The 115343-nt window shown below is 70.3% G+C and carries 98 protein-coding genes and 2 pseudogenes (1 of these 100 cut by a window edge); 58 read left to right on the top strand and 42 right to left on the bottom strand.

What is annotated here, in order from left to right:
• Positions 1-126, bottom strand: the 5' portion of a protein-coding gene (locus ACTWQN_RS09890; protein ID WP_443203066.1) for a ribonuclease Z. Its footprint begins 789 nt before the window's first position; the window shows 126 of its 915 coding nt (coding positions 1-126); it begins with the start codon at positions 124-126; its stop codon lies off the left edge, out of view.
• 303 nt (positions 127-429) lie between these two features.
• Between ACTWQN_RS09890 and abc-f the strand changes: the two genes are divergently transcribed.
• The gene (gene abc-f, locus ACTWQN_RS09885) at positions 430-2067 is read left to right on the top strand and encodes a ribosomal protection-like ABC-F family protein (RefSeq protein ID WP_443203065.1); all 1638 of its coding nucleotides are present in this window, start codon (positions 430-432) and stop codon (positions 2065-2067) included.
• Between the two features lie 16 nt (positions 2068-2083).
• Here abc-f and qcrB read toward each other — a convergent pair whose 3' ends face one another.
• Positions 2084-3736 carry a cytochrome bc1 complex cytochrome b subunit gene (qcrB, locus tag ACTWQN_RS09880; protein ID WP_443203064.1) on the bottom strand — a complete coding sequence of 551 codons (1653 nt, stop codon included), beginning with the start codon at positions 3734-3736 and terminating at the stop codon, positions 2084-2086.
• 395 nt (positions 3737-4131) lie between these two features.
• Between qcrB and ACTWQN_RS09875 the strand changes: the two genes are divergently transcribed.
• From ACTWQN_RS09875 to ACTWQN_RS09865, 3 genes are read left to right on the top strand one after another with little or no spacing between them, the layout of a single operon-like run.
• Positions 4132-5052: a dihydrodipicolinate synthase family protein gene (locus tag ACTWQN_RS09875; protein ID WP_443203063.1), complete on the top strand. Its 921-nt coding sequence runs from the start codon at positions 4132-4134 to the stop codon at positions 5050-5052.
• Positions 5049-5195: a hypothetical protein gene (locus ACTWQN_RS09870; RefSeq protein ID WP_443203062.1), complete on the top strand. Its 147-nt coding sequence runs from the start codon at positions 5049-5051 to the stop codon at positions 5193-5195. Before ACTWQN_RS09875 ends, ACTWQN_RS09870 begins: the two co-directional genes overlap by 4 nt.
• Positions 5192-7147, top strand: coding sequence for a beta-galactosidase (locus ACTWQN_RS09865; protein WP_443203061.1), 1956 nt, complete (start codon positions 5192-5194; stop codon positions 7145-7147). Before ACTWQN_RS09870 ends, ACTWQN_RS09865 begins: the two co-directional genes overlap by 4 nt.
• Positions 7148-7242: 95 nt before the next feature.
• Here ACTWQN_RS09865 and ACTWQN_RS09860 read toward each other — a convergent pair whose 3' ends face one another.
• The gene (locus ACTWQN_RS09860) at positions 7243-8049 is read right to left on the bottom strand and encodes an SDR family NAD(P)-dependent oxidoreductase (protein ID WP_443203060.1); all 807 of its coding nucleotides are present in this window, start codon (positions 8047-8049) and stop codon (positions 7243-7245) included.
• A 280-nt stretch (positions 8050-8329) separates the two neighbouring features.
• On the opposite strand from ACTWQN_RS09860, the gene ACTWQN_RS09855 reads away from it, so the two are divergent.
• On the top strand, positions 8330-9514 hold the full coding sequence (locus ACTWQN_RS09855; RefSeq protein WP_443203059.1) for an FAD-dependent monooxygenase: 1185 nt from the start codon (positions 8330-8332) through the stop codon (positions 9512-9514).
• A gap of 122 nt (positions 9515-9636) precedes the next feature.
• Here ACTWQN_RS09855 and ACTWQN_RS09850 read toward each other — a convergent pair whose 3' ends face one another.
• Positions 9637-11484: an ABC transporter ATP-binding protein gene (locus tag ACTWQN_RS09850; RefSeq protein WP_443203058.1), complete on the bottom strand. Its 1848-nt coding sequence runs from the start codon at positions 11482-11484 to the stop codon at positions 9637-9639.
• 130 nt (positions 11485-11614) lie between these two features.
• The gene (locus ACTWQN_RS09845) at positions 11615-11797 is read right to left on the bottom strand and encodes a hypothetical protein (RefSeq protein WP_443203057.1); all 183 of its coding nucleotides are present in this window, start codon (positions 11795-11797) and stop codon (positions 11615-11617) included.
• A 715-nt stretch (positions 11798-12512) separates the two neighbouring features.
• Here ACTWQN_RS09845 and ACTWQN_RS09840 point away from each other — a divergent pair.
• Positions 12513-13463, top strand: a complete 951-nt coding sequence (locus ACTWQN_RS09840) for a zinc-binding dehydrogenase (protein WP_443203056.1) — start codon at positions 12513-12515, stop codon at positions 13461-13463.
• Positions 13464-13470: 7 nt separating this feature from the next.
• Here ACTWQN_RS09840 and ACTWQN_RS09835 read toward each other — a convergent pair whose 3' ends face one another.
• Positions 13471-13656 (bottom strand): hypothetical protein, encoded by a 186-nt coding sequence (locus ACTWQN_RS09835; RefSeq protein WP_443203055.1) that lies wholly within the window; start codon positions 13654-13656, stop codon positions 13471-13473.
• 126 nt (positions 13657-13782) lie between these two features.
• Positions 13783-14610 (bottom strand): IclR family transcriptional regulator, encoded by an 828-nt coding sequence (locus ACTWQN_RS09830; protein WP_443203054.1) that lies wholly within the window; start codon positions 14608-14610, stop codon positions 13783-13785.
• Between the two features lie 187 nt (positions 14611-14797).
• Here ACTWQN_RS09830 and ACTWQN_RS09825 point away from each other — a divergent pair, with 187 nt between their 5' ends.
• The 3 genes from ACTWQN_RS09825 to ACTWQN_RS09815 all read left to right on the top strand — a co-directional run bounded on the left by ACTWQN_RS09825 (position 14798) and on the right by ACTWQN_RS09815 (position 18311).
• Positions 14798-15754 carry a DUF1177 domain-containing protein gene (locus tag ACTWQN_RS09825; RefSeq protein ID WP_443203053.1) on the top strand — a complete coding sequence of 319 codons (957 nt, stop codon included), beginning with the start codon at positions 14798-14800 and terminating at the stop codon, positions 15752-15754.
• Positions 15755-15966: 212 nt separating this feature from the next.
• A complete protein-coding gene (locus ACTWQN_RS09820; protein ID WP_443203052.1) occupies positions 15967-16905 on the top strand; it encodes a nitroreductase family protein in 939 nt (312 codons plus the stop codon).
• 365 nt (positions 16906-17270) lie between these two features.
• Positions 17271-18311: a VIT1/CCC1 transporter family protein gene (locus tag ACTWQN_RS09815; RefSeq protein WP_443203051.1), complete on the top strand. Its 1041-nt coding sequence runs from the start codon at positions 17271-17273 to the stop codon at positions 18309-18311.
• A gap of 4 nt (positions 18312-18315) precedes the next feature.
• Here the strand turns inward: ACTWQN_RS09815 and ACTWQN_RS09810 are convergent, their stop codons facing one another.
• Both ACTWQN_RS09810 and ACTWQN_RS09805 read right to left on the bottom strand, forming a co-directional pair.
• The gene (locus ACTWQN_RS09810; RefSeq protein ID WP_443203050.1) at positions 18316-19308 is read right to left on the bottom strand and encodes an aldo/keto reductase; all 993 of its coding nucleotides are present in this window, start codon (positions 19306-19308) and stop codon (positions 18316-18318) included.
• Between the two features lie 97 nt (positions 19309-19405).
• Positions 19406-19723, bottom strand: a complete 318-nt coding sequence (locus tag ACTWQN_RS09805; RefSeq protein ID WP_443203049.1) for a GNAT family N-acetyltransferase — start codon at positions 19721-19723, stop codon at positions 19406-19408.
• A gap of 178 nt (positions 19724-19901) precedes the next feature.
• Between ACTWQN_RS09805 and ACTWQN_RS09800 the strand changes: the two genes are divergently transcribed.
• The 8 genes from ACTWQN_RS09800 to ACTWQN_RS09765 all read left to right on the top strand — a co-directional run bounded on the left by ACTWQN_RS09800 (position 19902) and on the right by ACTWQN_RS09765 (position 30633).
• Positions 19902-20900: a pirin family protein gene (locus tag ACTWQN_RS09800; protein ID WP_443203048.1), complete on the top strand. Its 999-nt coding sequence runs from the start codon at positions 19902-19904 to the stop codon at positions 20898-20900.
• Positions 20901-21257: 357 nt separating this feature from the next.
• The gene (gene sbnA, locus ACTWQN_RS09795) at positions 21258-22244 is read left to right on the top strand and encodes a 2,3-diaminopropionate biosynthesis protein SbnA (RefSeq protein WP_443203047.1); all 987 of its coding nucleotides are present in this window, start codon (positions 21258-21260) and stop codon (positions 22242-22244) included.
• A gap of 15 nt (positions 22245-22259) precedes the next feature.
• A complete protein-coding gene (locus tag ACTWQN_RS09790; RefSeq protein ID WP_443203046.1) occupies positions 22260-22439 on the top strand; it encodes a hypothetical protein in 180 nt (59 codons plus the stop codon).
• Positions 22439-24163, top strand: a complete 1725-nt coding sequence (locus tag ACTWQN_RS09785) for an IucA/IucC family protein (RefSeq protein ID WP_443203045.1) — start codon at positions 22439-22441, stop codon at positions 24161-24163. The genes ACTWQN_RS09790 and ACTWQN_RS09785 overlap by 1 nt, the downstream gene beginning before the upstream one ends.
• A 40-nt stretch (positions 24164-24203) precedes the next feature.
• Positions 24204-25838: an IucA/IucC family protein gene (locus tag ACTWQN_RS09780; RefSeq protein ID WP_443203044.1), complete on the top strand. Its 1635-nt coding sequence runs from the start codon at positions 24204-24206 to the stop codon at positions 25836-25838.
• Positions 25839-25971: 133 nt separating this feature from the next.
• Positions 25972-27729 (top strand): IucA/IucC family protein, encoded by a 1758-nt coding sequence (locus ACTWQN_RS09775; RefSeq protein ID WP_443203043.1) that lies wholly within the window; start codon positions 25972-25974, stop codon positions 27727-27729.
• A 63-nt stretch (positions 27730-27792) separates the two neighbouring features.
• Positions 27793-28986 carry a type III PLP-dependent enzyme gene (locus ACTWQN_RS09770; protein ID WP_443203042.1) on the top strand — a complete coding sequence of 398 codons (1194 nt, stop codon included), beginning with the start codon at positions 27793-27795 and terminating at the stop codon, positions 28984-28986.
• Between the two features lie 261 nt (positions 28987-29247).
• Positions 29248-30633 (top strand): amidase, encoded by a 1386-nt coding sequence (locus ACTWQN_RS09765; RefSeq protein ID WP_443203041.1) that lies wholly within the window; start codon positions 29248-29250, stop codon positions 30631-30633.
• Positions 30634-30651: 18 nt separating this feature from the next.
• On the opposite strand, the gene ACTWQN_RS09760 is transcribed toward ACTWQN_RS09765, so the two are convergent.
• The 3 genes from ACTWQN_RS09760 to ACTWQN_RS09750 all read right to left on the bottom strand — a co-directional run bounded on the left by ACTWQN_RS09760 (position 30652) and on the right by ACTWQN_RS09750 (position 32766).
• Positions 30652-30984, bottom strand: coding sequence for a hypothetical protein (locus ACTWQN_RS09760; protein ID WP_443203040.1), 333 nt, complete (start codon positions 30982-30984; stop codon positions 30652-30654).
• A gap of 85 nt (positions 30985-31069) precedes the next feature.
• Positions 31070-32020: a threo-3-hydroxy-L-aspartate ammonia-lyase gene (locus ACTWQN_RS09755; RefSeq protein ID WP_443203176.1), complete on the bottom strand. Its 951-nt coding sequence runs from the start codon at positions 32018-32020 to the stop codon at positions 31070-31072.
• A gap of 101 nt (positions 32021-32121) precedes the next feature.
• Entirely contained in the window at positions 32122-32766 is a 645-nt protein-coding gene (locus ACTWQN_RS09750) for a TetR/AcrR family transcriptional regulator (protein ID WP_443203039.1), read from the bottom strand.
• Between the two features lie 113 nt (positions 32767-32879).
• Here ACTWQN_RS09750 and ACTWQN_RS09745 point away from each other — a divergent pair, with 113 nt between their 5' ends.
• Positions 32880-33884 carry an NADP-dependent oxidoreductase gene (locus ACTWQN_RS09745; RefSeq protein ID WP_443203038.1) on the top strand — a complete coding sequence of 335 codons (1005 nt, stop codon included), beginning with the start codon at positions 32880-32882 and terminating at the stop codon, positions 33882-33884.
• 122 nt (positions 33885-34006) lie between these two features.
• On the opposite strand, the gene ACTWQN_RS09740 is transcribed toward ACTWQN_RS09745, so the two are convergent.
• From ACTWQN_RS09740 to ACTWQN_RS09730, 3 genes are all read right to left on the bottom strand, one after another.
• On the bottom strand, positions 34007-34807 hold the full coding sequence (locus ACTWQN_RS09740) for an SDR family oxidoreductase (RefSeq protein WP_443203037.1): 801 nt from the start codon (positions 34805-34807) through the stop codon (positions 34007-34009).
• A 49-nt stretch (positions 34808-34856) separates the two neighbouring features.
• On the bottom strand, positions 34857-35477 hold the full coding sequence (locus ACTWQN_RS09735; RefSeq protein ID WP_443203036.1) for a hypothetical protein: 621 nt from the start codon (positions 35475-35477) through the stop codon (positions 34857-34859).
• A 169-nt stretch (positions 35478-35646) separates the two neighbouring features.
• Positions 35647-36603: a formylglycine-generating enzyme family protein gene (locus ACTWQN_RS09730; protein WP_443203035.1), complete on the bottom strand. Its 957-nt coding sequence runs from the start codon at positions 36601-36603 to the stop codon at positions 35647-35649.
• Positions 36604-36714: 111 nt separating this feature from the next.
• Here ACTWQN_RS09730 and ACTWQN_RS09725 point away from each other — a divergent pair, with 111 nt between their 5' ends.
• Positions 36715-37887 (top strand): fumarylacetoacetate hydrolase family protein, encoded by a 1173-nt coding sequence (locus tag ACTWQN_RS09725; protein ID WP_443203034.1) that lies wholly within the window; start codon positions 36715-36717, stop codon positions 37885-37887.
• A gap of 170 nt (positions 37888-38057) precedes the next feature.
• Here the strand turns inward: ACTWQN_RS09725 and ACTWQN_RS09720 are convergent, their stop codons facing one another.
• On the bottom strand, positions 38058-38213 hold the full coding sequence (locus tag ACTWQN_RS09720; protein WP_443203033.1) for a hypothetical protein: 156 nt from the start codon (positions 38211-38213) through the stop codon (positions 38058-38060).
• A gap of 201 nt (positions 38214-38414) precedes the next feature.
• Between ACTWQN_RS09720 and ACTWQN_RS09715 the strand changes: the two genes are divergently transcribed.
• A complete protein-coding gene (locus ACTWQN_RS09715; protein ID WP_443203032.1) occupies positions 38415-38798 on the top strand; it encodes a DUF5313 family protein in 384 nt (127 codons plus the stop codon).
• A 6-nt stretch (positions 38799-38804) separates the two neighbouring features.
• Positions 38805-40196, top strand: coding sequence for an NAD(P)/FAD-dependent oxidoreductase (locus ACTWQN_RS09710; protein ID WP_443203031.1), 1392 nt, complete (start codon positions 38805-38807; stop codon positions 40194-40196).
• A 29-nt stretch (positions 40197-40225) separates the two neighbouring features.
• Here ACTWQN_RS09710 and ACTWQN_RS09705 read toward each other — a convergent pair whose 3' ends face one another.
• Both ACTWQN_RS09705 and ACTWQN_RS09700 read right to left on the bottom strand, forming a co-directional pair.
• Positions 40226-43648 carry an EAL domain-containing protein gene (locus ACTWQN_RS09705; RefSeq protein WP_443203175.1) on the bottom strand — a complete coding sequence of 1141 codons (3423 nt, stop codon included), beginning with the start codon at positions 43646-43648 and terminating at the stop codon, positions 40226-40228.
• A gap of 187 nt (positions 43649-43835) precedes the next feature.
• Positions 43836-45665 (bottom strand): glycoside hydrolase family 15 protein, encoded by a 1830-nt coding sequence (locus tag ACTWQN_RS09700; RefSeq protein WP_443203030.1) that lies wholly within the window; start codon positions 45663-45665, stop codon positions 43836-43838.
• Positions 45666-46053: 388 nt separating this feature from the next.
• Here ACTWQN_RS09700 and ACTWQN_RS09695 point away from each other — a divergent pair, with 388 nt between their 5' ends.
• From ACTWQN_RS09695 to ACTWQN_RS09670, 6 genes are all read left to right on the top strand, one after another.
• The gene (locus ACTWQN_RS09695; RefSeq protein WP_443203029.1) at positions 46054-46896 is read left to right on the top strand and encodes a nitrilase-related carbon-nitrogen hydrolase; all 843 of its coding nucleotides are present in this window, start codon (positions 46054-46056) and stop codon (positions 46894-46896) included.
• Positions 46897-46907: 11 nt separating this feature from the next.
• Positions 46908-48206: an aspartate aminotransferase family protein gene (locus ACTWQN_RS09690; RefSeq protein WP_443203028.1), complete on the top strand. Its 1299-nt coding sequence runs from the start codon at positions 46908-46910 to the stop codon at positions 48204-48206.
• Positions 48203-49603, top strand: coding sequence for a dihydropyrimidinase (hydA, locus tag ACTWQN_RS09685; RefSeq protein ID WP_443203027.1), 1401 nt, complete (start codon positions 48203-48205; stop codon positions 49601-49603). Before ACTWQN_RS09690 ends, hydA begins: the two co-directional genes overlap by 4 nt.
• Positions 49604-49737: 134 nt before the next feature.
• Positions 49738-50736 (top strand): TIGR03842 family LLM class F420-dependent oxidoreductase, encoded by a 999-nt coding sequence (locus ACTWQN_RS09680; protein WP_443203026.1) that lies wholly within the window; start codon positions 49738-49740, stop codon positions 50734-50736.
• A 198-nt stretch (positions 50737-50934) separates the two neighbouring features.
• Complete coding sequence (locus ACTWQN_RS09675) at positions 50935-52275, top strand: uracil-xanthine permease family protein (protein WP_443203025.1); 1341 nt, start codon at positions 50935-50937, stop codon at positions 52273-52275.
• Between the two features lie 68 nt (positions 52276-52343).
• Positions 52344-52724, top strand: coding sequence for a VOC family protein (locus tag ACTWQN_RS09670; RefSeq protein ID WP_443203024.1), 381 nt, complete (start codon positions 52344-52346; stop codon positions 52722-52724).
• A 286-nt stretch (positions 52725-53010) separates the two neighbouring features.
• On the opposite strand, the gene ACTWQN_RS09665 is transcribed toward ACTWQN_RS09670, so the two are convergent.
• The gene (locus tag ACTWQN_RS09665) at positions 53011-53667 is read right to left on the bottom strand and encodes a TetR/AcrR family transcriptional regulator (protein ID WP_443203023.1); all 657 of its coding nucleotides are present in this window, start codon (positions 53665-53667) and stop codon (positions 53011-53013) included.
• A 139-nt stretch (positions 53668-53806) separates the two neighbouring features.
• Here ACTWQN_RS09665 and ACTWQN_RS09660 point away from each other — a divergent pair, with 139 nt between their 5' ends.
• The 3 genes from ACTWQN_RS09660 (at position 53807) to ACTWQN_RS09650 (ending at position 56116) form a co-directional block, all read left to right on the top strand.
• Positions 53807-55012, top strand: coding sequence for a cytochrome P450 (locus ACTWQN_RS09660; RefSeq protein WP_443203022.1), 1206 nt, complete (start codon positions 53807-53809; stop codon positions 55010-55012).
• Positions 55013-55023: 11 nt separating this feature from the next.
• A complete protein-coding gene (locus ACTWQN_RS09655) occupies positions 55024-55224 on the top strand; it encodes a ferredoxin (protein ID WP_443203174.1) in 201 nt (66 codons plus the stop codon).
• Positions 55225-55312: 88 nt separating this feature from the next.
• On the top strand, positions 55313-56116 hold the full coding sequence (locus ACTWQN_RS09650; protein WP_443203021.1) for an SAM-dependent methyltransferase: 804 nt from the start codon (positions 55313-55315) through the stop codon (positions 56114-56116).
• Between the two features lie 413 nt (positions 56117-56529).
• Here the strand turns inward: ACTWQN_RS09650 and ACTWQN_RS09645 are convergent, their stop codons facing one another.
• Positions 56530-57579: an FAD-dependent oxidoreductase gene (locus tag ACTWQN_RS09645; RefSeq protein WP_443203020.1), complete on the bottom strand. Its 1050-nt coding sequence runs from the start codon at positions 57577-57579 to the stop codon at positions 56530-56532.
• A 256-nt stretch (positions 57580-57835) separates the two neighbouring features.
• Here ACTWQN_RS09645 and ACTWQN_RS09640 point away from each other — a divergent pair, with 256 nt between their 5' ends.
• Positions 57836-57973 (top strand): hypothetical protein, encoded by a 138-nt coding sequence (locus ACTWQN_RS09640; RefSeq protein WP_443203019.1) that lies wholly within the window; start codon positions 57836-57838, stop codon positions 57971-57973.
• A 419-nt stretch (positions 57974-58392) separates the two neighbouring features.
• Positions 58393-58950, top strand: a complete 558-nt coding sequence (locus tag ACTWQN_RS09635; protein ID WP_443203173.1) for a class I SAM-dependent methyltransferase — start codon at positions 58393-58395, stop codon at positions 58948-58950.
• Positions 58951-59077: 127 nt separating this feature from the next.
• Here ACTWQN_RS09635 and ACTWQN_RS09630 read toward each other — a convergent pair whose 3' ends face one another.
• On the bottom strand, positions 59078-59923 hold the full coding sequence (locus tag ACTWQN_RS09630) for a helix-turn-helix transcriptional regulator (protein WP_443203018.1): 846 nt from the start codon (positions 59921-59923) through the stop codon (positions 59078-59080).
• Positions 59924-60009: 86 nt separating this feature from the next.
• Here ACTWQN_RS09630 and ACTWQN_RS09625 point away from each other — a divergent pair, with 86 nt between their 5' ends.
• On the top strand, positions 60010-60810 hold the full coding sequence (locus tag ACTWQN_RS09625; RefSeq protein WP_443203017.1) for an SDR family NAD(P)-dependent oxidoreductase: 801 nt from the start codon (positions 60010-60012) through the stop codon (positions 60808-60810).
• 276 nt (positions 60811-61086) lie between these two features.
• Here the strand turns inward: ACTWQN_RS09625 and acnA are convergent, their stop codons facing one another.
• A complete protein-coding gene (gene acnA / locus ACTWQN_RS09620) occupies positions 61087-63906 on the bottom strand; it encodes an aconitate hydratase AcnA (RefSeq protein WP_443203016.1) in 2820 nt (939 codons plus the stop codon).
• 250 nt (positions 63907-64156) lie between these two features.
• On the opposite strand from acnA, the gene ACTWQN_RS09615 reads away from it, so the two are divergent.
• The gene (locus ACTWQN_RS09615) at positions 64157-65089 is read left to right on the top strand and encodes an EamA family transporter (RefSeq protein WP_443203015.1); all 933 of its coding nucleotides are present in this window, start codon (positions 64157-64159) and stop codon (positions 65087-65089) included.
• Positions 65090-65386: 297 nt separating this feature from the next.
• Here the strand turns inward: ACTWQN_RS09615 and ACTWQN_RS09610 are convergent, their stop codons facing one another.
• From ACTWQN_RS09610 to ACTWQN_RS09570, 9 genes are all read right to left on the bottom strand, one after another.
• Positions 65387-69637 (bottom strand): HAD-IC family P-type ATPase, encoded by a 4251-nt coding sequence (locus tag ACTWQN_RS09610; RefSeq protein ID WP_443203014.1) that lies wholly within the window; start codon positions 69635-69637, stop codon positions 65387-65389.
• A 5-nt stretch (positions 69638-69642) separates the two neighbouring features.
• Positions 69643-70005 (bottom strand): hypothetical protein, encoded by a 363-nt coding sequence (locus tag ACTWQN_RS09605; RefSeq protein ID WP_443203013.1) that lies wholly within the window; start codon positions 70003-70005, stop codon positions 69643-69645.
• 73 nt (positions 70006-70078) lie between these two features.
• A complete protein-coding gene (locus ACTWQN_RS09600; RefSeq protein WP_443203012.1) occupies positions 70079-70765 on the bottom strand; it encodes a sirohydrochlorin chelatase in 687 nt (228 codons plus the stop codon).
• Positions 70744-71886: a uroporphyrinogen-III synthase gene (locus tag ACTWQN_RS09595; RefSeq protein WP_443203011.1), complete on the bottom strand. Its 1143-nt coding sequence runs from the start codon at positions 71884-71886 to the stop codon at positions 70744-70746. The genes ACTWQN_RS09600 and ACTWQN_RS09595 overlap by 22 nt, the downstream gene beginning before the upstream one ends.
• Complete coding sequence (nirD, locus tag ACTWQN_RS09590) at positions 71883-72206, bottom strand: nitrite reductase small subunit NirD (RefSeq protein ID WP_443203010.1); 324 nt, start codon at positions 72204-72206, stop codon at positions 71883-71885. The genes ACTWQN_RS09595 and nirD overlap by 4 nt, the downstream gene beginning before the upstream one ends.
• The gene (nirB, locus tag ACTWQN_RS09585) at positions 72203-74716 is read right to left on the bottom strand and encodes a nitrite reductase large subunit NirB (RefSeq protein WP_443203009.1); all 2514 of its coding nucleotides are present in this window, start codon (positions 74714-74716) and stop codon (positions 72203-72205) included. Before nirB ends, nirD begins: the two co-directional genes overlap by 4 nt.
• Positions 74713-76098, bottom strand: a complete 1386-nt coding sequence (locus ACTWQN_RS09580) for an FAD-dependent oxidoreductase (RefSeq protein ID WP_443203172.1) — start codon at positions 76096-76098, stop codon at positions 74713-74715. The genes nirB and ACTWQN_RS09580 overlap by 4 nt, the downstream gene beginning before the upstream one ends.
• Before the next feature lie 32 nt (positions 76099-76130).
• A complete protein-coding gene (locus ACTWQN_RS09575; RefSeq protein WP_443203171.1) occupies positions 76131-78191 on the bottom strand; it encodes a molybdopterin oxidoreductase family protein in 2061 nt (686 codons plus the stop codon).
• Position 78192: 1 nt separating this feature from the next.
• Positions 78193-79593: an MFS transporter gene (locus ACTWQN_RS09570; RefSeq protein ID WP_443203008.1), complete on the bottom strand. Its 1401-nt coding sequence runs from the start codon at positions 79591-79593 to the stop codon at positions 78193-78195.
• Positions 79594-79781: 188 nt separating this feature from the next.
• On the opposite strand from ACTWQN_RS09570, the gene ACTWQN_RS09565 reads away from it, so the two are divergent.
• The 9 genes from ACTWQN_RS09565 to ACTWQN_RS09525 all read left to right on the top strand — a co-directional run bounded on the left by ACTWQN_RS09565 (position 79782) and on the right by ACTWQN_RS09525 (position 89278).
• Positions 79782-80618: an SIR2 family NAD-dependent protein deacylase gene (locus ACTWQN_RS09565; RefSeq protein ID WP_443203007.1), complete on the top strand. Its 837-nt coding sequence runs from the start codon at positions 79782-79784 to the stop codon at positions 80616-80618.
• Between the two features lie 190 nt (positions 80619-80808).
• Positions 80809-82095: an NlpC/P60 family protein gene (locus ACTWQN_RS09560; RefSeq protein ID WP_443203006.1), complete on the top strand. Its 1287-nt coding sequence runs from the start codon at positions 80809-80811 to the stop codon at positions 82093-82095.
• 249 nt (positions 82096-82344) lie between these two features.
• Positions 82345-82974 carry an acyl-CoA-like ligand-binding transcription factor gene (locus ACTWQN_RS09555; protein ID WP_443203005.1) on the top strand — a complete coding sequence of 210 codons (630 nt, stop codon included), beginning with the start codon at positions 82345-82347 and terminating at the stop codon, positions 82972-82974.
• 88 nt (positions 82975-83062) lie between these two features.
• Positions 83063-84637: an FAD-dependent monooxygenase gene (locus tag ACTWQN_RS09550; RefSeq protein ID WP_443203004.1), complete on the top strand. Its 1575-nt coding sequence runs from the start codon at positions 83063-83065 to the stop codon at positions 84635-84637.
• A 161-nt stretch (positions 84638-84798) separates the two neighbouring features.
• Positions 84799-85917, top strand: coding sequence for an AAA family ATPase (locus tag ACTWQN_RS09545; protein ID WP_443203003.1), 1119 nt, complete (start codon positions 84799-84801; stop codon positions 85915-85917).
• An 86-nt stretch (positions 85918-86003) separates the two neighbouring features.
• On the top strand, positions 86004-86885 hold the full coding sequence (locus ACTWQN_RS09540; RefSeq protein ID WP_443203170.1) for a DUF58 domain-containing protein: 882 nt from the start codon (positions 86004-86006) through the stop codon (positions 86883-86885).
• Positions 86886-86887: 2 nt separating this feature from the next.
• Entirely contained in the window at positions 86888-87868 is a 981-nt protein-coding gene (locus ACTWQN_RS09535; protein WP_443203169.1) for a VWA domain-containing protein, read from the top strand.
• A gap of 62 nt (positions 87869-87930) precedes the next feature.
• On the top strand, positions 87931-88518 hold the full coding sequence (locus ACTWQN_RS09530; RefSeq protein ID WP_443203002.1) for a class I SAM-dependent methyltransferase: 588 nt from the start codon (positions 87931-87933) through the stop codon (positions 88516-88518).
• Positions 88519-88555: 37 nt separating this feature from the next.
• Positions 88556-89278, top strand: coding sequence for an MgtC/SapB family protein (locus ACTWQN_RS09525; protein ID WP_443203001.1), 723 nt, complete (start codon positions 88556-88558; stop codon positions 89276-89278).
• A 14-nt stretch (positions 89279-89292) separates the two neighbouring features.
• On the opposite strand, the gene trxA is transcribed toward ACTWQN_RS09525, so the two are convergent.
• Both trxA and ACTWQN_RS09515 read right to left on the bottom strand, forming a co-directional pair.
• Positions 89293-89643: a thioredoxin gene (trxA, locus tag ACTWQN_RS09520; protein WP_443203000.1), complete on the bottom strand. Its 351-nt coding sequence runs from the start codon at positions 89641-89643 to the stop codon at positions 89293-89295.
• Positions 89644-89754: 111 nt separating this feature from the next.
• A complete protein-coding gene (locus ACTWQN_RS09515; RefSeq protein ID WP_443202999.1) occupies positions 89755-92610 on the bottom strand; it encodes an FAD-binding and (Fe-S)-binding domain-containing protein in 2856 nt (951 codons plus the stop codon).
• Between the two features lie 248 nt (positions 92611-92858).
• On the opposite strand from ACTWQN_RS09515, the gene fabG reads away from it, so the two are divergent.
• From fabG to ACTWQN_RS09500, 3 genes are all read left to right on the top strand, one after another.
• Positions 92859-93563: a 3-oxoacyl-ACP reductase FabG gene (fabG, locus tag ACTWQN_RS09510; RefSeq protein WP_443202998.1), complete on the top strand. Its 705-nt coding sequence runs from the start codon at positions 92859-92861 to the stop codon at positions 93561-93563.
• Between the two features lie 208 nt (positions 93564-93771).
• Positions 93772-94542, top strand: coding sequence for an enoyl-ACP reductase FabI (fabI, locus tag ACTWQN_RS09505; RefSeq protein ID WP_443202997.1), 771 nt, complete (start codon positions 93772-93774; stop codon positions 94540-94542).
• A 66-nt stretch (positions 94543-94608) separates the two neighbouring features.
• Positions 94609-95628 (top strand): ferrochelatase, encoded by a 1020-nt coding sequence (locus ACTWQN_RS09500; RefSeq protein ID WP_443202996.1) that lies wholly within the window; start codon positions 94609-94611, stop codon positions 95626-95628.
• Positions 95629-95838: 210 nt separating this feature from the next.
• On the opposite strand, the gene ACTWQN_RS09495 is transcribed toward ACTWQN_RS09500, so the two are convergent.
• Positions 95839-96612 (bottom strand): Rv1486c family protein, encoded by a 774-nt coding sequence (locus ACTWQN_RS09495; RefSeq protein ID WP_443202995.1) that lies wholly within the window; start codon positions 96610-96612, stop codon positions 95839-95841.
• Positions 96613-96750: 138 nt separating this feature from the next.
• On the opposite strand from ACTWQN_RS09495, the gene ACTWQN_RS09490 reads away from it, so the two are divergent.
• From ACTWQN_RS09490 to ACTWQN_RS09475, 4 genes and pseudogenes are all read left to right on the top strand, one after another.
• Positions 96751-97560 (top strand): DUF3097 domain-containing protein, encoded by an 810-nt coding sequence (locus ACTWQN_RS09490; protein ID WP_443202994.1) that lies wholly within the window; start codon positions 96751-96753, stop codon positions 97558-97560.
• 162 nt (positions 97561-97722) lie between these two features.
• Complete coding sequence (locus tag ACTWQN_RS09485; protein ID WP_443202993.1) at positions 97723-98154, top strand: NfeD family protein; 432 nt, start codon at positions 97723-97725, stop codon at positions 98152-98154.
• 82 nt (positions 98155-98236) lie between these two features.
• Positions 98237-98740: pseudogene (locus ACTWQN_RS09480) on the top strand (SPFH domain-containing protein); the annotation flags it as partial.
• Positions 98741-99091: 351 nt separating this feature from the next.
• Positions 99092-99229: pseudogene (locus ACTWQN_RS09475) on the top strand (SPFH domain-containing protein); the annotation flags it as partial.
• A 290-nt stretch (positions 99230-99519) separates the two neighbouring features.
• Here ACTWQN_RS09475 and ACTWQN_RS09470 read toward each other — a convergent pair.
• The 4 genes from ACTWQN_RS09470 to ACTWQN_RS09455 all read right to left on the bottom strand — a co-directional run bounded on the left by ACTWQN_RS09470 (position 99520) and on the right by ACTWQN_RS09455 (position 101592).
• The gene (locus ACTWQN_RS09470; protein WP_443202992.1) at positions 99520-99906 is read right to left on the bottom strand and encodes a VOC family protein; all 387 of its coding nucleotides are present in this window, start codon (positions 99904-99906) and stop codon (positions 99520-99522) included.
• A gap of 4 nt (positions 99907-99910) precedes the next feature.
• Positions 99911-100606, bottom strand: coding sequence for an AraC family transcriptional regulator (locus ACTWQN_RS09465; protein ID WP_443202991.1), 696 nt, complete (start codon positions 100604-100606; stop codon positions 99911-99913).
• Between the two features lie 2 nt (positions 100607-100608).
• Complete coding sequence (locus ACTWQN_RS09460) at positions 100609-100734, bottom strand: hypothetical protein (RefSeq protein WP_443202990.1); 126 nt, start codon at positions 100732-100734, stop codon at positions 100609-100611.
• A gap of 153 nt (positions 100735-100887) precedes the next feature.
• A complete protein-coding gene (locus ACTWQN_RS09455; protein WP_443202989.1) occupies positions 100888-101592 on the bottom strand; it encodes a GntR family transcriptional regulator in 705 nt (234 codons plus the stop codon).
• A 66-nt stretch (positions 101593-101658) separates the two neighbouring features.
• Between ACTWQN_RS09455 and ACTWQN_RS09450 the strand changes: the two genes are divergently transcribed.
• Positions 101659-102936: an MFS transporter gene (locus ACTWQN_RS09450; protein WP_443202988.1), complete on the top strand. Its 1278-nt coding sequence runs from the start codon at positions 101659-101661 to the stop codon at positions 102934-102936.
• Positions 102937-103044: 108 nt separating this feature from the next.
• A complete protein-coding gene (locus ACTWQN_RS09445) occupies positions 103045-104484 on the top strand; it encodes an aldehyde dehydrogenase family protein (protein ID WP_443202987.1) in 1440 nt (479 codons plus the stop codon).
• 113 nt (positions 104485-104597) lie between these two features.
• Here the strand turns inward: ACTWQN_RS09445 and ACTWQN_RS09440 are convergent, their stop codons facing one another.
• Together ACTWQN_RS09440 and ACTWQN_RS09435 are read right to left on the bottom strand one after the other, a co-directional pair.
• Positions 104598-106010: an amidase gene (locus ACTWQN_RS09440; RefSeq protein ID WP_443202986.1), complete on the bottom strand. Its 1413-nt coding sequence runs from the start codon at positions 106008-106010 to the stop codon at positions 104598-104600.
• A complete protein-coding gene (locus ACTWQN_RS09435) occupies positions 106010-106987 on the bottom strand; it encodes a D-2-hydroxyacid dehydrogenase (RefSeq protein ID WP_443202985.1) in 978 nt (325 codons plus the stop codon). The genes ACTWQN_RS09440 and ACTWQN_RS09435 overlap by 1 nt, the downstream gene beginning before the upstream one ends.
• A 260-nt stretch (positions 106988-107247) precedes the next feature.
• Between ACTWQN_RS09435 and ACTWQN_RS09430 the strand changes: the two genes are divergently transcribed.
• The 4 genes from ACTWQN_RS09430 (at position 107248) to ACTWQN_RS09415 (ending at position 110131) form a co-directional block, all read left to right on the top strand.
• Positions 107248-107742 (top strand): DUF3830 family protein, encoded by a 495-nt coding sequence (locus tag ACTWQN_RS09430; protein WP_443202984.1) that lies wholly within the window; start codon positions 107248-107250, stop codon positions 107740-107742.
• An 11-nt stretch (positions 107743-107753) separates the two neighbouring features.
• Positions 107754-108512, top strand: a complete 759-nt coding sequence (locus ACTWQN_RS09425; protein ID WP_443202983.1) for a maleate cis-trans isomerase family protein — start codon at positions 107754-107756, stop codon at positions 108510-108512.
• A gap of 159 nt (positions 108513-108671) precedes the next feature.
• Positions 108672-109424, top strand: a complete 753-nt coding sequence (locus tag ACTWQN_RS09420) for a maleate cis-trans isomerase family protein (protein ID WP_443202982.1) — start codon at positions 108672-108674, stop codon at positions 109422-109424.
• A gap of 14 nt (positions 109425-109438) precedes the next feature.
• Positions 109439-110131 (top strand): GntR family transcriptional regulator, encoded by a 693-nt coding sequence (locus tag ACTWQN_RS09415; protein ID WP_443202981.1) that lies wholly within the window; start codon positions 109439-109441, stop codon positions 110129-110131.
• Between the two features lie 133 nt (positions 110132-110264).
• Here ACTWQN_RS09415 and ACTWQN_RS09410 read toward each other — a convergent pair whose 3' ends face one another.
• The gene (locus ACTWQN_RS09410; protein ID WP_443202980.1) at positions 110265-111746 is read right to left on the bottom strand and encodes an NAD-dependent succinate-semialdehyde dehydrogenase; all 1482 of its coding nucleotides are present in this window, start codon (positions 111744-111746) and stop codon (positions 110265-110267) included.
• Between the two features lie 116 nt (positions 111747-111862).
• On the opposite strand from ACTWQN_RS09410, the gene ACTWQN_RS09405 reads away from it, so the two are divergent.
• A complete protein-coding gene (locus ACTWQN_RS09405) occupies positions 111863-113119 on the top strand; it encodes an aspartate aminotransferase family protein (RefSeq protein WP_443202979.1) in 1257 nt (418 codons plus the stop codon).
• Positions 113120-113295: 176 nt separating this feature from the next.
• Positions 113296-114438, top strand: coding sequence for an LCP family protein (locus ACTWQN_RS09400; RefSeq protein WP_443202978.1), 1143 nt, complete (start codon positions 113296-113298; stop codon positions 114436-114438).
• Between the two features lie 71 nt (positions 114439-114509).
• On the opposite strand, the gene ACTWQN_RS09395 is transcribed toward ACTWQN_RS09400, so the two are convergent.
• Entirely contained in the window at positions 114510-115295 is a 786-nt protein-coding gene (locus tag ACTWQN_RS09395) for a lysozyme (protein ID WP_443203168.1), read from the bottom strand.
• Positions 115296-115343: the final 48 nt, after the last annotated feature.

Below are 115343 nucleotides of genomic sequence, written 5' to 3'. Positions count from 1 at the left end.
GGTTCCCTCGCCCGGATCGAACAGCACGCCGGTGCCGTCCCAGCGCAGCAGGTAGCCGTTGTGGTTGCGAGACCGCGTCGGCGCCTGGCTGGCCGTGCCGAGCACGACGAGTTCCCGAGTGGACACACGCGGCACCCTAGTGTCCGCGCACCCCGTTCGCGTGGTGGTGCGCCACGACGCCCGCGGGTGCCGTCCGGGGTTCGGGCTCCCCGCACCTCGGGAAGATGAGCGCGTTGTTATGGTGGGTCGGCAGTACTCGGGAACGAGGGAGTCCGGACGTGATAGGCGACGACGACATCTCCGGGTGAAACCGGATGTGCCCGGCAGGCGCGCGGCAGCGCAGCCGCCGTGGCTTTCTCGTCGTTTCCACGAATCCCTGATCTTTGTCGGGCGGCTTCGGCCTGCCCGCACCACACCCGAGGGCTTGCCATGTCCGATGCATTCATCGTCTGCTCGAACCTGTCCTTCTCCTGGCCGGACGACACGCCGGTCTTCCAGGACCTGACCTTCACCGTCGGCGGCGGCCGCACGGGTCTCGTCGCACCCAACGGTGCTGGCAAGAGCACCCTGCTCAAGCTGATCGCCGGTGAGTACCGGCCCAGCAGCGGCAGCGCGTCCGCCACGGGCGTGCTCGGCTACCTCCCGCAGACCCTGCCGCTGGTCGGCGACCTGACCGTGGCCGAGGTGCTGGGCGTCGCCGAGGTGATCAGGGCACTGGACGCCGTCGAGTCCGGGGACGCGAGCGTTGAGCACTTCGCCACCATCGGCAACGACTGGGACATCGAGGAGCGCACCCGCGCCCAGCTGGACCGGCTCGGCCTCGCGGACGTCTCCCTCACCCGGCGGCTGCACACCCTCAGCGGCGGTCAGGTCGTCTCCCTGGGCCTGGCGGCGCAGCTGCTGAAGCAACCCGACGTCCTGCTGCTGGACGAACCGACCAACAACCTCGACCTCGACGCGCGCCGCAAGCTCCACGACGTGCTGGCGGACTGGAACGGCTGCCTGCTGCTGGTCAGCCACGACCGGGCGCTGCTGGACCGGATGGACCACATCGCCGAGCTCGACCGCAGCGAAGTCCGGTCCTACGGTGGGAACTTCACCGAGTACCAGGAGGCGGTGCGCGCGGAGCGGGAGGTCGCCGAGAAGAACGTCCGCAACGCCGAGCAGGACCTCAAGCGGGAGAAGCGGGAGATGCAGCAGGCCCGCGAGCGGGCCGCGCGCCGGGCCAGCAACGCCGCCCGCAACATCGGCAGCGCGGGCTTGCCGAAGATCGTCGCCGGGGCGATGAAGCGGCGCGCCCAGGAGTCGGCGGGCAAGTCGAACGAGACGCACGCCGCGCGGGTCAGCGAGGCGAAGGCCCGGCTCGACGAGGCGGGCCGGGCGCTGCGCGACGAGCAGCAGATCGCGCTGGAACTGCCCGGTACCAAGGTCCCGGCCGGACGCACGGTCTTCCTCGGCGAAGGGATGCAGGTCCGCCACGGCGAGGCGGCCGTCTTCGCCGCCGACGGTATCGACCTGGCGATCCGGGGGCCCGAGCGGATCGCGCTGACCGGACCCAACGGAGCTGGCAAGTCGACCCTGCTGCGGGTGATCAACGGCGAGCTGCCGCTGGCGGGCGGTGGGATCAAACGGGCCGACGGCCGGATCGCCTACCTCACGCAACGGCTGGACCTGCTGGATCTAGACCGCAGCGTGGTGGAGAGCCTGATCGCGTTCGCGCCCGGGATGCCCGAGGCGCAGCGGATGCACCTGCTGGCCCGCTTCCTGTTCCGGGGTTCCCGCATCCACCTGCCGATCGGGGCGCTCTCCGGCGGCGAGCGGCTGCGCGCCACCCTGGCCTGCGTGCTGTGCGCCGAACCGGCACCCCAGCTGCTGTTGCTGGACGAGCCGACCAACAACCTCGACCTGGTCAGCGTCGGCCAGCTGGAGAGCGCGCTCAACGCCTACCGAGGTGCGTTCGTGGTGGTCAGCCACGACGAACGGTTCCTCGCGGAGATCAAGGTGGACCGCTGGCTGCGCCTGGCCGGGGGCCGCCTGCGGGAGACCGGGGCGCCCGACAGCGCGTGATGCCGAGGCGACGTCATCACTGCTCGGGTACCTGCGGTCGGCCGGAGGGGACCTCGGCCTCCTCCGGCTCGGCGCGCTCCTCCTCGTGGCGGGCCCGCTCCAGGGCTTCGGTCTCGTCGCTCGGGTCCGGCCGCAGCAGGCTGCCGGGCACCGGGCGACCGCCAGCGCCGAGCTTGTTCATCTTCTTCGGCACCGGAGCGCCCTGGTAGGGCAGCGGGACCGGGTGGCCGTGCTCGTCCACCGGCCCCAACGGCTGGTGGACCTCGATGAACTCGCCGTGCGGCAACCGCTTGATGATGCCGGTCTCCACACCGTGCTCCAGCACGGCCCGGTCGCTGCGCTGCAAGCCCAGGCAGATCCGGTAGGTGACGTAGTAGGCGATCGGCGGTGCGAGCAGCACGCCCAGCCGGCCCGCCCAGGTCGTCGCGTTCAGCGAGATGCCGAACACGAACGCGATGATGTCGTTGGCGCCGGAGAGCAGCACCACCACGAAGAAGACGATCGCCATCACGCCCAGCGACGTCCGCACCGGCGCGTCGCGCGGTCGCTGCAGCAGGTTGTGGTGCGCGTCGTCGCCGCTGAGCTTGCGCTCCAGCAGCGGGTAGGCCAGCGCCACGGTGAACACCAGGGTCAGGCCGAGGACCAGCGGGAAGAACGGGGCTGGGATGGTGTAGGGGCCTAGGTAGACCTCCCACGGCGGCCACAACCGCCCCATCCCGTCGGTCCACATCATGTACCAGTCGGGCTGGGAGGCCGCGGAGATCTGCGAGGCGACGTACGGCCCGAAGTTCCAGATCGAGTTGATCTGGAAGATGCCGCTCATGATTCCCAGCACGCCGGTGATGATGAAGAACAGGCCGGTGCTCTTCAACGCGAACAACGGCATGATGCGCACGCCGTCCACATTGGACTCGGTGCGCCCGACGCCGGGGTACTGGGTGTGCTTCTGGTACCAGATGATCGCCAGGTGCACCGCGACCAACGCGAGGATGATGCCGGGCAGCACGAACACGTGGAACAGGTAGAACCGCGGGATGATCTCGTTGCCGGGGAACTCCGAGCCGAACAGCAGCCATTGCAGCCAGGTGCCGATCACCGGGACCGACAACAGGATGCCGGAGGCGATCCGCAACCCGGTGCCGGAGAGCAGGTCGTCGGGCAGCGAGTAGCCGATGAAGCCCTCGAACATGCCCATGATGAACAGCAGGATGCCGATGGTCCAGTTCACCTCGCGCGGGCGGCGGAAGGCGCCGGTGAAGAAGATCCGGAACATGTGCACCACGATCGCGGCCATGAAGATCAGCGCCGCCCAGTGGTGCAGTTGGCGGGCGAACAGTCCGCCGCGGACCTCGAAGGAGATGTCGAGGGTGCTTTCGAACGCCCGTGACATCTCCACCCCGCGCAGGTTGGTGTACACGCCGTCGTAGGTGACCTCGGTCATCGACGGGTCGAAGAAGTAGGCCAGGTAGGTGCCGGTGAGCAGCAGGATGATGAAGCTGTAGAGCGCGATTTCGCCGAGCAGGAAGGCCCAGTTCGACGGGAAGACCTTGCTGAGCTGCCGCCGCATTCCCGGCGCCATGCGGAACCGCAGGTCCGCCTCGTTCGTCTGGTGGCGGAGCTTCCGGAACAGCTTGCTCTCGGGTTTGGTGGGTTGCGTCAACCTGCTCATGTCGGCTCCTGGCACCGCGCCCGAATGCCGACGGGCTCGCTTGCTGCCGATTCCGCGAACTCCCGCCGGGCGGGCGAAACGACATTGCGCGGATTTGAGCGTACTGCTTCGGCCAGTCCCCGGCAGCCGAACTGGTGTCCGCCTCCGGAGTGTTTCAGTGACCGTCCGTGACCGCCTGGGATGGTCGCTCAAGTCGCGGCCAGGCACGCACTGGTCGGCGGCGTTCGACGGACTCGGTGTCTGCTATGCACGCCAGTTGGCCCGAGTGCGCGGAAATCCCTTTTGTCCCTGGCTCATTCGGCCGTCGAGCCGGTACTTGTCAGCACCGGCACCCACCGGTTAGCGTTTGGACATACTACGTCCTACGTCTGATGCCCGGCAACGACAGGAGTGGCATGGCCAAGCTGACCGGCGGAGTAATCCCGCCGCTGTGTACCCCGCTGACTCCGGGTCGTGAACTCGATGTTCCGTCGCTGGAGAAGCTCACCAGCCACCTGCTCGACGCCGGGGTCCACGGCCTGTTCGTCACGGGCTCGACCGGCGAGGTCGGATACCTGCCAGATGCCACGCGGCGTCGCGTGCTGGAAGTGGTCGCCGGGGTAGCCGCGGGCGCGGTGCCGGTGCTGGCGGGTGTCATCGACACCGCAACACCCCGTGTCGTCGAACAGGCCAGGGCCGCGGCGCGGCACGGTGCGTCCGCCCTGGTGGCGACGGCGCCGTTCTACGTGCCGACCCATCCGGTCGAGATCCTGACGCACTTCCGGCAGATCCGGGCCGCCGTGGATCTTCCCCTGCTCGCCTACGACATACCGGCTTCGGTGCACACCAAGCTGGCCGTGGAAACGGTCGCCGAACTGGCCGAAGACGGCACGCTCAGCGGCCTGAAGGACTCCAGCGGCGACCTCGACGCGCAGCGCGCGGTGCTGGAAACCGTGCGCAACGCGGAGTTCCTGGTGTTCAGCGGCTCGGAGACGATGGCGGACACCAGTCTGCGCCTCGGCGCGCACGGGCTCGTGCCCGGTCTCGGCAACGCCGACCCGCACGGATACCTGCGCTTGTACCGCGCCGCGATGGCGGGGGAGTGGACGCAGGCCGCGGCCGAGCAGGCGCGGCTGCGGCGGCTGTTCCAGGTGATCCAGGTCGGATCCCGGCCCATGAGCCGGTATTCCTCGGCGATCGGCGCCTTCAAGGAAGCGCTGGTGCAGCAGGGCGTGATCGAGCACGGCACGACCAGCGACCCGATGGTCGCCCTGGACGAGACCGAGCGCGCCGCGGTCCGCCGCCATCTCGTCGAGGCAGGCCTGCTCCAGGGATGACCGATGTGGACCGACCGGCTGGCCGCGCCGGGCGCACCGCCGTGCCCGGATCGTTCGTCCCGGGGATTGCGCTGGTGATCGCCGTGCTGTTCGGCCAGCTTGGTGGCAAGGGCGGACTCACCGAAGGGAGCGTCAAGTCGTGACCGAGAACGCGCACCGGTTGCTGGACCGGATCGCCTACGGCGGGGACTACAACCCCGAGCAGTGGCCCGAAGAGGTGTGGGCCGAGGACGTGCGGCTGATGAAGCAGGCCGGTGTGTCGCTGGTCAGCGTCGGGATCTTCAGCTGGGCATTGGTGGAACCGCGACCGGGCGATTTCGACTTCGGCTGGTTCGACCGGGTGCTGGACAACCTGGCCGACGGCGGGGTCCGGGCGGCGGTGGCCACCATGACCGCGTCGCCGCCGCCGTGGCTGGCCCAACTGCACCCCGAAACCCTGCCGCAGCGCGCCGACGGCACCGTCCTATGGCCCGGCGCGCGGCAGGCGTACTGCCCGTCCAGCCCGATCTACCGCCAGTACGCCGGGCGGCTGGTGTCGCGACTGGCCGAGCGCTACGCCGAGCACCCGGCGCTCGCGCTGTGGCACATCGGCAACGAGTACGGCTGCCACGTGCGGGCCTGCTACTGCGACAGCTCGGCGGTGGCCTTCCGGGACTGGCTGCGGGCGCGCTACGGCGACGTCGACGAGCTCAACCGCGCGTGGTCGACGAAGTTCTGGTCGCAGCGCTACGACGACTTCGACGAGGTGCTGCCGCCGCGCACCGCGCCCACCTTCGCCAACCCCGCGCAGCAGCTCGACTTCGCCCGCTTCTCCTCCGACACCATGCTCGAACTGCTGCGGATGGAGAAGGCGGTGCTGCGCGCGGCGACCCCGGACGTGCCGGTGACCACCAACCACGTGCCGTTGGCGAAGACGCTGGACCTGCACCGCTGGGCGTCCGAAGTGGACATCGTCAGCTACGACTCGTACCCGGACCCGCACGATCCGCAGGCCGCCGTGCTCGCCGGGCTGTCCTACGACGTGATGCGTTCGCTGCGCGGTGGCCAGCCGTGGCTGCTCATGGAGCAGGCGCCGAGCGCGGTGAACTGGCGGGAGCGCAACGCCGCCAAGCAGCCGGGGCAGATGCGGTTGTGGAGCTGGCAGGCCGTCGCGCAGGGCGCGGACGCGGTGATGTTCTTCCAGTGGCGGCAGTCCAAGGGAGGCGCGGAGAAGTTCCACTCCGGGATGCTGCCGCACGCCGGTGCGGACAGCCGGATCTTCCGGGAGGTCACGTCGCTGGGCGCGGAGCTCGCCGAAACCAGTTCGCTGGTAGGCACCCGCGCGGCCAACGACGTGGCGCTGCTGCTGGACTGGGACAGCTGGTGGGCCGTGGAGCTGGATTCGCATCCGGCTTCGTTGCGCCAGATCGACGCGCTGCTGGCGCATTACGCACCGCTTTTCGCCGCGAACGTCGGATGCGACGTGGTGCACCCGGATTCGGATCTCGCGGCGTATCGGCTCGTGGTCGTGCCGAACCTGTACCTGCTGCGGGCCGCCACCGGGCAGCACCTCACCGAGTACGTCCGGCGCGGCGGGCATCTTCTGGTGTCGTTCTTCTCCGGCATCGTCGACGAATGCGACCAGGTGCACCTGGGTGGCTATCCGGCGCCGTTGCGCGAGGTGCTCGGATTGCGGGTCGAGGAGTTCTGGCCGCTGGCCGCCGAGGAGTCCGTCGGGGTGTCGGTGTTCGGCTCGCCGCAGTCCGGCCTGTTGTGGTCGGAGGACATCTCGACCGAAGGCGCCGAGGTCCTCGGTCGATTCACCGACGGCGGGCTCGCCGGGCGACCGGCGCTGACCCGGCACGCCTTCGGCGACGGGGTGGCCTGGTACCTCGGGACCCGGCTGCCGGAGGCCGGGATGCGGCAGGTGATGGACCGGGTCGTCGGCGACAGCGGTGTGGTGCCGGTGGTCGCCGGGCTCCCCGGCGGGGTCCAGGCGCTCCACCGCGGCGACCGGATCTTCCTGCTGAACCACAACGCCGACCGGGTCGTGGTGGAATTCGGCGGCGCCCAGGTGGAGATTCCGGGATTCGGGGTGGCCAACTTCGCCCGATGACACCAGCGACGGGGTGCTCGTGAGCGAAAGTCCCGGTTCTCACCGGAACAACCGCTCACGAGCCGCGCCACGCAGGCCCGTTTCGAGAACGGCTCTCACCCGGCTTTGGCGTGCAGGCCACCGTCCACCGGGAGGGCCACGCCGTTGATGTAGGCGGCTTCGTCGGAGGCCAGGAACAGCGCCGCATTGGCGACATCCCACGCCGAACCCATCCGGCCCGTCGGGCTGGACGCGTCGCGTTCCGCGCGCATCGTCTCGGCATCGCCGTGCTCGCCAGCGAGCTGCTGGTAGACCAGCGGTGTGTGGATCAGGCCGGGCAGGATGGCGTTGACCCGGATTCCCCGGTCGGCATATTGCAACGCCAGCGACTGGGTCAGCTGGTTGACCGCCGCCTTCGACGCGGAGTACGCCGGGTACGGGTAGCCGGTCCAGCGGATCGACGCCAGCGACGAGACGTTGATGATCGCACCACCGCGGTCCAACAGGTGCGGGATCGCGTACTTGCAGGCCCGGAACACGCTGGTCACGTTGATGTCGAAGGCCCGCGTCCAGTCCTGCGCGGACAACTCCACCGGTCCGCCCAGCACCGTCACGCCGACGTTGTTGTGCACGATGTCCAGCCGCCCGTAGGCGTCGACGGCGCGTTCGATCGCCGCGGCGACCTGCGATTCGTCGGTGACGTCCGCGACGACCGCCGTGCAGTCGCCGCCCGCCTCGACGATCGCCTCGCGGGTGCCTGCCAGCGCGGTTTCGTCGCGGTCCACCGCCACCACCCGCGCGCCGTGCGCGGCGAAGGTGACCGCGGTGGCGAATCCGTTGCTGACGCAGCCCGGTGGTGCCTCGACCGCGCTCATACCCGCACCGAAGACGATCGCCGTTCTCGCATCGAGCCTGTTGGTCATCGGGCCACTCCGATCATCTAATGAACGGGGATCATCGCGTGAACGGGGATCATCGCCTTCGCAGATCCTCCCGGGGAGCTCCTCGGATCGGGCCGCCGAACCGCCCGGATCCCACGCTAATCGACCACCCATCCACTGGTCCGACATGTGGAACGCCAGCGTGCGGGTGCGACCAACTGCCACGCGGTGTACAACGAGGACGTCACGCGGACAATGGCGTGCCACCTGGCATGCTTGCGCAGCTGCCCGCCTGTTGTCAGGAGGTGGTGCTGTGAAAATCGTGTGCATCGGAGCCGGCCCGGCCGGACTGTACTTCGCCATCTCGGCGAAGATCCGCGATGCCGGGCACGACATCACGGTCATCGAACGTGATCCGCCGGGCGCCACCTACGGATGGGGCGTCGTGTACTGGGACGACCTGCTGGACATGCTGTACAGCAACGACCGCGAGAGCGCGCAGCGGATCCGTGCCGAATCGAGCCTGTGGCAGGAACAGTCGATCGCGCTGCGCACCGACGAGGCGTCGTACCTCACCGGCTACGGCTACAGCGTCAACCGCGCTCCGCTGCTGGAGGTCCTCGCCTCGCGGGCCACCGAGCTGGGCGTTCGAATCGAGTACGAGAGGGCCGCCGAAGACTTGTCGGAGTTCTCCGACGCGGATCTCATCGTGGTCGCAGACGGCGCCAACAGCCGGGTCCGGCAGCGCTACAGCGAGCAGTTCGGCACCATCGTGGACCAGGGCCGAAACCCCTACATCTGGCTGGGCACCGACAAGGTGTTCGAGATGTTCACCTTCGACTTCGAGGAGACCCCGCACGGTTGGGTCTGGTTCCACGCCTACCCGTCCAGCGCTGGCGTCAGCACGTTCATCGTCGAATGCCAGGAGGCGACCTGGCGAGGTCTGGGCTTCGACCGGCTCAGCGATGGGGAGGGCGTGCGGCTGCTGGAGCGGATCTTCGCCCGCATGCTCAACGGTGGTTCCCTGATCAGCGAGTCCCGCGGCAAAGCCGCGTCTTGGCAGCGCTTCACCCAGGTCTACAACCAGACCTGGCGGCACGACAACGTGGTCCTGATCGGCGATGCCGCGCACACCACGCACTTCACCATCGGTTCCGGCACCCGGCTGGCCATGGCCGACGCCATGATGCTCGCGCAGATGCTGATCGGACACGAGGACACGGCCGGGGCGTTGAAGACGTTCGACGAGCAGGGCCACGCCGCGTTGCGCGTGGCGCAGGCCGCCGCGCGCACCAGCATGGCGTGGTTCGAGAGCATCGACCACTACACCGATCGCAGCGCCTTGGAATTCGGTTACGCGTTGGCCGCTCGGCACGGCAGGCAACCACCCTGGCAGTACCAACGGCACATGATCACCCAGAACCGCGTGGTGCGCAGGGGGCTCCGGCTGGCCAACAGCTGCCGCCGGGTCTACCGCGCCCGCCGCCGCGGCGAGTCCTGGCGCTAGAACCGCTTTCCCCGTCCGGATGACGAGTGAAGGGCACCTTTGACCGGCTTACTCGGTCGAAGGTGCCCTTCACTCCGTTCTGATCGCGCTACCCGCACCGGCACGCAGACCAATCCGCTCTCCTAGTTGGGGGAGTGGCCGTCTCTGGGGGCTGGGGTTCCGGCTGGGTGGTGCAGTCGGTAGAGGTGGGCGTAGCCGCCGTTGTTGGTGAGCAGTTCGGTGTGGGTGCCCGACTCGCTGATCGTTCCGCGGTCCAGGTAGATGATCTGCTGCGCGTCGCTGACCGTGAGCAGGTTGTGCGAGATCACGATCGTGGTGCGGCCGGCCATCAGGCGGCGCAGCGGTGTCAGGATCCGCTGGGCGGCGTTGGCGTCCAGGCTGGTGGTCGGCTCGTCCAGCAGCAGGATCGGCGCATCGCGGATCATCGCGCGGGCGATCGCGATGCGCTGCCGTTGCCCACCCGAGAGCAGCCTGCCGCGTTGCCCGACCCTGGTGTCGTACCCGTCCGGCAACCGCTGGATGAACTCGTGCGCGTCGGCGGCCTCCGCCGCTTCGACGAGCTGTTCGCGGTTGGCGTCCGGGCGTCCGGCCAGGATGTTGTCCGCGATGGTGCCGTCCAGCAGCAGGGTTTCCTGCAGCACGATCGCGATGTTGGCGCGCAGCTCGGTCACGTCCAGGGCCCGCAGGTCGATGCCGTCCAGCAGGATCCGACCGCGGGTCGGGTCGTAGAAGCGCAGCAACAGCTTGGTCAGCGTGGACTTGCCCGCGCCGCTGGCCCCGACCACGGCGGTCGTCTGGCCCGGCAAAGCGCAGAAGCTCACATCGTGCAGCACGTCGGTGGGGGTGCTCGGGTAGCGGAAGTTGACCCGGTCGATCTCCAGGCGCCCGGCTGGCCGCTGCGGCATCGGGATCGGGTGTGCTGGGCTGCGCACCAGCGGGCGCTGGTCGAGCAGCTCGATGATGCGCTCGGCACTGGCCGAGGCGGCGAACAGCGTGTTGGTCAGCTGGCCGAGGCTGCGCACCGGGGTGTAGAGCTGGGACAGGTAGACCAAGAACGCCAGCAGTCCGCCGAGGCTGATCCGGCCCGCCGACATCTCCCAGATGCCGACCCCGAGGATCGCCATCACACCGAAGACCTCCAGCAGGTCCACCAGCGGTGAGAACAGCGCACCGACGCGGGTGGAGGCCAGTTCGGCACCGACGTTGCCGCGGCTCTGCCGGGCGAATCGGTCCACTTCGGCGCTTTCCCGGCCGTAGGCCTGGATCAGCGGCGCGTTGCCCAGGCTCTCCTCGGCGACGGTGCTGATCGATCCGCTGCGGCCGCGCACCTCGCGGGAGGCGGCCTTGATCCGCGTCGCGAAGAACTTGGCGACGAACCAGAACAGCGGCACCGCGATCAGCGACACCAGCGCCAGCACCCAGTCGAGGTAGAACAGCACCCCGGTGAACAGCACGACCTTCACGACCGAGGAGAACGTCTGCGCGACACCGGATAGCACCAGGCTCTCGATGGCGCCCACATCGCCGGTCAGCCGGGAGAGCGTGTCACCGATGCGCCGCCGGTCGAAGAACCCGATCGACAGGGTGTGCAGGTGCGCGAACACCCTGGTGCGCATCTGGTGCAGGAAGTTCTCACCGATCCACACGGTGAGGTAATGCCCCGAGAAGTCGATTACCCCGGACAGCAGCGTGATCACCGCGTACGTCGCCGCCACCGCGGGGAACGCGGCGAAGTTGCGGGGGGTGAGGACGTCGTCGACGAGGATCTTGAACATCCAGATCGCCGCGGTGTCCAGCAGCGGCGAGAACACCACCAGCCCGAGGCTGAGCAGCAGCCAACGGCGAAACGGCCGGGCATCCGGCCAGAAGCGGCGGAAAACCTCGCGCACCCGCACCACCGGCGCGTGCTCGACGAGTCCTTCGGTGTCGCGTTCGGCTGGCCGCAGCAGCCAATTCACCAAGCCCGGCAAACTCTCACCCCCGCGAGCAAGGGCGTAGCTCCCACCCCAACGGAGTGGGAGCTACGCGACAACGGTTCAGTGGGCATCAGGGCTCACTGGTTCGGTGGGCATCAAAGGCTCACTGGATGGAAATCAGGGCTCAGCACCAGCCGCCCCAACCTCCCCAGCCGCCCCAACCGCCCCAACCGCCCCAGCCGCCCCAACCGCCGCCCCAACCGCCCCAACCGCCGCCCCAACCGCCGCGGCCCCAGCCGCCCCAACCGCCGCCCCAATTGCGGTGGGTGTCACGACCGAACTTGCTGAAAACGTCCTTGACCTGCATTCCAATCACTCTTTCCCAGTGTCGTTGCACGTCGGGTGCCGAACAGCCGTGCGATCCGGCACTCGCTTGCAAGCAGCGCATCGTGATTCCGCTTCCCCGCAAGCCATCCGAGCGGATCCGATCTGGGCCCTGGATCGAAGTTCTGCTCGGTGGGAGAGCTAGCGGCTTGCGGACCGGCCGGAATCCTTTTCCTTGCGCCGGGCCACTTCGCCGTGAGCCGGTCATCCCCAGTAACTGATGTCATCCCCAGTAACCGATGTCATTGCTACTGACCTCGGCCGACTCTTTTCGGTCGATGTGACCAGTTCCCACCGTAAGCCGTCGACGCGAGGAGGACAAGCTGACTTTTGTGTTGGTTGGAAGGATTTTTTCGCCTTAGTGATCCGGGTCGCCGCTGTTGCCGCAGTAGTGGGGTATTAAGTCCCTGGCGTTCATTTGAATCTTGCCTTTGGTGCCGGGAAAGCGGGTATTGGATGCGATCTTTTTATGTCGTTGGTGGATTTTTCACGGGTGGGAAATCAATCATGGAATTGTTTGCATCCAACATGGTCGGATGATTGGTGGAAAAATGCCAAACGGGACTTTCGGTGAATGATTTACTGGCCGCTGGCCCGGCCGCGGCGTGCGGTCGCCCGATGATCTAGATCTTGGTAAACCGCGGCGCAGCGGTTAGAGTCTGCTGCCGGTCGGCTGTCTAGGCGCGGGAGGGTGCCGGATGTGGGCTTATGCGTTGACCGCGCCAGGACGGCTTTCCCGTTGCGAGACAGCGGATTTCGCCGTCGCCGAGCTCCCACCCGGCGAGGTGGTCGCGCGACTGCTGGCCGGTGCGATCTGCGGCAGCGATCTGCCGAACTTCCGCGGACACGGGCTGACCGAGCGGCAGCTGCCCGGATACCCGCTGCACGAAGTGGTCGGTGAAGTGGTCGCCAGCACCGCGCCAGACATCGAGGTGGGTGCTCGCGTCGTCGGCTGGGCCGGCGGTTTCCAGGGATTGGCGGAGTACTTCACCGCTCGGGCCGAACAGCTCCACGTGCTGGACTCCCCGCTGGACGACGTGCCCGCCACCGTCGTGCAGCCGCTGGCCACGGTGCTCTGCGCGTTGCAGCGGGTGCCCGAGATCGCCGGGCGCAGCGCCGCGGTGATCGGCCAGGGCCCGCTCGGATTGCTGTTCAGCCACGTGCTGGGCGCCCAGGGTGCGAGCCGGGTGATCGGCGTCGACCGGGTAGATCGTGCCGATGTGGCCGACAAGTTCGGTGTCACCGAGCCGGTTTGGGACACCTCGCAGCGCTGGGCGCAGCAGCTCTCCGATGCGGCCCGGCCGGACATCGTGGTCGAGGCGGTCGGACACCAGGCGGCCACGCTCAACGACGCGATCGCGGCACTGGCGCCGGGCGGCGTCCTGTTCGCCTTCGGGGTGCCCGACGACGACCACTACTCGGTGGCCTTCCGGCAGCTGTTCCGCAAGAACGCCACGCTGGCCGCCGGGGGGACCACCAACTGGCGGTACTGGCTGGCGCTCGCCGAGGCGTACCTGCACGAGCATCCGGACTTGGCCGACAACTACATCACCCACGTTTTCGGTGTCTCCGAAGCGCAGCAGGCGTTCGAGCTGGCCGCGACACCGGCCCGGGGCCGGTTGAAGGTGGCGCTGCGGCGCGAGGACTGACCGAGCATCAGGAGCCCTGGAACAGGTGCTGGAAGAACGTGGTCAGCGAGTTGACCATGGTGGTGATCGCCGCGATGAGCAGGTCCCAACCGGCGCGCACCACGCTCGCCGCACCGACCGGATCGCGCACCAGCAGCGAGCCGCCGACGAGCACCAGCAGCGCCACGATCACGATCACGGCCTTGCGGTTCATGAGATCAGCCTCCGTCGTCGGGCCACCCTCGATGCCGACGAGACCCTACCGGGCGCAGGCGTACCGGCCCCCAACCGACCGGCGGATCGCTGATCATGGCCAGTCGCCGATCACGGCAGTCGCCGATCACCGGTGGTGGCCGCGGCGGCGTCCGGGAAAGGACCTGGGCAGCGGCCTGGTCAACCGCGAGCTGATCCGCGCGCTGGTCTCCTGCAACAGCGGCACCCACTCGGTGGGCGCGGGCTGGTGGTGCTCGAACTGCCAAGCCAGGCTCAGGCTTCCGTAGGGCTCGTCGCGGAGGAAGATCGGCACCGCGAGGGTCGCCGCGCCGCGGTCGTATTCGCCCGCCGTGTAGGCCCAGCCCGCGGCGCGGATGTCGGCGAACTGCCGCTCCAACACCGCCAGGTCGGTCACGGTGTGCTCGGTGAAGCGGGCCAGCGGCCGGTCGGTGAAGATCTGGGACCGCTGCTCGGCGGGCAGGAAGGCGTAGAAGGACTTGCTGGTGGCCCCCGCATGCGCCGGGAAGAGCTCGTTGGTCAGCGGATACTCCCGCAGCGTCCCTTCGGCGCCGGCCACCGCCACCACACACCGCATGTGCGCGCTGTCCGGCAGCGCCAGCAGCACGTTGTGCCCGGTTTCCTCGGCGAGCTCGGTCAGCAGCGGCCGCGCCAGGATCTCCAGCGCGCCCGCCTGGTCCCACATCCGCCCGAGGTGCAGAGCCGCCGGGCCGATCCGATACCGGCGGCTCGCGGTGTCCTGCACCAGGAATCCGCGGTGGGCCAGCGTCGCCAGCAGCCGCTGCGCGATCGAGGTGTGCAGACCGAACTCGGCGGCCACCTCGGTGACCCCCCATTCCGGTCGGTTGCGGTCGAAGGCGAGCAGCACCTGCAACGCGCGGTCCGCGGTCTGCGGCAGGCCCGGCGGCGTGCGGCGCTCGGTTTCGAGACCAGGCATGACTCCATTTTGCAGATAACGGGATTTCCTTGCTCGTTCTGGCGTTGGTAGCGCACGGTAATCACAAGGCGGTCGTCGGGGTCACTCGATCGGAGGCATCGGCGTCCGCCGCCCCAAGTTTTGGCCGTGAGCACGGGTGGCCCCCCGTCTCGCCCGGTGCTCACGGCCCCTTCCTGGAAGGTCTCGGATGCTCAAGCATGTCCTGGACGTGGTGGAACTCCTCGACGACCCGAAGGTGACCGGCGCCGCTGTGGTCGCTTACCTCGACGAGGTCGCCGGGGAGACCGGGTTGGCGTCGAGCACCACCGTCCCCGGTGACAACAAGGGCACGACCGACTTCGTGCAGGTCCGCATCCCCGGCGCACAGGGCCGCGCCGGTGGTGGCGACGCCCCGACGCTGGGTGTGGTGGGCCGCCTCGGTGGCGTGGGCGCTCGCCCGGAGGTGATCGGCTTCGTCTCCGACGGTGACGGCGCCGCGGCGGCCATCGCGACCGCGGCGAAGCTGCTGTCGATGCGGGCTCGCGGTGACGTCCTGCCCGGTGATGTCGTGATCAGCACCCACGTGTGCCCGGATGCTCCCACCCGGCCGCACGACCCGGTGCCGTTCATGGACTCCCCGGTGGGCATCGCCACCATGAACGCCCACGAGGTCACCGACGACATGGACGCGGTGCTGTCCATCGACACCACGAAGGGCAACCGGGTCATCAACCACAAGGGGCTGGCGCTGTCGCCGACGGTCCGGCAGGGCTGGGTGCTTCGGGTCGCGGACCGGCTGGGCACCCTGCTGGAGACCGTCACCGGCGAGCCGCTGGTGACCTACCCGGTGACCACCCAGGACATCACCCCGTACGGCAACGGCGTTTACCACATCAACTCGATCCTGCAGCCCGCCACCGCCACCGACGCGCCGGTCGTCGGGCTGGCGATCGTGGCCGCGACCGCCGTGCCCGGCTGCGCCACCGGGGCAAGCCACGAGATCGACATCGCTGCCGCGGCCCGCTTCGCGGTCGAGGTCGCCAAGGAGTTCGGTGCCCGCGAGCTGGCCTTCCACGACCAGGCCGAGTTCGACCACCTGCTGGCCCGCTACGGCTCGCTCGCGCACCTGCAGACCATGGGAACCGCACCGACCGAAGCGCGATGAACGCGGGCTGGCGAACCCGCTGGCCACGGCCTCGCGCACCGCGCCGCTCGTGCCGCCCCCCGATCCCGCGTGCCGTGACTTTGGCCTCTGGCGCGATCAGTGCGCCCGTGCGAACGATGGTGTGGTTCCGGAGTTCGTTAGGTCGTGGTGCTGGTGTTCGGTTCGATCATCGGGAGGCGTCCGCGAGGAGCGCGACGCTGGCTCAATGACGGGTGGCTGCCGCGCCTGCCTCGCCGCGTCCGGCGGCTGCTGGCGCTCGGATGATGCGCAACGCCGCTCCGTCGTATGACACCGTGTGCTCGGCGCTGTCCTTGGCCAGCCGGGCACCCTCGGTGCACAACTGCCAACCGTGGCGGTGGCTGCTCGCCGAGCGGTCGGTGCAGTTGTTCCTGGACCGGTCCCGGTTGCCCGAGATGCTCGACCCGGCGGCGCGCGCCCAGGTGATCAGCTGCGGTGCCGCGCTGCACCACGTGCGGATCGCTTTCGCATCGTTGGGCTGGCGCGCGCTGATCCACCGGCTGCCGAACCCGGACCAACCCGGCCACCTGGCGTCGATCCAGTTCAGTCCTCGCGACCACGTTGCCCCGGCGATGGTCGCGCTGGCCGGGGTCGCCGCGCAGCGGCGCACCGAGCGGCGGCCCTATCTGCCGGATCCGGTTCCGCCGGAGTTGTTGACGACGCTGCGCGCCGTTGCCGAGACCGAGCACGGCGCACTGGTGCGGGCCGCCGAACACCGCGCGGCCTTGGTGGATGCGGTGAAACGAGCTTCGCGGTACCGGGAGTCCACCGAGTACCAGCGCGCGTTGGTCGATTTCGACGACCCCGAACCGGCGGTCCCGGTGCTGGACGACAAGGCGGTGCTCGCGGTGCTCGCGACCCGCGGCGACCAGGTGGACAGCTGGCTGGCGGCGGGGGAGGCGCTCAGCGCGGTGTCGTTGACCGCGGCCCGCGAAGGCTTGGTGACCTGCCCGCTGAACCACCTCAGCGAGGTCGGCGAGGCGCGCGAACAGGTTCGGGCCACCGTGCTCGACGGCGCTGGACATCCCCAACTGGTGCTGCGCGTGGGTTGGCCGACCGACGTGGAACCGCCGCCGATCATGCCGCGCCGGTTGCTGGCCGACTCGCTGGAACTGCTCCCGCCGCACCACTGATCATCCACAATGGCCATCCACAGTGGACGTAAACTGCGCTGCGGAACGCGCACGGTGACGTCGACGGTCACCGCGGCCGGGGTGCGGGCATCGGCGTGCATCGTCACCTGGAACCGCTGCGGCGTCGCGGACAGCCCGGCGAACAGGGCCGCACGGCGCATGAGAGCTCCATCCTCCGGGCGGTGCGCGAGTGGATTCTCCGGTGCTGCCAACGGTTTTCGAAATTCGATCAACTCCAGGGCGGGGTGCGGCGGCCGTCAACCTGCTGATCGGAGCCGTTTCGAGTGGTGGCCTGCGGGGGCCGCTGGGAGGCTTGGCGGGTGCGGGACGGCGGGGATCGAACGAGCAGGGCCGATGCGCGATCGGTGCGCCGTTGGCGACGGCGGCTCGCCGACGAAGGCGAAGAGGTCAAGGTCTACCGAGAACTGGCCGCCCGGCGCAGCGGCGAGGAGCGGGAGATCCTGCTCGGACTAGCCGAGGCCGAGGAACGGCACGCCGCCTACTGGGAGGAACTGCTCGGCGACGAGGTCGGACCCAAGCGGCGCGGCCAGTTCCGGATGCGGGTGCTGGTGTTGCTGGCCCGCTGGTTCGGCTCGGTGTTCGTGCTCGCCCTGGCGCAACGAGCGGAAAGCCGGACGCCGTACCGCTTCGACCGCGACGCGCCACCGGCCATGGCCGCCGACGAGCGGATCCACGAAGAAGTCGTGCGGGCACTGGCCGCCCGCGGGCGCGCCCGCGTGTCCGGCACCTTCCGCGCGGCGGTGTTCGGCGCGAACGACGGCCTGGTCAGCAACCTGGCGCTGGTGCTCGGCGTCATCGGCGGCAACGTGGCGGTCTCGACGGTGCTGCTGACCGGTCTGGCCGGACTGCTGGCGGGTGCGCTGTCGATGGGCGCTGGCGAGTACATCTCGGTGCGCTCCCAACGGGAACTGCTGGCCGCGGCCGCCCCGAATCCGGAAGCCCGCGCCGTGGTGCCCTATCTCGACGTCGATGCCAACGAACTCGCCCTGGTCTACCGGGCCAGGGGAATGTCCGCCGAGGAAGCGCAGCGCCGCGCGGACGCCCTGCTGCGCGATCCCAAACCGCTGGTGCCGCCCGTGGAGAGTCCCGCCGACGAGCACGAGGTCGTCGGCACCGGTATCCGGGCCGCGGTGTCGAGCTTCATCTTCTTCGCCTCTGGTGCGCTGGTGCCGGTGCTGCCGTTCCTGGTCGGCCTCACCGGCGGTCTGGCGGTGCTGCTCGCGGTGGTGCTGGTGGGCATCGCGCTGATGCTCACCGGCGCCACGGTCGGCGTGCTCTCCGGCGCGGCCCCGCTGCCCCGCGCCCTGCGACAACTCGGCATCGGCGCGGGAGCAGCGGCGGCGACCTACCTGCTCGGGTTGGTCTTCGGCGCGGTCGCCGGGTGAGCGATCACCGGTCCAATCGGGCCATTCCGGCGGGCGTGTAGCGCTCACCGGCGGCGGCGCCGGGCGGGAACTGCGCGGACAGCTCCGCCACGACCACCGGGTCCAGCGCGGTGGTGGCCGCGGCGATGTTGTCCTTGACCCGCTCGATGCGGCGGCTGCCCGGAATCGGCACCACGTCGTCGCCCTGTGCGAGCAGCCAGGCCAGCGCGAGTTGCGCCGGGCTGATCCCCAGCGCCTCGGCCCGCTCCCGCAGCGGCCGGGTCAGCTCGATGTTGTGGCGCAGGCTTTCTTCCTGGAAGCGCGGGTACCGCTGCTTGCGCACCGCCAGGTTCTCCACGTCCGAGATGTCGCTGAAGGCGCCGGTCAGCACGCCGCGACCCAGCGGTGAGTACGCGACGAGCGCGACGCCCAGTTCCCGCAGCGCGGGCACTAGGTCGGCCTCCGGGTCGCGGGTGAACAACGAATACTCCTGCTGCACCGCGGCGATCGGGTGCACCGCGTGGGCGCGGCGCAGCGTGTTGGCGCTGATCTCGGACAGGCCCAGGTGGCGCACCTTGCCCGCCTGCACCAGTTCGGCCAGCGCGCCGACGGTCTCCTCGATCGGCGTGGTCGGGTCGAGCCGGTGCAGGTAGTAGAGGTCGATGTGGTCGGTGCCCAGCCGGGAGAGGCTGGCGTCCACGGCTTGGCGCACGTACTCGGGTCGGCCGCCGCCGCTGTCCTTGTTGGCGCCGAACTTGGTGGCCAGCACGACCTCGTCGCGGCGCTTGGCGAGCAGACCGCTGATCAGCTTCTCGTTGTGCCCTTCGCCGTAGACGTCGGCGGTGTCCAGGAAGTTCACCCCGAGGTCGAGCAGGTCGCCCAGCAGCCGGGCCGACTCGGTGTCGTCGGCGGTGCCGTACACCCCGGACAGACCCATCGCGCCGTAGCCGATGGCGCTGACCTGGGGGCCGCTGGAGCCCAGTTGACGACGGGGCAGAGGCGGAGTGACTTGAGACACTTGCGGGCTCCGATCACTGAGGTTGGCTAACGGTCTGCCGCCAGCCTAGTACTCCCACGCCGTCCGGTTCAGCATCTGGACAGGCCACAGTGGACGGTCAGAGCTTGAAAGCCGCTCGCTTGTCGGCGGGAACGAGGTCCAGGTAGTCCTCGTGCTTGCTGATCCAGCTGCGGACGAACGGGCAGTGCGGCAACACCGCCAGGCCCCGCTGGCGGGCGGCGTCCAACGCGCCGCGCACGAGTGCGCTGCCCATGCCGCGACCTTCGAAGTGCGAGTCGATCTCGGTGTGCAGGAACGCGATCGACTTCTCCGTCAGCCGGTACTCGGTGAATCCGGCCAACTTGCCATCGGCGCGGATTTCGAAGCGGGCGGCGTCGGTGTTGTCGACGATCTCGTTCTGGGTGGAGCTGCTCACGTTTCCTCTCCCGGTGCATCGGCGTCACGTTCGCGAAGCGGCTCAGCCGCCTGGCTTGCTACGCAGGGTCACCGTCGACGGTACTGTCGTCCCGCTCGGTGACCACTGCTGCGAATTGGGTTCAGCAACACGCCCCATCGATTGTGCACGGCGTTGTGCGGTGGGGGAGGCTGGCGCGGTGAGCAACGTGGAACGCGATCCGGCCGAGCTGCACTGCGGTGGCGTGACGACAGCGGCCGAGCCGGAGCACGAACTTCTCGAACCGCGCACGGTGCCGTTGGGCGGCCCCCGGGCGATGCTGGTCAGCCGAACGCTGCCGAACCGCGACCGCCGCATGGTGGGTGCCTGGTGCTTCGCCGATTTCTACGGTCCGACGGACATCGCCGGTCAATCCGGGATGCAGGTGCCACCCCACCCGCACACCGGGCTGCAGACCGTGAGCTGGTTGCTCGACGGCGAGGTGCTGCACCGCGACAGCCTGGGCAACGAGCAGTTGGTGCGACCGGGCGAGCTGAACCTGATGACCGCCGGTTTCGGCATCTCGCACTCGGAGGAGTCGCCGAGCGGGCACGGTCCGGCGCTGCACGGCGTGCAGCTGTGGGTGGCGCTGCCCGGTGCCCAGCGCGATGTCGCGCCGCACTTCGAGCACCACGGTGACCTGCCCGAGCTGGCCACGGCGGACGGCGTGGTGACGGTGCTGATGGGTGAGCTCGCCGAAGCCGAATCACCGGCGCAGGCCTACACGCCGTTGGTCGGCGCGGAGCTGTCGATCACGGCGGGTGGCACGTTGCGGCTCCCGGTGCGAACCGAGTTCGAGCACGCGGTGCTGGCGATTTCGGACGGGATCCTCGTCGACGACCGGCCGCTGGCCGTCGGCAGCATGCTCTACCTCGGACCCGGGCGCCGGGAAGTCCCGGTGCGCGCCGACCGACCGGCGCGGGCGCTGCTGCTTGGCGGCGTCCCGTTCGAAGAGCAGCTGGTCATGTGGTGGAACCTCGTCGGCCGTTCGCACGACGAGATCGCCCAGGCTCGCGCGGAGTGGGAGCACGGTCGCGCCGCGGCCGATCCGGCTGGTCGTTTCGGCGTCGTGCACGGGTACGCCGGTTCCGCGCTGCCCGCCCCTGAACTGCCGAACGTCGAGCTGCGGGCGCGCGGTCGAACCCGCCGGGCGACCTGACCGCGAAGCGGATCACGCCGTCCGGGGCTTTCCGTTGTGGATCAGGCGATGAACTTCGTGCTCGTGCGCCGGTACATAGTGGACCGTTGCGGGTCATGACTGATTGTCCTGGCAAGAACCGGGATTTCCGCTCACGAGCACGTACTGCTCGCCGCGCGGCTGATTCGGGTATTTGCGACAGCGCATCGGGACGCGGGTACTCGGCTGCGGTCTGGAGTTCGGGCTGCCCTGTTCGGGTCAACTTCGCTGCTTTGGTGTGATCGCGACCTCTTGGTGTCGTCCTATTAAGTTAGCCTAACCTTTGCTAACGTTCCGGCTGTCGCTCTGCCCGTTCCGGTCGCCGAGCTGAGGAGACACGTGGCTGTCGTCGACACCCTGCCCGAATCCGTTGCCGAGTCGGTTTTCGAGTGCGTGGGCAATACCCCCGTGGTCGCGCTGAACCGGTTGTTCCCCGAACCCGATGTGGAAGTGCTGGCCAAGCTGGAGCTGATGAATCCCGGCGGCAGCATGAAGGACCGCGCCGCCCGCCACATCGTCGAATGTGGACTGCGGGAAGGCTCGATCGGGCCCGGCAGCCACCTGGTGGAGAGCAGCTCCGGCAACTTCGGGATCGCGCTGGCGATCGCCGCCCGCATCCACGGCCTGCGGTTCACCTGCGTGCTGGACCCCAAAGCCGCCCGGGCGAACGTCGTGATCCTGCGGCACTTGGGCGCCGAGGTGGATGTGGTGACCGAGCCGGACGGCCTGGGCGGTTACCTGCAAACCAGGATCCGGCGCGTGCGGCAGATCCTGGCCAGCTCACCCGGCGCGATCTGGATCAACCAGTACGCCAACGACCGCAACTGGCAGGCGCACTACCACGGCACCGGCGCCGAGCTCGCCGCGCAACTGGTCCACCCGCCTTCGCACCTGTTCGGCGCGGTGAGCACCACCGGCAGCATCCTCGGCTGCTCCCGCCGGTTGCGGGAGAGCTTCCCCCAATTGCGGGTGGTCGCGGTCGACGCGGTCGGCTCGGTGATCTTCGGCGCGCCGCCCGGGCCGCGCGAGGTGCCCGGCATCGGCGCCAGCCGGGTGCCAGAACTGCTGGCCCCGGCCGAAATCGACGACGTCGTGCACGTCAACGACTTCGAGACCGCGATGGGCTGCCGGGACCTGCTGGCCGCCGAAGGCATCTTCGCCGGCGGATCCACCGGCGCCGTGGTGGCGGCCATCCGCCGGGCGCTGCCCAGGTTTCCGCGCCCCTGCCGGGTGGTCGCGGTGTTCCCGGATCGCGGCGACCGCTACCTCGACCTGGTTTACGACGACGACTGGCTCGCCGCCGCCCGGCAGCGCTGCTCGAACTGACGACGAGGAGATCCGGTGCCCACCGAGCGAGCCCCGAAGCCGCGCTACCCCGGCCGAGGTGCGGTCCCGGCCGTCCGCGACGGCGCAGCCGCGCTGCCCGAGATGTCCATTGTGGATTTTCCCGAGGGCGTGCCGCGCGGCGCGGACCGGCGGCCGACGGGCCGGGGCGTCGGCACTCGGTCGGAGCTGCGTTGATGGGCGTCGAACCGGCCGAACTGGTGATGCGGGACCTCATCGACGCGCTGCTGCAGGAAGACCTGGTCGAGTTCGGCACCTGCGTCGAGCCCGACCAGCCCGAGGGGCTCGACGGTGCGCAGTGGTGCCGGATGAAGGTGCCGACCGGATGGCTGAGCTGCCGGGTCCGTCCCGGCGGCCGACTGCAGCGCTACCGGTACGCCACCGGCCCGGTCTGGTACGCCGTAGACGGCGCGCCGCCGCGGTCGATTTCGCCGCCCGAACTGCTACTGGCGGCCTGCGGTGAGTTCGCGGCGGCCGACGACGCGGCCGAGGACGTGCGGGCATCGGTAGCGCACGCCGCGGCGCTGCTCGACCAGCGGGCCGGACTCGACCTCGCCCCGCAGGCCGGGGAGTTGCTGGCGGGCGAACGGTTGTCAGCGACCCGCAACCGCCCGTTCCACCCGACGGCGCGCGCCGCATCGGGCTGGTCGGCGGCCGAGCTGACCTGCTTCGGGCCGATGCGCGCGGAACCGCTCGGCCTGGACTGGGTGGCGGTGCGACGCGACCGGCTGCGCTTCGGCGGCGGGCCCGACTCGCAGCGGATGTCCGAGCTGATCCTCGACCCGGCGGCGCACCAGGAGCTCGAAGACGTGCTGGCGCACACCGCCGCCGTCACCGATGAGTTCTTGGCGGTGCCGGTGCATCCCTGGCAGTTCGACCACGTGCTGCCGACCCAGTTCACCGGAGAACTGGCCAGCGGTGCGGTGATTCCGCTGGTGCGCGGGCTCGGCCGGTTCCACCCCACCGCCTCGATCCGCACCCTGACCACCGCACCGGAGACGGCGCGGCACGTCAAACTGCCGCTCGGGGTGGCCACGCTGGGGGCGACGCGGTTGCTGCCGCCGCGCTACCTGGCCAACGCCGAACGCGCCCAGGAGAGCATGCGGGAACTGACCGACCGGGATCCCGTGCTGCGCCGCCGGGTCCTGCTCTGCGACGAGCGGATCTGGTGCGGTTGGCACGATCCCGCCGACGAGTTCGGCGACCGGCCCGGCCAGCTCGCCGCGCAGGTGCGGGTTTATCCCGAACTGGACGGATTGGCGTTGCCGATGGCCGCGTTGGCGGCGCACGAGTGGGGCGTGCTCGCCCCGGTGCTGTCGCAGCGGTTCGACCCGGTCGGTTTCTTCCGGCAGCTGGCGAGGGCGTTCTGCGAGGTCGGGTTCGGCTTCCTGCGCCACGGCGTGCTGCCGGAACTGCACGGGCAGAACGTCGTGGTCACGCTGCGGGGCGGGACGGTGGACCGGTTCGTGCTCCGGGACCACGACACGCTGCGGCTGTACCCGCGGTGGATGCGGGCGGCCGGAACGCGGGATCCGCGGTACGTGATCAAACCCGGTGCGCCGCAGTCGTTGCGGCTGGACTCCGCGGAAGCACTGGTCGGCTACTTCCAGACGTTGGGTTTGCAGGTGAACCTCTACGGCATCGCCGACGCGCTGTGCCGCCACTTCGGCCTGGCCGAAGAAGCGCTGTGGTCGCAACTGCGCGCGGCGGTGCTCGACTGCCTGCCACCGCTGCCCAAGCCCGTCGCCGAGGTCTTGCGCGCCCGGTTGCTGGACGCCGCGATGTGGCCGAGCCGGACCGTGCTCGGACCGCTGTTGAGCCAGGGCCGTGCCGCCGGGGTGAGCATGCCCGCCGGTACCGGATCCGTGCCGAACCCGCTGCTGGGCGAAGCGGTGGGCTAGGCCCGACATGCCAGTGCGTTGGGTGCGAGAAGGTGTTGCGGTGAATGAGGTTCTGGCTCGGGCCGCGGCGCGGCAGCGGCTGCTGAACGCGCTGGTGCGGGAAACCGGCGCGGAAGCGGTCGACGACCTGGTGCGGATCCCGCTGCGCGCAGCGGCCGGTGCGCTGGTCGCGGTGCTGCGCTACCGCTCCGAGTTCGGCCACCACACCTACCGCGGCGACCCGCTGCGGGAACTGCCCGGCGGTGACCGCGTTCCGATCGGCCACGACGAGTTCGTGGCGCTGGTTGCCGATGAGCTCGCCGCGCACAGCGGCGAAACCGGATCCAAGGCCGCGTTCATCGACCAGGTCACCAACAGCACCGCTCGGTCGGCGCGTTACCTGGCCCGCGATCCGGGCCCCCAGCCGACCGATCCACCGGGCAGCACGCGATTCGCCGAGCAGTCGGTGCTGTTGGGGCATCCGTTCCACCCGACGCCGAAGAGCGCGGAAGGGTTCAGCGACCGCGAGCTGGACCGCTACGCCCCGGAACTCGGCGCGTCCTTCCAACTGCACTACCTGGCGGTGGCCGCCGAATTGGTGGTCGAGGAACGCATCGCCGACGGGCCGTGGATCCCGCCGGAGGTCCAGGAGAAGGCCCGCGCCGCGTTGCGCGCGGGCCAGGCCGACCACGTGCTGCTGCCGGTGCACCCCTGGCAGGCGGCGCACCTGGGCAGGCATCCCGAGGTCAGGGCGCTGATCGAGGCGGGCGAGCTGGTGCCGCTGGGCCCGCTGGGCGAGGCGGTGTACGCGACGTCATCGGTGCGCACCGTGTGCGATCCCGGCTTCCCAACGGTGTGGAAACTGCCGTTGCACGTCCGCATCACCAACTTCATCCGCAACAACCCGGTGGAACACCTGCGCAGGGCCGTCGACGCCGCCCGGCTGATCGGCACGGCAGCCCGCGGATGGCGGCACGACGGGTTCGAAGTGCTGCTGGAAACCGGGTACCGGACGGTTGATCCAGCCGTGGTCGGGGAGCTGACCGGCGATTTCGCGGTGCTCTTCCGGCGGTTTCCGTTCGTCGGATCGGCGCTGGCGCCGCAGGTGCTCGCCGGGCTCCTGGAGGACCGGCCCGGCGGCGTCCCGGTGTTGGTGGATCTCGTGGCGCGGGCGGGCGGCTTGTCCGTCGACCACGTCGCCGCGTGGCTGCGGGAATACCTGCGGATCTCCCTGGCGCCGCTGCTGGCGGCGTTCACCGACGACGGCATCAGCTTCGAGGCGCACGTGCAGAACTGCCTGCTGCACACCGAGAACGGGTGGCCGCGGCGCTTCTTCGTCCGGGACATGGAAGGCACCAGCGCCAGCCGTGCGCGGGTTCGACTCGACGGTCTGCCGCCGGACAGCCCGGCGCTCTACGACGACGCCGAGGCCTGGATGCGGTTGCGGTACCACTTCATCACCAACCACCTCGGCCACCTGGTGCACGTGCTGGGCCGCCACACCCCGGCGGGGGAGCGGCGGTTGTGGGCCGTGGTCCGGGACTTCGTCCGCGAGTGCCCCGGCCGGTATGCCGCCGAACTGGTGAGATCACCAGTGCTGCCCGCGAAGGCGAACCTGCTCAGCCGCTTCGCCGAACGCGGCGAACGCCCGCTGTACGTCGACGTCCGCAACCCGATGTGCGAGGTGAACCGATGACACCCCCTGTATCAACTTCAATCCTCCCGAACCGCACCTCAGGGGAACGTGACGCAAGCCAGCCACAAGAAACCATGAAACGGAAGATTGGGTTGGGCGCGACCACAACTGTGAAATGCGGAGAGGCGGACCAGTGACCGCGGAGCTGGTGCGCGCCGCGCTGACCGCCCCGAGCTTCCAGACCGTGCGGCGCCGGGTGTTCCGCCAGCTCGTTTCCTCGCTGGTGTACGAAGGCGCGCTGCGCACCCGGCGGGACGGCGACGAGCACGTCGTGGCCGGGGTGGACTCGGCCGGTCGCGCGGTCCGCTACTCGTTCCGCGCGGTGCGCCGGTTCGGCTTCGACCGGGTCAGCCTGACTTCGGAGGTCCGCCGCGGCGATCGGGAAGCGGAATCGGTCAGCGGATTCCTCGCCGAAGTGCGCGGATCCCTGGACACCGACCCGGATCACCTCGCGGGCTTCGCGCGGGAACTGGAGGAAACCCTGTTCAAGGACGCGCTGGCCGAACACGTCCGCATCCAGCGGCGGACCGATCTGTGCACCGCCGACTACGACACCCTGGAATCGGCCATCACCGACGGGCACCGCTACCACCCCACCTACAAATCGAGGCTGGGCTTCGACGCCGCCGACAACATCGCCTACGGCCCGGAGTTCGCGCAAGCGGTGCGCCCGCTGTGGCTGGCCGCCCACCGCGGCATCACCGAAGTAGCCGCGTCCCGAACGGTCGACGACCAGTACGTGACCGACCAGCTGGGCGCAGCGGCGACGACCTTCCGGCGGCGCATCGCGGAAACCGGCGGCAACCCGCAGGACTACGCGCTGGTACCGGTGCACCCATGGCAGTGGCGGGAGCGGATCGCCCGCGCGTTCACCGACCAGCTCAGCAGCGGCGCGCTGATCCCGCTCGGCGAAGACCCGCACGAATACGTCGCACAGCAGTCGATCCGCACCATGGCCTGCCGCGACGATCCGGGGCGGCCGTACCTGAAACTGTCCATGTCCATTGTGAACACTTCGACCAGCCGCGGGCTCGCCGCGCACACCGTGCGCAACGCGCCCCGGATCACCGACTGGTTGCGCGACGTGGTCGACGGTGACGAGCTCCTGCGCGACGAGCTCCGCCCCATCCTGCTCGGCGAAGTGCTCGGCGTGTCGGTGAATCCGGACGCCGGACCGCTGCAGGCGGACACCTACGGCGCGCTGGCCTGCATCTGGCGGGAAAGCCTGCATCGACACCTCGCGCCGGGCGAACGCGCTGTGCCGTTCACCGGGCTGACCGCGTGCCGGGTCGACGGCACGCCGCTGATCGACCCGTGGGTGCGGGAAGCGGGCGTGCCGGCATGGGTGCGCCGGATGGTGCGGGTCAGCGTCCTGCCGCTGGTGCACCTGCTGTGCCGACACGGCATCGCGTTGGAATCGCACGCGCAGAACATGGTGCTGGTGCACCGGGGCGGCGAGCCGAGGAGGGTGGCGCTCAAGGACTTCCACGACGGGGTGCGCTTCTCCCGCGAACACCTGGCCGCGCCCGATCTGTGCCCGGAGCTGGCCGGGACACCAGCGCACCACGAGAACCGGAACTCGTTCGTCGAAACCGACCAGCTCGGTCTGGTCACCGACTTCCTGCTGGACGCGTTCTGCTTCATCAACCTGGGCGAGTTCGCGATGTTCCTGGCCGACCACTACGAATTCGGCGAACGGTCGTTCTGGCGGCTGGTGCGCGACGAGATCCGCGCCTACCAACAGCGGTTTCCGGAACTGGCCGACAGGTTCGCGCTTTTCGACGTGTTCACCCCTAACATCGAGGTGGAGAAGTTGACCACCCGTCGTCTGCTGCCGGACACCGAACTCCGGCTGCACACCGTGCCGAACCCGCTCGCCGAGGTGGACTGATGCCGCGCAGCAACAGCTCCGCCTGGTCCGGCGGAGCCGCCCTCGACGACCATTGGGGTAACGTTGCGTGATCAGCTGAGCAAAATCGTGCAGGACAGCGTCGGCGGCGAACCGGTCTGCCTGTTCGCCTACGACCTGGACCAACTCACCGAACACGTTCGGACCACGGTCGAATCGCTACCGCCGCGCTGCCGGATGTTCTACGCGATGAAGGCCAACAGCGCCGATCGGCTGCTGCGGGCACTCGCGCCGCTGGTCGCCGGTTTCGAAGTCGCCTCCGGCGGCGAACTCGCCAAGGCGCGCGCCGTCGGCGCGACCACCCCGGTGATCTTCGGCGGTCCGGCCAAGACCGCCGCGGACATCGAGCAGGCATTGGTGCAGGACGTCCTGCGGCTGCACGTGGAAAGCGTGCTGGAACTGCACCGGATCTCCGAGGCCGCCACCAGGCTCGGCCGCACCGCGGACGTGCTGCTGCGGGTCAACCTCGCGGGCCCGTTCCCCACCGCGACCCTGGCGATGGCCGGTCGCCCCACCCAGTTCGGCATCTCCGAAGAAGCGCTGCCCGAGGCGGTCGCCACCGCGCAAGCGCTGCCGGGGGTCCGGCTGGTGGGATTCCACCTGCACTCGCTGTCCAACAACCTCTCCGCGCCCGCGCACCTGGACCTGCTGGACCACTACCGGCGCACGGTGTCGGGTTGGGAGCGGGAGTTCGGGATCCGCTGCGAGGTGCTCAACGTCGGCGGCGGCATCGGGGTGAACTACGCAGCGGTGGCCGAGCAGTTCGACTGGGCCCACTTCACCCGCGAACTGCCCGCCGTGATCGACGAATTCCCGCGGCACTGGCGGGAAATCGACTTCGAGTGCGGCCGGTACCTGGTCGCCGAGTGCGGCCAGTACGCGGTCGAGGTCATGGACGTCAAACGCAACCACGGCGTGGACTACGTGCTGGTGCGCGGCGGCACCCACCACTTCCGGCTCCCGGTGTCCTGGCAGCACAGCCACCCGTTCACCGTTGTGCCGGTGGAGCAGTGGTCGTCGAGTGCGCCACGCCCCGAACTGCGGGACACGCCCGTCACCGTGGTCGGCGAGCTGTGCACACCCAAGGACGTCCTAGCCCGCGACGCGTTCGTGACGCGGGTGCGGCCCGGCGACGTGCTGGTGTTCAGCCACGCCGGGGCCTATGGCTGGGAGATCTCACACCACGACTTCCTCAGCCACCCCCACCCAAACCAACTCTGCTACGGCGACACCGCCTGACCGCGCCTTGGTGAAGAGCCGCGCCGCAACGGAACTCGGGTCGCGCGGTTCACCTGGGCGGGGCAGGAGTCTTCGTCGTTGCGAACCCGCGCCGGTGGTGTGCGTGTTGGGCGAGGGGTTGGGGTGGGGCAGAGGTTGGTGGTTAAGTCAATGGACGGTTTGCGCGGCTTCGTGGTGTGGTGCGGACACCTTGCCAACTTTCCCGGTGGTGCGGATCTGGTCGAGACTCGGGGTTTGGGTCGCGAGCGAGGAGAACGTGGCATGGCGGAGCTGGCTGATCTATCGGCCGTGGATCTGGTGTCGGCGTACCGGGCGGGCGAGACCTCGCCCGTCGAGGTCATCGATGCGGTGCTGGACCGCGTCGATTCCTGCGAATCCAAGGTGTGCGCCACCTATGCGCTGGATCCCGAGGCGGCGCGCGAGGCCGCGCGGGCCTCGCAGCGGCGCTGGCGCGGCGGCGCACCCGCCGGGCCGGTCGACGGAGTGCCGGTGACCGTCAAGGAGAACATCGCCACCCGGGGAACCCCCGTGCCGCTTGGCACGGCGGCCACCGAACTGGTCCCGGCCAGGGACGACGCCCCCGCGGCCGCGCGGCTGCGGGAAAGCGGCGCGGTGATCTTCGCCAAGACCACCATGCCGGACTACGGCATGCTCACCTCGGGCGCCTCCAGCTTCCACCAACTGGCCCGCAATCCGTGGGACCTGACCCGCACCCCGGGCGGTTCCAGCGCCGGTGCGGGCGCGGCCGCCGCGGTCGGGTACGGCCCGCTGCACGTCGGCACCGACATCGGCGGTTCGGTTCGGCTGCCCGCCGGGTGGTGCGGGGTGGTCGGCCTCAAACCCAGCTTCGGCCGGATCCCGGTCGACCCGCCGTATGCCGGTCGGGCCATCGGCCCGCTGACCCGCACGGTCGCCGATACCGCGCTGTTGACCTCGGTGCTGTCCGCGCCGGATGCCCGCGACCACACCTCGCTGCCGCCCGCCGACCTCGACTGGACGCGGCTGGACGGCAAGGTTCGCGGCTTGCGCATCGCCCTGCTGCTCGACCACCGGGTCGGCCTGCCGGTCGAACCCGCGATCACCGCCGCCGTCACCGCCGCGGCGCAGCTGTTCGAAACGGCCGGTGCGGCGGTGGAACCGATCGATCCGTTCCTGTCCCGCGAGATGCTCGACGGCATGAACCTGTTCTGGCGCTTCCGGTCCTGGACCGACATCGCGGCGCTGCCACCGGAGCGCCGCGCCAAGATCCTGCCGGGCATCGCGCAGTGGGCGACCAGCGCCAAGGACGTTTCCGCCGCCGAGGTCTTCCACGGCTACAGCCAGATGGATGCGATCTCGGCGGCGGCCAACCGGGTGACCCGCGACTTCGACTACGTGCTGTCCCCGGTGGCGGCGATCCCGCCGTTCCCGGCGGAGCAGGCCTATCCGACCAACGACCCGATGCGTCCGTTGGAGCACATCGCGTTCACGCTGCCCTACAACATGTCCGGGCAACCGGCCGTCTCGGTCAACTGCGGCTGGACCCCGGCGGGGCTGCCGATCGGCCTGCAGATCGCGGGCAAGCGCTTCGACGACCTGGGCGTGCTCCGCCTGGCCCGCGCCTACGAACAGCTCCGGCCCGCGCAACGCCCGTGGCCGACCGTGTGACCTGCTTGCCGTCGCGGTTCAGCGGGCGGCGCGTCGGTGCGAGCGTCGCCTGCCGCGCAGGATTTGCCCGAAGAAAAGCGTCACCGCACTGGCCAGCGCGGTGCCGCCCATGATCATCATGAGTATCGCGCCCACGGCGATGTTGAAGAAGTGCTCATCGAGATCGACAGGGGTCGCGGCGCCGACGTCCCGGCCGCTGAAGATCACCCGGCAGGTCTCGTCCGGTGACGGAGTGCACGGCGGCTCGTAGTTGATCAGCGCTTCCAGCGGGAACCCGATCGCCGCGGCACCCCCGATCGCCATGAGCGGTGTGAGGACCAGGACCGACGCAGGCGCTCTGCGCTGAGACATCAACACCCCACGCATCTCGATCAAGCTGCTCGGCACCGATTGTGCCGCGCCGTGCTCGGGCTGGCGCCCGTCGATCCCGCGCCGGTCAGGCGCCGAGCAGGTCGGTGAAGCGCGGCAGCCCGATGTTGCCGCCGGAGATCACCACGCCGATACGCGGTGGCGGGGTGATCCGCCCGGCCAGCAGGGCCGCGATGCCGACCGCACCGCTGGGTTCGATCACCAGCTTCAGCCGCTCGAAGGCCAAGCGCATCGCCGACCGGATCTCGTCGTCGCTGACCAGCACGATCTCGTCGACCAGCCGCTGGTTGACCGAGAAGGTGAGCTCGCCGGGGGTGTCGGCGGCGAGGCCGTCGGCGATGGTGCGGGCCACCGGGATCGTCACCCGCTCACCCGCTGCCAGCGATCGCTTCGTGTCGTCGGCGGAGTCCGGTTCGACGCCGACGACGCGGATTGCCGGGTTGAGCGCCTTGGCCGTCGTCGAGCACCCGGCGATCAGCCCGCCACCGCCGACCGGAACGAGCAGCGCGTCCAGCGGACCGGTCTCCTCCAGCAGCTCCAGCGCGGTTGTGCCCTGCCCGGCCATCACGTGCGGGTGTTCGTAGGGCGGGATCAGCGTCAGCCCGCGGTCGGCGGCGAGCCGCTGGCCGAGAACCTCCCGGTTCTCGGAGTAGCGGTCGTAGGTGACGACCTCGGCGCCGTAGCCGCGGGTCGCGTCCAGCTTCGCCGTCGGCGCGTCCTCCGGCATCAGGATCACGGCGGTGGCGCCGAGCAACCGGCAGGCCAGCGCGACCGCTTGGGCGTGGTTGCCGGAGGAGTACGCCGCCACGCCGCGACTGAGCTGTTCCGGGCTCAGCCGGGAGATCGCGTTGTAGGCGCCGCGGAACTTGAACGCGCCCATCCGCTGGAAGTTCTCGCACTTCAGGAAGACCTCGGCGCCGACGAGTTCGTTCAGCGTGCTGGAGGTGACCACTGGCGTGCGGTGCGCAACGCCGTCCAGACGCTTCGCCGCGTCCCGCACGTCGTCCACGGTCACGATCTCGCTCACTGGCGCCCCTTCCGGTCGACATTCGACACCGATGATATGGCGCACGAACCACCGGTGGCTGTGGCGTTCGACAACTGTCTACATTGGACGAATCACCAGGCGTGCGGGTCATCGCCCCAGCGCTGCGGAATTCCGGTGGTGGCGAGGTCGATGGCCGCTTCGACGAGCTCGACCATTCGCGCCAGGTCGCGGCCCGGATCGGCGCACGTCGCCTGCAGGCCGATGCGCAGCGCGGCGCAGACCATCCCGACGAGCACCCGCGGGCGCAGATCCGTCGCCGGGTCGACGCCCTGCCGCGCGGCGATCTCGACGGTCAGCCGCTCCTCGTTGTTCGCCAGGCGGCGCAGGTTGCCCGCCAGCAGCGACGGCGTGTTGGTGATCAGGTGCTGGACCCGGAGGAACCGCCCGACGCCGTCGCCGGAGGCCGACTCCCGCACCATGTCCAGCGCCGCGTGCCGCAGCGCGGCCAGCGGCGGTTCGTCCGCGGGCCGAGCGGTGAGCGCATCCAGCATCAAGTCGTCGAATTCGGCGCCCTTGGCCAGTGCGAGGTCCTCCTTGCTGGCGAAGTAGCGGAAGAACGTGCGCGAGGAGACCTCCACCTCGGCGGTGATCTCGTCGATGGTCGTCGCCTCGTAGCCCTTCGTCAGGAACAGGTCCAGGCCCGCGTCGAGCAGGGCGGTCCGCGTGCGCTGCTTCTTGCGGGCGCGCAGGCCGTTCTGGTTGCTCGGGGCGCTCATGGCGACCATTGTGCCATTGCGACAGGTGGAGACATAAGTCATTGGTTGACAATTGGCACTGATTGACACTTTCTGTATCGTCGGTGGCGATCGGTATCGGCGAAGGAGTTTCAATGAGCAACGGCCTGGAAATCCGCCTCGCGTCCCGCCCGAAGGGTTGGCCGACGCTGGAGAACTTCGACATCGTCGAGGTCGAGACACCGCAGCCCAGCGAAGGGCAATTGCTGGTGCGCAACCTGGTGATGAGCGTCGATCCGTACATGCGGGGCCGGATGAACGCGGGCAGGTCCTACGTGCCGCCGTACGAGGTGGGCCAGGCGATGTACGGCGGAGCGGTCGGCGAGGTCGTCACCGCCAATGCCGAGGGGTTCGAACCCGGTGACGTCGTGTTGCACAACCTGGGCTGGCGCGATTACGCGGTGGTCGACGCCAAGCACACCACCAAGGTCGACCCGCAGGCCGCGCCGCCCGGTGCCTACCTCCACGTGCTCGGCATGCCCGGCCTGACGGCCTACGTCGGCTTGGTCGACGTCGCCGAGCAGCAGGAAGGCGACGTGGTGTTCGTCTCCGGTGCGGCGGGCGCGGTGGGTTCGTTGGCCGGGCAGATCGCCAAGCTGCGCGGCGCGTCCCGGGTGATCGGCAGCGCCGGGTCCGCGGAAAAGGTCCGCTACCTCATCGAGGAAGTCGGCTACGACGCCGCGTTCAACTATCACGACGGCCCGGTCGTCGAGCAGCTCAAGGACGCCGCGCCGGAGGGCATCGACGTCTACTTCGACAACGTCGGCGGGGAGCACCTGGAGGCGGCCATCTACGCGCTCAACGACTTCGGCCGGGTCGCCGAGTGCGGCATGATCTCGCAGTACAACAACGCCACGCCACAACCCGGCCCGAACAACATGTCCATGCTGGTCAGCAAGCGGCTGAAGTTGGAAGGCTTCATCGTGACCGACCGCGCCCACCGCAAGGACCAGTTCATCGCCGAGGTCGGCGGCTGGCTGCGCGAAGGCAGGATCAACTACCGCGAAACGGTCGTCGAGGGCCTCCGAAACGCCCCCGAAGCCTTCCTCGGCCTCCTACGCGGCGAGAACACCGGCAAGATGCTCGTCAAGATCGCCTGACCACGATCGGATGGTGAGTGAAGGGCACCTTTTACCAAGTAAGTTGGCGAAAGGTGCCCTTCACTCCTCACTGGAACGGGTTGCGCGTCCGGGGACGGGGTGGTTGAGGTCGGCGGGGATGTTCAGTCGCCGGGGTGGGCGTGTAGCCACTCGTCCCAGGTGGTCTTGCCGCGACGGCCGCCCGGGCAGGTCATGTCGGCGGCGATCCGGCGCAGCCGTTTCGGTGCCGCGACGTTGAACACCCGCCGGGTCCGCCCGCGGGCGGACTGCCAGGTCCGCACCGCTTCGCGCAGGCTGAGCACCTCCGGGCCGCCGTAGTCCTCGCGCCGACCTCCGGCGCCGTTGCGGATGCATTCGGTGAGATATTCGGCGAAATCGCGCGCGTCGACGGGCTGGACCGGCAGCGCGCCGGGCAGCGGCAGCACGGGCAGGCGCATCGCGCGGCCCAGCATCCGGTCCAGCAGCCAGTGGAACAGGGTGGCGCGAGCGATCGACCACGGCACGTCGGCGACGCTGACGAGCTCTTCGGCGGTGTGCTTCAGCCGCAGGTAGGGCATGGTCGGCCGGTCCACGCCGACGATGGAGACGTACAGGAAGTGCTGGACCTTGGCCGCGGCGGCGGCTTCGAGCAATCGGCTGGTGCCGTCGACGTCGACATCGGGCGGGCTGCGCCAGAAGTCGACGGGATGCGCGAAACCGCGCTGCGCGGTCGGTGACCAGGTGGCCGCGTGCACCAGGGTGTGGGCGTCGGCGACCGTTTCGGGCACACCCTGCCCGGTGGCCAGATCGCCCTGCACCCACTCCACTTCGGGATCGGTGCCGGGTCGGCGGGTCAGGATCCGCACCTGGTGCGTGGGTTTGAGCAGCCGCACCAGTTCGCTGCCCAGGTGTCCGGTTCCCCCGGTGATCGCGACCGTGTCCATGTCGGCACCCCCGGATCAACTGTCCCACCGGGGTGCCTGGGCCGCGAGGTTAGCGGTGCTCCAGCAGCGGGCCGGTGAGGCCGTTCAGGACGTCGCCGATCGCGGGCAGCAGGCCCGGCCGTTGGGGCCCGGGACCGCTGGGCGGGGTCGGCTGCGGCTCGGGCTGCGATGGCGGAGCGGTTTCGCTGGGCTCGTCCGAGGGCTGCGGCGGGGCGGACGGCTGGGGCTGCGCGACGGGCTGCGGGGACTCGGACGGCTGGGGCTGCGCGGACTCCTCGGCAGTCGGCTTCGGCTTCGACTTGGTGGTGGTCTTCGAGGTCTTGGCCGCCGCAGCCTGCTCGGTGGCCTGGGGCTTCGTCGCCGCGGGTTCGGTGGTTTCGCTGGCGGCCAATCGCGGTTGCGGCGCCGTCGGGGCGGCCAGGTCCGGCACGGTCGTGGCGACCTCGGGTGCGAGCAACTGGGCGGCGGGCTGGGCCGCCGCCTGCGGAGCTGGTTGCGGGGCGGCCACCGGTGACCCTTGCGTGCCGTAGTGCGCACTGCTGACCGCGATAACCGTGAGGAACACCGCGACCGCGTAGCCGATCACGCGAGGGGGAGTGGCGTGCTGCCACGATTTGGGTTCTTCCCGCCGGTGGCGACCGCGGGTGCGGGCCCGCGGCAACGACGACATGCGCACTTCTGTCACCCCACCTGTCGGCTGGAAGGACTGTCCACGACCGGTATCACCCGAACGAGTGATGACGGCCGGTCGCACCCTACGTCACGGTCCGGTCGCGCCGCCAGCCCCCGGGTGTGCCGATTTGCAAGATCGTCACTGGTCAGCGGGGTGGGGGCGGTGCTCAGCCGTCGGTGACCACGCGGAAGCCGAGGTTGCCGCCGGAGCTGTCCGGCGTGTTGCTGGTGCGGGCGCCCAACCGGTAGCGGTTGCAGTAGGAGTGGTGGCACAGGTACGAGCCGCCGCGCATCACCTTCGCGTCGCCGTCCGGCGGTCCCGTCGGGTTGGTCACCGGGGCCGCATCGTGGTCGGTGCGCCACCAGTCCGCGCACCACTCCCAGACGTTCCCGGCGACGTTGTAGAGCCCGAAACCGTTGGGCGCGAAGGCATCCACCGGTGCGGTGCCGCGATAACCGTCCTCGGCGGTGTTCTTGACCGGGAACCGCCCCTGCCAGATGTTGCACATGTGCTGACCGTCCGGGGTCAGGTCGTCACCCCACGGGTACCGGCTGCGGGACCGGCCGCCGCGCGCCGCGTACTCCCACTCCGCCTCGGTCGGCAGTCGAGTACCCGACCAGCGGCAATAGGCGACCGCGTCGTGCCAGGACACGTGCACCACCGGATGATCCGCGCGATCCGCCGAGGTGGAACCGGGTCCTTCCGGTGCCCGCCAGTGCGCGCCCTCGACCCCGCACCACCACGGCGTCTGCTGCGGGCGGGGTGAGATCTTGCGCAGCGCGCCGGGCAGGAACCCGGCGAAGACGTAGGACCAGCCGAACCGCTCGGCATCGGTGACGTAGTCGGTCGCATCGACGAATTCGGCGAAGGTGGCGTTGGTCACCGCGTGCACGGCGACCCGCAGTGGCGGCAGCTCGACCTGCCGGATCGGGCCTTCGGCATCGGCGGCGAAGCCGTCGGCATCATCGCTGCCCATCTCGAACACGCCGCCCGGCAACCGCACGAACTCGGCCGCGCTGACCGCCTCCGACGCGGGTGCCGGTGAACTCCGCGCGAGTGGCGCGCCGCCGCCCAGGTCAGCTCTGGTCGGACCGCAGCAGCCGGAGTGTTGGGAACCCGTCACGGGCCAACCGTAAACCGCACGGCCCAGCACGGGTGCGACCTGTCGGTCGAACCCGTGCGTCCGCTTCGACGGGTATCTTGTCGATCAACGCTGATCGCGAGGTGTGTTTTGGTGAAGCTGCTCAATGATGCCTTCGACGTCCTGCCCACCGACCGGGTCGCGGCCACGCTGGTCGGCCGGGTGCACGACCCCGACGAGTCCGGGCCCGCCATCGTGGCGGTGCGCGGCGAGGAACTGGTGGACCTCACCGGCGTCACCCCGACGCTGACCGACCTGCTGGAACACCCCGAACCGGCCGAACTCGCGCGCACCGCGACCGGGCGCAAGAGCTGGTCGCTGGCGCAGGTGCTGGACAACTCGCTGACCGGCGGCGCGGGACCGCGCCTGCTGGCGCCCGCCGACCTGCAGGTGCTCAAGGCGGCTGGGGTGACCTTCGTCAAGAGCATGCTGGAGCGGGTGATCGAGGAACGCGCGGGTGGCGACGTGCGGCGCTCTGCCGAGATCCGCACCCAGGTGGAGGAGGCGATCGGCGGCACCCTGGCCACCGTCGTGCCCGGCTCCGAGCAGGCGCAGTCGGTCAAGGAAGTGCTGGTGCGCGACGGGCTCTGGTCGCAGTACCTGGAGGTCGGGCTCGGACCGGACCCGGAGATCTTCACCAAGGCACCGCTGCTGGCCGCGGTCGGCACCGGGGCCGACGTCGGCATCGCGGCCGGATCGGAGTGGAACAACCCGGAACCCGAGGTAGCACTGGCGATCCGCTCCGACGGCCGGATCGTCGGCGCGACGCTGGGCAACGACGTCAACCTGCGCGACGTCGAGGGCCGCAGCGCGCTGTTGTTGCCGAAGGCCAAGGACAACAACGCTTCGGCGTCGCTGGGGCCGTTCCTGCGGCTGTTCGACGACGGGTTCGGACTCGATGACGTGCGCACCCTGGACCTTCGGCTGGAGGTCGTCGGCGAGGACGGGTTCGTGCTCGATGGGCTGAGCTCGATGCGGGAGATCAGCCGCGACCCGCAGGACCTCGCCCGCGCCGCGCTCGGCCGCCACCACCAGTACCCGGACGGCCTGATCCTCTACACCGGGACGCTGTTCGCGCCGACCGAGGACCGCGGCGCGCCGGGCAAGGGTTTCACCCACCACCTCGGCGACGTCGTGCGGATCTCGACCCCGAAGCTGGGCACCCTGGTCAACCGGGTGGCGCATTCCGAGCAGTGTCCGGAGTGGACGTTCGGGGTGCGGGCCCTGCTGGCCAACCTCACCGCGCGGGGCCTGCTGGCGGGATAGCGAAGTGCGGCTTGTGGCTCCGCGAGATGTCGGAGTCCGAGGTAGGCGTAGGCCCGCTCGCGGTCCATGCTGGAGCAGGGCGAGGCGCGCCGCTTCGTCGAGGTCCTCGTGCGGTTGGATAGCGGATTTCCGGCCCGCCGATCGGCGGGCCGGAAATCCATTGTGGACGGTTAACGGTGGCCGAGCAGGCGGATGTCCCGCCGCAACTGCGCCACCGCGTCCCGAAGACCGCGGCGGCTCGGCGCATCCTTGCCATCGAGCACATCGGTGAACATGACGGCACCCAGGATCAGCACCAGCAAAAAGGCCACAACGACGACGAACACGAGACTCACCCCTTCTGCCTTGCACATCGATCAAGCGCGGCGTTCGTTACCGGTGTAGGGGCGCCTGGGCGCAGTGACGTGCGTTGCAGTCGCCGACGGGTGGGGCGCTGGGGCCACTCGGTGCGCCCGGCCTCGCAGCGGCCGCGAGGTCCGACCGAATGGACGGCTTCGGCCCAAACCCGCGAAGACTAATCTGGAGAGATGGCGACCAATCGGCCCAATCCGGCGCAATGGGTCTGGTACGCCTTCGGTGGCAAGCTGCCGGGCCGGTGCGCCGAGTGGGTGTTGCACGACGTCACCTGCCGCACCTGGGTGCTGCGCCACCTGGCCCGCGCCCTGACCCAGCTGGCGCCGTTCTGCGTGCTGGTGCTGCTGCCCGGTCCGCTGTGGATCCGGTTGACGTCGATCCTGCTCGGTTTGCTGGTCGGGCTGTTCTACTCGGTCTGCTACATGGGCGAGGCCGCCGAGCACCGCTCGATCAAGCACGGCTTCCCGCCCGGCGTCGCGAGGGACACCCGGGAGCTGCGCCGCGACGTCCAGCGGGCGGCCAGGTACGGCGTCGGCTACCGGCCGTGGTGGGAGTAGCCCCGGATGGATCAGCTCGACGTGGCGCTGGCCGACGCCGAAATCGCCGGGTACTGGACGGATCGCGTCGATCGGCCGACGCCCCGGGAGCCGCTGGCCGGTGCTGATCGCGCGGATCTCGTGGTGGTCGGGGGCGGGTTCACCGGGCTGTGGGCGGCGATCCTGGCCAAGCAGCGGCGCCCGGACACCGATGTGCTGCTGCTCGAAGCGCACCGGCTCGGGCACGGCGGCAGCGGCCAGAACGGCGGATTCGTCTCGGAATCCCTGACGCACGGCCTCGCGCACGGCGCCTGGCTGTGGCCAGCCGAGATCGGGCGACTGGTGGAACTGGGCCGGGAGAACCTGCGGGCGATCGAGAAGTTCGTCCGCGACGAGGGCATCGAAGCGGACTTCCGGTTGTGCGGCAAGACCAGCGTCGCCACCGAACCGCACGAGGTGGGCGAGCTGAGCGACGAAGCCGAGCTGTACCGGGAACACGGCATGACGGCGCGCTTCCTGGGCGCGGGTGGGGTGCGCGCGGAGGTGCACTCGCCGACGTATCGGGCGGGCCTGCGCCTGCCGGACGCGGGTGGCCTGGTCGACCCCGCGCGCCTGCTCTGGGGCCTCGCCGAGGCGGCGCAGCGGCTCGGCGTGCGCAGCCACGAGGGCACCGCGGTGCGCGGGTTGCGCCGTCGCGGCGCCGAGGTCCGGGTGGCGACTCCACAGGGGACGGTGCGGGCCGGTGGGGTCGTGCTGGCCACCAACGCGTTCCCGGCCCCGCTGCGGTCGATCCGCCGGTACGTGCTGCCGATCTGGGACTACGCGCTGGTCACCGAGCCGCTGTCGGCCCAGCAGTGGGATTCGCTGGGCTGGCGCGACCGGCAGGGCGTCACCGACAGCGCCAACCGGTTCCACTACTACCGCCCGACGCCCGACGGCCGGATCCTGTGGGGCGGCTATGACGCGGTGTACTACTTCGGCGGACGCACCGGTTCGGGGTTGGCTCGGCACGACGCCGCGCACCGCCAGCTGGCGCGGAACTTCTTCCGCACCTTTCCGCAACTGGAAGGCCTGCGCTTCACCCACCGCTGGGGCGGCCCGATCGATTCCACCACCCGTTCCACGCCGCTGTTCGGCTGCACCAGGGGCATCGCCTACGCGGTCGGCTACACGGGGCTGGGGGTGGCGGCCTCCCGGTTCGGCGCGCAGACCGCGCTGGACCTGTTGTGGCAGCGGGACACCGAGCGGACCCGGCTGAGCATGGTGCGCCAGCAGCCGATGCCGTTTCCGCCGGAACCGCTGCGCTGGCCGCTGGTGCAGTTCACCCGCAGGGCCCTCGCGCGCGCCGACGCCGACCGGGGCCGCCGCGGCCGCTGGCTGCGTTTCCTGGACCGCCACGGCATCGGATTGGGCAGCTGAACCCGCGACGATCAGCAGCGGTCGGCTGGCTACTGCGCCTCGGGGAAGAGCGGGGTCGCGGCGCGCAGCAGTTCGCGCAGGTCGTGTTGCGGGATGGCGTGGGAGAACAGCCAGCCCTGGTAGGCGTCCACGCCCAATCCCTTGAGGACGTGGAACTGGATGGCGGTTTCCACGCCTTCGGCGATGCAGCGGCGGCCCATGGCGCGGGCCATGTCGACCACGGCTCGGGTGACGGCGAAGTCGGCCGGGTCGCCGCCGATGCCGGAGATGAACCGGCGGTCGGCCTTGATGATCTGGGCGGGCAGGTCCTTCAGCCGCGCCAGCGACGAGTAGCCGGTGCCGAAGTCGTCGACGGCGAAGCTGACGCCCATTTCGGCGACGGCGTGCATGGCGGAACGGGCCTGGGCGGGCAGGTCGACGAGCGCGGTTTCGACGAGTTCCAGGACCACTCGCGCTGGGTCGATGCCGGTCTCGTTGAGGGCGTCGGAGATGGTCGGGATGAACTTGGGATCGCCGGGCACGAGTCCGGCCAGGTTGACGGCGATCCGGATCTCCTGGCCGCCCGACATCGGCCACTGCACGGCGTCGTGCAGGGCGGCGCGCAACACCCAGCGGTCCAACTTGCCGAGCAGATCGCCTTGTTCGGCGATGGGCAGGAATTCTCCCGGGGAGAGCATCCCGCGCTCGGGATGCGGCCAACGCACGAGTGCTTCGGCGCCCACGATCGAGCCGTCGGAGGCGACCACCGGCTGGTAGTGCAGCAGCAGTTCGTCGCGGGCCAGGGCCACCCGCAGCTCGCCTTCCATGTGCAGCTGCCCGTCGGCGGAGGCGATGAGGGTGGGGCTGGCCAGCGAGACCTTGCCGGGGCCGCTGCGCTTGGCCTCGAACATCGCCACGTCGGAGAACCTCAGCATGTCCTCCGCCGTGGTGTTGGCCTGGACCGGCATCGCGGCGCCGATCGAGGCCGACACGCGGACCAGCTGGCCCTGCACCGGGATGGCGGTGCGCAGCAGCGCGGAAACCCGGGTGGCCAGCGCGTCGAGCCCGCCGACCGCGTTGATGTCCGAGCAGACGATCACGAACTCGTCGCCGGAGAGCCGCACCACGGTGCACTCCGGCGGCACGCCGTTCTCCAGGATCCGGGCCAGCGCGACGAGCAGTTCGTCACCCGCGTCGTGGCCGAGCGAGTCGTTGATCCGCTTGAACTTGTCGATGTCGCAGAACAGCACGGCGGTGCGGGCGCGCTCCGGGCCGGTGAGGTATGCGGCGAGCAGTTCCTTGACCGCGGCCCGGTTGGGCAGGCCGGTGAGGTCGTCGTGGGTGGCCCGGTGGTGCAGGACCTCGGCCTGCCGGTGCCGTTCGGTGATGTCCTGGAACACCACCAACCAGAACTGCGACCCGTCGTCCTGCACCGACAGCGAGGTGTGCAGTTCGCAGGACACCGGCTGCCCGTCGGCGCGCAGCAGCAACCGCTGCAGGACGCTCGGGTTCGCGCCGTCCGGGCGCAACGCGCCCTTGGCCGGTCGCAGCGACCCGGCCTGGTCCTGCGGATGGCTGAGATCGTCGGCGGTGCACCCGCGCAGCTGGTCCAAGCGGTAGCCGAGCAGTCGGCACAGCGCGTCGTTGGCGTCGACCAACCGCTCGGACTGGTCGAACAGGCCGATGCCGACCGGCGCGACCGCGAGCAGATCGGTGAAGCGCTGGCTGGACCGCCGCAGCCGGGTCAGGGCGACGTCGGGTTCCGCGGTCTTGGGCGCGGCTTCCAGCTCGGCGTGGTAACCGGCCAGGCCCGGGGCGGACTCGGCGCGGCTTTCTTCTCGACCGCGCAGGACTTCGATGTGCTCGGTGCCGGGCCGCGACATCACCCAGCTGGAGCCCTCCAGCACCTTCGCGAACCGCTTCAGGGGCGCCAGGCGTTGCGCGATCTCGTCGTAGCTCGCGGCGCCGCTGGGGTCGACCGCCAGCGTGGCCAGCGAGAGGCTGACCGGTGCGTCGCCCACCCTGCGCGGTTGATCCAGGACCGCCGAGGCCAACGCGTCCAGGTCGGCCGGTGCGCAGGCGATGAGGAAGTCGTCGCCGCCGACGTGCGCGACCTGCACCGAATCCATCGAGGTGGCCGCATCGGTGAGGCTGCGGCCGATCGCGCGGATCAGCTCGTCGCAGGCGGCGATCCCGGCGTGGTCGTTGAGCGCCTTGAAGGAGTCGACGTCCAGCCATCCCGCGATGAACTCGTCGTCCTGGTCGAGACGCCGACAGATCTCGCGGGCGATGCTGTCGCTGCCCGGCAGCCGGGTCAGCGGGTTGAGCGCGGCGGCTTCCTCCACCTTCTGGTCGGTGACACCGCGGACCAGGTCGCTTGCGCGGACCACGCCCAGGCAGCGGCCCGCCTCGTCGACCACCACGGCGTCGTCGTAGACGCGGTTGCGGTCCGAGGAGGTGACCAGCCGCAGGGTTTCGGTCGCGGTGGTGGAGGTCGTGACGATCCGGGGTTTGTCGGCCAGCCGGGAGGCTGGTTTCTTGGCGTGCAGCGCGTGGCCGTACGGACCGGTCACCGCCAGCAGGAACCGGTTGCGGTCGATCGTCCGCCGGGGCCGTTGGTCTTCGTCGACCAGGACGATGCCGCTGATCTCGGGGTGCTCGGCGAAGGTCTGCCGGGCCGCGTCGGCCAGCGCGTCGTCCGGGAGCGAGGTGGCGGGGGACATGAATTCGGTGACCAGTGGTCCGGCGGCGGCCATCGTCTCCGCTCGGCCGGGTCGACCGGGGCTTTCCGCCGCCGGGATGGAGACCTGGGTGGACGACGGTGGTTTTTCGGATGCGGGCGCCAGCAGGTTGCCCTGCACGAGTCGGATGCCGAGGCGGCGCACCGCGGTGAGTTGCTGCTGGTCGTCGACGCCGTCGACGACCAGGGTCGAGCCGGTGGCCTCGGCCATGTGCCGGAACGACTCGACGATGGCGAGTCGGCCCCGCTTCTCCGGGAATCCGCGCAACACCTCTGGCGCGAGCTTGATCAGGTCCGGCCGCAGGTCCGTCACCTGGGTCGGGGGGACGTGGCCCTCGCCCACCCCGCCGACGGCGATGCGGAATCCGCAGCTGCGCAGTTCTTCGACGCGGTCGTGCAGTTGGTCCGGGTCGAGCAGCGGTGGGCGGATTTCGAGGATGACCTCGTGCTCGTGGCGGCCGGTGGCCCACAGCGCCCGCCGCACGTCCATGAGCGCGCGGGAATCGTGCACGAGCGTGCTGGCCAGCACGGTGAGGTGCAGCGGTAGCCGGACCCGGCACTCGGCGGATGCCCGGACGGCGGCTACGACCAGCCGCAGGTCCCGGGTGAGCGAGTCGGATGGCGGGCTCGCCTCGCCGTGCCGCTGGCCAGGCTCGTCCCAGCGGGGGACGACCTCAACGGCCACGATCCCACCAAGTCGGATATTCACCAGCGGCTGAAACGCAGCGTGCACGCCAGTCTGTGGATATTCCACCTAATGGATGCTGCACGTGCCTACATGATCACATCGAGTGAGTTTGCTTGCTGTTCACTCACTGCTCAACGGTGCTTCTTTTCAGGGCGTTCTTTTCCGGCGCGACAACCGCGTCGATACGGGAGCACCCTCGCAAAACGACCCCGGATACGGCTGATGCCGGGCATCAGCCCAGGTGGCGGTCGAGGTTGAACGCGGCACTGATCAACGAGAGGTGGGTGAAGGCCTGCGGGAAGTTGCCGAGCTGTTCACCGGTGTGTCCGATCTCCTCGGCGTAGAGACCGAGGTGGTTGGCGTAGGTGAGCATCTTCTCGAAGGCCAGCCGGGCTTCTTCGAGGCGACCGGCGCGGGTCAGCGCCTCGACGTACCAGAAGGAGCAGATCGAGAAGGTGCCCTCGGCACCCTGCAGGCCGTCCGGGCTGGCCTGCGGGTCGTAGCGGTAGACCAGCGAGTCGGACACCAGTTGCTCGCCCAGCGCGTCGAGCGTGGACAGCCACTTCGGATCCGTCGGAGCGATGAACTTGGTCAGCGGCATCATCAGCAGCGCGGCGTCCAGGACGTCGTCGTCCTCGTGCTGGATGAAGGCGTGCCGCTTGTCGGACCAGCCGCGTTGCATGATCCGCCGGTAGATCGTGTCGCGGGCGCGCCGCCAGCGGAGGATGTCGGCGGGCAGCCCGCGCCGGTTGGCCATCCGCATCGCGCGTTCGATGGCCACCCAGCACATCAGCCGGGAGTACAGGAAGTTCTTGCGTCCGCCGCGGGTCTCCCAAACCCCCTCGTCGGGGCGGTCCCAGTTGTCGCAAACCCAGTCCACCACGGCGGTGATGCCGTCCCAGGACTGGCTGGAGATCGGTTTGCCCCACTTGTCGTAGAGGTAGACCGAATCGATCAGCGCGCCGTAGATGTCCAGCTGGAACTGGTCGACGGCGGCGTTGCCGATCCGCACCGGGGCGGAGCCCTGGTAGCCCTCCAGGTGGTGCAGCTCGCGTTCGGGCAGTTCGCTGCGCCCATCGATGCCGTACATGATCTGGAGCGGGCCCGAGTCGTTGCAGTGGCGGAGGTCGACGTGGTTGGACAGGAAGCTCATGAACGCTTCGGCCTCGTCGGTGAATCCCAGCCGCAGCAGGGCGTACACGCAGAACGCGGCGTCCCGGACCCACACGTAGCGGTAGTCCCAGTTGCGCCCGCCGCCGATGTGCTCGGGCAGGCTCGTCGTCGGCGCGGCCACGATCGCGCCGGTCGGCGCGTAGGTGAGCAGCTTCAACGTCAACGCCGAGCGGTGCACCATCTCCCGCCACCGGCCCCGGTAGCGGGAGGCGGACAGCCACTTCCGCCAGTACCGCACCGTGGCCGCGAACTCGTGCTCCGCCTCGGCCAGCGGACACGACCGGGGCGCCACGGTATCGCCGACCCGGTCGAGGGCGAACACGGCGATCTCGCCCTCGTGGAGCTTGAACGCCGACCACACGTCCGATCCGTCGCGTTCGATCGGCACGCTGGCGGTCAGCGCCAGGGACAGCGACGCCGATTCGAAGATCGCGTGGCAGTTGTCCATGTGCAGGGTGTGCGGTTGCGAGGCGTAGTCGAACCGCGGGGCCACCCGAGCCCGAAACGGCAGCGATCCCCGCACGCACAGCACCCGGCGGATCAGCCGGTGCCGGTCGGACTCGCGCGAATCGTCCACGATCGGCATGAAGTCCTGGATCTCGCCGACCCCGTCCTCGGCGAAGAACCGGGTGATCAGCACGTTGGTGTCCGGGAAGTAGAACTGCTTGGTCCGCGCGGGCACGTCGGCCGCGAGTTCGAACGCCCCGCCCCGGTCGGCGTCGAGGATCGAGGCGAACACGCTCGGCGCGTCGAAGCGCGAACAGCAGTACCAGTCGATCGTGCCGTTGGTGCCGACGAGCGCGACGCTGCGCAGGTCGCCGATCAAGCCGTGGTCGGCGATCGGCAGGTATCGAGAGGCATCCGCCGAGGAGCGTTGATCCGACGTCACAGGTCCTCCTGACCGAATCGGCCCACCCGTGCGCCCGAGCTTCGCGAGACGCATCGACGTCAGGCCGGACAACTTCGTTCTACTCCCACCGCCATCCGTTCACCAGGGGCGGGTGGATGGTGCGGCGGCAGTGCATCGCCCGCGGGCCAGCACGACACACCGGCGCTTCGCCTGCTCGGGGGAATTCGGTGCGGCGAAGCGGCCCGCGCCGCGGGCATTGCCCCTAGCCGCGAGCTTGCCGGGCACCGAACTGGCGACGCTGGGTAGTCGACCGGTGATTGCACGTGGTCATCGCTGGTCATACCTTCGATGAACGGGCCGACCGGCTCGCATGGTCGCTCTCCGAACACCACCTGGGAGGGCATCACCGAAGGGGTGCAGCAGACCCATGCCCAACATCGTTCGTGCCGCGCTGGTCCAGGCGAAGTGGACCGGCGACACCTCGTCGATGGTCGACGAGCACGAGAAGCGCGTCCGCGCGGCGGCCGACCAGGGCGCCGGGATCATCGGCTTCCAGGAGGTCTTCAACGCGCCGTACTTCTGCCAGGTGCAGGAAGCCGAGCACCACCGGTGGGCCGAGCCGGTGCCGGACGGGCCGACCACGCGGCGGATGTGCGCGCTGGCGCGGGAACTCGGCATGGTCATCGTCGTGCCGGTCTACGAGAGCGACGGTCCCGGTTTCTACTACAACACCGCCGCCGTGATCGACGCCGACGGCAGCTACCTCGGCAAGTACCGCAAGCACCACCTGCCCCACCTGCCGGGGTTCTGGGAGAAGTACTACTTCCGGCCCGGCAACCTCGGTTGGCCGGTGTTCAACACCGCGATCGGCCGGGTCGGCGTCTACATCTGCTACGACCGGCACTTCCCGGAGGGGTGGCGGGCGCTCGGGCTGGCGGGCGCGCAGCTGGTCTACAACCCGTCGGCGACCAGCCGCGGCCTGTCGTCCTACCTGTGGAAGCTCGAACAGCCCGCCGCCGCGGTGGCCAACGAGTACTTCATCGCGGCGATCAACCGGGTGGGCACCGAGGAGTACGGCGACAACGACTTCTACGGCACCAGCTACTTCGTCGACCCCTACGGGCAGTTCGTCGGCGAGCCCGCCAGCGACACCGCCGAGGAGCTCCTGGTGCGCGACCTGGACTTCGACCTGATCGACGAGGTCCGCCAGAAGTGGGCGTTCTACCGCGACCGGCGCCCGGACGCCTACCGCCCGCTGACCGAGCCGTGAACGGAGCCACCATGACGAGCACGCACACCGACCTCACCAAGCGGCACCGCGCCGTGCTGCCGGAGTGGCTCTCGCTGTACTACGACGAGCCGATCGACATCGAGCGCGGCGAGGGACGGCACGTCTGGGACGCCGAGGGCAACCGGTACCTGGACTTCTTCGGCGGCATCCTCACCACGATGACCGCGCACGCGCTGCCCGAAGTGACCGCGGCGGTCCGCGAGCAGGCGGGCAAGATCCTGCACACCTCGACGCTTTACCTCAACCGACCGATGATCGAGCTCGCCGAGCGGGTCGCGGAGCTGTCCGGCATCGACGATCCGAGGGTGTTCTTCACGACCAGCGGTACCGAGGCCAACGACACCGCGCTGCTGCTGGCCACCGGATACCGGGGCTCGAACCAGGTTCTGGCGCTGCGCAACAGCTACCACGGCCGGTCGTTCTCGGCGCTGGCCGTGACGGGCAACCGCAGCTGGTCGCCGACCAGCCTGTCCCCGGTGCAGACGGCCTACGTGCACGGCAGCCGTCGGCGCGGCACGCCGCTGGCGGACCTGCCGGACGAGGAGTTCACCGCGGCCTGCGTGGCGGATCTCGAAGACGTGCTCGGCCAGCTGCACGGCAACGTCGCCTGCCTGATCGCCGAGCCGGTGCAGGGCGTCGGCGGCTTCGCCATCCCGCCGGACGGGCTGTTCGCCCGCTTCAAGGAGGTTCTCGACCGGCACGGCATCCTGTGGATCAGCGACGAGGTGCAGACCGGGTGGGGGAGAACCGGGGAGCACTTCTGGGGCTGGCAGGCGCACGACGCGTGCGGCGCGCCGGACCTCGTCACCTTCGCCAAGGGCATCGGCAACGGCCTGTCGATCGGCGGTGTCATCGCCCGTGCCGAGGTCATGAACAGCGTCCGCGCGAACTCGATCTCCACCTTCGGCGGCAGCCCCATCACCGCGGCCGGAGCGCTGGCCAACCTCGACCACCTCATCGCCAACGACCTGCCGGGCAATGCCGCCCGGGTCGGCGCGGTCCTGCGCGAAGAGCTCGACGCCGCGCTCGGCCGGGTTCCAGCGGTCGTCGAGGTGCGCGGCAAGGGCCTGATGATCGGCATCGAGCTGGCGCACCCCGACGGCACTCCGGCCCCGGAGATCGCCAGCGCGGTGCTCGAAGAATCCCGGCGGCGCGGCGTGCTCATCGGCAAGGGCGGCCTGGACGGCAACGTCCTGCGGATCGCCCCACCGCTGAGCCTCACCGAGGCCGAGGCCCGCGAAGGCGGCCGGATCCTGCTGGCGGCGCTGGAGAAGGCGGGGCGGCGATGAGTCGGACCATCATCCGCGGTGGACTGGTGATCACCGCGACCGAGGAGACCCGCGCGGACGTGCTCATCGACGGTGAGCACGTGGTGGGCATCGCCGCGTCGGAGGCCGCCGAGCAGTGGGTCTCCAGCGCGGACGCGGTGATCGACGCCAGCGGCCACTACGTGATCCCCGGCGGCGTGGACGGGCACACGCACATGCAGATGCCCTTCGGCGGGACGTTCGCCTCGGACACCTTCGAGACCGGCACCCGCGCCGCCGCGTGGGGCGGCACGACCACGATCGTCGACTTCGCGATCCAACCGGTCGGCGGCTTCCTGCGCGAGGGCCTGGACGCCTGGCACGCCAAGGCCGACGGGCAGTGCGCGATCGACTACGGCTTCCACATGATCCTCTCCGACGTCGGTGCCGAAGCGCTCAAGGAGATGGACGCGCTGGTCGGGGAAGGCGTCACCAGCTTCAAGCTGTTCATGGCCTATCCCGGCGTGTTCTACAGCGACGACGGGCAGATCCTGCGCGCCATGCAGCAGGCCGCCGACAACGGCGCGCTGACGATGATGCACGCCGAGAACGGCATCGCCATCGACGTGCTCGTGCACCAGGCGTTGGCAGCAGGCCGCACCGACCCGAAGTACCACGGACAGGCCCGGCATCCGCTGCTGGAGGCCGAGGCGACGCACCGGGCGATCCAACTGTCCAGAGTGGCCGGTGCGCCGCTGTACGTCGTGCACGTCTCGGCAGCCGAGGCGGTCGAGGAGATCACGCGGGCCCGCGACAACGGGCTCAACGTCTTCGGCGAGACCTGCCCGCAGTACCTGTTCCTCACCGTGGACGAGTTGGCCAGGCCGGAGTTCGAGGGCGCGAAGTACGTGTGCTCGACACCGCTGCGTCCCGTCGAGCACCAGGCGCACCTGTGGCAGGCGCTGCGCACCAACGACCTGTCGGTGGTCTCCACCGACCACTGCCCGTTCTGCTTCAAGGACCAGAAGGAACTCGGCCGCGGCGACTTCTCGAAGATCCCCAACGGCATCCCGGGTGTGGAGAACCGGATCGACCTGCTGCACCAAGCGGTGGTGGAGGGGCGCATCAGCCGCCGCCGGTGGATCGAACTGGCCTGCACCACCCCGGCGCGCATGTTCGGCCTGCACCCCCGCAAGGGCACCATCGCGCCAGGTTGCGACGCCGACATCGTGATCTACGACCCGCGCGCCGAACACGTGCTCTCGGCCCGGACGCACCACATGAACGTCGACTACAACGCCTACGAGGGCAAGCGGGTCACCGGCCGGGTCCGCACGGTGCTCTCGCGCGGCGCGGTCGTCGTCGATGACGGCACCTACACCGGGCGGGCGGGGCACGGCCGCTTCCTGCGTCGCGACACCTGCCAATACCTGATCTGAACACCCGCGCGGATCGGCACGTCGATGCGCTCGACACCACATGGCGGCGGGTGAGCGCAGCCGCTTCCTACCGCGCCACGCAACTCGCAAACCGCCGCAAATCAGCCGATTCCCGAGAAGAGCGGAGGTCCACGATGGACTTTGGGCTGGTACTGCAGACCGATCCGCCTGCCTGGTCGGTGGTGGATCGGATGCGCCGAGCCGAGCAGCTGGGCTTCAGCCACGGCTGGACCTTCGACTCGTGCGTGCTGTGGCAGGAGCCGTTCGTCATCCACAGCCAGATCCTGGCCAACACCGAGCGGCTGACCGTCGGCCCGATGGTGACCAACCCGGCCACCCGCGACTGGACGGTCACCGCCTCGACCTTCGCCACGCTCAACGACATGTTCGGACCGCGCACGGTGTGCGGCATCGGCCGTGGCGACTCGGCGGTGCGGGTCACCGGCGGCCGACCCACCACGCTCGCCACGCTCGAACAGGCCATGCATGTGATCAAGGAGTTGGCCGAGGGCCGAGAGGTGCGGTTGCGCGGAACCCGCGTGCGGCTGCCGTGGGTGCGCGCTGGGCGGCTGCCGGTTTGGATGGGCGCCTATGGCCCCAAGGCGTTGGACCTCGTGGGTCGGCAGGCCGACGGATTCATCCTGCAGCTCGCCGATCCGCACCTGACGCGGTGGATGGTCGACCACGTCCGGCAGGCCGCCCGAGAAGCCGGGCGCGACCCGGCGTCGATCACGGTGTGCGTGGCGGCCCCCGCCTACGTCGGCGACGACCTCGACCACGCCCGCGAGCAGTGCCGCTGGTTCGGGGGCATGGTCGGCAACCACGTCGCCGACATCGTCGCGCGCTACGGCGACACCGCCGAGGCGGTGCCCGCCGCGCTCACCGACTACATCAAGGGCCGGGCGGGCTACGACTACGCCCACCACGGCCGAGCCGACAACCCCAGCACCAACTTCGTGCCGGATGAGATCGTCGATCGCTTCTGCCTGCTAGGCCCCGCCGAAGCGCACGTCGCCAAACTGCGCGAACTCCGCGAAGCGGGCGTCGACCAGTTCGCGATCTACGCCATGCACGACGCCCTGGACTCCACAATGGACGCCTACGGCGAAACCATAATCCCCACCATGCGGTGATTTTCCGAGGTGAAGGGCACCTTTTACCAAGTATGTGGGTGAAAGGTGCCCTTCACCTCTCACCCGGTGGGGTACCGGTGCCGTGCGGTCAACTTCTTGTGAAATGCGCCCTGGTCGGGCCGTGCGGCGGTGGTCGCTTTGTAGAGTTCCGCGGAACGTGGCAGCCCCGATCGGCGGGGTCGGACGGGAAGGGGCGCCATGCGGCGGGGACTCGCGGCGAAACTCGGCATCGGCTGGACGCTGCACGGCGACGGTCGCACTCCGCGACCCGGTGACGCGGTGGCACCGGACGAACGACTGTCCTGGGGCCGCACCGTGGGGCTCGGTGCGCAGCACGTGGTGGCCATGTTCGGCGCGACCTTCGTCTTCCCGGTGCTGATGGGCCTGGACCCGAACCTGGCGATCATGGTCTCCGGAGCGGCGACGATCCTGTTCCTGCTGATCGTGCAGGGCAAGATCCCCAGCTACCTGGGCAGCAGCGCCTCCTTCGTGGGCGCGGTGACGGTGATCCGGGCAGGCGGAGGCGACACCTCCACGGTCACCGGCGCGATCCTGGTGTGCGCCGTGGTGCTGGCCGCCATCGGGCTGGTCATCCACTTCGTCGGCGCGCAGGTGGTGCACCGGCTGCTGCCGCCCGCGGTCTCCGGCGCGGTGGTGATGCTGATCGGCTTCAACCTCGCCCCCGTGGTCGCCGAAACGTACTGGCCGCAGGACCAGTGGATCGCGCTGATCACGATGGTCGTCGTGCTCGGCTGCACCGTGCTGCTGCGCGGGTTCTTCGCCCGCATCGCGGTGTTCCTCGGCCTGGTCGTCGGCTACGGCCTGTCGTGGCTGTTCGACACCGGGTTCGGGCCGATCACCGCGCCGGACGCGGAAGGCACCGTCAGCACGCACTTCCGGCTCGACCTCAGCGGCGTGGCGGACGCCAGTTGGTTCGGGCTGCCGAACCTGCTGGCACCGTCGTTCGACGCGGCGGCGATCATCGTCGTGCTGCCCGCGGTGATCGCGCTGATCGCCGAGAACACCGGGCACGTCAAGGCGGTCGAGGAGATGACCCGCACGAAGCTGGACGACGGCCTTGGCCGGGCCATCTTCGCCGACGGCTTCGCCAGCGCTCTCTCCAGCGCCGTCGGCGGCCCGCCCACCACCACCTACGCGGAGAACATCGGTGTCATGGCCGCCACCCGGGTGTACTCCACCGCGGCCTACTGGGTGGCCGCGATCGTGGCGATCCTGTTCGGACTGTGCCCCAAGTTCGGCGCGGTGGTCGCGGCGACTCCCGGCGGTGTGCTCGGCGGCATAACCGTGGTGCTCTACGGGATGATCGGCTTGCTCGGCGCGAAGATCTGGGTGGCGAACCGGGTCGATTTCGGCAATCCGATCAACCTGCTGCCGCTGGCCGCCGGATTGGTGGTCGGCATCGGCGGGGTCGCGCTGGAGATCACCCCGCAGTTCAGCCTCAGCGGCATCGCGCTGGGCACGCTGGTGACGCTGCTGGGCTACCACGTGCTGCGGGTGCTGGTGCGCGACCGCCGCTGATCGTCAGTGCGGGTGCGGCGAGCAGGGCTTACGTTCGCAGGCGAGGGGTTGGCGTCGAGGAGGCCGCCATGCTGCGTCCCGTGCACTTCGAGATCCACGTCTCCGACGTGGATCGCGCCTGCGAGTTCTACTCCACCGTGTTCGGGTGGCATTTCCAGCAGTGGGGCGACAATCCCTACTGGTTGATCTTCACCGGTGAGGGGCCGGGCATCGACGGCGGTCTGCTGCCCCGCGAGGGCTCGGATCCCACCGACGAGACCCCCATCGCGGCGTTCGCGACGACCATGGAGGTCGACGACGTCGACGCGATGCTGTCGATCGTGGAGTCGGCGGGCGGCCGGGTGGCGATGCCGAGAACGGCGTTGACCGGCATGGGCTGGGTGGCCTACTGCCGGGACACCGAGGGCAACATCTTCGGCATGTTCCAAGCCGACGACATGGCGCAATGAGCGACTGCCCGTGACCTGGTCTCGCGTGGCGGAACCTGAGTGCCTGTCTTTGAAGTGGTCGTGTCGGGCCGTCCGCCTCGGGTGAGGTGGACGATTTCGCGCGAAATCGCTGTCTCCCACGCGGGGCGGGTGGCGAGTTCGCGCGAAATCGCCAGGTCTGCCACCCGCACCGCGAAGCAGGACGAGTTCGAAGACAGGCCCTACGACGCCGCCTCGGCCGCGCCGATCCACCCACGTCGAGGGCTGTCCTCGCGAACCGGCGGCCGCCGGTGCTGGACGTGGGTGCTCAGTTCTCGGTGCGGTGGTGTGCGACGTCGAGGTCGTCGTTGGTGACCGGGCGGCCGGGCAGCGGTGTCGCGAGGTGCGCCTGCAGGCCGTCGAGCATCAGCGTCAGGTACCGGGCCGGGGCGTCGCGCCGGATGTCCTCCGGGACGATGTGCACGCCCTGCAGCACGATGGCCAGGATCACCGCGAGGTCGCCGCTGCCGACGTCCGACCGCAGCGAACCGTTGCGCTGCGCGGCGCGCACCAGCCCGTCCAGGATCTCCAGCAGTTCGCCCCGGGTCTGCCTGACGGCCGGGTCCGAGCCCAGGACCGCCCTGGCCCGCTGCGACAGCATGGAAAGCCGGACCACGGTGCGCAGATCCACCGCGCGCAGCAGGAAATCGGTCAGCGCTCGCCACGGGTCGGGTTCGCGGTTGCCGAGCGTGCGGGCTTCGTCGAGCACCCGTTGGAACGCGTCCCGGCCGACGGCGCCGATCAGCGAATCGCGGTCCGGGAAGCGCCGGTAGAGCGTGCCGATGCCGACGCCGGCGGCGCGGGCGATCTCTTCCATCGGAACTTCGGTGCCGCGTTCGGTGAAGACGGTTCGCGCCGCTGCGATGATCCGGTCGCGGTTTCGGCGGGCATCGGCCCGCAGGCGTGGCGTAGCGTCGGTCGTCATGGTCCTCGCTCGTCGGGCTGGGCCTGGCTGGGCGGATTGTCGCATGTTCTAGGCCGACTATAGGTGGACGAAATCCTTCCGTTTCGATATAAACGGAAGGGATTCATCCGGTTGTTCGCTCAGTGATCAGGGAGTCACGATGTCCGACACAGCTGTTGACGCAGCCGCCTACCCCAAGGTCCGCACCTGCCCGTTCGCACCCGCACCGGAATACGCGCAGCTGCGGGTGGAAACGCCGATCACCAAGGTGCCGATGGTCGGCGGCGGCACCGCCTGGCTGGTCACCCGCCACGAAGACGTCCGCCAGGTGCTCGGTGATCCCCGGATGAGCTCCGACCGGCGCCGCCCCGGCTTCCCCAAGTTCACGCCGAACCAGCAGATGGTGACCAACATGCCCCCGTCGCTGATCGGGATGGACGGCGAGGAGCACGCCACGGCCCGCCGCGCCGTGCTCGGCGAGTTCACCGTGCGGCGGATCGAGGAGCTGCGACCGCGCGTCCAGCAGATCGTCGACGACTGCATCGACGGGATGCTCGCCGAGTCCGGCCCGGTCGACTTGGTGCGCGCGTTGTCCCTGCCGGTGCCGTCGCTGGTGATCTGCGAGCTGCTCGGCGTGCCCTACGCCGACCACGACTTCTTCCAGCAGCGGACCAGCTTGGTGGTGCGGAGATCGACCACGGCCGAGCAGCGGATCGCCGCGATCGGCGACATCCGGTCCTATCTGGACGAACTGGTGTCGGGCAAGGAGCGCGACACCAGCGACGACCTGCTCGGTCGGCAGATCCAGAAGCAGCGCGAATCCGGCGAGCTGGACCACGAGGCGCTGGTCAGCCTGGCGTTCCTGCTGCTGGTCGCGGGACACGAGACGACGGCGAACATGATCTCGCTGGGCACCCTGGCGCTGCTGGAGAACCCCGAGCAGCTGGCGGAGATCGTCGCCGATCCGGCGAAGACCTTGCCAGCGGTGGAGGAGCTGCTGCGGTACTTCACCATCGTCGAGGCCGCGACCTCGCGCACCGCGCTGGAGGACGTCGAGATCGGCGGCGTGCTGATCCGCGCGGGGGAGGGCGTGGTGGCGATGGGCACCGCCGCCAACCGCGATCCCGAGGCCTTCGACCGACCCGACGAACTCGACATCAACCGCAATGCCCGCCGCCACGTGGCCTTCGGCTTCGGTCCGCATCAGTGCCTGGGGCAGAACCTGGCGCGGATGGAGCTGCAGACCGTCTTCGACACGCTGTTCCGGCGGTTGCCCGGCCTGCGGTTGGCAGCCGAGGTCGACGACCTACCGTTCAAGTCCGATGCCAACGTCTACGGGATCTACGAAATGCCCGTGACCTGGTGAAGGGAGCGATGATGCGAATCGAGGCGGATCTGGACCGGTGCGTCGGTGCCGGTCAGTGCGTGCTCACCGAGCCAGCGCTGTTCGACCAGAACGAGGACGACGGCCGGGTGGTGGTGCTGGTGACCGAAGTGGACGGAAGCGCTGCCGACGCCGCCCGGGAAGCGGTGCAGGTGTGCCCCTCTGGTGCGCTTTCGCTGCTCGCCGAGCCGTGAACCGCGACGCGCAGTAGCCGATAGAGGGCTTGCGGGCCGCCCGCTCATCCGGTGTGGTGGTATGAGTCACCACCGCCGGAGGTGCATCGTGGACGCGCAGTCGTGGTGGGTGCAGGGGGTCGACGTGACGAAACCGAGTCCCGCGCGTGTCTACGACGTGCACCTGGGCGGCTCGCACAACTTCCAGGTGGACCGCGATCTGGCCGAGAAGGCGGCAGCGCTGATGCCGTCGCTGCCGACGGTGCTGCGAGCCAACCGGTCGTTCCTGCGCCGGGTTGTTCGCCACCTCGCCGGTCGCGGCGTTCGCCAGTTCCTCGATCTCGGCTCGGGTATTCCGACGGTCGGCAACGTGCACGAGATCGCCCAGCAGGCGAATCCCCAGTGCCGGGTCGTCTACGTCGACAGCGATCTGGTCGCCGTCGCGCACAGCCACGCCATCCTGCGCGGCAACGACCGGGCGATCGCCGTCCGCGCCGACTTCCGGGACGCCGACTACGTGCTCGGCCACCGCGAAGTCCGATCGATGCTGGATTTCGACGAGCCCATCGCGGTGCTGTTCTTCGCCGTCCTGCACTTCGTGCCCGATGACGACGACCCGATCGGCATCGTGTCGCGCTACGTCCGGTCCCTGCCGTCGGGCAGCTACCTGGCGATTTCGCACGCGTGCAGCGACGACATCACGGAATCGACCAGGCAGGCCGCGCAGCTCTACAGCGAGCGCATCGGCGGTTTCCACATGCGCCCGAAGCGGCAGATCGCCGCCATGTTCAGCGACGTGGAGCTGGTCGAACCCGGGCTGGTGGACCTGACCGAATGGCGCCCGGACTCCCATGAGGTGCCGCCCGGCGGCAAGCCCTGGACCGGGCCCGGCGGTGTGGGCCGCAAGAAGTAGCCGACCGGGCTCGCGTCGGGCGGGGTGCCGATGGAACCGAGAAGCGGCGCCACCTCCCCCTCTCCTGGAGATGGCGCCGCTTCACGCGGTTGAGCCGCTAAGCGCAGCCTGGCCATTCCGACCGGCCGCCCACAGGGCATTAGGTCCCTGGACAGGCCTTCTTGAGGATTTGTGGGGCCCGTTTGGGCGGCGGTGCGATTTCGCGAAAATCGACCACCCCACCCGAGGTGGTCGAGCCGACACAGCCACTTCAAAGACAGGCATTCAGATGCCGTCTCGACTCCGCCGATCCCCGACATCATTCATGTCCGATACACCAGGTCGGGGCAGGCCTCGCGGAGAACGCCAGCGGGCAGAGTCTGAGAAACCGTGGCGGTGCGGCTGGCGCCGCGTAAAGAACGAAGACAGGCGGTTCAAGACTTTCTCGATGTCGTCCGCAGCAGTGCGCGGATCTCGTGGACGGCTGCCCGACCAGCGCGATTGGCGCCGATCGTGCTGGCAGACGGCCCGTAGCCGACGAGGTGCAGGCGGGGCTCGGCGACCGCCCGAGTGCCCTCCACCCGGATACCCCCGCCCGGTTCGCGCAGGTGCAGCGGCGCGAGGTGGGCGAGCGCCGGTCGGAAACCGGTGGCCCACAGGATCACGTCGGCCCGCTGGGTGCGTCCGTCGGCCCATTCGACGCCGTCGGCGGTGATCCGCTCGAACATCGGCAGCCGGTGCAGCACGCCCCGCTGCCGCGCCGCGCGCAGCGCGGGGGTGTCGGGCAGGCCGGTCGCGCTGACCACGCTGCCGGGTGGCAGACCGGCCTCGACCCGGCGCGCCACTTCGGCGACCGCCGCGCGCCCGTCGAACGGGGTGAAGTTGGTGTCGGTGAATCGCGGTGGCCGCCGGGTCGCCCAGGTCGTCTCGGCGACCTCGGAGATCTCCAGCAGGTGTTCCACCGCCGAGATGCCGCCGCCGACCACGATCACGTGCTGCCCGCGGAACTCCTCGGGTCCCCGGTAGTCGGCGGTGTGCAGTTGGCGACCGGTGAACAGCTGCTGACCGGGGTAGTGCGGCCAGAACGGGTTCTCCCAGGTGCCGGTGGCGTTGATGACCGCCCGCGCCGCCCAGGTTCCGGCCGAGCTGTCGACCAGCAGCCGTGCGCCACCGTCGCGGACCGCGGCCACCTTCACCGGCCGCAGCACCGGAAGTCCCATCGTCAACTCGTACCGCTGGAAGTACTCGGCGACGACCTCGGCGGCCGGACGGGTGCCGTCGGTCTCGGGTAGCGGGCTGCCCGGCAGGTCGTGGATGCCGTGCACGCCACCGAGCCGCAACGACGGCCAGCGGTGCCGCCAGGCGCCGCCGGGCCCGTCGCCCCGATCGAGCACCACGTGGTCGATGCCGGTGCGCCGGAGGTGGTACGAGCTGGTCAACCCGGCCTGACCGGCTCCGATCACCACGACGTCGCTGCGCTGCACATCCAGCAGAACAGCCGTCGCGCCGGATTCTTCCCGCCGCGGCAGTGGTCTGTGCCACTTTTGCGGCAATACGTGATAGGCCGACCGAGTGCGACGCAAGACACTGGCGGGCGCCTTTAATCTCCGCGAAACAATACCCTACGATTGAAGTTGCAAGCAGTGGTTCCCCAAACCTTCTTCCGTTCGTCGTGCCCTTTGTCGGCGGTCCCTCGCGTGCGCGCGGAAGACGGGGAGGTTCATCGAAGGGAGGCAAGAAGTGACAACGGTGTGGGTGGCCCTGGCGGCTGAGGCGGTTGTGCTGCTGGCAGTGGCGGGAGCGTTGACGAAGTGGTCGTGGCGGTCGCAGCCGGGCACCCCGGACCAGGTGGGCCCGGTGGCCGAGCGCATCGCCTGAGCGAGGACGCGCGTTAACGGGCTTGCTCCCGTCTCCGGGAACAGGCCCGTGGACCCCCGAGCCGGGCAATGGCGTGCGAATCCGATCGTCGCCCGCCGGTTTTCGTTATCCATTTCTCGGTGCTTTTCCCGATTAGTTGCATCACATCGATTCGGCCTTTTGCCGACTCGGTTATTCGCCGGGAGTGATCAGAGCTCGATCGGCGTTGGCGGCGTGCTGATCGGCAGATGAGCCGCACTGCTTCGGCGCGGTGCGCCGCTGGACCGATAGGGTGGGCCGAACAAGGGCCGAACCACCGATCGGGAAGGGCATCCGTGACTCCAGCCGAACAGTCCCGTGGTCCACAGCCAGGCGTTCCCGTGCTGCCCCGGTCGGGCGGATCGGCGCTGGCCAACTACCGGACGTTCATCGAGCGCGCGGTGCGCAAACCGAACCTGGTCGGCGCGGTCGTGCCCAGTTCGCCGAACCTGGCCCGCGAAATGGCCGCCGTGGTGCCGACCTCGGGCCGTCCGGTGGTGGTGGAACTGGGGCCCGGCACCGGGGCGCTCAGCGGCGCGATCTCCCGTCGGCTGCCCGCTGGCGGTAGGCAGGTGGCGATCGAGTTGGACGGCGGCATGGTCGAGTACCTGCGCGGCGAACTGCCGTGGCTGGAGGTCATCCAGGGCGACGCCGCCCGGCTCGGCGACCTGCTGGGCGAGGCCGGTATCGAGCGGGTGGACGCGGTGGTCAGCGGGCTGCCGTGGTCGATCTTCCCGGCCGACCTGCAACAGGCCATCCTGGACCAGGTCGGCGCGGTCCTCGCGCCCGGTGGCGCGTTCACCACGTTCGCCTACGTGCACGCCCTCGGCATGTCCGGCGCCCGCCAGTTCCGCCGTCGCCTGGACCTGACCTTCGACGAGGTGCTCACCTCGCGCACGGTGTGGCGCAACGTCCCACCGGCCCGCAGCTACGTCTGCCGCCGCCCCCACCAGAACTGACCGCGCACCGCGCTCGTTTCGCAGCGCTGCGCATGGCGCTCACTTTCGGCTGAGGAGTGGAGGGCGCCTTTTACCAAGTTAGTTGGCGAAAGGTGCCCTTCACCTCGTCCGCAGCAGCGTTGGGGGCTCAGGTTGGGATGGTGATGCGTTGGGTGCCGATGACCTTTAGCAGTTGCATGGCTTGGTCGGACGGGCTGCCGGGTTCGGCGGTGTAGATCACTACGTGCTGGTCCTGTTGTGGTTCGAGGAGGACGTCGCAGTGCAGTACGAGGTGGCCGACCACCGGGTGGTCAATGGTCTTGGGTAGGTGGTGCGCGGTGCGCACCTGGTGTGATTGCCAGCGGTGGGCGAACTCGGGGCTGGCCGCGCGGAGCTCGGCGACCAGTGCGCGGATACCGGGATCGGCGGGGTAGCGCGCGGTGGCCGAGCGCAGGTGGGCCACCGCGTATTCGCCGAAGTCGGAGTCGTCGGCCAGTCCGTACCGGCGCTGGGCGGGGTCGGGCAGGAAGTACCGCCGGATCAGGTTCCGGTCGCGCTGCGGCACCGCCGAGAAGTCCTCCAGCAGCGCGGCGGCCAACGAGTTCCAGGCGATCACGTCGTATTTGGCGTCGAGCACCAGAACCGCCGAGTCGGGCATCCGCTCCAGCAACGTCAACAGGCTCGCCCGCACTTCGCTGGACGGCCGCGCGGGCGGATCCGGTGCCGCGCCGACGAGCTCGAAGAGGTAGTCGCGCTCCGGTGTGGACAGTCGCAGGGCACGAGCGAGCCCGGCGAGCACCGCCGTCGACGGATGGCGTCCGCGCGCCTGCTCCAAGCGCGTGTAGTAGTCGGTCGAGATGTGGGCGAGTTGTGCGATCTCCTCGCGGCGCAGGCCGGGGGTGCGCCGTCGCGGACCGGCCGGTAGGCCCAGATCCGGGGGCCGCAGCGATTCTCTTCGGACGCGCAGGAAGGCCGCGAGTTCGCGTTTGTCCACGCTGCCAGTATCCAGTCGCGGCATGGCACTGCCAGGGACTCGGAGTCTCTGGTTGGGACCTGTGCGACCACCTGATGCTCGGTGCCATGAATGAAGCAGCTGTGCAGCCGAAGGAACAGATTCCCGGACTGTTGGCGGACAAGGTGGCCCTGATCACCGGCGCGGGACGTGGCATTGGCGCCGCGGCGGCGCGGGTCTTCGCTGCCGAAGGTGCGGTCGTGATGCTCACTTCTCGGACCGAAGCTGATCTGGTGACCGTGGTCGAGGAGATCCGGGCCGCCGACGGCACCGCGGATTACGTGGTGGCCGATGTCGGCGACGAGGCCGATGTGCGCCGGGTCGTGGACACCGCGGTGGACCGGTACGGCCGCCTCGACGTCGCCTTCAACAACGCGGGGATCGCGATCCCGCCCGCGCCGCTGGTCGAGGTGCCCACCGAGCAGTTCGACCTGATCGGCGCGATCAACTACCGATCGGTCTGGCTTGCCATGCGGGCCGAGATCGCGGCGATGCGCGCCACGGCGAACGGTGGCGCGATCGTCAACAACAGCAGCGTCGGCGGCTTCCGCGCGAATCCCAGCGCCGGGCTCGGCCCCTACGGCGCGGCCAAGCGCGCGGTCAACAGCATCACCGCGACGGCGGCCGTCGAGTGCGGTGCCGAGGGGATCCGGGTGAACGCCATCGCGCCCGGCACCACGCTGACCCCGATGGTGCGGGACTGGGTGGCCCGGCAGCCCGACATCGTGGACCGGCTCAATGCCATGACGCCGCTTCGCCGTGCGGCCGATCCGGACGAGATCGCCGAGGCGGCCGCATGGCTGCTCAGCGACCGGGCGTCCTACGTGACCGGTGTCGTCCTACCCGTCGATGGCGGCATGCAGGCCTGAACCCGTTGCTGATTGCCCCAGGTGTGTCGGCTCGGCAGCAGGTAGGCGCTTGAAGGCCTGCTCACGTGCCACAACGTGGATCCGGAATTCCGCGAGAGCCAAGTGGTGTTGCGGTGCACCACCTGTGGCCACCAAGCGATTTCGCCATCGTTGCTGCCAGTCTCGGACCTGACGCCCATCGGACTGCCGTGCGTGTTCGACGAGAAGAAGAGAACGGGCCGATGCGCTTGTGGCGCACCGGCCCGTTCGTTGGCTTCCTGCCGGATCGGCAGGAGATCAGGAGCGGATCATCTTGCGCAGCACGTACTGCAGGATGCCGCCGTCGCGGTAGTAGTCCGCCTCACCAGGGGTGTCGATGCGGACCTTGGCGTCGAACTCCACAGTGGAGCCATCGGCCTTGGTCGCGGTCACCTTCACCGTCTGCGGGGTGTCACCGTCGTTGAGCTTGGTGATGCCCGCGAAGTCGAAGGTCTCGGTGCCGTCCAGGCCCAGCGACTTGGCCGAGGAACCCGCCGGGAACTGCAGCGGGATGACGCCCATGCCGATCAGGTTCGAGCGGTGGATTCGCTCGAAGGACTCGGCGATGACGGCGCGGACCCCGAGCAGCAGGGTGCCCTTGGCCGCCCAGTCGCGCGAGGAGCCGGAGCCGTACTCCTTGCCGCCGAGCACCACCAGCGGGATGCCCTGCGCGGCGTAGTTCTGCGCGGCGTCGTAGATGAACGCCTGCGGGCCGCCGTCCTGGGTGAAGTCGCGGGTGTAGCCGCCCTGCACGTCGTCCAACAGCAGGTTGCGCAATCGGATGTTGGCGAACGTGCCCCGGATCATCACCTCGTGGTTGCCGCGGCGGGAACCGTAGGAGTTGAAGTCCTTGCGGTCGATGCCGTGGTCGGTGAGGTACTTGCCCGCGGGCGAGTCCGGCTTGATCGCACCGGCCGGGGAGATGTGGTCGGTGGTGACCGAGTCACCCAGCAGCGCCAGCACGCGGGCCCCGGAGATGTCGGTGACCGGTGCCGGGTCCATCGCCATGCCCTCGAAGTACGGGGGCTTGCGCACGTAGGTGGAGTTCGCGTCCCACTCGAAGGTCTTGCCCTCCGGGGTGGGCAGCGACCGCCACCGCTCGTCGCCCTTGAAGACGTCCTCGTAGCTCTTGGTGAACATCTCGTTGGTGATCGCCGAGTCCATGACCGTCTGGACCTCCTGCGGCGACGGCCAGATGTCGCGCAGGTAGACCGGCTTGCCCTCGGGATCGGTGCCCAGCGCGTCGTTCTCGAAGTCGAAGTCCATCGAGCCCGCGAGCGCGTAGGCGATCACCAGCGGCGGCGAGGCCAGGTAGTTCATCTTGACGTCGGGGTTGATCCGGCCCTCGAAGTTCCGGTTGCCCGACAGCACCGAGACCACCGACAGGTCGTTGTCCTGCACCGCGGCGGAGATTTCCGTCGGCAGCGGACCGGAGTTGCCGATGCAGGTGGTGCAGCCGTAACCGACCAGGTGGAAACCCAGCTTCTCCAGGTACGGCCACAGCCCGGCCTTCTCGTAGTAGTCGGTGACGACCTGCGAACCCGGCGCCATCGAGGTCTTCACCCACGGCTTGCGGGTCAGCCCCCGGTCCACGGCGTTGCGGGCCAGCAGCGCTGCGCCCAGCATCACCGACGGGTTGGACGTGTTGGTGCAGGAGGTGATCGAGGCGATCACCACGGCACCGTGGTCCAACTCGAACTCGCCGAGCTCGTCCGAGGAGACCTTGACCGGCTTGGAGATCCGGCCGTTGGAGCCGTTGGCGGCCGAGACGATCTGCGGCGCGGACTCGCGGTGGGTGATCGAGGGGGAGTCGCTGGCCGGGAAGGACTCCTCGATCGCTTCGTCCAGCGCCGCGTCGTCGGCGGTCTTCTCCACCTTGGCGTAGTCGGTCAGCGCGGTGCGGAACGACGGCTTGGCCTCGGCCAGCACGATGCGGTCCTGCGGGCGCTTCGGACCGGCGATCGAGGGGACCACGGTCGACAGGTCCAGTTCGAGGTACTCGGAGTACTCCGGCTCGTGGTCGGGCGAGTGCCAGAGACCCTGTTCCTTCGCGTAGGTCTCGACCAACGCGACCTGCTCGGCGGAGCGACCGGTGAGCTTGAGGTAGCGGATGGTCTCGTCGTCGATCGGGAAGATCGCGCAGGTGGAACCGAACTCCGGGCTCATGTTGCCGATGGTGGCGCGGTTGGCCAGCGGCACCGAGGCCACGCCGGAGCCGTAGAACTCGACGAACTTGCCGACCACACCGTGCTTGCGCAGCATCTCGGTGATCGTCAGCACCACGTCGGTGGCGGTGGCACCGGCCGGGATCTCGCCGGTGAGCTTGAAGCCGACCACCCGCGGGATGAGCATCGACACCGGCTGGCCGAGCATCGCGGCCTCGGCCTCGATGCCGCCGACGCCCCAGCCCAGCACACCCAGGCCGTTGACCATGGTGGTGTGCGAGTCGGTGCCCACACAGGAGTCGGGGTAGGCCTGGCCGCTGCGGGCCATCACGGTGCGCGCCAGGTGCTCGATGTTGACCTGGTGCACGATGCCGGTGCCCGGCGGGACGACCTTGAACTCGTCGAAGGCGCCCTGTCCCCAGCGCAGGAACTGGTAGCGCTCCTTGTTGCGGCCGTACTCGAATTCGACGTTGCGCTCGAAGGCGTCCGGCTTGCCGAACACGTCGATGATCACCGAGTGGTCGATGACCAGTTCGGCCGGTGCCAGCGGGTTGACCTTGGTGGTGTCGCCGCCCAGTTCGGCCACCGCCTCGCGCATGGTGGCCAGGTCGACCACGCACGGCACGCCGGTGAAGTCCTGCATGATCACCCGCGCCGGGGTGAACTGGATCTCGGTGGACGGCTCGGCCTTGGCGTCCCAGCTGGCCAGGGCGCGCACGTGGTCGGCGGTGATGTTCGCGCCGTCCTCGGTGCGCAGCAGGTTTTCCAGGAGGATCTTGAGGCTGTAGGGCAGCCGCTGTGCGCCGTCGACCGCGCTGAGCCGGAACACCTCGTAGGAGGCGTCACCGACGTTCAGCGTGCCGCGGGCGCCGAAGCTGTCCTTGCTCGCAGGTGCAGTCACGTTCAACTCCATCTCGCGACGGACGCAAGTTCGGGAACGGTTGCGAGTCTCGCGCACGTCGGCCGGGCGTGCGCGGGGACCCGCGCTCTTCGCCTCTAACAGTACGCTTGTCCTGTATTTGCTCTCAACTGAGGGTTGGCAAACTCTCGGTCACCTGTACCGGCCCGTGCAAAAGCGCCGAATTTTCCGGCGTCCCAAGGACTGGGACGCCTGTACCGGAACTCGCTTCTGAGGGGTCGGGGTGGCGTGCTTCGATTGATGGGTGCGCAACCTGATCAACAACGCCAAGTCGGCCGGGGTGGCGTTCGCCGTCGTCTCGGCGTTCTGCTTCGGCGGCTCCGGACCGTTCGCGAAGCCGCTGATCACCGCGGGGTTCACGCCGCTGCAGGTGGCCTGGCTGCGACTGGCCGGGGGCGCACTGCTGATGTTGCCGTTCGCCGTCCGCTACGCGCCGACCGTGCGCCGGGTGCCGACGCTGATCCTCGGGTACGGATTGTTCGCGATCGCCGGGGTGCAGGTCTGCTACTTCGCCGCGATCGCCACCGTGCCGGTCGGGGTGGCGCTGCTGATCGAGTTCCTCGGCCCGGTGATGGTGCTGGGTTGGACCCGGTTCGTCCGCCGCAACCCGGTGCCCCGCGCGGCGGCCATCGGCGTGCTGATCGCGGTCGTCGGCCTGATCTTCGTGGTGCAGCTGTGGTCCGGGCTGGGCTTCAACCCGATCGGACTGCTGCTGGCGCTGGGCGCGGCGGCCTGCCAGGCCACCTACTTCCTGCTGTCCGACAGCGGCGGCGAGGTCAACCCGTTCGCCCTGACGGGCTTCGGGCTGCTGCTCGGCGCCGGGGTGGTCACGCTGCTCGCCCGGCCGTGGGAGCTGGACTGGACGCTGCTGGTCGGGCAGGTCGAGCTGGCCGGGCAGCAGGTGCCCGCGCTGCTGGCGGTCGCCTGGATCGTCGTGCTGAGCACGGTGCTGGCCTACCTGACCGGGATCGTCGCGGTGCGCAGGCTGTCGCCGCAGGTCGCCGGGGCGGTCGCGTTCCTGGAGCCGGTGGTGGCCACGCTGCTGGCCTGGTGGCTGCTCGCTGAGCAGCTCGGGCCGATGCAACTGCTCGGCGGTGCGCTGATCCTCGCCGGTGCCTACGTCGCGCAACGCGCGGCACCGCAGCGGAAGCTGGCCTCGGAGTTGGTGGGGGTTTAGGTCTGGCGATTTCGCGCGAAATTGACGCTCCGCTCGGGAAGCGGGGGGCGGTTTCGCGCGAAACCGCTCGGGCTACCGCCGAGCGTCAGGCCGCGCGCAGGGCGGACTTGACCAGGTGGACGACGAGGGTCTCCACCAGGGCGACGGCCACGGCGGCCAGGACGGTGCTGAGGAACTGGGGCATCTCGGGTGCTTTCTGCGAGTGTCTTCTCGGTACGCCCCGACGGTGCGCTGATCCAGTTAGGACTCGGGGCGAGTCAGGTGACCGGCAGGTGAAGCGCCTGGGAACAGTGCAGGTCAGTGGTTCGGCCAGAGCAGGACGACCAGTGCCGCGGCCACGGCGGTGCCCAGCGCGATGCCCCAGTGGTGCGGTAGCAACGGGCTGCTGCCGAAGAACTGGCTGATCCCCGGGATCTGCACCAGCGCGGCCAGGATCAGCAACGAGCCGGTACCGGCGATGAGCACCAGCGGGGTCCGGCCGCGCACCGCGAGGGTCTGCGCCAGCTGGGCGGAGACCAGCGCGACCAGTCCGGTGGTGCGGGCCTGGGCCGCGGTGGACAGCGGCCGGGCCAGCAGCCAGGCCGCTCCGGCGGCACCGGCGGTGGCCGTCGCGCGGACGTAGACGTCGCGCGCCAGCGCCGCGCCCAGCGACGCCTCCGGGCCTTCGGCGAGCAGCTTCTCCGGTGTGGCGTGCGGCGGCGGGCGCACCGCGATCGCGATGGCCGGAAGCACGTCGGTGAGCAGGTTGACCACCAGCAGCTGCCGCGCGTTGAGCCCGGCGCCGGGACCGAGCAGGCCGGTGCCCAGCGCGTAGCCGATCTCGCCGAGGTTGCCGCCCAGCAGGATCGACAGCGCGTCGCGCACCGACATCCACATGCCGCGGCCCTCCACCACGCCGTCGGTGAGGGTCTCGATCCGGTCGTCGGAGACGACGAGGTCGGCTGCTTCCCGCGCGGCGGGTGTGGCGCGGGAGCCGAAGGCGATGCCGACGTGCGCCAGGCCGATCGCGGGCACGTCGTTGGCGCCGTCGCCGGTCATCGCCACCACCCGGCCACCGGCCCGCAGCTGTTGCACGATCCGCGCCTTCTGCGCCGGGCTGACCCGCGCGAACACCGAGACCTTCGGCAGCTCCCCGGCCAGCTGCTCGTCGTCGAGCCCGTCCAGCTCGGCGCCGGTGAGCACCCGCTTGTCGCCGAGCATGTCGAGTTCGGCGGCGATGGCCTCGGCGGTGCTGGGGTGGTCGCCGGTGATCATGATCGCGTCCACGCCGGAGCGGCGCAGCCGGGCCACCGCGTCGGCGGCGGTGGGGTGCACCGGGTCGGCCAGTCCGAGCAGCCCGATGAACTCCAGACCATCCACATCGGACTCGGTGAGGGCGAGGCCGGGCGGTGCCGAGCGCTGGGCCACCGCGAGCAGCCGGTAGCCGCGCAGCGCCAGCCGTTCGATCTCCGCGTCCAGCACGGCGCGGGTTTCGGGGTGCGGGAACGCGCAGCGGTCGAGGACCACCTCGGGTGCGCCCTTGACCGACAGCAGCCCGGCGGTGTGCACCGCGTGGAATCCCCGCGACGGCTCGAACGGCAGCTCGGCCAGCGCCTCCGGCGCCGGCTCGACGTCCAGTGCGGCGGCGCCGTCGAGCACGGCCTGGTCGGTGGGGTGCGGCATCGGTCGGCCGTCCGGGCGGGGGCTGGCGCGCAGCGCGGCGGCGACGATCTCCCGGTGGGCGGCATCGAGGTCCGAAGTGGACTGCGCGTGCGTGCCGTCGGAGACCTGGCGCAGGGTGATCCGGCCCTGGGTGAGGGTGCCGGTCTTGTCGAAGCACAGCGCGTCCACCCGGCCCAGCGCCTCGATGGTCGCCGGGGCGCGCACCAGCACGCCGCGCCGGGAAAGCCGCCGTGCGGCGGCCAGTTCGGCCAGCGTCGCCACGAACGGCAGCCCCTCGGGCACGGCGGCGACCGCCAGGCCGACCGAGCGGGCCACGGTCTGCCCGAGGGGCAGACCCCGCAGCAGGTCGACCACCATCAGCACCGCCCCGGCGCCGACCGACAGCGGAAGCACCTGCTTGGTCAGCTCGCTCAACCGCGCCTCGACACCTCCGCTGGCGCTGGGCGCCGTCGTCGCCTGCGTCGTGCGGCCGAGCTCGGTTTGCGCGCCGGTGGCCACCACGATCGCCGTCCCGGAACCGCTGGCCACCGCGGTTCCCTGGTACAGCATGCAGGTCCGGTCGCCGACCGCGGGCGCGGTCGTCGCCGCGATTTCCTTGGCGACGGACTGGGATTCGCCGGTCAGTCCCGACTCGTCGACCTCCAGGCCGTCGACCTCCAGCAGTCGGCAGTCCGCCGGAATGCCATCCCCGGAGCGGACTTCGATGACATCACCGGGCACCAGCCGATCGGCGGGCACCACTTCCGTGGTGCTGTCGCGCCGCCGCCGGGCGGGCAGCTGCCCGGCGTCCAGCAGCCGCCGCAGCTCGCGGTCGGTTGCCACCCGCTGCACGCCGTCGACCAGCGCACTCGCCACCAGCACACCGCCGATCAACACCGCATCGAGCATCGATCCCAAGCCCGCGGAGATGACCGCACCGGCCCCGAGCACCGGGGTGATCGGGTTGACCAGGCCTTCCAGCGTCGCACCGGCGACGCTCAGCGACGCCCGCCCGGCATCCTGCGGGCGTTGCCTGGCCACCGGCATGCTCGGGCCGCGTTCGGTGCTGCCGAACGCGGCGAGTACGGCCGAGGGGGCCATGGCGTGCCAGGGCGTGCGCTCCTGGGGTACTGGCGGCGCGCGGCCCGCGGCGCGCATCGCCGCCCAGGTGCCGGTGACCAGGGCGGACAGCGTCGCGGTGTGCACCGGCAGCGAGGCGCGCAGCGCGGCGGCGCGCGCGGGACCCAGTGCCGCGAACACCGCACCGAGGCAGGATCCGGCGACCGACAGCAGCACGGCGTGGCGGCTCGCGGTGCGCGCGTTGCCCACCGCGGCCAGCACCAGGTGGACCAGATCTGCGTTGGGGCACAACAGGTCCGCGCCCCACGGATCGGTGTCCTCTTCGGACAGACCGATCCCGAGATCGGCGGCGATCAAGGCGGCGTGCGCGTTGCTGGCCACCACGGCCACCACGGCGCCGTCCTCCTGCAGCCGCCGGACCGACTGGGCCAGCCGGTTTCCGCCGGGGACGACCCGATCCACCGGCAGCCGGTGCTCCAGGTGCCTGCCGAGCCCGGCCACCGCGACGGTTCCGGCCGTGGCGGCTGCCGCGACCAGCGCCTCGGCCAGCGGATCCAGCTCGTCGACCACCGTGACCACCGCCACCGGGCTCGACCGGCGGCTGAGCACGAGCACCTTCGCGCCGCGCTCCACGTCCGCGGCCACCAGCCGCCGGGTGCGCTCGTCAGACGGCTCGATCGACCACTCGCCCCGGGTCCGCGGGGTCGCCGGGTCGCGGAGGTCGACGAGTTCGCTGGCGCGGGCGAACAGCCCCGCCGGATCGTATTCGTCGAGCGGGACCACCGAACCCAGCACGCGACGGCCGGTGAGCAGCACGGATGCGTCGAACACGACGGTGTCCACGCGGTCCAGCCGCCGCATCGCGTCCGGGTTCAGCACCAACCCGCCCCGCCCGGACAGCGCGGTGGTCAACTGCGCGGCGAAGGCCTCCCGACCTGCCTTGGCCGGGCGCGGCACCCCGGCCAGCAGCATCGCCAGGGCGCGCTGCGGATTGCGGGTGGCGGCCAGCACGGTTGCGTACCCGGCCAGGGCGAGACCGCCGGAGGTGTTCGTGACCCGTTCGACCGGGCCATCGGGCAGCGGGCAGGGGCGCGGCTCGGTCGGCACCGGATCGCAGCCGTGCGTGGCCGCCTCCTCCCACCGCAGCCACGCCTGGTGGCGGGCGATCGCCTCGCGGGAGACGCAGAACCGGCTGCCCAGATCGGCCACCACCGCCACCGGGTTCCCGGCCAGCCCGTGCGCCGCCGCGCCGCCGATGGCCAGCGTGGTGTCGGTGGTCGAGCGCCCGAGCTTGCCGGTCAACCCCGCCCGCAGCCACGGCACCGAGTCCACAAGGGACACCACCGCCGGAACCAGCGGCGACACCCCGCGCACCGGCAGCAGCGCGCCGACCGTCGCGTAGCCGAGCCCGACCAGGCTCACCGCCAACGCCCCCACGTCGCGCAGCAGCGCATCGGGGTTGCCCGGGTGCGTCGCACTCGCCGGTGCGGTCTCGGCATCGGCGAGCCCGTGTTCGGCCTCCACCTCGGCGATCACGCGCGCCAGCGCCGCGACACCGAGCTCGGCCGGATCGTGCCCGATGATCACCCGCCCCAGCACGGCGTTGACCTCGGCGCTGCGCACCCCGTCGACGGCCAGCAGGCGTTGTTCGAGATCCCGCGCGGCATCCTCGGTGCCCGGCCGGTGCATGCCCCGGACTTCCAGATGGCTGCGCCGCCGCCCGACCCACACCCGCCGATCGGCCGGAGCCGCGGCCACCGTCCGCACCGCGTGCCGGATGGGAGCTGCGATCTCGGCGGTCTTGGCCAGTAGCCAGCCCAGCGGCATCCCGGTCAGCGCTTCTTGGTGCCCTGCTGCTGGACGGTGCGCCGCATCAGCGCGTTGCCGACCCCGATGGCCAGCGCGACCGGCCATTCGATCAGGCTGAAGGCGACACCGGCGGCCAGCCCGCCGTAGAACATCGCCTGGTCCCGGGAGGGCAGTTGGCCCCGCACCGTCTCGGCCGCGGAGGTGATGTTCGCGCGGTTGGGCAACGGAATCTGGTAGGTGTGCATCTCCGCCGTGACGCGCGGTAGCGGAATCGCCATGCTCGCGGCGGCCTGCTGCTTGGCGCGGGTGGGGTGCGCCGCGCTCGTCGACCGGCTCTGCTGGGTCCGGTGCGAAGTGTGTTGTGCTGCGCTGCTCGCGGTAGCCATCTCCAACGCTTCCTTCCCTCCACCGGCCGCCCCCGGCGGCCACCTGCCGGTGATCCAACCGGGGTACCCGAAGTCAGGCGGCGGAAACGTGGTCGCGCACCGCCAGCCGGTAGCGGCGGGCGATCAGCTCGACCACGCTCGGATGCGCGCCGATCGGATCGGCGATGCCCCGCACCGGCAGTTGCGCGAGCCGCCGGTGGAACAGACCCGGCGCCAGCAGGTACGGCGTGATGAAGTCGGCGGGCCCGCAGACATCGGCGGTCGCCGGTGCGGCGGTGGTGACGTAGCTGGGGTTCAGCCACTGGCCGCAGCGGCGACCGAGCAGCCGCGCCGCGGCGCGCACATCGGCGAGTGCCCGCTCGTCGGACGAGCCCGCCGCGGCGAACGCGACCCGGTCGCCGGGCTGCCACCCGGCGGCGACCAGTCGTAGCAGCATCGCCTCGATGATCTCCGGAGCAGGCCCCAGCGGCGCGCAAACCACCACGTCATCGCGTCCGCTGGCGGCGATCTGCGTGGGCAGGTCGGTGCGCACGTGGTAACCGGCGGCCAGGAACGCGGGCAGCGCGACCACTGGGCCGTCGACCTCTCGCAAGGCGTCCGCGACGCTCGGGCCGATGACGTCGACGTAGGCGATGTGCACCGGCACCCGCAGCCGCGCGGCGGCCGCGTCGGCGATCCGTTCGACCACCCGGGGCCCGGCGGGATCCCGGGTGCCGTGGGCGACCAGCAGCAGCGGGGTCAGGGTTGCGGATCGGCGCATCGCGGGGCGTCTCTCATCGGTTCCAGCGGAAGTCGGTATCCGCGTTTGATCACGGTCTGCACCAGCTCGGGTGCCCCCAGCGCGGCGCGCAGCCGGGCCACGGCCTGCTCCACGGCGTGCTCGTCCGACGGGTTCCCGGCGCAGTTCAGCGCCTCGGCCAGGCTGCGCCGCGACACCACCCTCCCGGGCCGCTCGGCGAGTGCCCGCAGCAGCGTTTTGCCCTGCGGTGAAAGCGGTTTCACCACCCCGTCGACGACCGCGGCATGGCCCCGGACCTGCAGTTCCCGGCCCCCCACCGGCAGGGTCGGCGCACGGCCCGGCAACGCGTCGCACAAAACCCGCACCAGCGCGCCGATGCGGAAGCGCTGCGGGATCACCGCGGGCACCCCGTGGTCGGCCAGCGGCGCGTGCGTCACCGGCCCGACGCAGGCGGCCAGCACCGGGCCGCGCAGCGCGGCCAGCAGCTCGTCCCGGCAGCGTCGTTCGGCGGCCAGCGACAGCAGGCTGGCGGCGGCGGGCGCACTGGTGAACGTCACCGCATCGATCTCCTGCGCGCAAACGGCGGCCAGCAGGTTCTCCAGCGCGGTGATGTCGGCGGGCGCGGTCCAGCGGTAGACCGGGATCTCGATCACCGTCGCGCCCGCGCAGCGCAGCGCCTCGACGAAGTCGGGCAGCGGTTGGCCGTGCAGCTGCACCGCGACCCGAACGCCGTCCAACGGCTGGTCGAGCAGGTGTGCCAGCAGTTCCGCGGAGGATTCCGAAGCGGGCGACCACGGATCGGGCAGACCGGCGGCCCGGACCGCGCCACGCGCCTTCGGCCCACGCGCCAGCAGCTGCGCGGGACGCAACGCGTCGAGCAGCTCGGCGCCGATGCCCCAGCCGTCGGCCGCCTCGATCCAACCGCGGAAGCCGATGCCGGTGGTGGCCACCACGGCATCCGGCGGATTCGCTAGGCATTCATGGCTCGCCCGGCGGAGCTCGGTGTCGTCGGCCAGCGGCAGGATCCGCAGCGCCGGGCCGTGCACGACCCGCGCGCCGCGGCGCTGAAGCAGGGAGCCGAGCTCGTCGGCCCGTCGCGCTGCGGTTACCGCGACGGTGTAACCAGCGAGTTCATCGGTCAAGGGACGGCGACCTCCACCACGTCGGCACGGCGGCGCACCGGGTAGACCGGCAGCCGCGCGCTGGGATCGTCCAGGCACTGCCCGGTGCGCAGCGAGAACACCTGCTTGAGCATCGGGGAGGCGACCGTGGGTTCCCCGTCGCGGTCGCCGACGATGCCGCGGCTGATCACCCCGGCCCCGCAGAACGGGTCCACGTTGCCGACCGCGAACAACTCGTCGTCGCGGGTGCGAAACAGCGCCACCAGGTGGTCCTGGACCAGCACCGGCACCCCGTACTCGGGCGGCAGCAGGTCGAGTTCGCAGATCTGTTGCCAGTTCACGTGCGCACCTCCTGGTTGGCGATGACGGGCATCGGCAGCACCACCGGATCCGGCCGGATCTGGCCGCGCTCCTGGATGAAGCGGACGGTCGGATCCGGCTCGTCGGGGGCGTTGACGAAGGACACGAAGCGGGCGAGCTTGCCGGGATCGGCCAGCACCCCGGCCCACTCGTCGGCGTAGCTGTCGACGTGGCGCTGCATCGCGGCTTCCAGCTCGGTGGCGATGCCGAGGGAGTCCTCGACGATCACCTCCCGGAGGTGGTCCAGCCCGCCGTCCATCGCTTCCAGCCACGCCGCGGTGCGCTGCAACCGGTCGGCGGTGCGCACGTAGAACATCAGGAACCGGTCGATGAGCCGGATCAGCTGCTCGTCGTCGAGATCGGCGACCAGCAGTTCGGCATGGCGCGGCGTGAACCCGCCGTTGCCGCCGACGTAGAGGTTCCAGCCCTTCTCGGTGGCGATCACGCCGAAGTCCTTGCCGCGCGCCTCGGCGCATTCGCGGGCGCAGCCGGACACCCCGGCCTTGACCTTGTGCGGCGCCCGCAGGCCCCGGTAGCGCAGTTCCAGCCGGATGGCCATGCTCACCGAATCCTGCACCCCGTAGCGGCACCAGTCGTTGCCGACGCAGGACTTCACCGTGCGCAGCGCCTTGCCGTAGGCGTGGCCGGATTCGAACCCGGCGTCGACCAGCCGCTGCCAGATCAGCGGCAACTGCTCCACCCGCGCCCCGAACAGGTCGATGCGCTGCCCGCCGGTGATCTTGGTGTAGAGGCCGAACTCCTTGGCCACCTCGCCGAGTGCGATCAGCTTGTCCGGGGTGATCTCCCCGCCGGGCACCCGAGGCACCACCGAGTAGGTGCCGTTGCGCTGCATGTTGGCCAGGAACCGGTCGTTGGTGTCCTGCAACCCGGCCTGCTCGCCGTCGAGGATGTGCCCGTTGCCGAGGCTGGCGAGGATGGAGGCGACCGCGGGCTTGCAGATGTCGCAGCCGCGCCCGCTGCCGTGCTTGCCGATCAGCTCGGAGAACGAGCCGATCCCGGTCGCCCGGACGATCTCGAACAGCTCGGCGCGGGACTGCGGGAAGTGCTCGCACAGCGCCTTGGAGGTGCTCACACCGCACTCGGCGAGCAGGCTTTTGAGCATCGGCACGCAGGAACCGCAGCTGGTGCCGGCCTTGGTGCAGCCCTTGATGCCGGGCACATCGGTGAGTCCCCGCTCGGTGATCGCGGTGGTGATGTCCCCTTTGGACACGTTGTTGCAGGAGCACACCGTCGCATCCGCGGGCAGCGCACCCGAGTCCACGCCCGCACCGGCGGGCAGCAGGAGTTGTTCCGGCGGGGCGGGCAGTTCGCGCCCGATCAGCGGTCGCAGCACCGAATAGGCGCTGGCGTCGCCGACCAGCACACCACCGAGCAGCACCCGTGCGTCGTCGGAGAGGACGAGCTTGGTGTAGGTGCCCGCGGCGTTGTTGGCGTAGACGACCTCCAGAGCGCCTTCGGTCCGGCCGTGCGCGTCGCCGAAGCTGGCGACGTCGACGCCGAGCAGCTTGAGCTTGGTGGACAGGTCCGCGCCGGGGAAGGTCCCGTCGCCGAGTTCGAGCAGCTGCTCGGCGACGCCCTCGGCCATGCTGTAGCCGGGCGCGACCAAGCCGTAGCAGCGGCCCTGCACGGCGGCGCATTCGCCGATGGCCCAGACGTGCTCGTCGCTGGTGCGGCAGTTTTCGTCGACCAGGAACCCGCCGCGTTCGGCGCGCGGTAGCCCGGCGAGTTCGGCCAGTTCGTCGCGCGGCCGGACCCCGGCGGAGAACACCACGACCTCGGTGTCGATCATCGTGCCATCGGCCAGCGTGACGCCGCGGACGTGCTCGTCGCCGTCGACGGACTTCGTCGCCGCACCGCAGTGGATCGTCAAGCCGAGATCCCCGACCAACCGGCTGAGCACCTGGCCGCCGCCCTCATCGACCTGCAGCGGCATCAGCCGCGGCGCCATCTCCACGATGTGCGCGCGCATGCCCAGCAGCCGCAGGGCGTTGGCGGCCTCCAGGCCGAGCAGCCCACCGCCGATGACGACACCGGGCTTGCCCTCGGCGGCCGCGGCGCGGATCGCGTCGAGATCCTCGATGGTGCGGTAGACGAAGCAGCCGTCGAGGTCGTGCCCGGGCACCGGCGGCACGAACGGCCGCGAGCCGGTGGCCAGCACCAGCGCGTCGTAGCCCAGCTCCGAACCGTCCGATGTGGACACCGTGCGGGCGGTGCGGTCGATGCCGGTGACGGCGGTGTTCAACCGCAGCTCGACCACCGGGTCTTCGAGCAGTTCGTGGCTGGCCAGGCTGAGGTCTTCGGCGCTCTTGCCGTCCAGGTAGGACGACAGCGCCACCCGGTCGTAGGCCGGGCGGGGCTCCTCGGCGAGGACGATGATCCGCCAGGCATCGGCCGCGTCGCGCTCCCGGAGCGTCTCGACGAGCCGGTGTCCGACCATGCCGTGCCCAACGACGACAAGCGTGCGGGTCATGCCGCGCCCTCCTCTTGTTGTTCGATGCGGTTGGCCAGCGCGCCGCAGAGGCGGCCGACGTCGTCGACGCAGCCGCCGCAGCCGGTGGTCGCCCGCGTTGCCCTGGCCAACTCGGGCACCGAGCGGGCGCCGCCGTGCCAGGCGGCGGTCAGGGACTTCTTGGTGACGTTGTTGCAGCGGCAGATCACCGCGTCCTCAGGGAGCTCGACCGGACCGCTGGGGACCGCGGCCGGAGTGCCCAGCAGCAGTGCCAGGCGGTCGGCGGGAACCGGCAGGTCGCGGTCGTGCAGCTGGCTGACCGACGCGATCGCCTCCGGGAAGCCGAACAGCACCGCCCCGGTGATCCGCTCGGACCGCAGCGCCAGCTTCGCGTAGCGGCCACGAGCCGGATCCGACAGCGTCACGACCTCGGCTTCGGGGCTGCCCAGGCCCTCGACCGAACCGATCGAGGCGAGGTCGATGCCCCGCGCCTTGAGCCGGGTGACGGTGCGGGTGCCCCGGTAGCGCGCGGCAGCTCCGGTGAGCAGCGCGGCCAGCGTGTCGGCCTGGTCCCACGCCGAGGCGATCAGGCCGGGGGTGTCGCCGTCGTGCTCGGCGCAGTCGCCGATGGCGTGGATGCGCGCATCGTTGGTGCGCAGCTGGTCGTCGACCACGATTCCGCGCTGCACCGCCAGCCCGGCCCGCACCGCCAGCCCCGTTTCGGCGATCACCCCGGTGCACGCCACGACCAGGTTCGCGGCTACCACCTCGCTGCTGTCCAGGATCAGCCGACCGGGCCGGTAGGCGATCGCCTTGCGCCCCAGGCGAACTTCGACGCCGAGCTTGCCGAGCCGGTCGGCGAGCAACCGGCCACCGGCGTCGTCGAGCTGCCGATCCATCAGATGCGGGTTCGGGTGCACCAGCGTCACGTCGTGGCCGCGCGCCAGCAGTGCCCGAGCGGCTTCGACGCCGAGGATCCCGCCGCCGAGCACCGCGACCGGGCCCACCACGGCGTCGATCCGCGCGCAGTCGGCGAGCGTGCGCAGCGGTTGGAGGTGGCCGGCGCGCAGTCCCGGCACCTCGGGCATCCTCGGCCGCGAACCGATGGCCAGCACGAGGACGTCGTACGGGTGCTCCTCGCCGGTGTCGGTGCGCACGACGCGCCGCGTGCGGTCGATTTCGGTGGCGGTGACCCGCAACCGCACCTCGGCGTCGACCGCGGGCAGCGTGACCGTGTCGGGGCTGAGCGTGCGATCCAGCACGGCGGCGAGCAGCACCCGGTTGTAGGCGGGGCGTTCCTCGCGCCCCAGCACCGTGATCGGGCCGGTGTACTGGTGCGCGCGCAACCGCTCGACGAGCCGGTGCGCGGCGGGCCCGTTGCCGACGATGACGATCCGCGTCATCGGGCCGCCACGAGCAGCGGGGAAGGGGTCGCTCATCCGGCCTCCTGGGCGGGTTCGATCCGGACCGCGCTGACCTTGAACTCCGGCATCCGGCTGCGCGGGTCCAGCGCGTCGCCGGTGAGCAGGTTGGCCCGCGCCGCGCCGGGGAAGTGGAACGGCAGGAACACCGTGTCGGTGCGCATCGTGGCCACCACCCGCACCCGCGCCAGCGCGCTGCCGCGCGCGGAGGTGATCGTGGCCAGCGCGCCGTCGGCGAGCCCGGCCCGGTCGGCGGTGTCCGGGTGGATCTCGACGAAGGACTCCGGGGCGGCCGCGTTGAGTTCGGCCACCCGGCGGGTCTGCGCACCGGACTGGTACTGGGCCAGCACCCGGCCGGTGGTGGCGGTCAGCGGGAACGCCTCGTGCGGGTTCTCGGCCGGGTCGCGGTGCTCCACGACGGCGAACCGGGCGAGCCCGTCGGGATGCGCGAAACCGTCCAGGAACAGCCGGGGGGTGCCCGGGTGCGACGGATCCGGGCACGGCCAGTGCAGGGCTTCACCGGCATCGAGCCGGTCGTAGGTGATCCCGGCGTAGTCGGCCTTGCCGCCGGACGATGCGCGGCGCAGTTCCTCGAAGACCTCGCGCGGCGCGGTTGGGTAGCGGTGGCCGGGTTCGCCGAGCCGGACCGCCAGCCCGTGCAGCACTTCTAGATCGCTGCGGGCGTGCCCGGGCGGCACCTGCAGGCGGCGGCGCCGCAGGACGCGGCCTTCGAGGTTGGTCATGGTGCCGTCTTCCTCGGCCCACTGCGTCACCGGCAGCACCACATCGGCCAGCTGCGTGGTCTCCGAGGGCACGAAGTCGGCGACCACCAGCAGGTCCAGGGCGGACAGCCGGTCGACGACGTGGTCGGCGTTGGGTGCCGAAACCACCGGGTTGGAGCCGAAGACCAGCAGTGCGCGCGACCCCTGCTCGGTGCCCAGGGCGTCCAGCAGTTCGTAGGCGCTGCGGCCCGGCCCGGGCAGCACCTCGGGCAGCACGCCCCAGGTCTCGGCCACGTGCGCCCGCGCGGCCGGGTCGGTGATCATCCGGTAGCCGGGCAGCTGGTCGGCCTTCTGGCCGTGCTCGCGGCCGCCCTGCCCATTGCCCTGCCCGGTCAGGCAGCCGTAGCCGCGGCCGGCGCGGCCGGGCAAACCGAGCGCGAGGGCGAGGTTGATGAACCCGGACACTGTGTCGACGCCCTTGCTGTGCTGTTCGGCGCCGCGACCGGTGAGCAGATAGGCGCTCCCGGCTTCGGCGAGCATCCGCACCGCCTGCCGCTGCGCGGTCACCGGCACCCCGGTGACGCGTTCGACGCGCTCCGGCCACCAGGTCATCACCCGCTGCCAGGCCGCGTCGAAACCGGTGGTGCGGGTCCGGATGTAGTCGGTGTCGGTCCAGCCGTCGACCACCGCGATGTGCAGCAGCCCGAGCGCCAGCGCCAGATCGGTGCCGGGCATGGGTTGCAGGTGCAGCGCGGCGCGTTCGGCGGTGGCGGTGCGGCGCGGGTCGATGACCACCAGCTGCGCGGTGCGCAGGTGCTGCATCAGCGGCGGCATCGTCTCGGCCGGGTTAGCCCCGGCCAGCAGCACCACGTCGGCGCCGCCGAGATCGGTGACCGGGAACGGCAGCCCCCGGTCCAGTCCGAAGGCGGCGGTTCCGGCGGCCGCCGCCGAGGACATGCAGAACCGGCCGTTGTAGTCGATCTGGCTGGTGCCCAGCGCCAGCCGGGCGAACTTGCCGAGCAGGTAAGCCTTTTCGTTGGTCAGCCCACCGCCGCCGAACACCCCGACCGCGTCCGGGCCGTGCTCGGCCCGGATCCGGTCGATACGGGTGGCGACGGTGTCCAGCGCGGTGTCCCAGTCCACCGGGGTGAGTGCGCCGTCGCGGCGCACCAGGGGGTGCCGGAGCCGGTCGGCGACGTCCAGCACCTCGGGTGCGGTCCAGCCCTTCTGGCACAACCCGCCCCGGTTGACCGGGAAGTCCGTTGGCCGCACCGAAACCCCGCGCCGCTCCCGCGTCAGCTGGGTGCCGCACTGCAATGCGCAGTAGGGGCAGTGCGTGGCCACCGTCCGCACGTCAGGCACGACTGGCCTCCGCGTTGGACGGTGCCTTGGCGGCGGCCGACTGCGGCGCGGCGCTGCCCTTGAGCGCTCCGCGCAGGTAGATCGCCCACGTGACGAGCACGCAGAGGACGTAGTACACCAGGAACGAGGTCAGGGCCGCGTCGCCGTTGGCCGCCGCGCTGCCGTAGGACGCGCGGAAGGCGAGGTTGATGCCCACCCCGCCGAGGGCGCCGATCGCCCCGGCGATGCCGATCACCGCACCCGACATCCGGCGGGCCCGCGCGAAGGCCGCGATGGCTTCGCCACCGGCGGTCACGTCGTCCACGGCCTCCTTGGCGAAGATCGCCGGGATCATCTTGTAGGTCGAGCCGTTGCCGATGCCGGTCAGCACGAACAGCACGATGAACGCCGCGACGTAGAGCCCGAACGAGCCCTGCGACGACGCGAACAGCAGCGCCCCGGTGCCCAGCGCCATGCCGATGAACGTCCAGAGGGTGACCACCGCGCCGCCGAGGCGGTCGGAGAGCCAGCCGCCGAAGGGCCGGGAGATCGAGCCCATCAGCGGACCGAGGAACGTCCAGCTCGCGGCTTGCAGCGGGGTGAAGTCGAACTCGGTCTGCAACACCAGGCCGAAGGCGAAGCTGTAGCCGATGAACGAGCCGAACGTGCCGATGTAGAGGAACGAAATCCACCAGGTGTGCTTGTTCGCGGCGGCTTCGCTGAGCGCACCGGGCCTGGCCCGCACCGCGTCCACGTTGTCCATGAACAGCGCCGCGCACAGGGTGGCCAGCGCGATCAGCGGCAGGTAGATCGCCGCCACGTAGGACGGCTGGGTGTTGCCCGCGAAGGCGATCACCAGCAGACCGACGATCTGGATCGCCGCCACGCCGATGTTGCCGCCTCCGGCGTTGAGCCCCAACGCCCAACCCTGGTGGCGCTGCGGGAAGAAGGTCGTGATGTTCGTCATCGACGAGGCGAAGTTGCCGCCGCCGACCCCGGCGGCCGCACCGATCAGCATGAACACCCACAGCGGCGTGCCGGGCTGCTGCACGAAGTACAACGCCAACGCGGTCGGCACCAGCAGCACCGCAGAGCTGAAGATGGTCCAGTTGCGGCCGCCGAAGCGGGTCACCGCGGCGGCGTAGGGCAGCCGCAGCACGGCCCCCACCAGGTTCGGGGTGACGACCAGCAGGAATTTCTCGCCCGCGGTGAACGGCAGGCCGATGCTGGGCGACATGAACAGCACCAGCACCGACCAGATGCTCCAGATGGAGAAACCGATGTGCTCCGACAGGATCGAGAAGATCAGGTTCCGCCGCGCCACGTGCTTGCCGGTGGACTCCCAGAACTCCTCGTTCTCGGGGTCCCAGCCCTCGATCCAATGGCCTCTGCTGGCCAAGGCTCTCGTGGTCAACTCGGCTCCTCTCCTCGGTTGTTGCGAAGGTAGGAACCGGGTGTTTCGCACGGGCTTGCCGAGCGTTACCACGATGCAAAGCGGCCTTCACATGCCCTGGTCCAGGCGGTGTGAGCAGCGAGACGGTGTGAGTAGCGAGACGGTGGCCGACGACACGCTCGCCGCGGCGGTCGTGGCACGGTGGAGTCGTGACGCGACGAGGCATCGATGGCCGGGACGGCGAGGAGTGGCGCCGCGCCCGCGAGCTGTTCGCCGGGGCACGCCGGATCACCGCCCTCACCGGCGCCGGGGTGTCGACGGCTTCCGGCATTCCGGATTTCCGCGGTCCGAACGGGGTGTGGACCAAGGACCCGGCCGCCCAGCGGCTCAGCGACATCGACAGCTACCTCGCCGATCCGCAGGTGCGCGAGCAGGCGTGGCGCAACCGGGCCGCGCACCCGGCCTGGCGGGCCGAACCCAACGCCGCGCACCGCGCCTTCGTCGACCTGGACCGCTCCGGGCGGTTGGGCGCGCTGCTGACGCAGAACATCGACGAACTGCACCAGCGCGCCGGGCTGGCCCCGGACCGGGTGCTCGAACTGCACGGCACGATCTTCCGCACGGTGTGCCTGGGCTGCGGCGCGACCGGACCGATGAGCGCGGCGCTGGAGCGGGTGGCCGCCGGTGAGCCGGACCCGCCCTGCCGTTCCTGCGGCGGCATCCTGAAGTCGGCCACCGTCTCCTTCGGACAGTCCCTGGACGCCGACGTGTTGCGCGGTGCCCAGCGCGCGACGCTGAACTGCGACCTGTTCCTCGCGGCTGGCACCTCGCTGACGGTGCACCCGGCGGCGGCCTTCACGGCCCTCGCGGTCAAGGCGGGTGCGGATCTGATCATCTGCAACGCCGAGCCGACGCCTTACGACGACCTTGCTGCGGCGGTGCTGCGCGAACCGCTGGTCGAGGTGCTGCCCGAACTGGTCGCGGTGCCGGTGGTCGATTCGCCGAACCCGCTGCGCACCTGGGGAGATCCCAGCACCTGGAACTGATCCCGCGCTTCGGTACTCGTGACCTCCTGGTTCGCTGCGCACTCCGGTGACTCAAGTGGCTGATGCTGTGCGAGTCACGATCGTGTCAGGTGGTGCGCTCGGGGCGGCAGTGGCAAAGTTCGACTGTCGTGCAACTCCAATCGGCCCAACGTTCGACCGCCGATCGGCGTACTAGCTGGAGGTGACGGTCGTGTCGCGATCCCGGGGCATGCGCAGAACTGCCACGATCACGCTGCTCGCCGCCGTCGGCCTCGCACTGCCCGGCATCGGTGCGGCCGTGCCGCCGCCGCCCAACCCCAGTGACGCCGAACTGAACGCCGGGCGCGCCACCACGCAGAGCATGGCCGGTGCGGTCGGCGAGCTGGCCAACCGACTGGCCGAGACCGAGTCCCGGTTGGTCGGCCTGCAGGCGCAGGTCGAGATCAAGATGGAGGACGCGAACAAGGCGCGCGTCGATCTCGGCCGCGCCGAACGCGCCTACGACGACGCCCGCCAGGCCGCCGACGCGGCCGGTGCCGAGGCCGATGGCGCCGCCCAGCAGATCGAGCAGCAGCGCAAGCGGCTCGACGAATTCGCGGCCAGCAGCTACCGGCAGGGCAGCCAGGTCGGCTCGATCACCGCGTTCGTCGGCGCGAAGGACCCGCAGGACGTGCTGGACCGCGCGGTGTTCCTGGACGCGATCAGCGAATCGCAGCTCGACGTGCTCGACGACCTCGAACGCGCCCGGGTCGACAAGGCCAACAAGGATTCGCTGGCCCGCGCGGCGCTGCACGACGCCGACGCCAAGCGCGCGGCCGCCGACCAGGCGCGCAGCGCGGCGGAGACCGCGGAGCAGACGGCCATCACGGCGCAGTCCTCCCAGGTCGAGCAGGCGCGCCGGTTGGAGGCCGACAAAGCCGGTGTCGAGGTGCAGCTCGCCGAGGCGCGCTCCCACGTGGCCGGGCTGGAGGCGCAGCGCGACCGGTATGCGAGCTGGCAGGCGGCGAAGCAGCAGGAGGAGGCCGCCGCGCAGGCGGTGCACACCGGTGCCCCGGCGGTGGGTCCGCAGCCCACTGGCCGGTCGGTCGAGGTGGTCATCGGGCGGGCGCTGTCGCAGTTGGGCGTGCAGTACGCCTGGGGCGGCGGGACTTCGCGCGGGCCTTCTCGGGGCATCCGGGACGGGGGAGTGGCCGACACCTTCGGCGACTACGCCAAGGTCGGGTTCGACTGCTCGGGCCTGATGCTCTACGCGTTCGCCGGTGCCGGTATCGAGCTCGACCACTACAGCGGTTACCAGTACCAGTCCGGACGCCGGGTGCCGGTGTCGCAGATGCGGCGCGGCGACATGCTGTTCTGGCAGGACGGCGGTCGCATCCACCACGTGGCGCTCTACCTCGGCGACGGCCGGATGGTCGAGGCCCCGTACTCGGGCTCGCGAGTCCGAATCACCCCGGTCCGCTACGGCGGCCTCGCGCCCTACGCGGTCCGGATGCTCTGACGCCGCGGATCGCCTGGCGCGGCAATCCGGTCGGCTGGCGGCATAGCGGATCCGCCCGGTGGACCCTTCGATCCGCTCCGCCTTCGCGGCGCTCAAACCGGAACTCGTGCCCACCGCCGGAGCTGAAGTGTCCGATGTGGACACTCCGGAATGCTGGGTCACCTCCGCGAGGGCTGCGGGCCGCCGTTGGCTCAATCTTGCCGGTTCGGCATCTTTGCAGTTTCGGCAAGATTTGCTAAGTTGGTTGGCATGACGGCTGGAGACGACGACGCCATCGGCTTGCGGGAGCGCAAGAAGCGGGAGACCCGGCTGGCGCTGAGCCACGCCACGATCCGCCTGTGCGTCGAGCGCGGGTGGAACAACTTCACGGTGGAGGACATCGCCGCCGAGGCGAACGTGTCGGTGCGCACCTTCCGCAACTACTTCGCCAGCAAGGCCGAGGCGATCGCCGCGAAACACCTGGAGCGGATGCTGCGGATCGCCGAGCAGCTGCGCGCGCGGCCCGCCACCGAACCGCTGTGGGACTCGATCTACCACGCCGTGCAGGCGCAGTTCACCTCGGGCGACGAAACAGCGCAGCCGTCACCCGGCGGCGAGCGCTGGATGGCGGCGACCCGGCTCATGCTGGCCGAACCGGCGTTGCATGGCGAGATCCTCAAGGCGAACGCGGTCGCGCAGGACGAGCTGGCCGAGGCGATCGCCGAACGCACCGGCACCGACGTGGCCCACGACCTGTATCCGCAACTGGTCGCCGCGGTGGTCGGCGCGGCCAACTCCGTGGCCGTGGCGCACTGGATGCGCGGTGATTCGCCCGGCTCGGTCGTCCCGCTGCTGCGCGAGGCGTTCGACCAGATCGAGGCAGGTCTTCCAGTCCCGTAACCAAAAACCCCGCTAGTCGATCCAGCCCGGTCGTTGCCGGGCCGATCAGTCATGCCCTTTTCCGATCGCATCCAAGGAGAACACCCCGATGATCGCTGATGTCGTCATCGTCGGCGGCGGCCCGAACGGGCTGATGCTGGCCAGCGAACTGAGCCTGGCCGGGATCAAGCCGATCGTGCTGGAACGCCTGCCCGTGCCGAGCGAGGAACCGAAGGCGAACGGGCTGCTCGGGCAGGTGGTGCGCATGGTCGACCGCCGCGGCCTGCACGAGCGCCTCAGCGGTGGTCCAGGGCTGCCGCAGCCGAACTCCGCGTACTTCATGTTCGCCGCGATGGGCCTGGACCTGAGCCTGCTGGCCGACAGCCCGATCTACGCCCTGCCGGTGCCGCAGCGCCGCATCGTGCAGGTCCTGCAGGAACGCGCCCTGGAGCTCGGCGTGGAAATCCGGCGCGGACACGAGGTCGTCGGCCTGTCGCAGGACGACGACGCGGTCACCGTCGACGTCGCGGGTCCGGACGGGCCGTACCAGCTGCGGGCCCGGTACCTCGTCGGCGCGGACGGAGCCCACAGCGTCACCCGCAAGCTGTCGGGCATTGGTTTTCCCGGCGTCACCTACGACCGGATGACCCTCCGGTCAGCGCACGCGACGGTTCCGGCGGAATGGGTCGATCCCGCCACCGGCGCGCTGCACGTGCCCGGCTACGGCGCTGTTCTGCCGTTCCTGCCGCACCGCACCGAGCACGGCGGGTTCTCCTACGCGCCGCTGCCCGGGCACCCGCCGCTGATCAGCGCCACGGAATCGGACCAGCCCGACACCGGTGCGGCGATGAGCCTCGACGAGTTGCGGGCGAGCGTCCGCCGTGTGCTCGGCGTCGACGTGCCGCTTGGTCCACCTGAGGGCGCGGGGCCGCACGTGCTGCGCCGGTTGACCGGCGGCAACACCCGGGTCGCCGAACGGTTCGCCCGGGGCCGGGTGTTCCTGATCGGCGACGCCGCCCACGTGTACTCCGCCACCGGCGGCGGATCCGGGCTGAACCTCGGCCTGCAGGACGCGATCAACCTCGGGTGGAAGCTCGCCGCCGAAATCCGCGGCGGCGCTCCGGCCGGTCTGCTGGACAGCTACGAGATCGAGCGGCGACCAGCCGCCCGCCGCATGGTGGTCAACGCGCAGGCGCAGGCGGCGCTCATCGCTCCGGGCGGCGACGTGACCGGATTGCGCGAACTGTTCACCGAATTGCTCCGCGACCGCGACACCGTGCAGCGCCTCGCCGAACTCACCGCGGGCAGCGACATCCGCTACGACATGGGCGCCGACAACCCGCACCCGCTGGTCGGCCGGTTCGCCCCGGACCTGGACCTGCACACCCCGACCGGCACGGTCCGGCTGGCGGAGCTGACCAGAACCGCCCGGCCGCTGCTGCTCGACCTCACCGAAGACGCATCCCTGGCGGAGGCGTTGTCGGACCGGCTCGACCAAGTGGACGTCGTGACCGCCCGCGCGCAGGACCCCGCGGCCACCGCCCTGCTGCTTCGACCGGACTGCTACGTGGCCTGGGCATCGGCATCACCTCGTCCGGACGCAGCGGAGCGGGAGGCGCTGCGGGCGGCCGCCCATCGGTGGTTCGGTCCCGCAGAACTCGCCCGCACCGCAGTGGGGGCCTAGCTGAGGGCTGCGGCAACCGGTGTCCGGTGGGCTTCACAGCGGTCATACCGGTTGTGCGGTTGGGTGTGCGTGGGGCATTGCCCCCGCGCGGGCCTGCTGTGGCCGCGTGTCAGGATCTTGATCGGCCGACAACGGCCGCATCGACGAGGAGGCTGGGAGACGTGACCGACGCGGGCAACGGTGAGAGCGGGGGCGCCGGGGCCGCGGCGGCGCGCCCGGCCGATCAGGTGAGCACCCCGGCGCGCGACGCGCAGTTGCTGGAGCGCACCGTCTTCGAGGTCAAGCGGGTGATCGTCGGTCAGGACCGGCTCGTCGAGCGGGTGCTGACCGGACTGCTGGCCAAGGGCCACATCCTGCTGGAAGGCGTGCCCGGCGTGGCCAAGACGCTGGCGGTCGAGACCTTCGCGCGGGTCGTCGGCGGTTCGTTCGCCCGCCTGCAGTTCACCCCGGACCTGGTGCCCGCCGACATCCTCGGCACCCGGATCTACCGGCAGGGCAGTGAGCGCTTCGACGTCGAACTCGGCCCGGTGCTGGCCAACTTCGTGCTCGCCGACGAGATCAACCGCGCCCCGGCGAAGGTCCAGTCGGCGCTGCTGGAGGTGATGGCCGAGCGGCACGTCTCCATCGGCGGCCATAGCTACCCGATGCCCGCCCCGTTCCTGGTGCTGGCCACCCAGAACCCGATCGAGAACGAGGGCGTCTACCCGCTGCCGGAAGCGCAGCGCGACCGGTTCCTGTTCAAACTGCCCGTCGAGTACCCCTCGGCGGAGGAGGAGCGGGAGATCGTCTACCGGATGGGCGTCACCGTGCCGGAGCCCAACCCGGTGCTCAACCCCGAGGAGCTGATCCGGCTGCAGAACGTGGCGTCCGGGGTGTTCGTGCACCACGCCCTGGTCGACTACGTCGTGCGGCTGGTGGTGACCACCCGGATGCCCAACGACCACGGCCTGTCCGACATCGCCGGATGGGTTTCCTACGGTGCCTCGCCGCGCGCCAGCCTCGGCATCGTCGCCGCCGCGCGAGCGTTGGCGCTGGTGCGCGGCCGGGACTACGTCCTGCCGCAGGACGTGGTGGACGTGGTGCCCGACGTGCTGCGGCACCGCCTGGTGCTGTCCTACGACGCGTTGGCCGACGGGATCCCGGTGGAGCACATCGTGAACCGAGTGCTGCAGACCGTGCCGTTGCCGCAGGTGTCGGCCCGGCCGCAGCCAGGTCCGCCCACGCCGGTCGGCCCGGTCAGTTACGGGCAGCCGCCGCTCGGGCCCAACCCGCACCAGTGAGGAGCGACGCAGCCGTGTCGGCACCACCCCATTCGGGCCATGGCGACCGCCCGGCCTGGGCGCCACCCGCGCTGGACACCGGGCGGATGGAAGCCGCGCTGCGGACGCTGGAACTGAGCGTGCGCGGTCGGCTCGACGGCCTGTTGCAGGGCAACCACCTGGGCCTGGTACCCGGGCCGGGCACCGAGCCGGGCGAGGCGCGCAGCTACCAGCCCGGCGACGACGTGCGGCGGATGGACTGGGCGGTCACCGCGCGCACCGCCGAACCGCACATCCGGCAGACGGTGGCCGACCGGGAGCTGGAGACCTGGGTGGCGATCGACCTGTCGCCGAGCCTGGACTTCGGTTCGGCGGCCTGCGACAAGCGGGAGCTGGCCATCGCAGCCTTGGCCGCCGTGATGTTCCTGACCAGCGGCGGCGGCAACCGGGTCGGCACCGTGGTGGACAACGGCACCGGACCGGTGCGGTTTCCGGCACGCGGTGGCACCGGGTATGCGCGGGCGCTGCTGAAGAAGGTGGCCGAGACGCCGCGCGCCGCCGAAGGCACCCGGGGTGACCTCACCACGCTGCTGGAGTCGCTGCGCCGCCCGCCCCGGCGGCGCGGGCTGGCCGTGGTGATCTCGGACTTCCTCGGGTCGACGGACTGGGAACGCGCGCTGCGCGGTCTGGGTGCGCGGCATTCGCTGCTGGCGATCGAGGTGCTGGACCCGCGCGATCTGGAACTGCCCGACGTGGGCACCGTCCTGCTGTCGGATCCGGAAACGGGCAAGCAGCGGGAGGTGCACACCACCGCGGTGCTGCGCAAGGAATTCGCCGCCGCGGCGGCGGCGCACCGCGACGAGGTCGCGAGCCTGCTGCGGCGCGCCGGTTGCGCGCACCTGGTGCTGCGGACCGATTCGGACTGGATCGCCGATGTCGTGCGGTTCGTCATGGCGCGCAAACGGGGCTGGTCCGGAGGAGCTGCTTGATGTTGAGCCTGTCGGGATTCACCGCGCCGTGGTGGTTCCTGCTGCTGTTCGTGGTCGTGGCGCTGGTCATCGGCTACCTGTGGGCGCTGCGGCGGCGTCGCCGGGACACGCTTCGGTTCAGCAACCTGGCGACCCTGGAGCGGGTCATCCCCGCCCGGCACGGCTGGTGGAAGCACGTGCCACCGGCGCTGCTGGGCGTCGCGCTGATCCTGCTCACCGTGGCGCTGACCGGGCCCACCGCCGAACAGCGGATTCCGCGCAACCGGGCCACCGTGATGCTCACCATCGACGTGTCGCTGTCGATGAAGGCCACCGACGTCGAGCCCAGCCGGTTGGAGGCGGCGAAGGTCGCCGCGAAGGAGTTCGCCGACAAGTTGACGCCGGGCATCAACCTGGGGCTGGTGTCCTTCGCCGGAACCGCGACGGTGCTGGTCATGCCGACGACCGACCGGGCCAGCGTCAAACAGGCCATCGACAGCCTGAAGCTGGCCGAGGCGACGGCCACCGGAGACGGGATCAACGCGGCGATGCAGGCGATCGACTCCTTCGGCAAGATGGTCGGCGGTCCGGCCGGGGCCCCACCGGCGCGGATCGTGCTGATGGCCGACGGCGGGCAGACCATTCCCCGCGAGCTGGACGCGCCGCGAGGCGCCTACACGAAGGCCAAGGAAGCCAAGCAGGCGGGCATTCCGATCTCCACGATCTCCTTCGGCACCAAGCACGGCAGCATCGAGATCGAGGGCGAGCAGGAGTGGGTGGAGGTCGACGACGAGGCGATGCAGGAGATCGCCCGGCTCTCCGGCGGGGAGTTCCACAAGGCGGCCAGCGCCGAACAGCTCCGCGAGGTCTACGAGACGCTCGGCGAGCAGATCGGCTACGAGACCAAGCACACAGACGCCAGCAAGCCTTGGCTGGTGCTCGGTACGCTCGCGGCGATCATCTCGGCCGGGCTCGCGCTGTTCGCCGGTCGTCGATTGCCGTAGTTCGGACGGTTCGGGCAACCGCGCCGCTCCGGGCACTTTCTTCGCGACAGGAGCGCTGGCCGGTGGGAACCGCGGAATTTCTGTGGGAGTTCGTCAAATCGCCGACCACCACCGCCGCAGTGGGACCGAGCTCGCGATCCCTGGCCGAGCAGATGGTGGCGCCGATCCCGCACCGGGGTGAGCCGGTGGTCGTCGAGCTGGGCCCGGGAACCGGCGCCTTCACCGAGGTGATCCAGCGTCGGCTCGGCGGCCGGGGGCGGCATCTGGCGCTGGAGCTCAACTCGCGGTGGGCCGCACAGCTCGGGCAGCGGTTTCCGACGGTGGAATCGGTGTGCGCGAACGCCCGGCAGCTGCCGGAGTTGTTGCGGGATCGCGGATTGCGTGCCGATGTGGTGGTCAGCGGCCTGCCGTGGGTGGCGCACGCGCCGGTCGACGGGGTGCCGCTGATCCGGCTGATCGCCGAGTCGCTGACCCCCGGCGGGTCGTTCACGCAGTTCGCCTACACGTGGACGCGCTGGGCGCCACCGGCCCGCCGCCAGCTCGTCGACCTGCGCGCGGAGTTCGAGGAGACGGTGATCAGCCGAACGGTCTGGCGCAACCTACCGCCCGCCGTGGTCTACCTGGCCCGACGGCCGCACCGGGCGGCCTGATCGTGACCCGCCGACAGCGGTGGGTTACGTTCCTGGGGTGACGGATGCGGTCGTGGCCGGGCTGGGCGAGTTTCCGCTGCTCGTCGAGTTGGGCACCGCCCTGCTGCTTTCCAGCCTGATCGGGCTGGAACGGGAAATCCGCGCCAAGAGCGCCGGACTGCGCACCCACGCCCTGGTCGGTGTCGGCGCGGCCCTGTTCATGCTGGTGTCCAAGTACGGTTTCGGCGACCTGCTGGTGTTCGACCGGGTCTCCTTCGACCCGTCGCGGGTGGCGGCGCAGATCGTCTCCGGCATCGGGTTCATCGGCGGCGGGTTGATCTTCGTGCGCCGCGACGCGGTGCGCGGCCTCACCACGGCGGCCACGGTGTGGCTGGTGGCCGCGGTCGGCATGGCCTGCGGCAGCGGTCTGGTGGTGCTGGCCACCGCGACGACAGCGGTGCACTTCCTGGTGGCGATGGGATATCCGCGACTGCTGCACCTGATGCGCAAATCGCTGCGCGAGCCGCAGGTGCTGCGCATCGGCTACCTCGACGGGTTCGGGGTGCTGCGCGGTGTGCTGACGCTGTGCACCAGTCGCGGCTGGACGGTGATGGACCTCCAGGTGGAGCGCGAGGACACCGATGATCGCGCGCAGCGCACCGCGGTGGTCGCGCTGCGGCTGCGCGGAAAGGTCCCGGCGGCGGCGCTGGTCGAGGAGATCAGCGCCCTGCCGGGGGTGTTGCACGCGGCCGTCGGCGAAGCGTTCGAACCGGGGTTCTAGCGACCGCAGCGGGGTCAGTTCGCGGTCTTGCGAACTTCTTCCATGTCGAGGTCGCGGGCTTGGCCGATGAGGTCCTCGAAGACGTTCTCCGGCAGGGCGCCGGGCTGCTGGAAGACCAGCACGTTGTCGCGGACGATCGCCAGCGTCGGAATCGAGCGGATGTTGAAGGCACCGGCCAGTTGTGGCTGGGCCTCGGTGTCGACCTTGGCGAAGACGATGTCGTCGTGCGTTTCGGCGCTGCGCTCGAAGACCGGCGCGAACATCTTGCACGGGCCGCACCAGTCAGCCCAGAAGTCGATGATCACGAAGTCGTTGGCGGAGACGACCTCGTCGAAGTTCTCGGTGGTCAGCTCGACCGTCGGCATCTGCGTTCCTTCCTGGCTGCTTGCCATTGCACCCGTGCAACACGCGCTGCCCACCCGGCATTCCCGTCGGCCGGGCGGAGGATGCCGGGTGGTGAATTGGGATCAGGACGCTCAAGTGTCGAGGGCGCGGGCGACGAGCGTGGCGAGGTGGACTGGTTCGGTGCCGGTGGTTTGACGCAGCTGGGTGCGGCAGCTGAAGCCGTCGGCGACGACCTCGGTATCCGGGCCCGCATCGCGGACGGCCGGGAGCAGGGCCGCTTCGGCGCAGGCGATCGAGACGTCGTAGTGGCCGCGCTCGAAGCCGAAGTTGCCCGCCAGACCGCAGCAACCCGAATCCAGCACCCGCGCGCGGGTTCCGGTGGCGTCCAACGCGGCCCGATCCGCGGCGAAACCCAGGTCGGCGTACTGGTGGCAGTGGACCTGCACCAGCGCCTCCGGGCCGGTTGCGGTGCGCTGCCACTGCGCGCGGGTCGGCTCGATCCACTCGGCGAAGGTCCGCGTCGCCGCCGCCAGTGCCGCGACATCCGGATCGTGCGGCGCGAGTTCCAACGCGTCGTTGCGGAGGAAAGCGGTGCAGCTCGGTTCCAGCCCCACGACCGGCAGACCCTGGTCCAGCTGGGGGCGCAGGATTCGGGCGGTGCGGCGCAGCGCCGCGCGGGCGGTGCCGAGTTGTCCGGTCGAATACCAGGTCAGTCCACAGCAGACCGGTTCGCGCGGGATTTCCACCGCCTGGCCCAGCTTTTCGAGCGCCACGACCGCATCCCGGCCGATGTGCGGGTCGAAGTGGTTGGTGAAGGTGTCCGGGAACAGCACCACGCGGGTGGTTGCCGCGCCGTTGGGCCGGTGCCGGTCCGACCACCACGTCTGTAGTGTCCGCGCGGCCAGGCGCGGCACCGCGCGACGCGGGTCGATGCCGCCGAGTCGCTTGAGCACCGGCGCCAGCGGTCCGGTGAGCACCCGGTTGGCCAGTCGGGGTGCGTGCTTGCCCAGGGCCAGCCACAACGGCAGGAAACCCATCGAGTAGTGCGCGGCCGGGCGGACGCGGTGCCGGTAGTGGTGGTGCAGGAACTCCGCCTTGTAGGTGGCCATGTCGACGTCGACCGGGCAGTCCGACTTGCAGCCCTTGCACGACAGGCACAGGTCGAGCGCATCGCGTACCTCCGGCGAACGCCAGCCGCCGCCGATCACCCGCCCGGCCAGCATCTCGAACAGCAGGTGCGCCCTACCACGGGTGGAGTGCTTCTCCTCCTTCGTCGCCCGGTAGCTCGGACACATCACCCCGCCCGTGGTGTTCAGGCACTTGCCCATGCCCACGCAGCGGCGGGTCGCGGCGGCGAGATCGCCGGAGTCGGCGTGCAGCGCCAGCGCGGTCCGGGTCGGCAGCCGGGGTGGTGCGACCAGCAGCCGAAGGTCGGCGTCGACCGGACGCGGACGCACGATCTGGCCGGGGTTGAGCAGGTCCTCGGGGTCGAAGGCGGCCTTGAACCGCTCGAAGGCCTTGATCACCTCGGCCGGGTACATCCGGGTCAGCAGCGCCGATCGCGCCTGGCCGTCACCGTGCTCACCGGAGACCGAACCGCCGTGCGCGACGACCAGGTCGGCGGCGGCCTCCATGAACGCCCGGTACTCGCGCGCCCCCGTCGACGACAGCAGGTCGAAGTCGATGCGGACGTGGATGCAGCCATCGCCGTAGTGCCCGTAGGTGACCCCTCGGCGGCCGAAGCGGGCCAGCAGCGCGTCGAATTCCCGCAGGTAGGAGCCCAACCGCTCGGGTGGCACGGCGGCGTCCTCCCAACCGGACCACCGCTCGGAACCGGCCATCCGCGTCGAATACCCGGAGCCCTCTTCGCGGATCTTCCACAGCGCGGCCATCCGCGCCGGATCGGTGTGGATCACGCTCTGCGCGCGCTCACCCATCGCCTCGGCGATGCGCCGCGCCGCCTCCTCGGTCTCGCCCCGGTCGGCGCCGCCGGATTCCACCAGCAGCCAGCTGCGCCCGCCCGGCAGCAGCGGCAGCGCGGGCGAGCTCGGGTTGCGCTGGCGCACCACGTCCACGAGTTCCGCGCTGAGTCCCTCGATGGCCAGCGCCGCCAGCCCGCGCAGCCGGGGTACCTCGTCGGCCGCGGCGTAGCTGTCGGGAAAACCGAGCACCGTCATCGCCCGCACCGGCGGCGAGGGCACCAGTTCGACCGTCGCCCCCAGCACCACCGCACAGCTGCCCTCGGTGCCGACCAGCGCACGAGCCAGGTGGAACCCGTTCTCCGGCAGCAGCTGGTCCAGGTTGTAGCCGGACACGCGGCGCGTCAGATCCGGGAACGACCGGCGGACCAGGTCACCGACGTCGTCGCGCAATGCGCGCAGCTGCTGGTACAGCCGCCCGGTCCGGTCGCCACGCGCGCACAACCGGTCGAGTTCGGCCGTCGGGGTCGCGCCGACCTCGATGCGGGTGCCGTCGGCGAGCAGCACGTCCAGCGAGCGCACGTTGTCGACCGTCTTGCCCCAGGCCACCGAGTGCGTACCGCAGGAGTTGTTGCCGATCATCCCGCCGAGCGTGCAGCGGCTGTGCGTGGCCGGATCCGGCCCGAAGGTCAGGCCGTCACCGGCGACCGCGGCGCGCAGCGAGTCCAGCACGACGCCGGGCTGCACGCGGGCCAGCCCGCGCTCGGCGTCGACCTCCAGGATCTTGTTGAGGTGCCGCGCGAAGTCCAGCACCAGACCAGGCCCGACGGCGTTCCCGGCGATGCTGGTGCCCGCGCCGCGACCGGTGATCGGCACACCGTGCTGGCGCGCGATGGCCACCGTCGCCGCCACGTCGTCCTCGGTGCGCGGGAACACGACACCGATCGGCACCTGGCGGTAGTTGGAGGCGTCGGCGGCGTACAGCGCGCGCGTACCGGGGTCGAAGCGGGCCGACCCGGCCAGTACCGCGCGCAGCTCGGCGGCGATTTCGTCGGACGTTCGGGCCATCGAAGCGCCTCCCGGATCTCGGTAATCCTCGGTGCCTTGCGTTTGATCTTGGGGTTCGGCTACCCGCACGCTACGCAAACGAGTTGAAGAACACGCGCCTAGCGCAGTCTGCCGGTCGTCGTCGCTGTAGGTGGACCACGACACGGTGCAGGTATTTCTGTATGGAGGCGATGAGCGGCCGGTGACCGCGAGCGGATAATGTCGCGGCTGAAACGAATCTTGCGGTGTTGTTCGAGGGGAGATCCACAGTGGCACGGTCCGTACTGGTGACCGGTGGTAACCGCGGCATCGGATTGGCCATCGCGAAGGCCTTCCAAGCCGCCGGGGACAAGGTGGCGGTCACACACCGCGGATCGGGTGCGCCGGACGACCTGTTCGGGGTGCGCTGCGATGTCACCGACCCGGAGCAGGTGGCGGCGGCCTTCGACGAGGTCGAAGCCGCGCACGGCCGGGTCGAGGTGCTGGTGGCCAACGCCGGTATCACCGACGACACGCTGCTGCTGCGGATGAGCGAGGACCAGTTCAGCCGGGTCATCGACGCCAACCTGGCCGGTTCCTACCGGGTGGCCAAGCGGGCGGCCAGCAGCATGCTGCGCAACCGCCGGGGCCGGATGATCTTCGTCTCGTCCGTGGTCGGACTCTCCGGTGGCGCCGGGCAGGCCAACTACGCGGCGAGCAAGGCGGGACTGGTGGGCCTGGCCCGCTCCATCGCCCGCGAGCTGGGTTCGCGCAGCATCACGGCCAACGTGGTCGCACCCGGCTTCGTCACCACCGACATGACCGACGCGCTGCCCGAGGAGCGCAAGAAGGAGATCCTCGGCCAGATCCCGCTGGCCCGGTTCGCCTCCGCCGACGAGGTGGCGGCCACCGTCGAGTGGCTGGCCTCGGACGCGGCGGGTTACATCACCGGCGCGGTGATCCCGGTCGACGGCGGCCTCGGGATGGGGCACTGAATGCCTGTCGCCGCACTCGCTTCACGTGGCGGTGCGGGTCGCTCAGGTGAGCCAAGCGGCTGCGCCGCTGCCAAGAACAAGATCAAAGCCAGACTCTGAGGCCACCTCGGACGGACACAGTGGACGATTCGGGTTCCCGCGCCGGACAGCGGTACCGGTGGGAATTCCGAGTGCCGACGCACCTGATCAAGCACAGCGGAGGGTTTTCGTGAGCGGATTGCTCGAAGGCAAGCGGATTCTGGTCACCGGCGTGATCACCGACGCGTCGATCGCGTTCCACGTCGCCAAGGTCGCCCAGGAGCAGGGGGCCGAGGTGGTGCTCACCGGGTTCGGCCGGATGAGCTTGGTGGAGCGCATCGCGGGTCGGCTGCCCAAGCCCGCGCCGGTGCTGGAGCTCGACGTGACCAACACCGAGCACCTCGACAGCCTCGCCGACCGGGTCCGCGAGCACGTCAGCGGGCTCGACGGCGTGCTGCACTCGATCGGCTTCGCACCGCCGTCCTGCCTGGGTGGCGACTTCCTGGCGGCGCCGTGGGAGGACGTTTCCACCGCGCTGGAGGTCTCGACGTACTCGCTGAAGTCGCTGAGCACCGCCGCGCTGCCGCTGCTGGGCGAGGGCGCCTCGATCGTCGGCATGGACTTCGACGCCCGCGTCGCCTGGCCCGCCTACGACTGGATGGGCGTGGCCAAGGCCGCGCTGGAGTCGACCTCCCGCTACCTGGCGCGTGAGCTGGGGCGCCGTCACGGCGTGCGGGTCAACCTGGTGTCGGCGGGTCCGGTGCGCACCATGGCGGCCAAGTCGATTCCGGGCTTCGGCGACCTGGAGGCCGGTTGGAGCGACCGCGCTCCGCTGGGCTGGGATGTGAACGACCCCACTCCGGTGGCGAAGTCGGTGTGCGCGGTGCTGTCGGACTGGCTGCCCAAGACCACCGGCTCGATGATCATGGTCGACGGCGGCGTGCACGCCCTCGGGATCTGAAACACCCCTCGGCCGGGACCACCACCCGATTCCGGCCGAGGGGCTGTGCAGCGGCATCATGGTTGGGTGAGTTTCGATGCGTTGCTGTTCCTGTCGTTCGGAGGGCCCGAGGGTCCGGCGGAAATCCGACCGTTCCTGGAGAACGTCACCAGAGGCAGGGGAGTGCCGCCGGAACGCCTCGATGACGTTGCCGAGCACTACCACCACTTCGGCGGGGTGTCGCCGATCAACCGGCTCAACAAGGACATCATCGGCGCGCTGCGGGGCGAGCTGGCCGCGCAGGGCCGTGAGCTGCCGGTCTACTTCGGCAACCGCAACTGGCATCCGATGATCGAGGACACCGTCGCGGAGATGGCCGACGACGGGGTGCGCCGCGCGCTCGTGTTCGCCACCTCCGCCTGGGGCGGCTACTCGGGGTGCAAGCAGTACCACGAGGACATCGCGCGGGCCCGCGCCGCCGTCGGTGACCGGGCCCCGGAGCTGGTGAAGCTGCGGCAGTTCTTCGACCACCCGCTGTTCATCGAGGCAGGCGCCGACGCGGTGCGCCGCGCCTTCGCCGAGCTGGACCCGGCGCTGCGCGCGCAGGCTCGGCTGGTGTTCACCGCGCACTCGGTGCCGCTGCGGGCCGATGCGCAGGACGGGCCGGACGGCCGCCCGAACTGGTACTCGCGGCAGGTCGCCGAGGCGTCCCGGCTGGTCGCGGAGGCGGTCGGGGTGGACGGCTACGACGTGGTGTGGCAGTCGCGCTCCGGGCCGCCGCAGGTGCCCTGGCTGGAACCGGACATCTGCGACCACCTCGACGACCTGCACGCCAAGGGCGTCCATGCGGTGGTGGTCAGCCCGATCGGGTTCGTCTCCGACCACCTCGAAGTGATCTGGGACCTCGACAGCGAAGCCAAGGAGAAGGCCGCCGAGCTGGGCATGGGCTTCGTCCGCGCCGCGACGGCGGGCCCGGACCCCCGCTTCGCGAAGCTGATCGTCGAGCTCATCGCCGAACACACCGACGGCACCCAACCGCGCAAACTCTCCACCATGCCGATCGCAGGCTCCACCACCAACGGCCAACCCTGCGCCCCAGGCTGCTAACCCCGTTCGAGTGAGTTTTTCGAGGTGAGGGGCACCCTTCACCAAGTAACTTGGCTAAAGGTGCCCCTCACCTACCACTCGATCGATGGTTATGCGCGCTGAGAGGTGGTGGCGAGCCGGTCGAATTCGCCTGTGCGGCTACGGGTGAAGGGCACCTTTTACCCAGTTACTTGGGAAAAGGTGCCCTTCACCTTTGTCTGATCGGGTGGTTCAGGTTTTTCCGGCGCGGTCGGCGAGGACGCGGACCATTTCGGCCACCGAGGCGCGGCGGGCGGCTCGGACCGCGTCGAACAGCGGGCGCAGCGCCTCGGTGCGACCCCGGATCGCCGAGGCGGACAAGGCGCCGCCGGGCGCGTCGTCGGTGGCCACCCACAGGATCGCCTCGACCTCGGTGGCCCGCTGCAAGATCCGCAGGGCGCGCTGCGGCACCTGCTCCGGCCACCGCGGCGCCGGGCGGGCGGCGATGGTCTCGGCGATCTCCTCCCGCACGCCCGGTCGCTGCTTGGCGACCCCGAGATCGATCAGCGCACTCGCGGCTTCGCGCATCGCCGAGGCCATGCCGTGCTCGGCCTCGCCGATCGGCAGGTGCTCGGCCGGTGGCAGATCTTCGATGCCGAAGGCGGTCCAGCGCAGGATTCCCTCGGCGATGCGCTGCGGGACCAGCCCGAGACCGGCCTCCGGCAGCACGACGGCTTCACCGACGCGCATCGCCAGCTTCGCGAACGGACTCGACCCGCCGAGACCGCGGGCGTCGCCGGGCACCGGCAGCACCAGCTCACCGTTGCCCGCCCCCGCCTTGCGCAGCGCCGCCAGCAGCAGCGCCGGACCGGCTGGGGTTTCCTGCGGGCCGGGCAGGTCCAGCCGCGCGGCCAGATCCGCGTCGGCGGCTAGTACTTCCTGCGACTCGGCCCAGGTTTGCAGGGCATCGAGCACGTCGTCCGAGGCGGCAGCACCGTGTAGCCAGGCGGACGTCCAGACAACCATCGTGGCGCTTGGGCAAGGCACGTCGAGGAGGGTACGTACCGATCCACCGGCGCGTTGCTCGGGGGCTTTCGACTGTGATCTACGCTGCGCGGCGCGCCGCACCCCACGATGTCCCCGATCGGATTACCGTGGCGCCTCGTGCGTTCGGTCAACTACGGCAAGGACATCCTCGCGGGCCCGCGACGTCGGAAAGTCCCGGAGATCCCCGCCGAGCCGGGCCTGGTGGTCGAAGACCCGGCGAGCGGGTTCTGCGGCGCGGTGCTGCGGGTGGACAAGGACACCGTCGTGTTGGAAGACCGCCACGGGACGCAGCGGTTGTTCCCGATGCGCCCGGCGGCGTTCCTGTTCGAAGGAAGACCGGCGACGCTGGTGCCGGTGCGCGGTGGCGCCGAGGCGAAACGGACGCGTTCGGCGTCCGGGTCGGTGCGCGTCGAGGGCCTGCGAGCGCGCACCGCGAGGGGCAGCCGGATCTGGGTCGAAGGCCTGCACGACGCCGAGCTGGTGGAGCGGATCTGGGGGCACGACCTGCGGGTGGAGGGTGTGGTCGTGGAGCCGCTGCACGGCGTCGACGACCTGCCGGGCCTGCTGGCCGAGTTCGGCCCCGAGCCGGGGCGCCGGGTCGGTGTGCTGGTGGACCACCTGGTGCCGGGCAGCAAGGAGTCGCGCCTGGTCGAGGGCATCGACGACCCGCACGTGCTGGTCACCGGCCATCCGTTCGTGGACATCTGGGAGGCGGTCAAGCCGCAGGCGGTGGGTATCCCGGCTTGGCCGCGGGTGCCGCGCGGGACGGACTGGAAGCAGGGGGTGTGCGCCGAGCTGGGCTGGGGTGAACCGGCCGAGGGCTGGCGGCGGGTGTTGGCGGCCGCGTCGAGCTTCCGGGACGTCGAGGCTCCGCTGCTGGCCGCCGTCGAGCAGCTGATCGACTTCGTCACCGAGCACGGCTCGTGACCGGAGCCCGCGTTGCCGCGATCGGGTGGCCGGTGACGGAGCAGGCGGCAGACCCGGCGAAGTGGTGCGTGCCGTCGCGGCGGCGAGCCTCCGGAGTCACGCGTTGATCACACCGGCCGAATCCGCCTTCGGGGGCTTCGGATGTCTGCCACCATGGGAAATATGACTCCCGCGCTGCTGTGGCTGATCGCCGGGGTACTGCTGGTCGCCGCCGAGGTGCTCTCCGGGGACTTCGTCCTGGTGATGCTCGGTGTCGCGGCGTTGGGTGCCGCCGGTGCCTCGGCACTTGGCGCGCCGTTGATGGTGGACGCCGTGGTGTTCGCGGTGCTGGGACTGGGGTTGATCTTCGTGGCACGACCCGCGTTGAAGCGCCGGATGCAGGTGCAGCGCGAACTCAAGACCAATGTGGATGCGCTGGTCGGCAAACGGGCCCAGGTGGAATCCAAAGTGGATGCGCACGGTGGCCAAGTGCGCATCGAGGGAGCACTGTGGTCGGCGCGGGCGTTCGACGAGACCCAAGTCATCGAGGTCGGCGAGACCGTCACCGTGATGGAGATCGCGGGCGCGACCGCTGTCGTGTGGGCGGAGCCGTGAAGAGAGGGATGTTCGCGTGACCGAACTGATCGTGCTGGTGGTCGTGGTGCTGCTGGTGCTCATCGTCGCGGTGAAGTCCGTGATGGTGGTGCCGCAGGCCCAGTCGGCGGTGATCGAACGGCTCGGCAAGTTCCGTTCGGTGGCCGAGCCCGGCCTGAACTTCCTGGTGCCGTTCCTGGACCGGGTTCGAGCTCGCATCGACCTGCGTGAGCAGGTCGTGTCGTTCCCGCCGCAGCCGGTGATCACCCAGGACAACTTGACGGTGTCGATCGATACCGTGGTGTACTTCCAGGTCACCGATTCGCGCTCGGCGGTGTACGAGATCTCCAACTACATCATCGCGGTGGAGCAGTTGACCACCACCACGCTGCGCAACGTGGTCGGGGCGATGAGCCTGGAGGAGACGCTGACCTCGCGGGATGCGATCAACACGCAGCTGCGCGGCGTACTCGACCAGGAGACCGGACGGTGGGGCATCCGGGTCGCGCGGGTGGAGCTGAAGGCGATCGATCCGCCGCCGTCCATCCAGGACTCGATGGAGAAGCAGATGCGCGCCGACCGGGAGAAGCGCGCGATGATCCTCAACGCCGAAGGCGAGCGGGAGTCGGCGATCAAGACCGCCGAGGGTCAGAAGCAGGCTTCGATCTTGGCCGCCGAGGGCCAGAAGCAGGCGGCCATCCTGGGCGCGGAGGCCGACCGGCAGTCCAGCATCCTGCGCGCGCAGGGTGAGCGGGCCAGCCGGTACCTGCAGGCGCAGGGCCAGGCCAAGGCCATTGAGAAGGTCTTCGCGGCGGTCAAGCGCGGCAAGCCGACCCCGGAACTGCTGGCCTACCAGTACCTGCAGACGTTGCCGCAGATGGCGCAGGGCGACGCGAACAAGGTGTGGGTGGTGCCCAGCGACTTCGGCAAGTCCCTGGAGGGCTTCGCACGGATGCTCGGCGCCCCCGGCGACGACGGGGTGTTCCGCTACGAGCCGCCGACCGAGGAGGTTCCGGCCATCGCGCCGGAAGAGGAAGAGGAGTCGGTCAAGGCCTGGTTCGACACCTCGACGACCCCGGAGGTCGCGGAGGCGGTTCGGGCCGCCGAAGCGGTGGCCCGCAAGGAGGTGCCCAGCCCGAGCGTCGGCGGGGCGGCCGTGCCCCCGGCCATCGCGGAGCCCGGTGCCCCGGCGCAACCCCCGGTGTCCGATGAGGACCGGTCCGAGTGATGTCCGCTTCGGCCTGAAGGCGCGGCCATCCCTGGTCCGCGTGGTGTGGGCCCGCACCTCCGTCTTGAAGGCGGAGCACCGGCCCACATTCCGCTAGGACTTCCTGTCGAAGGGGGCACTCGGTCGCGGGTGCCCCCTTCGGTCCCCCGGGGTGTTGGTCAGATGCCCGCGTAGGTGCCGAAGCTCCAGCTGTTGCCCTCCGGGTCCCGGACGGCGAACTCGCGGGAGCCGTAGTCCTGGTCCCGGGGTTCGTGGGTGACTTCGGCTCCGGCGGCGACGGCGCGTTTGTAGAGTTCGTCGGGATCGTCGGTGACCGCGTAGATCCCGGCGGAGCCCTTCGGTTTCGCGAACGGGTGCCCGGCTTCGCAGGTGCCGATCATGACGCCGCCGCCGTGCGGCCAGCGCAGTTCGGCGTGCGCGATCTTGCCGTCGTCGTCGTTCACGATCAGGGTTTCTTCGAATCCGAAGGCCTCGACCAGGAAGCGGATGCCCGCCTTCTGATCGGCGTAGGGGACCAGTGGCCAGATTCCTGGGTTCGTCGTCATGGCATCAGGATGCGTCCGGCAGGTGCGCGGCGCCTTGGAGGAATGGAAGATCCTGGGACATCCACCGCGATGGGGACAGTCCCGCGAACTCCCGCCAATCCCGGTTGAAGTGGGCCTGGTCGGAGTAACCGCAGGCGACCGCGACGTCGGCGAAGCCGCGGTGGACTCCGGCGATCAACAGGCGGCGGGCCTGCTCGAAGCGCATCACGCGACCGATGAGCTTGGGGGACAGCCCGAACTCGCGGCGGAACCGCACGCCGAGGTGTTGGCGGCTCCAGCCGACTTCGGCGGCCAATGCCGCGATCGGGAGGTGGCCGTTGGTCTCGGTCATCCGCCGCCAGATCCAGCCGAGTTCAGGGGCGGGCAGGGCGGCCGGGGCGGCGAGCCGCAGCAGCGCCTCGTTGAGGCGCGCGAAGCGTTCGGTCCAGGTGGTCGCCGTGTGCAGCCGCTCGGCGAGTTCGGTTGCGGCCCGGCCGAGGATCGCGGTGAGGTCGACGCTGCGGTCGACGAGTTCACCGGCGGGCATGCCCAGCAGGGCGCGGGCGCCCAGCGGGGTGAGGCCCAGTTGGATGCCGTGTTGCAGTTCGCCGTGGTTGATCCGCACCACCTGGGCGTGCAGACCGGCGGCGAGTGCGGTGAGCGACTGATCCGGTCCGGTCGTGGCAGCGATGTCGACCGTGTCGTCCAGGGCGATGACCACGGTCAGGCTCCGCGATGGCAGCCGTGGTGCACGCCGGGCGCGGAGCGCACGCGGTATCCGGTGCAGTCGGTGATCAGCGACCGCAGCCGGGGCGGTGGCATCGCTGTGACGGCCTGCATCTCAGCCACGCCCCGAAGGCTAGGCGGTGCCCCTGACGGATGCGGCACGAATGCGGTACCCGTCCGAGTCGGCGCGATGATTCTATAACCATAATCACTTCAGTGTCGAACGAAATTATCGATCTCGGACCGCGCCAGACCTAAACAACAAGCTTCGGAACGCTACGCGTCGTCGGGGTCGAGGTAGGGGCCGCCGGAAACCCCGAGTGCGCGGACGGTGCCGAGCAGGTGCTCGCGCAGCCGGGTCTTGGCCAGTTCCGGGTCGCCGTCGCGGACCGCTGCCGCCAGTTCGGCGTGCTGGTGGGTGATCCGGGGGCGGATCGCGTGGGTGCGGGCCGTGGCGGTGATGCGCATCTGCTTGTCGCGCAGCGCGTTGTAGAGATCGGCGACCACGGGATTGCCTGCTGCGGCCACGAGCGTGGCGTGGAAGGCCCGGTCCGCCTCGTGCATCTCGGCGTCGCTGAGTTCGCTGGTGTCGCAGGCCGGGTGCGCGGCGAGTTGGTCGCCGACAGCGACCATCGCCTCCTGGCCCTGCACGGCGAGTTTGTCGATGGCGAAGCTCTCCAGCGCCAGCCGGGCTTCCACGACGGCGCGGGCCTCGGTGGGGGTCACCGGCACCACGAGCGCGCCGCGTTTCGGGTACAGCCGCAGGAATCCTTCGGTCTGCAGCCGCAGGAACGCCTCGCGCACCGGCGTGCGCGACATCTGCAGCACACCGGCCACCTCGCCTTCGGACAGCAGGTAGCCGTCGGGGAAGCTGCCGTCCAGCAGCCCTGCCTTGACGTGCTGGTACGCCCGGTCTGCGGCGGGGGCCTCCGCGTTGTTGGCGGCGGAGGACGCGGTTTCGCGTGATGTTGCGCTCGACACGAGGGCATCGTACTTCCACCCATCTTGTATCTATGATGGATACAAGATGGGTGGGGAGGAACTCAGGTGTCCCGCACGGTCAAGACCACGCCACTGGCCCGGGAGCAGGCCGAACGCCGCCACCGCGCGCGCGTGTCGTGGCTGGTGTGGGGCGTCGGCGCGATCTGCTACTGCGCGGCGCTGTTCCACCGCGCCAGCCTGGGCGTCGCCGCGCCGGAAGCCCTGCAACGCTTCCACACCCCGCCGACGGTCCTGGCGTTGTTCTCCGCGTTGCAGCTGGGCGTTTACCTCGTCCTGCAGGTGCCGTCCGGCCTGCTGGCCGACCGGCTGGGACCCCGGAAGGTGATCACCGGCGGCATGGTGGCGCTGGCTGTCGGATCAGCGGTCTTCGCGGTCAGCGGTTCGGTCGTCGGCGGCATCATCGGTCGGATGCTCATCGGCTTCGGCGACGCGTTCATGTTCACCAACGTGCTGCGACTGGCCGCCCACTGGTTCCCGCCGCACCGGTTCGGCAAGGTCGCGGCGCTGACCGGGCTGGCCGGTGGGCTGGGACAGGTGGTCTCGACGCTGCCGCTGAGCCTGTCCCTGCACGGTCTCGGCTGGGTGCCGACCTTCCTGGGGGCGGCCGCCCTGACCCTGGGTCTGGCGGCGGTCGCGGGGCTGGTGATCCGGGACCAACCCGGACACGCCCCGCTGGCGCACGAAGCGCCGCAGCCGCCGGAGCGGATCAGGCACGCGCTGCGCGACGTGCTCGCGCAGCGCGGCACCCGGCGCGCCTTCTGGGTGCACTTCGTGCTGATGGCGCAGTTCCTGGCCGTGACCACGCTGTGGGGCGCGCCGTGGCTGACGAAGTCGCAGGGCCACGGCCAGGCCGAGGTGGGTTCGCTGCTGCTGCTCAGCGTGCTCGGCTTCATCGGTGGCGCGTGGTTCGCCGGGCAGCACATCTCCGGTCGGCCGCGGCGCAGGGACCGCTTCACCCTGGCGCTGTCCGGCGTGATCGTCGTGGTTTGGGCGGTGCTCGTCGGCTGGCCGGGTGTGCTGCCGCCGCCGGTGCTGGTGGTGGCGCTGGTGGCCATCGGTGTCGGTGGCGGCGGGGCGATGCTGGCCTTCGACGGGGCGCGGCTGGCCAACGCGGCGCACCGGTCCGGCACCGCCTCGGGTGTGGTGAACATGGGCGGGTTCACCGCGGCGGTGCTGATCCAGTTGCTGGTGGGCGCGGTGTTGCAGGCGGCGTCGTTGCTGCCCGCGGTGCAGGCCTACCGCTGGGCGTTCGCGCCGGTGTTGGTGCTGTCGGTGGCGGGCACCCTGGCGCAGTGGCGGTTGCGGGAGCCGAAGGCGAGCTGATCGCGTCCCGGCGAGCCGCCTTCACACCTCCGGCCGGGCGGATAGGGTCGGTTGGCGACGCGGCACCCGGTCGGCCAACGGCGGTCGGCCCGGCGATGGAGGCTCTTTTTGACCACGGCGCTGGAACTGCACAACTTCGTCGGCGGCGAGCCCGCGGACACCCTGGCGGGGGAGACCCTGCCGCTGGTGGATCCCAGCACCGGCGAGGAGTACGGCACCAGTCCGTTGACGCGCTGGATGGACGTGGACGCGGTCATGGCGGTGGCCGCTACGGCGTTCGAGTCCTGGTCGCAGACGACGCCCCGGCAGCGGCAGCAGGTGCTGCTGGACGTCGCCGACGCCGTCGAGGACCGCGCCGAGGAGCTGGTGGTGGCCGAGTGCCGCAACACCGGCAAGCCCTGGTCGGTGGTGCGCGATGACGAGCTGCCGATGGCGGTGGACCTGATCCGCTTCTACGCCGGTGCCGCCCGGGTGCAGGAGGACGGCGCGGGCGGTGAGTACCAGTCCGGGTACACCTCGTTCTCCCGGCGGGAACCGATCGGGGTGTGCGCACAGGTCACGTCGTGGACGCATCCGCTGCTGCTGGCCGCGGCGAAGTTCGCACCGGCGTTGGCGGCGGGCAACACGGTGGTCCTCAAACCCGCCGAGACGACCCCGGTGAGCACCGCGCTGCTGGTGGAGATCGCGGGTGAATTCGTGCCGTCGGGTGCGTTGAACCTGATCTGCGGTGACCGGGACAGCGGGCGCGCCATGGTGGCGCACGAGGTGCCCGGGATGTTCTCGATCACCGGCACGGTGCGGTCCGGGATGGAGGTCGCGGGTTCGGCGGCGGCCGACCTCAAGCGGGTGCACCTGCAGCTGGGCGGCAAGGCCCCAGCGGTGGTCTTCGACGATGCGGATGTACCGCGGGCGGCGCGGCGGATCGCGGCGGCTGCCTTCGGCAACGCGGGGCAGAGCTGCACGGCGGCCAGCCGGGTGTTGGCCGGGCCGGAGGTGTTCGAGGAGCTGGTGGCCAGGTTGGCGCAGTGGGCCGAGGTGATGCGGCCGGGTCCGCCGCAGGATCCGGATGCGGCGTTCGGGCCGTTGAACAGCTTGGGGCAGTTGGAGATCGTGCAGGCGCACCTGGATCGGTTGCCCGAGCACGCGCGGATCGTGGCAGGTGGGCGGCGCAAGGGGGAGCGCGGGTTCTTCCACGAGGCGACGGTGGTCGCCGGTGTGGAGCAGGAGGACGAGCTGGTGCAGAACGAGGTACTCGGCCCGGTGCTGACCGTGCAGCGCTTCGGCAGCGAGCGGGAGGCCGTGGAGCTGGCCAATGGGGTGCGCTACGGGCTGGTGGCGAGCGCGTGGACGCGTGATCATTCGCGGGCGTTGCGGGTGTCGCGGCGGTTGCAGGCGGGCACGGTGTGGATCAACACGCACGAACCGCTGACCGCGGAGATGCCGCACAGCGGGTTCAAGCACTCGGCGTCGGCGCGTGATTTCGGCCGATACGGCTTGGAGGAGTACAGCCGGATCAAGCACGTGATGTCGGCCTGGGACGAGGGGTAGGTGTTCGCGCCGCTAGCCGCCGGTTTCCGGGGTGCGCATGGCGATGGCCAGCAGGGCCGCGGCTGATCCGGTGAGTTGCGATGGTGACCGCGGTCAGCCAGCTCAAATCGGGTTCAGCGGGGGCGGTGCCAGGGGTGCGCTTTTTCGTAGGCGCGGGCCGCGCGCAGCACCCGGCCGTCGGCGTGGCGGGGGCCGATGATCTGCAGGCCGATGGGCAGGCCTTCGGTGGTGTGTCCGCAGGGGACGCTGGCGGCGGGTTGCTGGGTCATGTTGAAGGGGTAGGTGAACGGGGTCCAGCTCGTCCAGCGCGGACTCGTCGAGCCGCTGGGGACCTCGCGGCCCGCTTCGAACGGCGGGATCGGCACGGTCGGGGTCAGCAGCAGGTCGTAGGTCTCGTGGAAGGCGCCCATGCGCTGGCCGAGCAACATCCGGGTGTTGGTGGCCTCCAGGTAGTCCTGGGCGGAGTAGGTCAGGCCCTGCCGGCAGATCTCGTGCAGCCCGGGATCCAGCTGTTCGCGCTGTTCGGCGGTGAGGTGTTCGACGGATTTGGCGGCGCCGGCGAACCACAGCACGTGGAAGTCCTCGACGGGGTCGCTGATGTCGGGGTCGACGTGCTCTACGACCGCCCCGAGTTCTTCGAAGACCTGCGCGGCGGCGGTGACGGCGCGGGAGACCTCGGGGTCGACGAAGGTGTCGAAGCCGAGGTCGAGGCTGACCGCGATGCGCAGGCCGCGGACCCCGGCGTCGAGATCGGCCACGAGCGACGTGCTGGGTGCTTGCAGGGCCGACCAGTCGCGGCTGTCCGGTTCGGCCAGCACGTCGAGCAGCAGCGCGGTCTCGGCGACGGTGCTGGTCATCGGCCCGGCGTGCGCCAGGGTGCCGTAGGGGCTCGCGGGGTAGTGCGGAATCCGACCGTAGGTGGCCTTGAGCGTGACGATGCCGCAGAACGCCGCCGGGATGCGCACCGATCCGCCGCCATCGGTGCCGATGGCCAGCGGCGCCATGCCCAGCGCGACGGCGGCGGCCGCGCCGCCGCTGGAACCGCCGGGGGTGCGTGCGGGATCCCAGGGGTTGCGGGTGATGCCGGTGAGCGGGCTGTCGGTGACGCCTTTCCACGCCAGTTCGGGCGTGGTGGTCTTGCCGACGAACACGGCGTTGTGCTCGCGCAGCCGGGCCACGGCGGGCGCGTCGACGGTCCACTGCTGGTGCGGGTCGATGGTGCGGGAGCCGCGCAGCGTCGGCCAGTGCCGGGTGAGGAAGACGTCTTTGATCGAGGTCGGCACGCCGTCCAGTCGGCCGATGGGTTCGCCGCGGTGCCAGCGCTGTTCGGAGGCCCGGGCCTGTTGCAGCGCCCGGTCGGCGTCGACGAGGCAGTAGGCGTTGACCGCCGGGTTGGCCTCGTCGATGCGGCGCAGCGCGGCTTCGGTGGCCTCCACCGGGGACAGCTCGCCCGCGGCGTAGCTGGTGAGCAGTTCGGTTGCGGTGAGGTCGGCCGCCGTTGTCCGGGTGGGCTGGGTGTTGGCCATCAGTGCTCCGTTCCGCTGACGTATCCCCGTTGCTTGTCGACGACGTTGCGCAGCTGGGTGCCTTCGGTGTAGCTGCGCAGGTTGGCGAGGAAGAGATCGACGAGTTCGTCGATCCAGCCGACGGTGTCGCCGGACATGTGCGGGGAGACCAGCACGCCCGGCATCTCCCACAGCGGTGAGGTTTGCGGTAGCGGCTCGGTTTCGAAGACGTCTAGCGCCGCCCCGGCCAGTTGCCCGGCGCGCAGGGCGGTGACCAGGTCGGATTCGACGACGAGTTCGCCGCGCCCGACGTTGATCAGCCGTGCGGTGGGTCGGCAGTGGGCGAGGACTTCGGCGTCGACGAGTCCTTTGGTCTGCTCGGTCAGCGGGGCGGCGAGCACCACGTAGTCGAAGGCGCCGATGACCTCGGCGAGGTCGGCGGAGGCGTGCACGTCGCCGAAGTCGGGGTCGCCGCCGCGGGCGAGGCGACCGGCACCGGCGACGGTCAGTCCGGCCGCGGATAGCTGGCGGGCGATGGCCCGGCCGATCGGTCCGGTGCCCACCACCAGGGCGGTTTTGCCCGCGATGCGTTCGGTCACGCGGTGTTGCCACTGCTTGCGGTCCTGCAGCCGGAGCGTGGTGTGCAGGTCCTTGGCGAAGGCCAGCACGGTGCCGAGCACGTATTCGGCCATCGGCTGGTCGAAGACGCCGCGGGAGTTGGTCACCACGACCTCGGAGTCGCGCACGGCGGGCAGCAGCAGCCGGTCGACTCCGGCGCTGGCGGCGTGCATCCAGCGCAGCGCGTCGGCGCGGGGCCAGGCGTCGGCGATGGCCCCGGTGCGGAAGTCCCAGACGAACAGCACGTCGGCGCCGGGCAGGGTGGTGGGCAGTTCGTCTGCGGTGGCGTAGCGGAGGTCGGCGTGGGCTTCGATGCGGGTCATCGCCGCCGGCGGGTTGCCGTCGTGCAGGACGACGACCGTGGGGGTGCGATTGATCATTACCTGACCTTAAGGTGCTGCGGGTCTGCGGGTGCTGACAGCGATGATCGGCGGCGTGCCGGTTAAGAGTTTGTTTCCCCCACGCAGAGCGGGAAAACGCGCTCGCGTCTGGGCATTGACACGCTAGGAAGCGTTCGTAGGATTGTCAACAATCCACGGGTAACCTCGGCCAACGAGGCGATTCCCGCCCGCGCGGCGCCACCGGGCGGGACCGGAGGAGATGCGCCAGCCGTCCCCACTCCTGCGAACGGAAGATCACGATGCCCAGGTACCTGTCGATCACGCTGGAAAAGCGCGGTGTGTCCTGTGTGGCCGAGTTGCTGGACAAGGACGCGCCCCGGACCTGTGAGGCGGTGTGGCAAGCGCTGCCGCAGGTCGGGCCGGTGCACCACGCCAAATACGCGCGCAACGAGATCTACACGATGGTGCCGCGGTTCGCGGCCGAGGAACCAGGCCAGGAGAACCCGACGGTGACCCCGATCCCGGGCGATGTCGTGTACTTCTCCTTCCACGGCGGCATGCTCGACCGCGAGTTCAAGGAGGAGAAGAACATCCACGAACTGCCGGGCGTGATCGACTTGGCCATCTTCTACGGGCGCAACAACCTGCTGCTCAACGGCGATGTGGGCTGGGTGCCGGGCAACGTCTACGCGACCATCGTCGACGGGCTGGACCGGATGGCCGAGGCGTGCAACGACGTGTGGCGCTCCGGCAGCGTCGGTGAGACCCTCCGCTACGACCGCTACCAGGGTTGACGGGGGTACACATGCCGCCTGACTTCCTCGGGGCGGTATCCGGCCCGCAGCCGCAACGCGGCGTGGGAGTGATCGCTCCGTTCGACCTGGCGCTGGACCGCGAGTTGTGGCGGTGGACCCCAGCGGATGTTTCGTTGTACCTGACGCGTACCGCGTTCGTGCCGGTGCCGGTGACCGTCGAGCAGGCCAGCCTGGTCAGCGACGAGGCGGCGGTGCACGGTGCGACCCGCGACCTGCTGGTCCCGGAGCCGGAGGTGGTCGCCTACGCGTGCACCTCCGGCAGCTTCGTCAACGGGGCGACCGGCGAGCGCGCGCTGATCGAGGTGATGTTGCAGGCCGGTGCGCCGGCCGCGGTGACCGCCTCCGGTGCGCTGGTGGATGCCCTGCGGATGCTGGGCATCGGCCGGATCTCGATCGCCACGCCGTACGTGGAGAGCGTGACCGAGCGGCTGCACGGGTTCCTCGACGAGCACGGCATCGAGGTGATCACCAGCGTTGGGCTGGGTCTGCTCGGCCAGATCTGGAAGGTCAACTACCGGCAGGTGGTGGAGATCGTGCGTTCGGCGGACCGCCCGGAGGCCGAGGCGATGTTCATCAGCTGCACGAATCTGCCGACCTACGACATCATCGGGCCGCTGGAGCAGGAGTTGGGCAAGCCGGTGCTGACGGCCAACCAGGTCACGATCTGGGCGGCGCTGCGCGAGATGGGCCTGCAGGCGGTGGCCCCGGAACAGCGGTTGATGCAGGCCGTGGACGCCCCGGCCGCGTGACGATCGCATCAAGATTGAGCAAGCCGCGGTTGACCGTGCGGTAACATTGTCAACAATCGACCGGTCGTCCAGTGTTGGCCGTTGCCGTCTCGGACGGGCCGTTCACCCGGTCCGCCGCGGTGTCGCAAACCGACGTCGACGAAGGATGGAGCTCCCCCGGTGTCCCACACCGCAGGAATTCTCTACCCCGGCTACAGCGCCGAAGACGACTACCCCACCCTCGAAGGTCTGCTCGGTGCGGGCATCCGGCTGCCGCTGGTGCACACCCTGATGCGCGAGGACGCGCACCGGGTCGACGCGCTGCTGGACATCGGCTCGGCAGATGTGCTGGCCGACGGTGCCCGGCAGCTGGTCGAGCAGCACCGCGTGCAGTCGGTGATCTGGGCTTGCACCAGCGGGAGTTTCGTCTTCGGTTGGCAGGGCGCCCGAGATCAGGTGGAGAAGCTGCAGGCGGTCACCGGCCTGCCGACCTCCAGCACCTCGTTCGCCTTCGTGCACGCCGCGGCCCGGTTGGGGGTGCGGCGGGTGGCGGTGGCGGCCACCTACCCGGCGGATGTGGCGGCGAAGTTCGTGGAGTTCTTGCAGGCCGCCGATCTGGAGGTGGTGCGGCTGTCCAGTCGGGGCATCGTCACCGCCGCCGAGGTGGGCACGCTCGGGCGCGAGGATGTGCTGGAGTTCGCTGCGGCCAACGACGACGACCGGGCCGATGCGCTGCTGATGCCGGACACCGCGCTGCACACCGCCGGGTGGCTGGCGGATCTGGAGCAGCGGCTGGGCAAGCCGGTGCTGACGGCCAACCAGGTCAGCGCCTGGGAGGCGCTGCGGCTGGCCGGTGACGGCGGCGCGCACGACGGATTGGGAACGCTGTTCCAGCAGGGAACAGGAGGGGAGCGCGATGCCTCCCCGGAATGAGGAGATGGTGTCAGGTGCTCGGGACCGACGAGCAGAACCCGCAGCCGGGTGAGTTAGAGCCGGTGCAGCGCAAGTCGACCGCGGCGATCGTGGCCGACCAGCTGCGGGCGGCGATCATGTACGGGTCGCTGCCCCCGGGCGGTCAGCTCGGGGAGGCCGAACTCGCCGCCCGGTTGGGGGTCAGCCGGGGCCCGCTGCGCGAGGCCATGCAGCGGCTGGTGGCCGAAGGGCTGTTGCGCAGCGAACCGCACCGCGGGTTGTTCGTGATGACCTTGGAGGCCGAGGACGTCCAGGACATCTACCTGGCCCGGCTGGCGGTGGAGCGGGCCGCGTGCGAGCAGATCGTGCGCCACCACCGGGTCGAGGCGGTCGCCGAGCTGACCGCGGCGCAGAGCCGGATGGTGGCCGCGGCCGGTAAGGGCGATCCGATCGAGTTGGCCGACGCCGACCAGGAGTTCCACGAGACCCTGGTGCGGGTTTCCGGTAGCCCGCGGTTGCAGCGGATGGCGCAGACGCTGCTGGTGGAGAAGCGGATGTGCCTGACGGCGTTGCAGGACAAGTACCACGCGGACGTGCAGGCGCTGGTCGACGAGCACAAGGGACTGGTCGACGCGATCGAGGCCGGGGACGAGCAGTTGTTGCTGCACCGGCTGGAAGAGCACATGAACGACGCGCTCGATCGCCTCAACGGCTCCATGGCGAACTGAGGCACGGCGGTGCGGGCCGACTCGCACCGCCGCGGGCGGGGCAGGCGGTTTCGCGCGAAACCGCCGCCCGCTGCGCACGGGCAACGTGCCCGGTGAACCGCCGACCGCTGGGCACGTCGTCCGTGACAGGACTTCACAGGCCGCCGACGGCGACGTACTTGGTCTCCAGGAACTCGTCGATGCCGAACTTGCCGCCCTCGCGGCCCAGCCCGGAGTGCTTCACCCCGCCGAACGGTGCGGCCGGGTTGGACACGATGCCCTGGTTGAGCCCGACCATGCCGCTCTCCAACGCCTCCGAGACCCGCAGGGCGCGCTGCAGATCGCGGGTGTAGAGGTAGCTGACCAGGCCGTACTCGGTGTCGTTGGCCTGGGCGATGGCGGCTTGTTCGTCGGTGAAGGTGGTGATCGGCGCGACCGGGCCGAAGATCTCCTCGCGCCCCATCCGGGCCTGTCGCGGCACGTTCGCCAGCACGGTGGGCTGGTAGAAGTAGCCCGCACCGTCGCGGGCGGCACCGCCGGTGACGACCTCGGCGCCCTGCTGCACCGCATCGCGCACCAGTTCGGTGACCTTGTCCAGTTGGGTGCTGTCGATCAGCGGGCCCACCTGGACCTCGTCGGTGACGCCGCGGCCCACCCGCAGCCCGCTCATCCGCTCGGCCAGGCGCCGGGAGAACTCCCCGGCCACGTCGGCGTGCACGTAGAAGCGGTTGGCCGCGGTGCAGGCCTCGCCGATGTTGCGCATCTTGGCGAGCATCGCGCCGTCCACCGCGGCGTCCAGGTCGGCGTCGTCGAAGACCAGGAACGGGGCGTTGCCGCCGAGCTCCAACGACACCTTGAGCACCTGGTCGGCGGACTGCTCGATGAGTTTGCGACCCACCGCGGTGGAGCCGGTGAACGACAGCTTGCGGGCGCGGCCGTCGCGGATCATCGGTTCCATCAGCTCGCCCGCGCTGCGCGCGGTCACCACGTTGAGGACCCCGTCGGGCAGCCCGGCTTCGAGGAGAATCTCGGCCAGTGCCAGCATCGACAGCGGCGTCTGGTGGGCCGGTTTGATCACCGAGGTGCAACCTGCGGCGATGGCCGGGCCGATCTTGCGGGTGCCCATCGCCATCGGGAAGTTCCACGGGGTGATCAGCAGCGCCGGGCCGACCGGTTGGCGCATCACCAGGAATCGGCCGGTGCCGTTGGGAGCCACCGCGTAGTCGCCGCCGATGCGCACGGCCTCCTCGGAGAACCAGCGGAAGAACTCCGCGGCGTAGCTGACCTCGGCGCGCGACTCGGTCAGCGGCTTGCCCATTTCCAGGGTCATCAGCAGCGCGAGGTCCTCGTGCCGCTGCATGATCAGTTCGAAGGCGCGGCGCAGGATCTCGCCGCGTTCGCGGGGTGGGTACTTGGCCCACTGCGGCTGGGCGTCGGCCGCGGCCGCCAGCGCCGCCAGCCCGTCCTCGGGGGAGGCGTCGGCGACCGAGCAAAGCGCCCGGCCGGTGGAGGGGTCTTCGACCTCGAAGCCGCGGTCCCCATCGGCGGCACGCCATTTTCCGCCGATGAGCAGCTGCTTGGGCGCGGCGTCGACGACGGCGGCCTCTCTGGGGTGCTGTTCGGTTGAGATGGTCATGACAACGACGAACCCTTCTGGCTCGGAGGTGGACAGCGTTGCCCGGTGATGGTTGCATGTCACCGGAGATTGTCAACAATCCTACATTTTGCACGCTTCGAAGCTTGGAGTCGATCATGGCTGAGCTCTCGCCGGTGCTGAAGCAGGCGACACCGGTCCTGGCTGCCCGCGGCGAAGGGGTCTACCTCTTCGACGAGCAGGACCGCCGTTATCTGGACTTCACCGCCGGGATCGGCGTCACCAGCACGGGCCACTGCCACCCGCGCGTGGTCGAGGCGGCCCAGCGCCAGGTGGGTACCCTCATTCACGGTCAATACACGACCGTCATGCACCGACCGCTGCTGCGGCTGACCGAACGCCTCGGCGACGTGCTGCCCGTCGGCTTGGACCGGCTGTTCTACGTCAACTCCGGAAGCGAGGCGGTGGAGGCGGCGGTCCGGTTGGCCCGCCAGGCCACCGGGCGGCAGAACATCGTGGCCTTCCAGGGCGGCTTCCACGGCCGCACCATGGGCGCCGGTGCGTTGACCAGCTCCGGGGTGAAGGTGCGGGCCGGGATCGGCCCGATGATGCCGGGCGTGGTGTTCACCCCGTTCCCGGAGGCCTACCGGCACCGGTGCAGCGCGGCCGAGGCGGTCCGCTTCGCGCTGGCCGAGTTCGACCAGCTGCTGGTCACCATCAGCTCCCCGCGCGACACCGCGGCGATCATCGTCGAACCGGTGCTCGGCGAAGGCGGCTACATCCCGGCCCCGCCGGAGTTCCTCACCGGCCTGCGGGAGCGCGCCGACTGGCACGGCATCCTGCTCATCGTCGACGAGGTGCAGACCGGCGTCGGCCGCACCGGCCGGTTCTGGGGTCACGACCATGCCGGGATCCGCCCCGACATCCTGATCACCGCCAAGGGCCTGGCCAGCGGTTTCCCGCTGTCGGCGATCGCCGCGCCCGAGGCGCTGATGAGCCAGGCCTGGCCGGGCTCGCAGGGTGGCACCTACGGCGGCAACGCGGTGGCCGCCGCGGCTGCCCTGGCCACCCTCGACGTGGTGCGCGACGAGAAGCTGGTCGACAACGCCGCCGAGCAGGGCGCCCGGCTGCAAGAGGGCCTGCGCAAGGTCGCCGCCGAGCACCCGGTGATCGGCGACGTCCGGGGACTGGGCCTGATGGTGGGCAACGAGTTCACCACGCCCGAGGGCACCCCGGACACCGACACCGCCACCCGCGCGCACCGGGCCGCCGCCGAACACGGGCTGCTGCTGCTGACCTGCGGCCCGCACGGCAACGTGGTGCGGATGATCCCGCCGCTGATCGTCACCGCCGAGCAGGTCGACGACGCGGTGGGCCGCTGGGCCGAGGCGATGCGGCAGGCCGTCACCGGCTGAACCACCCCGGCTGGTGGTGGGTGTGACTTGGCGCTCGCGCTCACCACCAGCCGAAACGGGTGATCGCGGATCACCGTTCGATAGCGGTGGGTGCTTCCGACACGGCGGTCTGGAATGCTTCACGCCAACATCGGCGCGTGCGGGACGCGCCGGTTCGAACCGACGCAGGTGTGCGCATGAGCGACTGGTCGGCGGGACAACCGCCGAGGAGCCGAAGACCGCAAGGCGGCGGCGAGAGGTACGACTACTACCGCGATGGCCGCGGCGGACCGCCGCCGGGGCGCAGACCTCCGCCGCCACCACCCCCGCCGCCTCGCGGGGCGCGGCCGTCGGCAGACGACCGGCCGCCACCGCCGCGCCGCAAGAAGAAGCGGTGGGGGCGGCGCATCGGCATCGCGCTGGTCGTGCTGGTGCTGCTGCTGGGCGGGCTGGTGCTCTACTTCGACAGCACGCTGCAGCGCACCGCCGCGTTGAGCTTCGACGGGCAGGCCCCGGACTCGGCCGGCACCAACTGGCTGATCGTCGGCTCGGACAGCCGCGAAGGCCTCGACGAGGCGCAGCGGGAGGAACTGTCGGCCGGGGACGCCGCCGGGCGGCGCACCGACAGCATGATGCTGGTGCACATCCCCAGCGGCGGTGGCCAACCGGCGCTGATCAGCCTGCCGCGCGACTCCTACGTCGCCATTCCCGGTCACGGCAAGACCAAGCTCAACTCGGCGTTCTCCTTCGGTGGGCCGCAGCTGCTGGCGCAAACCGTCGAGCAGGCCACCGGGGTGCACATCGACCACTACGCGGAGATCGGCTTCGGCGGGTTCTCCGACCTGGTCAACGCCGTCGGCGGGGTCGACATGTGCCTGGACCAGCCGATGAACGACGACATGGCCAACGTGCACTTGGAGGCGGGCTGCCAGGAGCTGGACGGACCGCAGGCGCTGGGCTTCGTGCGGGCCCGCTACTCCCTCAAAGGAGGTGACCTGGAGCGGGCCGAGAACCAGCGCAAGCTGCTGGCTGCCCTGGTCAAAAAGACGACCAGCCCTACCACGTTGTTCAACCCGTTCCGGTTGTTCCCACTGGCGTCCGGGGCGAGCAAGACGTTCCTGGTCAACGACGGTGACCACCTGTGGCACCTGGCGTCGCTCGCGCTGGCGATGGGTGACATCAGCGGTGGTCAGGGCGTGACCACCAGCGTGCCGTTCGGTCGTTTCGGTGAGGACTCCAACGGCGGCTCGGTGGTCGTCTGGGATTCCGACGGCGCGCAGCGCATGTTCGAGGCGATCGCGGCCGATCAACCCATTCCACCGGACGTGCTGGAGCAGTAGGCGCCGAGGTGGGAAGACGATGTGGGCCGCCCCGAAACCGGGGCGGCCCACATCGCCGTTGGGAGGGACGATCAGGTGATGAATCGGGTGAGTTGCTTGGTGCTGCCGTTGAAGACGTCCTGCCCACCGGGCAACGGACCCCGATCGCTGTTCTGCCAGATGGTGTGGAAGCCCCAGCCCGCCGGTAGCGCGCCGAGCTCGGGGCCGTAGCGGGCGATCCACAGCGGATTGTTCGGCGCGAAGTCCGGGTTGGACGCGGTGCAGCGGTTCCACCAGTCGGTGGTGGTGTAGATGATCGGGAACCGGCCGGTCCGCGCATGGTAGGTGTTGCTGAAATCAGCGATCCACCGCGACATCGCGGCGCCGTCCAGGCCGTAGCAGGTGTCGCCGTAGGGGTTGTACTCGATGTCCAGCGCACCCGGCAGGGTCTTGCCGTCCTTGGACCAGCCGCCGCCGTTGTCGACGAAGAAGTTGGCCTGCGCCGCGCCGGTGGAGCGGTCCGGCAGCGCGAAGTGGTAGGCGCCGCGGATCATGCCGACTTCGTAGGAGCCGTTGTACTGCTGGACGAAGTGCGGGTTGCGGAACCCGGTGCCCTCGGTGGCCTTGACGTAGGCGAACCGGCCGCCGTCCGCCCACGCCTTGGGCCAGTCGACATCGCCCTGGTGACCGCTGACGTCCATCCCGGTGATCGCGCCAGCGAGCTGGGAGCGCGGCTGGGCGCCGCCGGTGCCTTCGACGCTGTACCCGGCCCACGCGCCGTTGGGATCGTCGGGGTTGAGCAGCGGCGCGCTGCGCGCCTGCTCGCGCGGTGGGGCGGCGTGCGCGGTGCCGCCGATGAGCGCGGCGGCGGTGAGCAGCACGGCCAACAGCGTCGGAGTCCTACGTGGACGACGACAAACGTTGCG

This window comes from Saccharopolyspora antiqui, from assembly GCF_052246905.1.
Classification (GTDB): domain Bacteria; phylum Actinomycetota; class Actinomycetes; order Mycobacteriales; family Pseudonocardiaceae; genus Saccharopolyspora.
Note: the sequence above shows the minus strand (reverse complement) of the source record. Positions and strands in the feature narration are given on the sequence as shown.

Coding starts and splice junctions, on each gene's coding strand:
- ACTWQN_RS09750 (WP_443203039.1), bottom strand. CDS start 32,766: ATGAGCGCCCCGAGCAACCAGAACGGCCTGCGCGCCCGCAAGAAGCAG.
- ACTWQN_RS09610 (WP_443203014.1), bottom strand. CDS start 69,637: ATGCCGCTGGGCTGGCTACTGGCCAAGACCGCCGAGATCGCAGCTCCC.
- ACTWQN_RS09785 (WP_443203045.1), top strand. CDS start 22,439: ATGGGCGTCGAACCGGCCGAACTGGTGATGCGGGACCTCATCGACGCG.
- trxA (WP_443203000.1), bottom strand. CDS start 89,643: ATGCCGACGGTCGAGCTGACCACCGAGAACTTCGACGAGGTCGTCTCC.
- ACTWQN_RS09580 (WP_443203172.1), bottom strand. CDS start 76,098: ATGACGCGGATCGTCATCGTCGGCAACGGGCCCGCCGCGCACCGGCTC.
- ACTWQN_RS09675 (WP_443203025.1), top strand. CDS start 50,935: ATGCGGCGGGGACTCGCGGCGAAACTCGGCATCGGCTGGACGCTGCAC.
- ACTWQN_RS09860 (WP_443203060.1), bottom strand. CDS start 8,049: ATGACCAACAGGCTCGATGCGAGAACGGCGATCGTCTTCGGTGCGGGT.
- ACTWQN_RS09715 (WP_443203032.1), top strand. CDS start 38,415: ATGGCGACCAATCGGCCCAATCCGGCGCAATGGGTCTGGTACGCCTTC.
- ACTWQN_RS09835 (WP_443203055.1), bottom strand. CDS start 13,656: ATGAACCGCAAGGCCGTGATCGTGATCGTGGCGCTGCTGGTGCTCGTC.
- qcrB (WP_443203064.1), bottom strand. CDS start 3,736: ATGAGCAGGTTGACGCAACCCACCAAACCCGAGAGCAAGCTGTTCCGG.
- ACTWQN_RS09470 (WP_443202992.1), bottom strand. CDS start 99,906: ATGACGACGAACCCAGGAATCTGGCCACTGGTCCCCTACGCCGATCAG.
- ACTWQN_RS09745 (WP_443203038.1), top strand. CDS start 32,880: ATGAGCAACGGCCTGGAAATCCGCCTCGCGTCCCGCCCGAAGGGTTGG.
- ACTWQN_RS09765 (WP_443203041.1), top strand. CDS start 29,248: ATGGCGGAGCTGGCTGATCTATCGGCCGTGGATCTGGTGTCGGCGTAC.
- ACTWQN_RS09735 (WP_443203036.1), bottom strand. CDS start 35,477: ATGTCGTCGTTGCCGCGGGCCCGCACCCGCGGTCGCCACCGGCGGGAA.
- ACTWQN_RS09410 (WP_443202980.1), bottom strand. CDS start 111,746: ATGACCATCTCAACCGAACAGCACCCCAGAGAGGCCGCCGTCGTCGAC.
- hydA (WP_443203027.1), top strand. CDS start 48,203: ATGAGTCGGACCATCATCCGCGGTGGACTGGTGATCACCGCGACCGAG.
- abc-f (WP_443203065.1), top strand. CDS start 430: ATGTCCGATGCATTCATCGTCTGCTCGAACCTGTCCTTCTCCTGGCCG.
- ACTWQN_RS09405 (WP_443202979.1), top strand. CDS start 111,863: ATGGCTGAGCTCTCGCCGGTGCTGAAGCAGGCGACACCGGTCCTGGCT.
- ACTWQN_RS09660 (WP_443203022.1), top strand. CDS start 53,807: ATGTCCGACACAGCTGTTGACGCAGCCGCCTACCCCAAGGTCCGCACC.
- acnA (WP_443203016.1), bottom strand. CDS start 63,906: ATGGAGTTGAACGTGACTGCACCTGCGAGCAAGGACAGCTTCGGCGCC.
- ACTWQN_RS09540 (WP_443203170.1), top strand. CDS start 86,004: ATGGAAGCCGCGCTGCGGACGCTGGAACTGAGCGTGCGCGGTCGGCTC.
- ACTWQN_RS09710 (WP_443203031.1), top strand. CDS start 38,805: ATGGATCAGCTCGACGTGGCGCTGGCCGACGCCGAAATCGCCGGGTAC.
- ACTWQN_RS09680 (WP_443203026.1), top strand. CDS start 49,738: ATGGACTTTGGGCTGGTACTGCAGACCGATCCGCCTGCCTGGTCGGTG.
- ACTWQN_RS09665 (WP_443203023.1), bottom strand. CDS start 53,667: ATGACGACCGACGCTACGCCACGCCTGCGGGCCGATGCCCGCCGAAAC.
- nirB (WP_443203009.1), bottom strand. CDS start 74,716: ATGACCCGCACGCTTGTCGTCGTTGGGCACGGCATGGTCGGACACCGG.
- ACTWQN_RS09605 (WP_443203013.1), bottom strand. CDS start 70,005: ATGGCTACCGCGAGCAGCGCAGCACAACACACTTCGCACCGGACCCAG.
- ACTWQN_RS09740 (WP_443203037.1), bottom strand. CDS start 34,807: ATGGACACGGTCGCGATCACCGGGGGAACCGGACACCTGGGCAGCGAA.
- ACTWQN_RS09670 (WP_443203024.1), top strand. CDS start 52,344: ATGCTGCGTCCCGTGCACTTCGAGATCCACGTCTCCGACGTGGATCGC.
- ACTWQN_RS09435 (WP_443202985.1), bottom strand. CDS start 106,987: ATGATCAATCGCACCCCCACGGTCGTCGTCCTGCACGACGGCAACCCG.
- ACTWQN_RS09825 (WP_443203053.1), top strand. CDS start 14,798: ATGCTCAAGCATGTCCTGGACGTGGTGGAACTCCTCGACGACCCGAAG.
- ACTWQN_RS09430 (WP_443202984.1), top strand. CDS start 107,248: ATGCCCAGGTACCTGTCGATCACGCTGGAAAAGCGCGGTGTGTCCTGT.
- ACTWQN_RS09870 (WP_443203062.1), top strand. CDS start 5,049: ATGACCGATGTGGACCGACCGGCTGGCCGCGCCGGGCGCACCGCCGTG.
- ACTWQN_RS09690 (WP_443203028.1), top strand. CDS start 46,908: ATGACGAGCACGCACACCGACCTCACCAAGCGGCACCGCGCCGTGCTG.
- ACTWQN_RS09830 (WP_443203054.1), bottom strand. CDS start 14,610: ATGCCTGGTCTCGAAACCGAGCGCCGCACGCCGCCGGGCCTGCCGCAG.
- ACTWQN_RS09400 (WP_443202978.1), top strand. CDS start 113,296: ATGAGCGACTGGTCGGCGGGACAACCGCCGAGGAGCCGAAGACCGCAA.
- ACTWQN_RS09760 (WP_443203040.1), bottom strand. CDS start 30,984: ATGTCTCAGCGCAGAGCGCCTGCGTCGGTCCTGGTCCTCACACCGCTC.
- ACTWQN_RS09555 (WP_443203005.1), top strand. CDS start 82,345: ATGACGGCTGGAGACGACGACGCCATCGGCTTGCGGGAGCGCAAGAAG.
- ACTWQN_RS09845 (WP_443203057.1), bottom strand. CDS start 11,797: ATGCAGGTCAAGGACGTTTTCAGCAAGTTCGGTCGTGACACCCACCGC.
- ACTWQN_RS09485 (WP_443202993.1), top strand. CDS start 97,723: ATGACTCCCGCGCTGCTGTGGCTGATCGCCGGGGTACTGCTGGTCGCC.
- ACTWQN_RS09495 (WP_443202995.1), bottom strand. CDS start 96,612: ATGGTTGTCTGGACGTCCGCCTGGCTACACGGTGCTGCCGCCTCGGAC.
- ACTWQN_RS09625 (WP_443203017.1), top strand. CDS start 60,010: ATGAATGAAGCAGCTGTGCAGCCGAAGGAACAGATTCCCGGACTGTTG.
- ACTWQN_RS09515 (WP_443202999.1), bottom strand. CDS start 92,610: ATGGCCCGAACGTCCGACGAAATCGCCGCCGAGCTGCGCGCGGTACTG.
- ACTWQN_RS09425 (WP_443202983.1), top strand. CDS start 107,754: ATGCCGCCTGACTTCCTCGGGGCGGTATCCGGCCCGCAGCCGCAACGC.
- ACTWQN_RS09655 (WP_443203174.1), top strand. CDS start 55,024: ATGCGAATCGAGGCGGATCTGGACCGGTGCGTCGGTGCCGGTCAGTGC.
- ACTWQN_RS09875 (WP_443203063.1), top strand. CDS start 4,132: ATGGCCAAGCTGACCGGCGGAGTAATCCCGCCGCTGTGTACCCCGCTG.
- ACTWQN_RS09440 (WP_443202986.1), bottom strand. CDS start 106,010: ATGGCCAACACCCAGCCCACCCGGACAACGGCGGCCGACCTCACCGCA.
- ACTWQN_RS09840 (WP_443203056.1), top strand. CDS start 12,513: ATGTGGGCTTATGCGTTGACCGCGCCAGGACGGCTTTCCCGTTGCGAG.
- ACTWQN_RS09600 (WP_443203012.1), bottom strand. CDS start 70,765: ATGCGCCGATCCGCAACCCTGACCCCGCTGCTGCTGGTCGCCCACGGC.
- ACTWQN_RS09695 (WP_443203029.1), top strand. CDS start 46,054: ATGCCCAACATCGTTCGTGCCGCGCTGGTCCAGGCGAAGTGGACCGGC.
- ACTWQN_RS09550 (WP_443203004.1), top strand. CDS start 83,063: ATGATCGCTGATGTCGTCATCGTCGGCGGCGGCCCGAACGGGCTGATG.